Source organism: Actinomadura meyerae (assembly GCF_900188445.1).
In the GTDB taxonomy this organism is placed as follows: Bacteria; Actinomycetota; Actinomycetes; order Streptosporangiales; family Streptosporangiaceae; genus Spirillospora; species Spirillospora meyerae.
Map to the genome: position 1 here is coordinate 1 of NZ_FZOR01000037.1, position 87,761 is coordinate 87,761.

The following is an 87,761-nucleotide window of genomic DNA, read 5'->3' on the forward strand; positions in this document are numbered from 1 at the left end:
ACTCCACGGTCCAGGCGATGGAAGTGCTCACTCACCGGCGGCTACCAGGCACCGAGTCTGTCAGCAGTGGCCGACCCGGCAGCTCCCATTAGGCGCGGCAGATCACCTCGCCGTGGGTGACCGCGAACCACCCGTCGTCGGCGGCGGCCCATTCCTTCCAGCCCGCGTAGACGCGTTCCAGGTCGTCGCGGGTCGCGTGGCCGCCCGCCACGGCGTGGTCGGCCACCGACGACCTGACCATGCGGCCGCCCCAGGACTCGCTCCACCACTCGCGCTCCTCGGGGGTGGCGTAGCACCAGCATGAGGCGGACGCGGTGACGTCGGTGAACCCGGCCGCGCGCGCCCAGGAGACCAGGCGGCGGCCGGCGTCGGGCTCGCCGCCGTTGCCGCGGGCCACCTTGTAGTAGACGGGCAGCCAGGCGTCCATGCCGGGCGGGTTCGGGTACCAGGCCATGGCGCCGAAGTCGGCGTCGCGCGCGGCGACGATCCCGCCGGGCCGGGTGACGCGGCGCATCTCCCGGAGGGCCTGGACGGGGTCGGCGACGTGCTGCAGCACCTGGTGGGCGTGGACGATGTCGAAGGCGCCGTCCGGGTAGTCCAGCGCATGGACGTCGGCCACCGCGAACTCGACGTTGGCCAGGGCGGCGGTGCTCTTGCGCGCCTCGTCCAGCACGGACTCGGCGGCGTCGGCGGCGACGACGCGGCCGGGGGCCACGCGCTCGGCCAGGCCCGCGGTGATCGTGCCGGGGCCGCAGCCGACGTCCAGGACGGACAGGCCGGGACGCAGGTGCTCGATCAGGTAGGCGGCGGAGTTCTCGACCGTGCGCCACTGGTGCGAGCTCAGGACGCTCTCGTGGTGGCCGTGGGTGTAGGCCGGCATGGGGATCACCTCTCTAGTCTCGGTGCCCCGACCGTACGCCTACTTCTCATACTCTGAGAACTCAATATCAATATATGAGATGACCGGGCAGAGAGAAAGGGGACCGGGACGATGCCCGATCCCCTTTCCGACGGCCTTCCAGGTGGTGCGGTCAGGCCGCCACGGCGACGCGGCGGGCCGGTGCGGGCTGCGGGCGCAGGGGCAGGGCCTCGACCGCGGCCAGCGGCGGCGCGGGGTCGGCGTAGGCGTTCAGCGTCGCATGGGAGAGCTCGGTGAGCCACGGCTCGACGATGGTCCGCTCGGCGGGCCCGTCCAGCCGCGGGCGGGAGAGATGGAACGTGCCGGTCGCTGCGCTCACTGCCAACACCCCTTCCTTGACCCGGCGGCGCCCGCGCCTGTGCGGGTGCCACCGTCCGTCACATACCCCTGGTACGCGATTACAAGCCACTCGGTTCGACACCTGTTCCCGGATGTCTCCCAAATCACAAGGTCAACGCTACGCGGCACCTCTGACATTCTCGAACCTTTATTCGAGCCGCCGGGGCGGGCGCCGGCGCCGGTGATCACGGAGCGCGACGGCAGGCCGGGGCAGACCGAGGGCGGAACGGGGCAGGGATCAGCCGCAAGGCTGATCCGCCGGGTCCGCCGCAGGCCGTACCCTGCATCACCGTGAGCGACGCAGGGACGGGGCTGGACCGCATCCACTCGGTGGGCGGCTGCTTCATGCGCGCCGCGTACCTGGGGTTCGCGGGGCTGTTCCTGCTGGGCTGCCTGGTCTCGGTGGTGCGGGACGTCCCCACCCTGTGGCTGCTCGCCGTCGCGGCCGTCGCCAGCGTCGCGGCCGTGGCGGGCCGGATCGTCCCGTGGGCGGTCGCGGCGGGCGCGCTGTCGGCGTCCAGCACCCTGTACCTCGGGCTGGCGGTCCGCCCCGACTACACCGCGCCGAGCGTGCTCGCGGAGGTCGGCGGGCTGCTGATCGTCATCGCCCGGACGATGTGGAAGGCGCGCCGCGAGCACCTCGTCCCGCTGGCGGCGCTGCTCGGCACCGCGGTCCTGGCGACGCCGCTGCGCTGGTCGGCGGTGGCCGGGGCACTGGTCAGCGCGCCGCTCGGCATCACCGTGTCGATCGCGCTCGGCATCGGCCTGTACCTGCGCGCCCTGGACGCCCGGCGGGCCCGGTCGCTCGCGGCGGCGCGCCGCGACGAGCGGCTGGAGCTGGCCCGCGACCTGCACGACTTCGTCGCCCACCACGTGACCGGCATCGTCGTCCAGGCGCAGGCGGCGCGGTTCGCGGCGCAGGCGGGCGCGGGGCAGTCGCCGGACGACCTGGACCGCATGTTCGGCGGCATCGAGAAGGCCGGCACCGAGGCGCTGACCTCGATGCGCCGCATGGTCGGCCTGCTGCGGGACGCGCAGCACGTCGACGCGCCGGACGGGGACGCCCGCCCGGACCGGAGTGCCGCCACCCGCCCCGTCGGCGACCTCGGCGGGCTCCGCGACCTCGTCGCCGGGTTCGCCCATCCGCCCGCGACGCTGACGCTCGCGCCCGACCTCGGCACGCTGCCTCCGGAGGTCGCGGCGTCGGCGCACCGGGTGGTGCAGGAGGCGCTGACCAACGTCCGCAAGCACGCCGCCGACGCCGCGAGCGTGCGGGTCACGCTCGGGCGGGCGGGCGGCGACGTCGAGGTGGCGGTACGGGACGACGGGCGGGGCCGCGGCCGGCGGCTGCCGTCCGGCGGGTTCGGGCTCACCGGGCTGGCGGAGCGGGTCGGGGCGGCGGGCGGCCGGCTGCGCGCGGGCCCGTGCCCCGGCGGCGGCTGGGAGGTCGTCGCGGTGCTGCCGGCCGGGGAGCGGCGGCCCGGCGGGAGCTGACAGAATCGGCCGGGAACGCGCTCGGACGAGAGGTGCTCGGGGGAGGCACTCGGGGGGAGGAACGCGGCGCTGGCACCGGAATCGCTGAACGGGCTGCCCGTGGCCGTCCTCGTCGTCTGGGCGCTGTGCGCCGCCGGATGGGGCGCCGTCCTGGCGGGGCTGCGCCGCGGCCTGCACGGTCCGGCCCGGGGCCCGGCGCTGTTCGCGCACACCGCGACCCCGGCGGGCGCCGTCCTGCTCTGCGCGCTGGTCGGCTTCGGCTCGCTGCACGCGACGATCGCACTGGCCGCCGAATGGTGGGGGCTGCTGGCGGTGACGCGGTTCCGGCCGGAGCGGCTGCTGTCCACAGGTGGCCTCGGCCGGCTCGCCGCCTGGGCCGCCGTCACCGCGGCCTTGGCCTACGCCGCCACACGGTTCGTGTTCCCCATGTGACGATCCGGTGAGACCCCGAACCCGCGTTGGGCCGCGCGAGTCAAACGTACGTAGTATCCGAAGCAACGGGCGGCAAAGGCCGGCGACCCGCGAGGGCCGGCGGACGAGGACCGGGTGACGGCGAGCGGGCCATGAGACCAGGGAGGTGGACCATGCCGTGCGCGCTGTGCGGCGACATCATCCCGACAGAGGTCGACCGCTGCCCCGGATGCGGCGCGTGGGCGCGCCGCCGGGACTTCCGCGCGGTCGGCGTGGCCGTGTTCATGCTGCTCGGCTTCAACGCCTTCGTCGCGCTCGGCTCGGGGATCAGCCTGCTGCGGCTCGCGCACCCGCTGCGCGGGGCGACGCACGACAGCTACGACGCGGCGGCCACCGGCCGGGCCCTCGCCCCCTACGCGGACGTGTTCACGATCGCCGCGATCATGGCCGGGGTGACCGGGCTGCTGTACCTGACCTGGCTGTGGCGGGCGTTCCGGCAGTCGCCGGGGCCGCACCGCCACCACCGCTCGTGGGTGCTGCTCGGCTGGTTCCTGCCCGTCGTCAACCTGTGGATGCCGCCCCGGATGGTCTACGAGGTGTGGGTGAACAGCGGCCGGTACCGGACCACCGAGCGCCAGGCGGCCGGGCTCGTCGTGGCGGCCTGGTGGTGCTGCGCGCTGCTCGGCCTGCTCCTCGGCCGCGCGTTCACGCACGGCAGCGTCGACACCCTCGCCGAGGCGCGCTTCGACGTCCACGTCGGCGTCGCCGCGGCCGCGTTCCAGGCGCTGGCCGCCGCCCTGTGCATGGCCACCGTCTTCCAGATCACCCGCCTCCAGATCACCCGCGACGCCTAGACCCCGCGCCTCGGCCCCACCGCCCCGGCCCCACCGCCCCTGCCCCAGCGGCCGGGGCCCGCGCGGTCAGGAGCCCGAGGAGCCGGGGCTGGCGTGCCAGAGCGCGGCGCGGGGCGGGCGCTTGACGGCCGGGCCCGCGTGGCCGATGTCGGAGTACGGCGACATCGCGAACCCCGTCGGCTGGACGATCCGGCGCCCCACCGGGCGGCCCCGCGGCGCGGCGCCCCGCAGCGCGGCGCGGAGGGCGTCCGGCCCGCCGCGGCGCCACTCCTCGTGCAGGGCGGCGAGGTCCCAGCAGGCGTTCGCGGTGATCGAGACGGCGGTGTCCCCGGCATGGCGGACCCGGCCCCGGGCGACGAGCAGCCAGGAGCCGAACACGGTGGCGGCGCACCGGTCCTGCACCGACTCGAAGAACGTGAGGTCGACGGGGCCGGTCGCGTCGTCCAGCGTGGCGAAGATGACCCGCTGCCCGGACCGCACCGCCGGGGTCTGCGTGGCGACCTTCACCCCGGCGACCAGCACCTCGCTGCCGGCGGGGCGCCCCGGCAGGTCGGCGGCGCGGACGACGCCGAGCGCGGCGAGCAGCCCGGCGTAGAAGGTCAGGACGTGCCGGCTGACGTCCATGCCGAGGATCTCCAGCTCCGCCTCCACGACCTCGGCCGGCGTCATCGGCGGCAGCTCCCCCGCCGGGATCCGCTCGGCGAGGTCGAGCTCCGCCCCGTCGTCGCCGGCGAGGGCGAGCTGCCCCGCGACCGGGGCCGTGCGGGCGGTGGCCCGGTCGAGCGCGCCGACCCGGCAGAGCAGGTCGCGGCGCGGGACCCGGTCGTGGACGGCGTCGAACGCCCCGGCGAGCACGAGCCGCTCGGCGGTCGGGCGGGACACCCGGGCGCGGCGCCAGAAGTCGCCCAGCGACGTGTACGGCCGCTCCTCGACGATCCTCTCGACCTCGGTCTCGGAGATGCCCTTGACCTCGCTCAGCGCGACCCGGATCCCGGCCGGGCCGCCCGCCGAGACGGGCTCGGCGTGCCAGGCGGCGGCCGACCGGTTGACGTCCAGCGGCAGGATCGGCACGCCGAAGTGCCGCGCGTCGTCGAGGATGACCCGCTTGGGGTACATGCCGGGGTCGTGGGTGAGGACGCCCGCGTAGAAGGCGGCGGGATGGTGCCGCTTCAGCCACGCCGACTGGTAGGTGGGCAGCGCGAACGCCGCCGCGTGCGCCTTGCAGAAGCCGAACGCGCCGAACGCGGTGAGCGTCCGCCAGACGCGGTCGACGGTCGGCCCGTCGTAGCCGCGCGCCAGCGCCCGCTCCCGGAACCATGCGCCGACCACGGCCTGCCCCCGCTCGTCGCCGAGGCTCCGCCGCGCAGCCTCCGCCCGCGACAGCCCGCACCCGGTCATGGCGTCGATGACGCGGAGCACCTGCTCGTGGAACACGACGACGCCGAGGCTCTCCCGCAGCGCCGGCTCCAGGTCGGGGTGCGGGTAGGCGGGCTCGCGGGTCCCGGCGCGCGCCTCCAGGAACGGCGACACCATGTCGGAGTTCACCGGGCCCGGCCGGAACAGCGAGATGTCGATGATCAGGTCGTCCATGTCGCGGGGCTGGAGCCGGCCGATCAGGTCCCGCTGGCCGGGCGACTCGATCTGGAAGCAGCCGAGCGTCCGGGACGTGCGGATCAGCGCGAACGTCTCCGGGTCGTCGCGCGGGACGTCCTCCAGCACGATCCGCTCCCCCGTCACCCGCGCGGCCTCCGCGACCGCGTGCGCCATCGCCGACTGCATCCGGACGCCGAGGACGTCCAGCTTGAGCAGCCCCATCGCCTCGACGTCGTCCTTGTCGAACTGGCTCATCGGGAACCCGACGGCGGCCTGCTCGACGGGCGTCCGGTCGCGCAGGGACGGGTTCGACAGCAGCACGCCGCACGGGTGCATGGCGATGTGGCGGGGCAGGCCGTCCAGCCGCTCGGCGATCCGGAACAGCACCTCCAGCCGGCCCGCCGCGAGGTTGCTCTGCCGCAGCTCGGGCAGGTCGTCCAGCGCCGTGCGGATCTGGCTCGCCCGGATCCGCGGGAACGCCTTGGCGATCGCGTCGATCTCGGCGGGCGGGAGCCCGAGGGCGTTGCCGACGTCGCGGAGCGCGCTGCGCGCCCGGTAGGTCTCCATCATCGACACGCAGGCCGTGCCGTCGGCGCCGAACCGGTCGAACAGCGCCCGGTACGCCTCCAGCCGCCGCGCCGACTCCACGTCCAGGTCGATGTCGGGCAGCCCCTCGCGGCTGTCGGCGAGGAACCGCTCCATGAGCAGGCCGTGCCGCAGCGGGTCGAGGTCGCCGATGCCGAGCAGGTAGTTGACCAGGCTGCCCGCACCCGAGCCGCGGATCGCGCAGCGGATGCCGCGCTCCCTGATCAGCGCGGCGGCGTCGGCGACGGTGAGGAAGTACGGGGCGAGGCCCTTGCGGGCGATGACGCCGAGCTCGGCCTCCAGCCGCGCGGCGGCCCGCGCCGAGCCGGTGAGGCCACGCCGGTCCATCCCGTCCGCGCACCGGGCGAGGAGCCGCGCGTACGGGTCGTCGCCGGCGGCGGGGAGGTGGACGTCGTCCATGCCGAGGTCGCGGCCGGGGTCGAGGACGCACCGCTCGGACAGCCGCCGCGTCGCCGCGAGCAGCGCGTCCGCCTCCTCGGCGCCGCAGGCCAGCTCCGCCGCCCGGCGCATCTGCGCGGCGGACTTGAGGTAGGCCTGCCCGGTCTGGTCGTCCAGGTGCCGCCGGTCCAGCGGGACGAGCTTGCGGGTCACGTCCAGCACCTGCGCGACCGGGTGGTCGGCGGGCTCCAGGTAGCGGACGGCGTTGCCGAGCACCGCGGGCACCCCGGCCGCGCGGGCGAGCGCCAGCATCCGGGCGGCCCGCGGCCCCTCGCCCCGGCCGTGGTGGTTGACGATCTCCACCGCGGTCTCGGCGGTGGCGCGCCAGGCGTCCAGCCGCGCCGCCGCGGCGTCGGGGCGCCGTCCGGCGACGGCCCGCCCGACGTCGGAGGACGGGCCGAGCAGCACGATCAGGCCCTCGGCGTGCGCGCCGACCATCTCCCGCGTCACCACGGGGTTCCCGCGCTCGCCCGCCGCGTGCGCCGCCGACACCAGCCGGCACAGCGACCGCCACCCGGCCCGGCCCTCGGCGAGCACCACGATGCGCTCCTCACCGGTGGAGGCGACCCGTAGATCGGCCCCGACGACCGGCCCGATGCCCGCGTCCGCGCACGCCTGGACGTGCCGGACGGCGCCGTACAGCCCGTCGCGGTCGGTCAGCGCGAGCGTCTCCATGCCGAGGCTCGCCGCGCGCTCCGCCAGCGCCGCCGGCGGGGCGACCCCGTGGCGGAGCGAATAGCACGAAGCGACATGAATGTGCACGTCAGTCCCATACCCGGGAGAGCAGCCAGCTGTCGGCGGCCGCGTCGTAACGCAGCTCGTAGACGCCGATCTCCCTGTCCGGGGTCGCCTCGACCCGCCAGAACTCCCGCTCCCCGGTGGCCTCGCCGGCGGGCTGCTGCTCCCGCCACCAGTCACGGGTGGTGACCCAGTGCTCCAGCACCCGCCGCACGGCGTAGAGCCGGCCCCGCCAGACGAACCGGGCCGGACGCCCGTCGCTCACCCAGACCTCGACCGGATCGCCGAACACGCGTGTCATCCGCCTCCCCCTCGCGCACACCGCACGGGGGAAGGACATGCGGACGTTCGAACAGACGTTCGCCTCGGAGTCTAGGGAAGGCGCCGCCCCGGGAGCAAGGCGGGGATCAGGTCAGCAGCCGGGTCAGTTCGGCGGCGGCGCCCGCCGCGTCGGCCACGTCGGCGATCCCGCCGCCCGGCCACAGGTACGACCAGCCCTCGCCGGCGGGGGTCGCGACGACCATGACCCGGCGCCGCGTCCGCGGGCCGTAGACGGCCAGCAGCGAATCGTCCGGCCCGGCGAACCGCCACGCCAGCCCCCGGGCCTCCACCTCGCGGGCGAGCGCCGCGAGGTGACGCCGGCGCGTCTCGGCGGTCTCCCGCCCACCCACTACAGACACATCAGCCGCCTCACCAGGGTCCGCGTCCCGCATGACCTTGGGTGATCATGCGGCGACGAATGGTGACCGGCCTTCAGCATGACCGGTCGGGCGCGGCCGCGGAGGGGGAATCCGCAGAGTGGCCGGGGGTCTTTCCCACTCCCCCGGGGATGGTCCACCGGAAGCGAGTGTGCGCCGGTCACGCGGCGGACCTTCCGGCGGGCGGAACCCGTCGCGCATGCGGAGGGTGCGTCCGTGATAGAAGCCTCTGTGAAACGGGCACCCTGTGCCCATGCCAGGTAGATAGGAGCGAGCCGATGAGCGCCGTCCCCGCCGGCGACCCGTCCGGCCCCACACACGGAACCTCGTCGGCGCAGGAGCGCGCGCTCGCCGGCCTCCGCGAGCGCAAGAAGCAGCGGACCCGCCTCGCGCTCATCGACGCCGCCCTGGACCTGTTCCTGGAGAAGGGCTACGAGGCCACGACGATCGACGAGATCGTGGCGGCGGTGGAGGTGTCGCAGCGGACGTTCTTCCGGTACTTCGCCACCAAGGAGGACGTCGTCACCGGCTTCCTGGCCGAGCACGACCAGCTGCTCGGCGAGGCGCTCGCGGCCCGCCCGCCCGGGGAGCCGCCCTTCACCGCGCTGTTCGAGTCGCTGCGCGTCGTCCTGGAGACGATCGCGGAGGGCGACCCGGCGGAGAGCGGCCGGTTCCGCCGCGTCCGGCAGGTGATCGAGTCGACGCCGTCGCTGATGGCCGCGCAGCTGGCGCGCTACTCGGCGTCGGCGGAGGCGCTCGCCGCCGAGATCGCCCGGCGGCAGGGCGTGGACCCGGCGGACGACCTGCGGCCGCGGATCCTCGTCGCGTTCTACCTGGCATCGGTGAAGGTCGCGTTCGAGGAGTGCGCCCGCCGGGAGATCTGGGACCCCGGGACGGTCGCCGCCCGGGTCGAGGAGGCCGTCACCCTCGCGGGCCGCACGATGCGCGACTGGGTCTGACCGTGCGCCGGATCCGTCCGACGGCGCGCGGCCCGGCGGGCGGCGGCGGAATAGGCGCCGGCGGAACCGGGTTCTCCGTGATCGCCGGCCAACGAGCACAGCAGGAGGGCGCATGCGCGCGATCGTCATCACCCGGAACGGCGGACCCGAGGTCCTGGAGGCGGCGGAGCGTCCCGCCCCCGAGCCCGGTCCCGGCGAGATCCTGGTCGACGTGGCCGCGGCCGGCGTGAACTTCATCGACGTGTACTTCCGGACGGGCGCCTACCCGCAGGACCTCCCGTACACGCCGGGCATGGAGGGGGCCGGGACGGTCTCGGCCGTCGGCGACGGCGTGAGCGAGTTCTCGGCGGGCGACCGCGTCGCCTGGGCCGACGTGCAGGGCTCCTACGCGGCGCAGGCCGCCGTCCCTGCGGACCGTGCCGTGCCCGTCCCCGACGGCGTCACGCTGGAGGACGCGGCGGCGTCGATGCTGCAGGGCATGACGGCGCACTACCTGACCCGGTCGACGTATCCGATCCAGCCGGGCGACACCGTCCTCGTCCACGCGGCGGCGGGCGGCATGGGGCTGCTGCTCACCCAGGCGGCCAAGGCGCTCGGCGCGCGCGTCCTCGGCACGGCCTCCACCCCGGAGAAGGAGCGGCTCGCCCGGGAGGCCGGAGCGGACGCCACGATGCCCTACGAGGGTTTCGCCGAACGGGTGCGGGAGCTGACCGGCGGCGAGGGCGTCGCCGCCGTGTACGACGGCGTCGGCGCGCCCACGTTCGACGGGAGCCTGGAGAGCCTGCGGCGGCGCGGCACCCTCGCGCTGTACGGGGCGGCCGGCGGGCCGGTGCCGCCGTTCGACCCGCAGCGCCTCAACCGCGCCGGGTCGCTGTTCCTGACGCGGCCGACCCTCGCCCACCATGTGGAGGAGCGCGGCGAGCTGCTGGAGCGCGCCGCCGACGTCTACGGCTGGATCGCGTCCGGCGCCGTGAACGTGCACGTCGGGCACCGCTACGACCTCGCCGACGCCGGCGCCGCGCACGCCGACCTGCAGGCGCGGCGCACCACCGGCAAGCTCCTGCTGATTCCCTGACCGGTCCGCCGGGCACCGCGGGCTCCCTTAGGCTGGGCGCTGAGACGATCACGGAGGAGCCCGCCCCCCATGACGACGACCGCCGCCGTCCCGCTGGAGCAGGACGAGCCCCGTGTCCTCGGCCCCTACCGCCTGCTCGGGCGGCTCGGCCGGGGCGGCATGGGCACCGTCTACCTCGGCGCCGAGCCCGACGGCCGGCGGGTCGCGGTGAAGGTCGTCAACCGCGACCTCGCGGGCGAGCCGGCGTTCCTCGCCCGGTTCCGCCGCGAGGTGACCGCCGCGCGGCGCGTCCACCGGTTCTGCACCGCGCCCGTCATCGACGCCGAACTCGACCAGGACCCGCCGTACATCGTCACCGAGTACATCGACGGGCCGACCCTGGAGAAGGCCGTCGGGGAGAAGGGGCCGCTGCCCGGCTCCGACCTGGAGGGCATCGCCGTCGGCGTCGCCACGGCCCTCGCCGCCATCCACGGCGCCGGGATCGTGCACCGCGACCTCAAGCCCGCCAACGTGCTGCTGTCGTCCACCGGGCCGCGCGTCATCGACTTCGGCATCGCCCGCGCCCTCGACGCCCCCGACGGGCCCACCCGCACCGGCCAGTTCGTCGGCACGCCGTCCTACATCGCGCCCGAGGTGCTGCGCGGCGAACCGGTCGAGCAGGCGTCGGACGTGTTCGCGTGGGGCTGCGTCGTCGCCTACGCCGGGACGGGCCGCCCCCCGTTCCGCGGCAAGACGGTCGCGGAGACGTTCCACCGCATCGGCCACGGGGAGCCCGACCTCGCCGGCCTCGACCCGCGGCTGCGCGAGGTCGTCGCCGCCGCGCTCAGCAAGGACCCCGCCGCCCGGCCGACCGCGCGGCGGCTCCTCACCCGCCTCGTCGGGCAGGAGCGGGCCGACCCGGCGCGGGCCGCCGAGACGATCTCGATGTCGTGGCGCGGGCCGCATCCGGCCGCCGAGGCCGCACCCGCCGAGCCCGCTCCGGCCGAGGCCGCACCCGCCGAACCGGCTCCCGCCGAACCGGGCCCGGCCGCCGCGCCCGCACCGGCCACCGGACCGCCCGCGGCCGCGGAGCCGCGGCCCGTCCCCGAGCCCGTCCCGGCGCGGGAGGCGGAGCCGGAGGCGGGGACGGCCTCGGGGACGGCGGCGGGCGCGGAGACCGTGACGGTCGATCTGCCGTTCCCCGCGCAGTGGCGGGGCCCGAGGCGCTGGTTCACCCTGCTCAGGGGCCTGCTCGTCCTCCCGCACCTGGTCGTCATGCTGGCCATGTACGCGCTGCTGGTGATCGTGATGCTGCTCAGCTGGCTGGTGATCCCGTTCACCGGCCGCTACCCGCGCCCGCTGTACGGGCTGGTCGTCGGCTGCCAGCGGTGGTCGAACCGCGTCATCGCGTACGCGTTCGGGCTCACCGGCGAGGCGCTGCCGCCGTTCCGCGCCCTTCCGCGCGCCCGCCGAACCCGCTGACGCCGTCCCGCGTCCAACTCCCCGTGCGAGATCCCCGTGCGAGACATCCCCGTGCGACGCGCCCGTTTCCGTGAGGCCCGTTCGCCGAGCACCGCTCGGCGAGCCGGGACACACCGCTAGGGTCTACGGAAGACTCCCCGAACGATTCCTCCAGATTCCCCCGATTTCCCGTCAGGATCACGATGACCACGCACGCAGGAGAGAACGGTGAGGCCCTGCGCCCCGAGGACCCCGCGGAACTCGGCCCCTACCGGCTGATCGGACGCCTCGGCCGCGGCGGCATGGGCACGGTCTACCTCGGCGAGGACGCCGGCGGGCGCCGCGTCGCGGTGAAGGTGATCAACCGGGAGCTGGCCGGCGAGGGCTCGTTCCGGGAGCGGTTCCGGCGCGAGGTGACGGCGGCGCGGCAGGTCCGGCGGTTCTGCACCGCGCCCGTCATCGACGCCGAGCTCGACCGCGACCCGCTGTACGTCGTCACCGAGTACATCGAGGGCCCGAGCCTGGAGCGCGCCGTCGCCGAACGCGGCCCGCTGCCCGGCTCCGACCTGGAGGGCATCGCGGTCGGCGTCGCCACGGCCCTCGCCGCCATCCACGGCGCCGGGATCGTGCACCGCGACCTCAAGCCCGCCAACGTGCTGCTGTCGTCCACCGGGCCGCGCGTCATCGACTTCGGCATCGCCCGCGCGCTCGATGCCTCCGACGGCCCGACCCGCACCGGCCAGTTCGTCGGCACGCCGAACTACCTGCCGCCCGAGCTGCTGCGCGGGGAGCAGGTCAGCCCCGCGTCCGACGTGTTCTCGTGGGGCTGCGTCGTCGCCTACGCCGGGACGGGCTCGGCGCCGTTCGCGGGCAACACCGTCCCGGAGATCTTCTACCGGGTCGTGCACGAGGAGCCGAAGCTGGACGGGCTCGACCCCGGCCTGCGGGACGTCGTCGCCGCCGCGCTCGACAAGGACCCGCGCCGCCGGCCGTCCGTCCAGGAGGTCCTCGCGCGGCTCGTCGGCAACGGCACGACCGACCCGGCGACGCTCGCCGAGACCGTCCAGGCGGGCTGGCACGGCCCCGCCGCGGGAGCGATGGGCGCCGGAGCGATGGGGGCGGGTGCCGCGGGAGCGATGGGGGCGGGAGCCGCCGGGGCGCCCCGGCCGCCGTCCGCCACGTCCACCGCGCCGACGGCGTTCCAGCAGCCGCCGACCGCCATGCACGGCGCCGACACCACCCGCCGCGACGGCCGCTCCGGCCCGCCGCCGGGCGGGGGCCTTCCCCGCAACCCGCTGCTCATCGGCGGCGCGGCCGTCGCCGCCGTGCTGCTGCTCGCCGTGCTCGTGTTCACCGTCTTCCGCTCGGACGGCCCGCCCGACAACCTGGCGACCGCGTTCAGCGACGCGTTCGCCGACTCCGCGTCCGGCTGGGGCGACACCTACGACAAGACCTACGGCTACGCCGACGGCAAGTACCGGATGCAGACCAAGGACTCCACCGGAGTGGTCGCGCGGTGGGTGCCGAAGGACAAGCGGGAGGACTTCCCCGTCCGGATGCTCGCGACCGTCACGGTGTCGGTCGAGCAGAGCCCGCCGGACGGCATGTTCGGCATCCTGTGCCGGGGCGACGAGGACGGCAAGAGGCAGTACATGTTCCTCATCCGCAACGACGGCAAGGGCGCGGTGCTCCGCAAGGTCAACGGTGACCTCGGCACGAAGGACCTCGCCGGCCCCGACTCCGTCCCCGGCTACGACGCCGGGGAGCCGAACAAGGTGCAGGCCGCCTGCGAGAGCGACGGCAAGGAGGGCGCGCCGGTCCGGCTGCGGCTGTGGGTGAACGGCGACGAGGTCATCGACGAGAAGGACACCGACCAGCCGCTCGGCAACGGCTGGGTCGGGCTCCAGGCCGAGCGGGGCGGCAACCCCGCCGAGCAGATCGTCGCCGACTTCGACGACTTCGACATGTCGAAGATCCTCGACTAGGGCCGCTCGGCGGGCGCTCGGGCCCCGCGGGCTCAGCGGGCGGGCAGGTAGCCGTTCGTCCAGCGGGCCAGTTCCTCGAACACCCGGGTCCTCGCGGGCTCGGCCGACAGCACCAGGTCGTGCAGGCCGTCCTCGATCCGGACGAGCGTGACGTGGCGCCCGATCCGGGGCGCGTACCGGGCCATGTGCTCGACGTCCAGCACGGCGTCGGCGCCCGTCACGTCCACCGTCCTGCGGGACGGGCGGACGCTCCGCGTCGACGCCATGACCAGGACCGGCACGTCCACGTCCAGGCCCCGGTGCAGCCGGAGCTGCCCGCGCCGGACGGCCGCCAGCCACGCCGCCCGCACCGGGAACCCGAGCAGCGGCTTCCAGGCGAGGTCGAACTCCCACTCCCCGCCGTGCTCGCGGTGGATGCTGCGCGGGTACAGGTCGGACACGCCCGCCGGCAGCTTCGCCTTCGGGAACCGCGCCCGCAGCGCCCGCGCCAAGCCCGCGCCGGTCTTGCGCAGGACGAGCGGCTCGGCGAGGTCGAAGAACGGGCTGTTGAGGAACAGGCCGTCCACCAGGCCCTTCCCCTTCACCCGGTCGGCCCACAGCGCGGCGATCAGCCCGCCGGTGGAGTGGCCGTTCAGCAGCAGCGCGTCGTGGCCGTCCACGTCCCGGATGATCCGGACGGCCTCCCCGATCTCCGGGAAGTAGTCCGAGAGGCTCTCGATGTAGTTCGGCGTCTGGTGCGGGCGCAGCGACCGTCCGTACTTGCGGAGGTCGAGCGCGTAGAAGTCGAAGCCGAGGTCCAGGTAGAAGTCGGCCAGGTGCTTCTGGAAGAAGTAGTCGACGAACCCGTGCAGGTACAGCACCGCCCGGCGGGACGGGTCGGTGCCGCGCCGCCGCACCAGCGTCGCGACCACCTCGCCCTCGGCGTCGCGGCCCATCGGCAGCTCGATCGCCTCGTAGCCGGGGCCGAGCACGTCGTCCGTCACGTCCACGCTTTCCTCCCGAGACCCTTCCGCAGGGTCTCAGCGTACGGGCGGCCGGGCGGCCGGCGGCCCCCGCGGCCCCGGCCGGGAACGGATGCGCCCTCCGGCGACGTCGGAAAGACTGAGCGCACACGCCTTCGGCTCACAGGATCGGCTTACAGGAGACGCCCATGCAGGCCCCCCTTCGCGACCGCGACCCGCGCCGGCTCGGCCCGTACCGGCTGACCGGACGGCTCGGCCGGGGCGGGATGGGCACCGTCTTCCTCGGCGAGGACGCGGCGGGGCGGCGCGTCGCGGTCAAGGTCATCAACCCGGAGCTGGCCGACGACGAGGCGTTCCACGACCGGTTCCGGCGCGAGGTGACGGCCGCGCGGCAGGTCCGGCGGTTCTGCACCGCCGCGGTGCTGGACGCCCGGCTGGACGGCGACCCGCTGTACGTGGTGACCGAGTACGTCGCCGGGCCGTCGCTCGACGAGGCCGTCCGGTCGGGCGGCCCGCTGCGCGGCGGCGACCTGGAGGCGCTCGCGGTCAACATCGCGACCGCGCTGGGCGCGATCCACGGCGCCGGGATCGTGCACCGCGACCTCAAGCCGTCCAACGTGCTGCTGTCCCCGACCGGGCCGCGCGTGATCGACTTCGGCATCGCGCGGGCGCTGGACGCGGGCGACGGGCCGACCAGAACCGGCCAGTTCGTCGGGACCCCCGCCTACATCGCGCCGGAACTGATGCACGGCCGGGAGGTCACTCCGGCGGCGGACGTGTTCTCCTGGGGCTGCGTCGTCGCCTACGCGGGGACGGGCCGCGTCCCGTTCGCCGGCGAGACGCTCCCAGAGATCATCAACCGGGTGACGTCCGACGACCCGGATCTGGACGGGCTCGACCCGGCGGTGCAGGACCTCGTGGCGCGCGCGCTGGCGAAGGACCCGTCCGAGCGTCCGACGGTCAAGCAGCTCCTCCGTTCACTGACCGGCGAGGAGGCACCGGGGGCCGAGGCGGGGGCGGATGTCGAGAAGACCTTGGCGGAGGAGACGCCAGCGGAGGAAAGGCCGCTCACGGTGCCGCTGCCCCCGGGCCCGCAGCCGTCGCCGCCGACCGCCGTCGCCACCGATCCGCCCACGCTTCCGGCGACGGCCGCCGCCACCGTGCCGCCGTCCGAGCCCCCGCCGCCGGGCCCCGCCGTGCCGCTGACGCCGCGGCGGCCGTCCCGTCACGGCGGGCATGGGCGCGCCATCGGCCTGACCGCGGCCGTCGCGATCGCCGGCCTGCTCGGCGTCTCCGGCTTCCTCGGCCTGCGCGGCCTCGCGGACGATGACGGCAGCGGCGGCGGGACGAGCGGCCGCGGCGGCGATGGCACGGACGCCGCCGCGCTCGCCGCGAACTTCCGCAAGGGGCCGCCCGACGAGAAGGACAAGCTCTTCGAAGACGACTTCAAGGAAGAGGACTCCGGCTGGCACAGGGCCACCACCCCCACCTGGGACGCGAACTACAAGGACCGCAAGTACGAGCTGCACGTCCTCCCGACGACGACGGTGACGGCCGCCGACGCACCGGTGCCGGACGTGCCCAGGTCGCAGCTCATCGAGGTCAAGGTCGAGTCGGTCGCCAACGGGGGCGAGGCGGGGGTGTACTGCCGCGGGCAGAGCAGGGGCTTCGCCTTCCTGATCAAACCGGAGGACGGCCTGGCCCGGATCATCCGGCTCGGGTCCGGGCAGACGGGGTCGCTGGCGATCGGCAAGGCCGAACTCCGCGAAGGCAGGAACCGGGTCCAGGCCGCCTGCGTCGAGGGCGAGGGCGGCGCCGTCCACCTCGGCATGTGGGTGAACGGCCGGCCCGTGGCGTCGTCCATCGCCACCCCGGACGGCGGCGATCCGGACGCCCCGAGCGGCATCGTCCTCCACCGTCCCGAGAACGAGCCGGGATCCCTGGCAGCGGTCTTCGACGACTTCGCCCTCTGCTCGGTCTGAGCCGGGCCAGCAGGTCCGGGGAGTAGGCGCCGAGGGTCAGTCCTTGCGGCCGGTGGCGGCGACGGTGACACCGAGGCCGATCATCATCAGCCCGCCGGTGCCGCCGATCGCGGCGAGGCGGCGCGGGGAGCCGGCGAACCAGTCGCGGGCCGTCCCGGCGGCGATGCCCCACACGCTGTCGCACAGCAGCGCGATCACCGCGAAGACAGCGCCGAAGACCATCATCTGCAGCGCGGCGTGGCCGTGCTCGCGCACGACGAACTGGGGCAGGACGGCCGCGAAGAACACCGTGGTCTTCGGGTTCGTCATGCCGACGATGAACCCCTGCAGCAGGGCCCGGCCGCCCGTGCCGCCCGCCTCGTCCGCGCCGATCGTCTCCTGCAGCGAGCGCCGGTGCCGGATGGCCTGCACCCCCAGGTAGACGATGTAGACCGCGCCCACGATCTTCAGCGCGGTGAACACGACCACGGAACGCTCCACGATCGACCCGACGCCGACCGCGACGGCGGAGGTCAGCACGAGCGCCGCGAGCACCCCGCCGACGACGCCCGCGAGCGCGGTGCGGCGACCGTGCGCCAGCGCCCGCCCGACGACGAACAGCACGGACGGCCCGGGGATCACGATGATCGCCAGCGCCATGGCGGAGAACGCCAGCAGCTGATGCAACGAAACCATGGAGCGCACGTTACGGAGCGCATCCGGCATCTCCCACCGGTTTTTCCGCGGCAAGGACGCGGCGCGGCGTCGCGGGCGGCCGGTGGTGTCCAGGGTCGGCCGGAAGGAAGATCGTGACTTATGTCATGTTCGCGGCATAGGTTCGGATCATGACCGCCCCTGCCGCCGCGGCGCCGCGGCCCGCCGGGATCGCGCCCGCCGCGCCGGCACCGGCCTGGCGGCCGGTGCTGCTGATCGCCGGGGCGCTCGGCGTCCTGCTCCTGCTGCTCAGCGCGCGGTACGGCCACCACCGCGACGAACTGTACTTCCGGGTGGCAGGACGGCATCTGGCCTGGGGATATCCCGACCAGCCCGCGCTGGTGCCGCTGCTCGCCCGCGCGATCACGGCGGTGTTCGGCGACTCGCTCGTGGCGCTGCGCGCCCCGTCCGCCGTCTTCACCGCCGCGGGCGTGGTGGTCGCCGCGCTGACCGCGCGGGAGATGGGCGGCGGCCGGCGCGCGCAGGTGCTGGCGGCCGCGTCCTTCGCGGTGTGCCCGTTCGCGGTCGCGGCCGGGCACCTGTTCTCCACGGCGACGCTCGACCTGCTGCTGTCGACGACGCTCGTGTGGCTGACCGTCCGGTGGGTGCGGACCCGCGACCAGCGGCTGCTGCTCGCCGCCGGCGCCGTGGCGGCGCTGGCGCTGAACGTCAAGTACCTGGTCGTGTTCCTGCTGGCCGCGCTCGTGGCCGGGCTGCTGGTGTCGGGGCCGCGCGAGTTCCTGCGCCGCCCGATGCTCGCCGCCGGGGCCGTCGTCGCCGCGCTCGCGGCCGTCCCCGGGCTGGTCTGGCAGGCGCGGCACGGCTGGCCTCAGCTGGAGATGGCGGACGCCATCGCCGACAAGGCGGACTTCGGCGGACGGCCCGGGTTCATCCCGTTCCAGCTCCTGCTGACCGGCGTGTTCCCGTCCTGGCTGTGGATCTACGGGCTGTGGCGGACGTACCGGTCCGAGGGCCTACGGCCCTACCGGTTCCTCGGGCACGCCTACCTGCTGCTGAACGCGGTGTTCCTGATCACGGCCGGGAAGCCGTACTACCTGAGCGGGCTGTGGGCGGCGCTCTGGGCGGCGGGCGCCGTGGAGATCGAGCGGAACGGCGCGCCGCGCGGCTTCGGATGGCTCGCGTCCGCTCCCCTATACGCGGTCACGGCGCTCACGACCGTGCTGCTGACGCTGCCCGTCTACCCGGTGAAGTGGCTGGCCGACACGCCGCAGCCCGCCGTCAACGCCGATTCGGCCGAGACGGTCGGCTGGCCCCGGTTCGCCGAGCAGGTCGCGGAGGTCTACCGGGCGATTCCCCCGGCCGAGCGGGCCAGGGCGACGATCGTCGTCAGCAACTACGGCGAGGCCGGAGCGCTCGACATGTACGGGCCCGGCCTCGGCCTGCCCCGCGCCTACAGCGGCCACAACGGCTACTGGTACTTCGGACGTCCGCCGGACACGGGCGGCCCGACGATCATCGTAGGACCGGACAGCGCCGCCGAGGGCGCCGAACTGCGGCGCTACTGGACGGACGTCAGGATCCAGGGACGCGTCGACAACGGCGTCGGGCTCGACAACCAGGAACAGGGCAAGCCGATCTGGCTCTGCGGCGGGCAGGTCGCCCCGTGGTCGCAGCTGTGGCCGGAGTTCAAGCGGCTGTCGTGACCGCCGTCAGCCGGACAGCACGTCCCAGGTGCCGCCGCGCCGCACCATCAGGTGGTGGGTGAGCAGGCTCCCGGCGGGCACGTCCCAGTTCGGGTCGGCGCTGTCGCGGTCCTCCGCCCACACCTGCGCGACCGCCCAGCGCAGCTTGTCGACGCCGTCGGGATGGCCGGTGCCGGACGCGACGAACACGTCTCGCGCGGGGGCCGCCACGACGAGGTCGCCCTCCACGTCCTGCGCCAGCTTCTCCAGGAACCCGTCGTCCAGCAGCAGGCCGGACTCCAGGGTGCCGCGCCCGGCCGTCCCGCCGAGCGACACCGTCACGGCGCGCACGTCGGGATACCAGCTGAGGCTCAGCTCCGGCCGCAGGTCGCGCAGGTTGATCACGGCGCGGCGGCGCAGCTCGCCGGGCGCCAGCCCGAGCTCGGCGCAGTGCCGGCGCGCCACGTGCTCGTAGCGGCGGCCGGACGGGGCGCCCTCGTCGGCGATCTCCAGCGCGTACGTGACGTACAGGTCGCCGGCGAACGGATCGCGGACCGGCTCCTCGTCCGCGGGCAGCGGGAACTCCAGCTGGACCTCCGCCGGCACCCGCGCCTTCATGAGCGGGACGATCAGACTGGACCGCGGGTCGGACACGGGACGATCCTCCTGGTACCTGGTGCGGCCTTGAGTGGATCACCTTACCGGCGCCCGGGGCCGCCGGCCGAACCCCCGGGCCGGGCCGGCCCGCCCGCGGGCGGCGCCCCGCCCGGCGGGACGACGGGAAGCCCCGCCGGAGCGCCCTTCTCGATGATCCGCCAGACGGCACCGGTGTCCAGGTGCTCTTCGACGAGGTCGCCGAGCGCGTCGAGGGTCGCCTCCCGCAGCGCCGCGAACGACACGTCCGGCGCCGGGGTGAAATCCCTTCCCGCCCGGCGGGCCACGTCCTGGAGGAGGGCCCTTCTGAAGCCGTCGTTCTCCATGGCGCCGTGCCAGGTCGTTCCCCAGACGGCGCCGTTCCGGCAACCGTCCAGGAATGGCTCCCCGGACGCCGTCACCACACCATGATGAATTTCATAGGCGCGGACATCTTCTCCGTATGCGGACCCGCTGGGCCTTCCCAGGACCTTCTCTTCCCCGAACTCGACCTTCGCCGGCAGCAGGCCGAGCCCCCGGATGATGCCCGCCTTGGACTCGACACCGTCCACGATCTCCTCGGCGAGCATCTGGTAGCCCCCGCAGATTCCGAGGACGGGCAGCCCTTCCCGAGCCCGCCGGGAGACCTCCTCGGCCATTCCCCTTTCCCGAAGCCACAGCAGATCGTTCACCGTCGCCCGCGTACCCGGAAGGACCACGAGATCGGCCTCGGCCAGATCACCGACGCTCGCCGCGTACCGGACGACGACGCCCGGCTCGCAGGCCAGCGCGTCCAGGTCGGTGAAATTCGAGATGCGCGGGAACCTGACCACGGCCACCCGCAGCGTTTCCCTCCCGTACGGACCCCTGGCGTCGGGCCTCGGCGCGTCCAGGGCCAGCGTGTCCTCGGAATCGAGGTACAGCCCCAGCTTCCACGGCAGCACACCCAGCGTCGGCCGCCCGGTGAGAGCCTCCAACTGCTCCAGCCCCGGCTCCAGCAGTTCGTACGCGCCGCGGAACTTGTTGATGACGAACCCGGCGACGAGAGCCTGGTCTTCGGGTTCCATCAGCGCGACCGTCCCGTAGAGGGAGGCGAAAACACCGCCCCGGTCGATGTCGCCGACGACCACCACCGGAAGCCCGGCCGCCCGCGCCAATCCCATGTTGACGATGTCCCCGGCCCGCAGATTGATCTCGGCGGGACTCCCCGCCCCCTCGCACACCACCACGTCGTATTCGGACCGCAGCTCGTCGAGGCTTTCCAGGACGACCTGCTTGAGCCGTTCCTTGTGCGACCCGTACTGCAGCGCGTCGACCTCCGCGACGGGCCGCCCGAGCACGACCACCTGGCTGCGGCGGTCGCTCCCCGGCTTCAGCAGCACCGGATTCATCACCGCCCGCGGCTCCACCCCCGCAGCCTGGGCCTGCATGTACTGCGCCCGCCCGATCTCCGCACCGTCGCTCGTCACCATCGAGTTCAGCGACATGTTCTGGGCCTTGAACGGCGCGACCTTCACCCCCTGCCGCGCCAGCCACCGGCACAGCCCCGCCGTGACCACGCTCTTCCCCGCGTCCGACGTCGTCCCCGCCACCAGCAGCGCGCTCACCGCAGCACCCCGATCACGGCCGCCGCCGACAGCGTCACCGCAGCCGAGAGCCGCACCGCCCGCCGGATGTCCCGCACGTCGGGCGCCCGGCCGTCCCCCATCTCGGGACGCCGCTCGACCCGCCCGCCGTAGGCGTTGACACCGCCGAGCCGCACCCCGAGCGCCCCGGCGAACGCCGCCTCGACCCGTCCGGCGTTGGGGCTCGGATGCCTGGCCCCGTCCCTCCGCAGGACCCGCCAGGCATCGGCGCCCCCGCACAGCACGACCAGCCCCCCGGTCACCCTCGCCGGAACCCAGTTGGCGAGGTCGTCGAGCCGGGCCGCCGCCCACCCGAACCGCTCGTACCTCGGATTCCGGTACCCCACCATCGCATCGAGCGTGTTGATCGCCCGATACATCAGCAGCCCCGGAATGCCCGCGACCGCACCCCACACCAGCGGGGCCACCGACGCGTCCGACGTGTTCTCCGCGACCGACTCCACCACGGCCCTGCTCACCCCGCGCTCGTCCATCCCCTGCGGATCCCGCGCGCACAGATGAGGAAGCCGCTCCCTGGCCGCCGCCAGATCTCCGCGCTCCAGATGGCGGGCCATGATGAGCCCCTCACGCCCCAGCGACGTCCCGCCGAGCACCGCCCAGGTCACACCCGCCGTGGCGGCCCCATGCACCCCGAGCCGCCGGCTGACCCGATCGATCACGACCCCGGCGGCCCCGGCACCGCCCACGAGAACACCCGCATAGACGGCCCCGCGCCACCGGGAATCCCCGTACAGGAACCGCTCCCCGGCCGAAGCGAGCCGCCCGAACCCCGCCACCGGGTGCCACCGCCGCGGATCCCCCAGCAGGACGTCGAGCACCACACCGGCCACGAGCCCCTCAGCAGAGACGCGCATCGATCTCGTCCCAGTGCCGCTCCAGCCAGTCCTGCGCCCGCCTGATCCGCGGCCCGGCACCCCCGCGCCAGATCCGCTCCCACCCTCCACCGCGCTCCGCCCTCGCCCTCATCGCCCGATACGACCGCTCGAACCTCACCCGCGCCACCGGCAGCACGTCCCGCCGCAGCTCCCGCCCCAGCCCGTACGCGTCGCAGAAGATCCGGATCCGCCGGCCCACGTCCGCCCGGTACAGCACCGCGTCCCGATCGGCCGGATCCTCGATCGGCCCCCAATGCCGCAGGGCCGTCACCACATCGAACAGCCGCGTGGTGGGCCGCGCCAGGTCGAAATCGATCAGAGCCGTGGGCACGCCCCCCGAGAAGACCACGTTCTCCGGCGTGACATCGCAATGCCCGATGACCTCGGGCTCCCCGAAATTGGACGTCTCCCCGTCCCACACGGCCCCCTGCGGAACCCCGTACGACGCCACCGCGTCGTGGTACCGCCGCAGCAGCCGAGCGACCCCCCGCAGCGCGTCCTCCGACACCACATGGGCCGCGAGCGGCCGGTGCGGCACCTCGCCGGGCACCCAGCTGAGCACCTCCCGCCCCTGCTCATCGATCCCCAGCACCCGCGGCGCCCCGTCGAACCCCACCGCCTCCAGATGCCGCAACACCCCGTGCACGGCCGCACTGTGCGCCCCCAGCGGCCTCCGCACCGTCTCCCCGACCCGCACCACGCCCTCCGACACGTCCCCACCGGAGAGCGGAACCTCAAAGTCCACTGCCACAGCACCCAAAGATAGAACTCGGAACACCCCCCGCGCCCCGCTCACGCGTGGTAACGGCGTTATAGATGTGGAGCTGGAGGACCGGCACCCTTACACTGTGTCCCGGCGTCCCGCCGGGCGCCGGGCGCCCGTAGCTCAGCTGGACAGAGCATCGGACTTCTAATCCGACGGTCGCGGGTTCGAATCCTGCCGGGCGCGCCCCTACAACCAGGCCATCTAGCCTCTGACCTGCGAGGACACTCCTCCCGTCAGATCGCCCGGATGCAGCCGAATGCCACCGAACGCAGCCGCGCGGCACTGTTCCCGGAATATACGCGGAATGACTTGGCCCACGTTTCCGCAGGTCAGCACGAAAGCGGAGAGAGGCCCCGGAATACTCCGGAGCCTCTCCACGGCAGTTGCCGATCATGCCACGCATCGTCGTCGACCAGCAGCGTGAGCATGCCCTCGCCGTTCGCACCGAAGAAGGCGTGTCTGATGGCTGTCTGACCCGGCCGTTCAGGCACCGCGTCCCATGGCGTTTCCAAGAGGTCGAGGAGGCGCTCAAGTAGTAGGCCGTGCCGGACTTCGTTCGGGAGCCCGTTCAGCTCGTACAGCGCGCGTTCGTGGGAAACCGTCCCAGCGGTACGTCACACCCGGCCTTCCCAGCCCGGAGGGGTGTAGCGGACGAAGCTGTCCTCCCTGCCCTGCAAGGCCTCCTGAACCGCCTCTTCGTATCCGGGACGGCCGTAGGCGATGGCCCGCAAGCGTCACTGACGCAGCAGGGTTTGGACCTGCTTGAAGCGCGCCAGGTCGTGAGCCGCGTCGAGCGCCTCGTCATACTCGGCCCGGAACTGGTCACGATGCGTCGGCGGGAGCGCATCGAAGATCGCGGCCGGATCCTCGCCGGGATCGCGCGCAGTCGCGCGCCGCGGTGAAGGGGTGCGAGGCAGGCCGCGGGTGAGGATCGTCGTGCGGTGGGAGGGGCGGTTCAGGGGCGTAGTGCGGCTATTGCCAGGCGGGCGTATCTTTCCCAGAGTGTCAGGTCGGTGACCTGCAGTTCGAGCAGGGCGTGCGCGACCCCGGCGACCAGCACTGTGATGTCCATGTCCTGAGCGTCCGCGCGGAAAACGCCCTGGGCGATGCCGAGCGTGAGGATGCGCTCGGCGTAGCGGCCCAATCCCGGGTCTTCGACGCCTTCGGCGCTGCTGAGGACGTCGGCCATGAGCCGGTTCCTCGCCAAGCGCGCGAAGATGTCGACGAGTGCGTTCTCCATGGCCCGGTAGGCGTCGGCCTCGGCTTCGGCGGCCGCCGTCTCGAGCCGTGCGGCCAGCCAGTCGGTGTGGACCTGGGCGAGCGCGCGGACCAGGTCGGCCTTCGTCGGGAAGCTCCGGTAGACCGTGGCCTTGCCGACGCCCGCGCGGGCCGCGACCTGCGGGATCGTCGCGTCGAGCCCGTGCTCGGTGAAGACCTCGACCGCCGCCGCGAGGACGCGCTCATGGTTGCGGCGTGCGTCCGCCCGGCGCGTCGACCACTCCCCGGACTCGCCGACGGCGTCGCTGACGCTCTCGGTGACCCCGGACATGGGCTTCATGGTGCCACAGCTCCTCGCCTCGCCGGCTGCGCGACACCGCCCGCTCCAACGCCCCGGGTTGCGCGGTGTGAGGTCGTGCACACTTCGAGCATCAACTGGACCTTAGGGTCCATTTGCTCCTACCGTAGCGCTAACCGGACCTCGGGGTCCAGATCGTTCTTCGGAGGCAGTGGTCATGGCGTGGCAGTTGTTCCGGCTCGGCCGGTGGTCCTTCGCGCACCGGAAGGCGGTGGTCGCCGCCTGGCTGCTGCTGTTGACGGTGCTCGGGGTCGGCGCCGCCACGCTCTCCGGGAAGACCAACGACAACTTCGAGCTCTCCGGAATCGAGTCCACCCAGGCGTTCGACCTCATCAAGGAACGCAGCCCGCAGGCCGCTCCGGACGGCGCCACCGCCCGGATCGTGTTCGAGGCCCCCGACGGCGGCACGCTGACCGACGCGGCCAACAAGTCGGTCGTCACCCGCGCGCTCGCCGAACTGAAGACCACCGACGTCCAGTCGATCTCGGACCCCTTCACCGCCGGCACCATCTCGCAGGACGGCCGCGTCGGGTACGCGACGGTCAGCTACACCAAGACCGCGGTCGAGCTGAAGGACGCCGACAAGAACGCCCTCGAGGACGCCGCGGAGGCGGCGGAGGACGCCGGGCTCAACGTCGCCATCGGCGGGGACGCCCTCGCGGGCGTGACCGAGCCCCCGATCGGGGAGCTCGTCGGCATCGCGGTCGCGATCGTGGTCCTCACCATCACGCTGGGCTCCCTGGTCGCCGCCGGCATGCCGCTCCTGACCGCGCTCGTCGGCGTCGGCGTCGGAATGCTCGCCATCACCACCCTGACCGGGTTCGTCGAACTCAGCTCCGTGACCCCGGCCCTGGGCACCATGCTCGGTCTGGCCGTGGGCATCGACTACGCCCTGTTCATCGTGTCCCGCTACCAGCACGAGGTCCGGTCGGGGCGGCCCCTGGACGAGGCCGCCGGCCGTGCCGTCGGCACCGCCGGCTCCGCGGTCGTGTTCGCCGGCCTCACGGTCGTCATCGCGCTGGGCGGGCTCGCGGTGTGCGGCGTCGGGTTCCTCACGCAGATGGGCCTCGCGGGGGCCTTCATGGTCGCCATCGCGGTCCTCATCGCGCTGACCCTGGTGCCCGCCATCCTCGGCTTCACCGGCAGGCGGGTCACCGGGGGCCGCCTGAGGTTCCTCGCCAGGAACGACGCCGAGGACGACCAGGCCCGGACGAACGGACGGCGCTGGGTCGAGGCCGTCAGCAAGAACCGCTGGCCCGCCCTCATCGCCGGCATCGCCCTCGCGGCCGTCGCCTCCGTCCCGGTCGCGTCCATGGAGCTCGCACTCCCCGACGACTCCGGCAAGCCGTCCAGCACGGACGCCCGGCAGTCCTACGACCTCATCGCCGACAACTTCGGCGCCGGCGCCAACGGTCCGCTGATCGTGGTCGTCGACACCGAGAAGGCCGGCGACCCCGCCGCCGCGGTCGCCGCCGTGACCGAGGACCTGCGGGCCATGGCCGCCGAGGACGGCTCCGACATCGGCGCCGTCGTCCCGGCCGTCGGCAGCGACGCTCCAGAGGCGCGGCAGGCGTTCGAGCGGCAACTCGAGGCCGTCCGGTTCGCCGCCATCACCGTCATCCCGAAGTCAGGTCCGTCCGACCAGTCCACCAAGGAGCTGGTCGCGGACATCCGCGGCGCGGTCGCGGACCTCCCGGCCGAGACCGGCGCCCGGGCCCTGGTCACCGGGCAGACCGCCGTCGGCGTCGACCTGGCGAACAAGCTCCTGGACGTCTTCCCGCTCTACCTCGCCATCGTCGTCGGGCTCGCGATCTTCCTGCTCATCGCGGTCTTCCGCTCGATCTGGGTGCCGATCAAGGCGGCGCTCGGGTTCCTGCTCTCGATCGGCGTCTCCCTCGGCGCGACGGTCGCGGTGTTCCAGTGGGGCTGGCTGCAGGGACTCATCGGGCTCGACGCCACCAGCCCGGTGCTGTTCATCCTTCCCATCCTGCTCACCGGCATCCTGTTCGGCCTCGCGATGGACTACGAGGTGTTCCTGGTGACCCGGATGCGCGAGGCCTACGTGCACGGCACCCCGGCGCGGCGGGCGATCGTCGACGGTTTCGCGCACAGCGCGCGGGTCGTGGTCGCGGCCGCGGTCATCATGATCGGCGTCTTCGGCGGGTTCGCGCTCTCCGGCGACCCGATCCTGAAGTCCATCGGCTTCGCCCTCGCGGTCGGCGTCCTCGCCGACGCCTTCCTGGTTCGGATGCTGATCGTGCCCGCGGTCATGGCGATCGCCGGCGAGCGCATCTGGTGGATGCCCCGATGGATGCGGCCCCTCGTCCCGAACCTCGACATCGAGGGCGAGGGCCTCACCCGCCGCCTCGACCAGACCGGCGACGAGGCGGCCCCTGCGCCCTCGGTTGTGCGCTCATCTGCAGCGAACTGACCGTGTTCTTTCGTTCGGCTGCGGACGCGGCGCGGCATGCGTTCGGCGAGGGCCGCCGCCTCCGTCAGGGCCGTCGTTCAGCGAAGTACGGCTGCCAGTAGGTCGGTGCCCAGGGCCGCCAGGTCGGGCAGGTTGAGGGAGTAGCGGACGTAGCGTCCCTGCCGCTGGGACGTGAGCAGGCCCGCGCGGCGCAGGACGGCGAGGTGGCGGGAGACGCCTCCTGGAGCGCACCGCGGGCCTGGGCGCCCCGCAGGCCCCCGGACGGCAGGCCGCCGATGTCGATGCTCAACGTCATCCCCCCATCATCGCCGGTCGGACGGCTGACGACCTCGCCGATTGACGGTGTCCGTCAACTGATGGGGGCCGGTTCGGCGACCGGACGCACCGTTGACGCCATGGCGTCCACGATCAAGATCCAGCCGCGCGTCCTCGTCCGTGCCTCCGGAGGCCCCCGCTATGCCGTCGCCCTGGCCGTGGACGCGCTCGGCACCGGCCTGCTGCGGCCCTTTCTGCTGATCTACGGCGTGACGGTGCTGGGACTGTCCGCGCCGGTCACCGGCACCGCCATGACGGTCGGCGCCGTCGCGGGCCTGGTGTGCATGCCCGCGGTCGGCCGATGGCTGGACCGGGGCGCGCGCAGCACGGTCGTCGCGGCGTCGATGCTGGTGCGGGTCCTGGGCGTGGCGCTGCTGCTGGCCGCCAACGTGATCTACGTGTTCTGCCTGAACGTCCCCGAGGTCGCGGTCCCTCTCGTCCTGGTGACGCAGATGGACGCCTCCCCGGTGTGGTCGGGGGCCGTCTTCGCGGCCAACACGGCGCTGGTGATCACCCTGCAGGTTCCGGTCACCGTCCTGCTGTCCCGCTTCCCCCGCCGGTCCGTGCTGGTGTTCGCCGGGGTGGTGCTCACCGCGTCCTACCTCGGCTTCTTGGCGGCCACCTCTCTGGGAGACGGCTGGGGTGCCCCGGGCGTGGCCGCGGTGTCCTTGGTCTGCACCCTCGGCGAGATCGTCTATGCGGGCAGCGCGACCGCGCTCGTCACCGCCCTCGCCCCGGCCCATGTCCTGGGACGCGCCCTCGCCCGCTTCCAGCTCTCCACGGGCTTCGGCCTCGCTGTCTCCCCGGCGGCCATCACCGCCCTCGCGTCCCACGGCCCGTCCGCACTCTGGGGCGGTCTCGCCACCGCGACACTTCTCTCCGCTGGAGCCGTCGCCGCCGATCAGGGCCGGGGAACCCGACCCGGCGGTTCCCGCGAACAGGGCCCTCACCCGGATCGGGTGAGGCCCTAGGGCCCTACTGGACCGGCCGGCCCGCGTCTACATTCTCTTTCAGCCAGCACAGCCCGCAATTCGCATTCAAGTATCGGGCGAGATTCGGAACACGGCTCCTGCTGGTCGAGGCGCGCCTTTCTCCGCGCGTCGAACATCATCTCTCCGAAGGTGGTCAGCATGCGCAAGCGTGTCCAGTTCTCAGCGATGGCGCTGGCGATGGCCGGCGTGGCGGGCGGGGTGGTGGTGGCCACCTCGCCCGGTGAGCCGCCCAAGTCGACCGCGCTGTCCTCGGGGTCGTCCGCGAAAGCGGGCACCACCTACCAACGCCCCTACATGCAGGTGCAGAAGTACTGGTCCAAGCCGCTCAAGCGCTGCATGATCATCACATTGTGGGGCACCGTCAGCTACAAGCTCTCGACCCAGAACGCCCGCTGGAAGACCTACCACGACCGGACGATCAAGCAGCCGACGATGCGGTTGACCGTGCGGACCAAGTGCGGTTCCGGCGGCAAGAACGTCAAGGTCAACAAGGCCAAGATAAGGCAGCGCTGGTGGGACTCCTCCTGCCGCGCCGAACCGTCCATCGGGGGCGGCGTTCCGTGGTCGGTGGCCTTCGCCGTCGCCTTCGACTGCGGTGATGTCAAGACGGCGTCACGATCCACGTCGTACGGGAAGCACCACACCTACACCCAGTACAACAGCTCCACGAAGGTCAAGTGGGGCAGTACCAGCGACGCATGGACATGGAACCCCTACGAGAAGGACGGCAAATGGTGGCCGCTGTGCCTGAGCGCCAGCACCACGGCGACGATCTGGCGCGGAGCCAAGTCCGACACCTGGCCGACCGGCAAGTTCAGGGTGTGCGTGCGCCACAAGTAGCGGGGTCGCCGGTTCCGGGGAGCGCGACGGTTCGGAACCGGCGGCAGCGGTAGACCGGCAGCCGGGCAAGCGCACTGCCCGGCTGCCCTCTGCTGCCGTGCCCAATCCGCACCTTTCATCCTTTTAGGCGTCGAAAGTCGGATTACCGGACCGCGCGAGTCGAGATGGTGTCCGCCGAATGGACGGCGGTCTCGATCATTCTCGTGGCCGGATGCGGCAACGTCCGGTCCGCATGTGCGGCGTCCGGTGTCGAGGAAGTTCACGCGGCAACCGACCTCCGCGTGCATTAGGGATCTAGAAACGATCGCCGTCCGCCGGCAAATCCGCAGGGAGAGGACGGTGAGCCAGTGCGATGCGCAGCGGGCCGCCGTTAATGATCGGTAATGCATGGCACATCGCTCGCCATTTTTCCATTGCTCCTCTTGGAATGCTTCGCTCTCGCTGACGTCTGATAGATGGGGCCGCGATGCCCTTCGCTCCTGTGGTGTGCTGCATCGAGTCGGGCTCGGGGCGCGGTCTCCTTTACGCGCCCACGAGATGCACACGGGGTGAAGGAGCATCGTGCAACCCACTCTCAGATCACCGCTACCGGTCCTGTGGACGACGTGGCTCGGCACGCGGACGGCGGACACGCAACTGGTCCAGGCGTACGTGAGGGCAGTAGTGGAGCCGACGTGGAATCGGCTGAAGCAGATCGCGACGATCGAGAAGGCCGATCCGGCGCAGGTCTCCTGGGGCAAGTTCCTCGACCACTGGCGGGGCCGGCAGGGCGTGGTGGCCCCGAACACCGGCACGCTCCTCGACCAGGCGGTCACCGATCTGGCCGCGACCGCCCACCAGCTCCAGGGGGCGATGGCCAGGCCCGAGAAGGCCCAGTCGGAGACGTCGCCGCTCGGCGCGCATGTCAATCCCGGCACCGCCGCCGACCTGCTACTGGCCTCGGCCCGCGGTGTCCGCGGCTGGCGGGCCGAATGGGCGCAGGGCCCCATCGGGGTCGACATCAACGACCCGAGCGTCCCGGAGGAGGTCAGGGCCCTGGTGGCGTTCATCCTGAGCACGGACGACGTGGTCGGCCTCGTGTACGACAGGGACGAGCGCGACCGCGAGCCGTCCCGCGGGCAGAGCACCGACGCCGCATACGCCGCCACGTTCGCCGCGGAGACCCGCGTCATCGGCGCCCGTGACCGTTCGGTCAGCACCAAGCACTACGGGGTCATGCGGAGTTGGCACATGGACGTCAACGACTGGATATGCCCCTCCCGCGGAGCCGAGACCCAGTCCACCCGGGCCCACAACTACCGGACGGCCAACAAGGCCGAGTTCGCCAACGGGTACGGCATCGAGGCGGCCGCCGACGTCCGCAACCGCAAAGAGGTCAAGCGGACGCTGGTGGAGAACAAGAAGCCCGTCGCGCAGGGAATGACCGAGTTCAACGTGCTCTTCGACACCAACGGCCGGCTGGTCTTCGACTACCAGGCCGGTGACTTCTACCTCACCGGGCACTACGCCTCCTACGAGGTGCCGAGCGCCGCGCTCGCGCCCGGCGACCAGCCGGGCGGCCGGAAATGCTGGCCCTACTTCAAGCTGCTCAACGCCGACCAGGTCGCGCTCACGACCGCCGGCCACATGGAGGTCGGACGGCTGCGGTACTGGGAGAACCTCCGCAGGCAGGGACACGGCCACACGCTGGGCTGACCCGGGACACCAACGACGAAAGGCAGTCACATGGCCGAAGAACTACCGCCTCAGGGCACCGTCGAAATCGGCGCCGCAGGACCCGACAGCCACCGCGACTCCTACGACCACAGCACGCTCGACAACCTCATCACGCGGTTGATGAAGGGGCGAAAGTTGCCCGCGTGGTACGAGAAAACGGCGCGGAGGCTCCTCCAGGAGCTGATCAAACCGAAGGTCACCTACAGGTTCGCCGACGACGAGGCGGTCCACTACTGGACGCTCACCCGGGTCGTCACCACACACCTCTGGACGCTGAGCACGGAAATGCTCGCGGAGCCGGACAACCAGGAACTGCGCGAGGAGCCCTGGCAGGAGACCTGGTCGGAGCAGTATCTGGCGATCGAGAGACTGCGCGCGCAATTCCAGGCCGCCGCGGGCGGGAATTTCACCTTCCTGGGGAAGGACTACCAGCTGAAGAGGCAGTTCCCGGACATCGCCAACCACATCTATGTGTACCGCCGCGGCACCTCCGTCGTCTACCACGGCATCAAGATCTCGACCGCACGCGCGATCATGGACGCCATCGAGGGTCCGGCCAGGAAGCTCGCTGAGGCCGACATCGACGACTTCGTGTGCGCGTTCTTCGCCGAGCCGACCAGGTGGCCCGAAGAGCAGATGTTCAACCTCCTCGCGATAGCCGGAACACGCTCGGACACTCAACTCACCGGCGACAACGGCATCCTGCCGCTGGCTTCGGGAAGCACCTGGGAGGCCAGACTGAACGCTCCCGGCCGCGAAGTCCCCCGGCGCATCGTCGAATACACCACGTCGATCGGCCTCCACCACGCCCTCAACCAGGAGCTCGCCGGATCGTCGAGTCCGGAGCAGTTCGCGCTGGAGGTCATCAGGAACATGACGTAATGGCGGCCGCCGGTGGTGCGGCACCGCCGCACCACCGGCGCTCACGAGCCGTGCCCGGCCCCGGCCCCGGCCCCCAAGCCCGTAACCCGCTTGGCGCCGGGGCGGGCATGTGAGAACGTGGTGCACGTGATCAGCACGGCAAGGACGCAACGCTCGACCGCCGTCGGCGGCGGGCGTGTTGTCGTGCTCGCTCCTGGGCGTCGATGAGTCCAGCGCCGCATCGCGGCGCTCCCCCCGTCCTCTCGACTCATCGACTTTCCCCTTTTCGCCGGTTCGCCACCGGCGCTCACTCCCAGGAGCCTTGCCATGTGCGTTGTAGAGATTCGTCCCGGTGAAGGCGGCGCCGACGCGCTCGCCTTCGCCACCGAACTGGCCGACACCATCGCGGCTTGGGCGGTCCGCCGAGGCTGGCCGGTCGACCGTTCCGCGGCCGAGCCGGGCCGCACCATCGTGATGACCTTGGCCGGCGTCGCCGAGGCCGAACTCGCCTGGCTGTCGGGTACCCACCGCCTGCAGCACGAGCCCCGCAACGACCGGCGCGGCCGCAGGCACACCTCCACCGCGACCGTCGCGGTGATGCCTCGGCGGACCCGTCCCACCGGGCCGCTCGTCCGGGACGAGGACCTGCGCGTGCAGACCATGCGCGGACGCGGACGCGGCGGCCAGCGCAAGAACAAGGTCGAGACCGCCGTCCGGCTCCAGCACCTGCCCACCGGCATCGTCATCACCCGGACCACGGGCCGCTCCCAGGCCGTCAACCTCGCCTCGGCCCGCGCCGACCTGGAGGACCGGCTCCGGCTCATGGCCGCGCGGCAGGTGCGGCAGGACACCGATCTCCTGCGGCGAACCCAGGTCCGGTCCGACCGATCGGCCAAGTCCTTCACCCACAACGCCCAACGGGGGCAGGTCGTCGACCACACCACCGGCCGCCGCTGGTCACTGCGCGCCTGGCGCCAAGGCCGCCTCGACCAGTAACAAGACCGGCACGAGCGAGGACGGCCAAAGCCGGCCGCGTGAGGTGACGCGGTAGGTCAGCGTCGCCGGGGCGATGGACCGGGCAACTCAGCGGCGATCTCGGCGAATCCATCGAGCACCTTGGGTGCGAAACCGCCCTTGACCGCCTCGGCCTCGGCGACGGTGAGCCGCTTGCCCCTGCCGATCGAATGGTAATAACGACCGGTGAACCGGATGCTCCGCAAGCCGAGCGCGGCCGCGCCCAACGGTTTGATGTCGCCGGTGCCGTAGACGTCGATCACTTCCTGGAACCGCTCCCGGGCGCCGGTGCTGCGAAACCTCACCCAGGCAACCGAGATGAGGGCGATGTTCCCCTGCCGGTCGGCGATGGCGAACAGCCTCCGGTACAGCGAAGTGCACGGATTGCGAAGAAGGGACCGCTGCACCTGCCCGTACGTGGCGCTCACACATTCTCGGTTCCGCCGGGTGGCCGACCGTTTCAAGCGCCGCGTTCCCAAACGTCGCCAAGCCTCGTCGGCTCTGCCCTTACGCGCGGAACGCTTCGCATCCACCTTGCGAACTTTGATCGACTCCAAGCTCACCGAGGAGCCTCTTCCGGCACCGGTGACACCACCGCCACCGAAGATCATGACCGCTGCCACTCCGGCCGCGACGGCCGTCCCTCCGCCGCCGCCATCGATCGGAATCCGTCGACCATTCTTGGTGATCCAGCGCTCCGCCATATCGGCCCAGGGTAGAAGCAACCTCCGACACTTTCCGGCGCTTCCCCGGAGACGTCCGGCTCCGGACAAGATATATGCCAGATCCAAGTACATTTAGGACAATCCGCGACTAGTGTTCATGTCCGTCTTGTAAATCGATGGCCGGAGGTGCCGTGCTCGACGTCCCCGACGCATTACCAGAGGAGATCGAAGGGCCGGTGGCGGCGGCGATTCCGCTGGTCGTCGCCCGCATTCCGGACGCACCCGCGGCGGAACTCGGCCGGTTGCGGGCCACCGCCGACGGCATGTGGCCGATCCGTAGATCGATCACCGGACACAGGGCCGGGGGATGGTCACGTTCGGCGGCAGGGGATTCGCCAGTGCGCGATGCGCTCGGCGCGCTGCCATCGTTGCTGGTCGAGCGTCTGCTCGGTGCGCTGGAACTGACCGTGCCGGAACTGGACCTGGCCGGCGTACCGGACCTGACCGGTCTCCTCGGCGAGCCCTCCACCGGTTCCTTCGGTGTGGGGATGACGGACGGGGCGAGCGAGGCGGTCCACGAGGCGGCGATGCTGGACCGGATCCGGCCGGGTGCCCTGCCGCTGGTCGCGGCGCTGGCGCGTCGGCTGGCCGCCCGTCCGCGCATGGCCGCGCTCCTTGCGGTGGGGTCCGATGTCACCGACGAGCCGGATGTGGCCGCGGCGCATGGTGCCGCATACCTTGCGCTGGCCGTGTCCACCGCCACCGCCGTCCTGCACCGGGTGGGTGTTAACTCCCAGGCGATCCAGCCGCCGGCCGTGCTCGGCGTCGCGATCGGCACCGCGAGCCTGCTCTTGCAAGAGACCCCGATGCCCCACGCATACGCGGCCGCGATACTCGCCAGGATTCGCGCGGAATACCGGCTGCCCGTCGCGTCCAGCGAGCGGGCCACAGTGACGGGGCACCGGTTCGCGCTCCTGGAGGAGGGCACCGCCCCGGAAGCCGACTTCAGCCGCAACGGGCTCGTCGCGGCCGTCCCGGGCGGGGCGGTGATTCGCACGGGCGTCGAGAACGGAGACGTCCGGGTTCTGTTCCACGTCCTGGACGAGCCGCCGCCGGACGTCGCGACCGGCTGGGAGGAGATCGTCGAGATCAGCTGGCGGGCGACGACCGGCGGCGCCTCGCTGACCGGGCTCCAGGCGCCCGGGCCTCGCCTGCACGGGGCCACTCCCCCCTGGCCGGGCGACTACCGGCTGCGTGTGCACGCCCGCGGCCGGGACGGCGCCGACGAGACCGAGTCCTACGAGCTGATGGTGTGGCAGGCTCCCGCCGCCCCCGACACCGTGCACGCCCTGAGCGATCGGCTCGGCCACCGGCTGCGCGGCGAGCCGGAGCCCGTGCGTCCCGACCCGCCCGAGGCCGCCTACCGGTGGCTGCGCCGCAGTTCCCTGTCCGAGGCGGCGACGGTCACGGTGGTGACCGGGGCGGACGCCGCGGACGTGCTGCGCGCCTTCAACGCGGACCCGGACCGCCCGGAGTCGCTGCGCACCATCTCCATGGAACTGCTGGAGAAGCAGTCGATCGATCCCTGGGTCGCCGTGGTGGACGTGGGCGGTGCCGTGGTCGCCGTCGAGTACAACGGCTGGCAAGGCTCGACCCAGCCGGTGCTGGCCCGAGCGTCCACCGGCGGCCGGGCCGCGAGCATGTACTGGAATGTCGACGCGATGACACGATTGTCGTTCGCCGAGCACGGCGACGTGCTGCTGTCGGAGGAGCCCTTCGGTCCTCTGGACGCGCCGCCATCGGTCGCCGGGACGCTCGCCGGTCTCGACTTCGCCGACCATCACCGCGGCACGAGCCTGATGGGCCTGGTCGCGGTGCAGCGGTTCACCGGCCACGGCATCACCGCCGACGACCTGGCCCGCATCGAAGCCGCCGACATCGCTTTCCGGATCGTGCCCGACCTGCCCACGCTGTACCCGTACCGCCTCTACCCCGGCATGCCGCCCGACCCCACCGCCGAGGCGCTGACAGGGCAACCCGAACCGACCCTGCGCGACCTGGCCTGGTGGGCCGCCGCTCAGGCGGCCCACTACGCGGAACTCGGCGACGACCCCGACATCGCCGCAAGCCTCACCGCTCGGGCCCTGACACCCGACGCGCGCCTGCGCGCCCGCCGCTCCCAGCTCGGCGACGGCGAACACCCATGGGTCTGGCTCGCCTTGCACCGCGCGACCAACCCCGACCCGCTCGCCGCGGCCGTCGAGGCCCTCGAAGCGGCCCGCTACGCCGCCGGCCCGCACGCAGCGAACCTGGTCGCCGACGTCCAGAACAGACTCACCACACCGGAGCCGCCCTGACGACCGCACCGCCCACGACCGCGTGTGGTCCCTTCGGGCCTGCGACCTGCGGCGTCATCGCGTGGCCTCGTCCGGCGCCGGTGCCGACAGCATGCGGATGAGCTGCCGGATGGTGGTTCGCGCCTGGCTCAGGCTCGCCTCGTCGAGGTCGGTGCCGGCGAGGAGCCGGCTGCGGTGACGGCCTCCGGCGTCGTCCAGGCGTGCCAAGGTCTCCCTGCCCGGGTCGCTGAGCCGGACGAGAGGAGCCCGCGCGTCATCGGGGTTGTCGGACGCGACGACCAGCCCCGCGTCCTTGAGTTCGTTGACGACGCGCTGGACGCTCTGCCGGGCCAGGCCCAGCCGCCGTGCGGCGGCCGACACCGTGATCGGCCGTTCGCTCAGCACGCTGAGGACGTGCCAGCGCGCGGTCGACTGGCCCTCCTCTCGGGCGATCTCCTCGGCGGTGTGCCGCGACAGCCCGGCCAACTGGTACACGTCGGCGATGAGCAGGCGGTACGCCTCGACCGTTGCCGACGATCGCGTGGAGTCCATAGAATGACAGCATACTGTCAAAATGGGGAGCGTGAGATGATCCTCCGACTCTGGCGCGGCTGGACGACCGCCGAGCTGGCCGACGACTACGACGAGATCCTCAACACGGACGTGGCACCGGGCATTTTGGCCAGGAACCTCGACGGCCTGCGCTCGTTCGACGTCTGGCGGCGCCGTCCCGCCGAGCAGACCGGCGAGCACGAATTCCTCACCGCCATGGTCTTCGAGGACATGGCCGCGATCGAACGGTTCGCCGGTGGGCCCACCCAGTCCTACGTACCGCCCCAGGCGCGTGCCGTGCTCAGCAGATTCGACCTTCACTCCCAGCACTACGAGCTACGACAGCGACACCGCTGACACATGCCGGTCCCCCTTGGTCGCCGCCACCGGCCCCTTGCTCCATGGCCGGACGGGAACGCCGGGCATGGCTAACCCAGTTGCCGTGTCATCTCATGGTGGAAGGAGACCAGTTCCGCCATTGGCACGGCCTTCCGGGAGACCTTGGAAAGGTCCTGGCCCTCCACGGTCGACGGCGGCGGCCAGGCGTGGATGCCTTCGGAGAGGGGCAGGGCGGCCACTTCGGTCTCCCAGCCGGGCCAGCGCAGGGTTTCGTAGAACTGCGTCAGCGAACCGGCGAGGATGGCGTACAGCCAATCGGCGTAGCCCTGCTCCAAGTCGAGCCAGTCCAGATCGTCCGGGCCGAAGTACTGGATGGTCGGTGGCGCCCCCGGCGCGGCCGGCGCCCAGGCGAACTGGCCGCCCAGCACGTCGTAGCCCACGACGAGCCGACGCGAAGCCGGATCGGCCTCGACCGTCACGTCGGGAAGGCCGTCCGCGCCACTGCCGAGCACCCGAAGCCAACCGTGGTCTATGCAGATCCCGCCGGTATGGGCCACCACGGCCCCGAGCCACGACCTCGTCGTGATGCCGAGCATCTCCAGGCAGTTGTGCGCGCGCTCAGCGTCCGGTGCGAGCATTGTGACCGGATACGGCGCTCTTTGAGCCGCGGCGAGGACCTCGTCCCACGCTGAACTGTTCATGCTCGCAGTCTTTCAGCTCGTCCGGCGGCGCCGGGCCGAGGCGATCCCGGGCGTGAACCTGATGGTCGCGGCGTCCGACTGTGCTGGTGACGGGAGGACGAGATGACCGATGAGTTGCTGGTGGTCCGCTGCCAGCTAGGGGAACGTGAGGCTCTCGCTGAGCTGGTGAGGATCTGGCACGCACCGGTATGGGGATTCGTACGGCGGATGCTGGACGCCGAGCGAGCCGATGACGTGACTCAGGAGATCTGGGTGGCGGCATTGCGCGGGCTGCCCCGGTTGACCGAACCGGGCCGATTCGGTCCCTGGCTTTTCACGATCGCCCGCCGCACCGTGGTGAACCGGCTCAGGCATGAATACGCCCGTGCCCAAGCCGACGAGGCGTTCCAGACGAGCGAGGAGCCGGTCACCGCGGATCCGGCGGACGCGGCCGTGGACCGGGCCGAGCTGATCGCGGGCTTGGCCGGCCTGCCGGTGCGTGAACGGGAGATCCTCATCCTGTTCTACCTGCAGGACCTGTCGATCGAGGACTGCGCCCAGATCTGCGCGATTCCGCCGGGCACCGTCAAATCCCGGCTCAACCGTTCCCGTCGCCTGCTCCGCGAGCACCTGATCGAGAGGGGATACCGGCCATGACCGACGAGACCCGTCCGTCCGCCGAGGACATGATCGACCGGCTGGCACCGATGCTGTCCCGCCGGCAGCGGCTGCGGGGTGTCGCGGCATTGCTCACCGGGCTGTCGGGAGCGGCATTCGTCACCACGCTGTGGACCACCGAGCCCGGGGGCCTGCCCGATCGGACGCAGCTGGCCTTCGCCCTGCTCACCCTGACCTGCCTGGCGTGGAGCGGCTACGGCGCGTGGCTGGTCGCACGCCGCGCTCCCCTGTTCGCCCTCGACCGCGTGATCGCCGGCTGGCTCGCCTTGGCGGCGGCGCTGCTGACCACGGCCGTCACCGTGACCCTCGCCGCGATCAGGGACCGCGGCCTGATCCCCGCGCTCATCGTCGGCGGCGTCCTCATCACCGGAACCGCTCTGTTCAACGTCCGCGCACACCACAAGCGCAGGACTCTCCTGCACCGTAAGGAGGAGCTCACGGCACAAGACCAACGATGACGCCTGAGGGGCCGGGTGGGGGTCGTCGTGGCCGACTTCGGCCCTGGTCAGGGGTTCGGCGGTATGTCGTCGAGGTCGAGTCGGTACCAGTCGCCGCCGGACGTGAGGAAGTGCAGGTCGGGTCCGCGTCCGATGACGTGGACGTCGTCGGGGAGTTTCCGCCCGTCCGGGAGCACGACCCGGTATTCCCTGGTGTCCTGCCATCGGCCGTCGGACAGTTGTCCGGCGACCAGGCGGCCGTGGTCGGCGCTGTACCCGCCGTACAGGGCGACGCGGGAGCCCTCGGCGATGAGCGCCCTGGCGACGGCATCGTTGTTGTGCCAGCCGGTGACGGTCCCATCCTGGACGCGGACGATGGGGAAATCGGTGTAATAGCACGTCCAGACGGCGTCCGCGCCGACATTGAGCGCATAGCAGTCGATGATCATGCCCCAGGGGTCGTTCATGCCGGACGGGAAATGCCAGTCGATTTTCAGGTCCGGCGAGAAACGCACGATCCCGGAGGACCCGATCGGCCCCGGCCCCTCAGCGCCGCCCGAGCCGTAGTTTCCGAAGACACCCTCGTCGAAGTAGCCGACCCAGATGTGACCGGTGGCCGTGGTGAAGACGTGCTCGATGCCGTCGCCGAACGTTTCGGCGGCGAGAGCGGTTCCCTCGGCGGAGTAGACGATCGCATTGCGGTCCGGGCCGGCCTCGCGCCAGCGGGCCCTTGCGCCCACGGCGAGGATCCGACCGTCCGGCAGCGGCTGGACGGTGGGGTGCGCGAGCGGGAAGTCGCGGATCGTGGTCGCACTGGTCGGTGCCGGCGAGTGCACCGTTACCCGGACGGTCGCCGGGCGGGAAGCGCGGGGATCTGGGAATGTGGCCCAGCCCGGCTGGGTCGTCGCCGACGTCACCGCCTGCACATCAGGTGCGGCCGACCAGAGAGCGATGACCTCTCCGCTGGGGCCCACCGAGGCGCGCACCTGCACGTCGCCATCCTGAACCGGGGTGATTCGTGCGTGATGACGAAGGGGCAGAAATGTGGGCCGCCAATTGCGCTCGTTCTTCACCCCGACACCCCACCACCACCGGCCGACTGAAGCCACCGAATATTCCACCTGGGGAAGGCGGCCGGTGGTGGTGCTTTAGCGCCAGCCTAGTTCGGGGGCCACGTGGGTCAGGATGTTCTCTATGACGTGGGCGTTGTAGTCGACGCCGAGCTGGTTGGGGACCGTGAGCAGCAGCGTGTCGGCGGCCTGGATGGCCTCGTCGCCGGCGAGCTGCTTGACCAGCACGTCGGGTTCGGCCGCGTAGGAGCGTCCGAAGACGGCCCGGGTCTTCTCGTCGATCATTCCGATCTGGTCGCCCGAGTCGGCGTTCCGGCCGAAGTAGGCGCGGTCCAGGTCACTGGTCAGCGCGAAGATGCTGCGGCTGACGGACACGCGCGGCTCGCGTTCGTGCCCTGCGTCCTTCCATGCCTGCCGGTAAGCCTCGATCTGCTTGCGCTGCTGGACGTGCAGCGGCTCGCCGGACTCGTCGTTCTTCAGCGTGGAGCTTTGCAGGTTCATGCCCAGCTTGGCCGCCCACACGCCGGTGGCGTTGGAGCCCGAGCCCCACCAGATGCGGTCGCGCAGGCCCTCCGAATGCGGCTCGATGCGCAGCAGTCCGGGCGGGTTCGGGAACATCGGCCGCGGATTCGGCTCGGCGAAGCCCTCGCCCCGCAGCACCGTCAGGAGCACCTCGGTGTGCTTGCGGGCCATGTCGGCATCGGTGTCGCCCTCGGACGGCTCGTACCCGAAGTACCGCCAGCCGTCGATGACCTGCTCCGGCGATCCCCGGCTGATGCCGAGCTGCAGCCGCCCGCCGGAGATCAGGTCGGCGGCGCCGGCGTCCTCGGCGAAGTACATCGGGTTCTCGTAGCGCATGTCGATCACGCCGGTGCCGATCTCGATGCGCGAGGTCTTCGCGCCGATCGCGGACAGCAGCGGGAAGGGCGACGCCAGCTGCCGGGCGAAATGGTGCACGCGGAAGTAGGCGCCGTCGGCGCCGAGCTCCTCCGCGGCCACGGCCAGATCGATCGACTGGAGCAGCGCGTCCGACGCCGACCGGGTCTGGCTTCCCGGGCTGTCGCTCCAGTGGCCGAACGAGAGAAAACCGATCTTCTTCACACCGACACCAACCATCCCAGCGCCCCCGCGATTCCAGCTTGGCCGACCACAGGTTCATGCCACGGTCGTCCACCTTCACGCATCACGACCAGCGGGGATCGAGCGCGCCCACCCGGTCATCGAGACTACGGAGCGGACGCTCATTCTCCCGGTGCGGGCGGGGCGGGTACGGTGGTGCGTCGTGCTGACGACGCGCCTCGATCTCGACCGGATCCACGCGGCGCGCCGCGTGATCGACCCCGTGTTCCTCGACTTCCCCTGTTCCCGTGCGACTCCTTGGGACGTGCACTGGGCTGCACGGTGAGCATCAAGCTGGAGACGGCCAACCCGGTCCGCAGTTTCAAGGGGCGGGGCACCGAGGTGGTCGCCGACCGGGTGAGCGAGCAGGGCCGGACGGCCGTGGTGTGCGCCAGCGCCGGGAATCTCGGCTGGGCACTGAGCTGGTCGGGCCGTCGCCACGGCCTGGACGTGACGGTCGTGGCATCGCGCCACGCGCCGGCCGCCAAGCTCGACCGGATCCGCGCCTCGGGCGCGGTGCTGGACGTGGTCGACGGCGACTTCGACATGGCCCGGGAGCGGGCGGCGGACATCGCGCGACGGCGCGGCATACGGCTTGTCGAAGACAGCCTGGACATCGAAACGTGCGAGGGAGCGGCGACCATCGGTCTCGAACTCGCGCAGCACGCGCCCTCTTTCGACGCCGTGCTGATCGCCCTGGGCGGCGGTGCCATGGCCACCGGCGTGGGCTACGTCCTGAAGACCCTGGCGCCCGGAGCCGAGGTGATCTGCGTGCAGCCCCAGGGCGCGCCCGCGATGACGCGTTCCTGGCGGGAGCGCCGGGTCGTCACCACCGACTCCACCGACACCATCGCCGACGGTGTCGCCGGCCGGTACCCGATCCCGGCCGTGCTGGACGACCTTCTGGTGGTGGCCGATGCCGCCGTCCTGGTCGAGGAGGCGTCCATCGTCGCGGGCATGCGGATGCTCTTGCGGCACGCGGGCCTGGTCGTGGAACCCTCGGCGGCCTTGGGCGTCGCCGCCGTCCTGGAGGACCCGAACCGCTTCGCCGGCCGCCATGTGGTCACCATCCTCTGCGGCAGCAATGTCGACATGGACGCCTATCACCGCTGGGTTCGTCCCGACTCGCATGATTCCGAGCCCTCCGGGACGAACCACTCGGCATGAATAGACGTCCGGCGGAGTTCTCACCGGGCGAGATCGGCGCTGGAGCGACGCGCCGATCTCGCCCGGTGGCTACTCCTCCCTGCTCGGCGGCTGAGGGCGGGCGTCACGCGTTCACTTCGGCCGGGGCCGGGGCCTCCTCCGTCGGGGCCGGGGCCTTTTCCGCGGGCGCCGGGGCGGCGTCCTGCTCCGTCCGGTTGCGGGCGTGGGTCGCGTACAGGGTGAGGCCGACGAAGAGCGGCCCGCCGACCAGGTTGCCGATCACCGTGGGGATCTCGTTCCAGAGCAGGTAGTCGCCGATCGAGAAGTCGCCGCCGAGCATCAGCCCGGACGGGAACAGGAACATGTTGACCACCGAGTGCTCGAAGCCCATGTAGAAGAACACCAGGATGGGCATCCACATCCCGATCACCTTGCCGGACACCGACCTGGACATCATCGCGGCGACGACGCCGGTGGAGACCATCCAGTTGCACAGGACGCCGCGGATGAACAGCGTCAGCATCCCGGCGGCGCCGTGGTCGGCGTAGCCGACCGTCCGCGACGTGCCGATCGAGCCGATCTGCCGCCCGACCTCGTTCGGGTCCACGGTGAAGGCGTAGTTGAGGATGACCGCGATCATCAGCGCGACGGTGAGGGCGCCGGCGAAGTTGCCGACGAAGACCAGGCCCCAGTTCCGCAGGACCGACCGGACGGTGACCCCGGGCCGCTTGTCGAGCAGCGCCAGCGGGACGAGGGTGAACACCCCGGTCAGCAGGTCGAAGCCCATCAGGTAGAGCAGGCAGAACCCGACCGGGAAGAGCAGGGCGCCGACGAGGGGCTGGCCCGTCTGGACGCTGACCGTGACGGCGAACGCCGCGGCCAGCGCGAGGATGGCTCCGGCCATGTAGGCACGGATCACGGTGTCGCGGGTCGACATGAAGACCTTCGCCTCACCGGCGTCGATCATCTTGCGGGCGAGCTCCGTCGGATTCACATAGGACATGCGATAACTCCTCCAGCGGCGTGCACGAAATGTGGGCTGGCTGCCCGCACAAGCCTGAGCAGGAGGAATTTCGCGCCCATGACCGGACGGGAACCTTCTCGTGACGGGCCGCTCACCCGCGCGCGCCCGGCGACGTCCCCGCGACGTCACACGGCCGTAACACGCCGGTCTCATCGGCCGGTCCCGGGTTTCCAGGCCGTGAACAGTTGATGTCGGCCTTCCGGAGCGACCTGACCTGCGGGTAAGCCTTGTGGCGCTGATCCACTGCGAAGCCGACCCACCGCGAAGGAGCCCGACATGGAGCCCGTCATGAGCAAGTCCGAGGCCGCCGGCCTGATCATCGCCGCCCGGACGAGGCGCGGCCTGACCTGGGCCGGGATCGCCGAGGAGCTCGGCACCCCGCTGGTGTGGACGACCGCGGCCCTGCTCGGGCAGCACCCGCTGACCCGGGAGCAGGCGGACCGCGTCTGCGCGCTCCTCGGGCTGGACGAGCCGGTCGCCGAGAGCCTGACGCTCCAGCCGTCCCGCGGCACCGACCCGGCGGTCATGGCCGATCCCACGATCTACCGGTTCACCGAGGCGCTCTCGGTGTACGGGCCGGCCCTCAAGGAGCTCATCCATGAGGAGTTCGGGGACGGGATCATGAGCGCCATCAACTTCCGCGTCGACATCGCCCGGCGCCCGTCCCCGGACGGGGACCGCGTCGTCGTCACCTTCGACGGCAAGTTCCTCGACTACAAGTGGTGACCGCCGCCCGGCTCACACCGAGAGGAGGCGTTTGACCTCGTCGTCGTGCAGGTCCTCGGCGGTCCCGGAGCGCCGGACGGCGCCGCCGTCGAGGATCACGAAGGCGTCCGCCAGCCGGACGGCCAGGTCGAAGTACTGCTCCACCAGCAGGACGGCGAGGCCGTGCTCCCGGTGCAGCCTCTCGATCGTCTCCTCGATCTCCAGGACGATCGACGGCTGGATGCCCTCGGTCGGCTCGTCCAGGATCAGGATGCGCGGCCGCGTCACCAGCGCCCGCGCGATGGCCAGTTGCTGCTGCTGCCCGCCCGACAGGAACCCGGCCCGGCGCTTCAGCAGCCCGGTCAGCCGCGGGAAGACGTCGAGCGCCTCGTCGATGGCGCCCCGGTGGCTCCGCCCCGTGGCCTCCACCGCGACCTGGAGGTTCTCCCAGACCGTGAGCTGCGGGAACGTCCCGTGCCCTTGCGGGACGTACCCCATGCCCATCCCGACCCGCCGGAAGGTGGGCGTCCGCGTCACGTCGGTGCCGTCGAACGCGACCGTGCCCGCCGTCGGCGGCAGCAGGCCCATGATCGAGTTGAGCAGGGTGGTCTTGCCCACCCCGTTGCGTCCCATGACGGTGACCAGCTCTCCCGGGCGGACCGTCAGGTCCACCCCGAACAGCACCCGCGACCGCCCGTACGCGGCCTGCAGGCCGCTCACCTGGAGCACTGCGTCGGTCACGCCGCCTCCTCGCTCGTGAAGGGCCTCATGTCCGCTCCTTGCCGGGGCCGGTCCCCGCGCTCGCCGATGCGGGGTCCTCGTCCCGTGCCCGTCCGAGGTAGACCTCCTGGACGCGGGGGTCGGCCTGCACCTCGCTGACATCTCCTTCCATGAGCACGGTGCCCTCGTGCAGAACGGTCACCTGCGACGCGTACCGGCGGAGGAACTCCATGTCGTGCTCGACGACGATGACCGTGTGGTCTTCGGCGATCTCCGTGAGGAGCTCGCCCGTCCTCTCGCGCTCGTCGCGGCTCATCCCCGCCACGGGCTCGTCCAGCAGCAGCAGCCGGGGGCGCTGCGCGATCAGCATGCCGATCTCCAGCCACTGGCGCTGCCCGTGCGACAGCACCCCGGCGGGACGGTCCGCCAGGCCGGCCAGGCCGACCCGCTCCAGCGCGGACGCCACGATGTCGGACGTGCCGCGCCGCTGCCGCAGCAGCCCCGCCAGCGGGCGGCGGAAGCACGCGGCCAGGTCGATGTTCTCCAGGACGGTGAGTTCCTCGAAGACCACGGAGGTCTGGAACGTCCGCCCGATCCCCAGCCGGACGATCCGGTGCTCCCGCCGCCCGACGAGGGGGGTGCCGCCGAACGTCACCGTCCCGCCCGCCGGACGGGTGAGCCCGGTGATCACATCGATCAGCGTGGTCTTGCCGGCGCCGTTGGGTCCGATCAGGAACCGCAGCTCGCCCTGCCGGACGGTGAGGTCGACCTTGTCCAGGGCCCGGAAGCCGCTGAAGACGACCTCCAGCCCGCGGATCTCCAGAAGTGCCGGTCCGGCGGCCCGCGGCGGCGCCGCCGCGGTCTCCGGCCCGGGTGCGCCGGACGCTCCGGCGCGGTCGAGTGATGTCACGGTGCTGCCACCTCCGGCTGCTCGGCCGCCGAGGCCGGCGGAGCCGCCCCGGCCGCCCCGGCCGTCGCGGTCTCGGGACGCCGGGCGGAGCCGCCGCGCGTCCGGTACCGCCTGACCGCCTGGACGGCGCGCTGCGCGCCTCCCGCGACGCCGCCCGGCATCAGCATGATGACGAGGATGAACATCAGACCCTGCAGGTAGACCCAGCCGCTCGGGTACTGCTCGCTGAAGGTGGTGTGCGCCCAGTTGAGCAGGACGCCGCCGAGGACGGCCCCGGCCAGCGAGAACCGCCCGCCGATCGCCACCGCGACCACGAGCTCGATCGACGGGACGACCCCGAGCAGCGACGGCGAGATGATGCCGACCACCGGCACGTACAGCGCGCCGGCGATCCCCGCCATGGCCGCGGAGACGGCGAACGCGACGGTCTTGACGGTGGCGGGGTTGTAGCCGAGGAAGCGGACGCGGTCCTCGCCGTCGCGGACCGCGACGAGCAGCCGGCCGAAGCGGCTCTTCACCAGCTGGCGGGCCAGCAGGTAGAGCGCCCCCAGGACGACGGCCACCACGAAGTAGAAGAGGCGCTTGGAGCCGTCCTCCTCGGGGTCGCGGCCGAAGACGTCGTAGAAGTGGGTGAGGCCGTTCGTGCCGCCCGTGAGCCCCTGCTGCCCGACGAGCCAGATCACGAACGCGGCGGCGAGTGCCTGGCTGAGGATCGCGAAGTAGGCGCCGCGCACCCGCTGGCGGAACACCAGCAGGCCGAGGACCGTCGCGGCGGCCGCCGGGACCAGCACGGCCGCCGCGATCGCGACCACCGGGCTGGAGAACGGCTTCCACAGGGCGGGCAATCGCTCGACCCCGCTCCACACCATGAAGTCGGGCAGGTTGCCCGGCCCCGCGTCGTGGAGCTTGAGGTACATCGCCATCGAGTAGCCGCCCAGCCCGAAGAAGACGCCCTGGCCGAGGGTGAGCATGCCGCCCTGGCCCCAGGCGATCCCGATGCCGAGCGCGGCGATGGCGAAGCACAGGTACTTGGCGAGCAGCCCCAGCCGGAACGGGTCCAGGGCGAGCGGCGCGACCACCAGGACCAGCAGCGCCACCGCGGTGAAAAGCGCGGGCCCGCGCAGCCGGGCGGTCATGTCAGCGCCCGGCTGCGGAGGACGAACAGGCCCTGCGGCCGCGCCTGGAGGAACAGCACGATGGCCGCGAAGACGATCACCTTGGCCAGGCTCGCGTCCGTCCAGAACTCCGCGTAGGAGTTGAGCAGCCCGAGGGCCAGCGCCGCCAGCACCGCGCCGCTCAGCCGGCCGAGCCCGCCCGCGACCACGACGAGGAACGCGTCCACGATGTAGTAGGTGCCGAGGTTGGGCCCGATCGGGCCGATCAGCGTCAGCGCCACGCCCGCGATCCCGGCGAGGCCGGACCCGATGAAGAACGTCAGCTGGTCGACCCGGCCGGTGTTGACGCCGCTGCACGCGGCGAGCTGGCGGTTCTGCATCACCGACCGCATCCGCCGGCCCTGCCGCGTCCGGTTCTGGTACGCCCAGATCGCGAGGACCGACACGGCCGCGAGGGCGACGATGAACAGCCGCGTCCAGGGCACCTGCGAACCGAACATCCGCAGGCCGCCGTCCAGCCAGCCCGGGGCGCGGACCTGGACGTTCGGCGCGCCGAAGATGTCCCGCGCGAGCTGCTGGAGGAGCAGGCTGACGCCCCAGGTGAGCAGCAGCGTGTCGAGCGGCCGCCCGTAGAAGCGGCGGACGGCGACCCGCTCAAGGACGACGCCCATCGTGCCCGCGACGGCGAAGGCGACCGGCAGCGCCACCAGGACGGCCTGCCTTCCCGTCCAGTCCTGCAGGACGTAGGCGGTGTAGGCGCCCGCCATCATGAACTCGCCGTGGGCCATGTTGATCACGCCCATCTGGCCGAACGTGAACGTCAGGCCGAGCGCCACCAGCAGCAGCACCGCGGCGATGCTGAGTCCGATCGGCAGCTGGCTGAGCAGAGCTTCCATGCGACTCCTCGGTGCCCTCTGTCATGGGGGTAGGTGGGCCTTCAGGGGTCATGACAGGCCGGCGGCCCAGGGGTAGCTCTTGAGGTAGGGGTCCGGCGCGATCGGCTTGCCGGAGTTCCACACCTCCTTGATCGAGCCGTCGGGCTGGACGACGCCGATCCGGGCGGTCTTGTACATGTGGTGGTTGGCGCCGTCGATCGTCACCCGTCCTTCGGGCAGGTCGAGGGAGATGCCGCCCGCGGCCTTCTTCACGGCCTCCACCTCGGTCGTCCCGGCCTTCTCGACCGCCGCCGCCCACAGCTTCACCGCGTTGTAGCCGGCCTCCATCGGGTCGGAGGTCACCTTGTCGGAGCCGTACTTGGCCTGGAAGGCCTTTACGAACTCCTCGTTGGTCTTTCCGGGGGTCGTCATGTAGTAGTTCCAGGCGACGAGCTGGCCCGCGATGTTGTCGACCCCGATGCCCTTCACCTCCTCTTCGGCGATGCTCACCGACATCACCGGAAGGGACGAGGCGGTGGCGCCCGCGCTCTTCAGCTGCTTGAAGAACGCGACGTTGCTGTCACCGTTCAGGGTGTTGAACACCGCGTCGGGCTTCGCCTGCATGACCTTGTTGACCAGCGTGCTGTACTCGGTCGCGCCGAGGGGCGTGTACTCCTCCCCGAGAATGGTCATGCCGTTGGCTTTGGCGTACGCCTTGATCTCCTTGTTCGCGGTGCGCGGGAAGACGTAGTCGCTGCCGACGAGGAAGAGCTTCTTCTTGCCCTTCTCCTTCAGATAGTCGAGCCCCGGCACGATCTGCTGGTTGGTGGTCGCCCCGGTGTAATAGATATAGGGCGAGCTTTCCAGCCCCTCGTATTGCACCGGGTACCACAGCAGCGCCTTGTTGCGCTCGAAGACGGGCAGCATCGCCTTGCGGCTGGCCGAGGTCCAGCCGCCGAAGACGGTGGCGACCTTGTCCTTGCGGATGAGCTTCTGCGCCTTCTCGGCGAAGGTGGGCCAGTCGGACGCACCGTCCTCGACCACGGGCTCCAGCTTCTTGCCGAGGACTCCCCCGGCGGCGTTGATCTGCTCGATCGCCAGCAGTTCGGAGTTCTTGACCGTCACCTCGCTGATGGCCATGGTCCCGCTCAGCGAATGGAGCACACCGACTTTGATGGTGTTTCCACTCGACGCCGTGCCGCCTGCCGCGTCCGTTCCCTCACCGCACGCGGCGAGGGAAAGCAGCGACGCGGCCGCCAGCGAAACCAGTACCGATCGAGATCTCCTGAGCACGTACCACTCCTTGCGGACAGGCCCCGAAACCAGTGCGCGGCATCCGCCATTACCGGCGGCCGCCTCACACCTTGAGTCGGGTCAATGCAAACCCCGCGCTGTGTCCTTCGGAATTCTGCTCTGTTTCCGATGCGTCAACAGGACCTCACCGCCGCCGCCGGCCCCTTGTGCGGTCACCGGACGGGAGGGCGGGTGCGAGCGGGGTCAGCCGCGGGCGTGCTGCTCGCCCTGGACGAGGAGGCGGCGGAGTGTCGCCGAGTCGGGCGCCAGCGCCGTGACGAGGACGCCCGGCCCGGCGAGCGGCATGACCGCCATCCCCTCGGCGGCGTGGGCGTCCTTCACCAGGCCGGGACCGACCAGCAGGACGTTCCCGGCGCAGCGCGCCCCGCCGAGGACGGCGCCGCCGGCCCGCATCTCCGGATCGGGCAGCCGCAGTTCGTGCCGCAGCAGAGGGACGCCGTCGAGAACGACGTCGATCCGGCCGCTGTAGTGGCCCGCGGGCTCGCCGTGCCGTCCCAGGACGAGTTCCTCGCGCCAGCGCAGCGTGGCGCCCTCCGCGAGGACGATGTCGGCGACCGAGCGGTGGCGGCATCCCGCCGTGGCGACCGCGGGTTCCAGGGCGAAGTCGAGGTGCGCTCCGGACGCGACCCTGGCGGTCACGCCGGCCTCCGACTCGCCGTCGCCCGGGAGCAGCAGCGAACTCGCGACGGAGCGCACGGCCAGGGACGCCCCGGCTCCGACCTCCAGGTCGAGATGCAGCCGGTCGCCCCCGAGGGGGCCCGCCGCCGCCCCGACCAGGTAGACGGCGTCCGGCGTCTCGCGCAGCGCGTACGGCCCGTCCGAGCGCAGCGTCGCCAGCCGGGTCCGCCCGGCGGCGTCACCTTCGGCACGGACGGCCGCATGGGCCGTGTAATGCCGGGTCACGGGGCTCCGGATGCGACCGCCCGCGATCCGGCGGCGGACGCCCCTCCGGTCTCCCGGTGCTCGGCGACGACGCCCCGGACCCACTCGGCGACCTCGGGCGCGCCGGGCTGCTCGCGCAGCGAGCCGAAGACGACGGGCCTGCCGCCGCGCACGTGCGCCGCGTCGCGGTCCATGACCTCCAGGTCGGCGCCGACGAGCGGGGCCAGGTCGGTCTTGTTGACGACCAGCAGGTCCGCGCCGCTCACCCCGGGCCCGCCCTTGCGCGGGACCTTGTCGCCGCCGGAGACGTCCAGGACGAAGATCTGCCGGTCGGCGAGACCCCGGCTGAACGTGGCGGTGAGGTTGTCGCCGCCGCTCTCCACGATGACCAGGTCGAGCGGCCCGTGCCGGTGCTCCAGCGCCTCGACGGCGTCGAGGTTGGCGGAGATGTCGTCGCGGATGGCGGTGTGCGGGCAGCACCCGGTGCGGACGGCGGCGATCCGGTCGTCCGGCAGCACCGCGTTGCGGCGCAGGAAGTCGGCGTCCTCGGTGGTGTAGATGTCGTTGGTCACCACGGCGAGCGCGAACTCGTCGCGGAGCGTCCGGCACAGCGCCGCCACCAGGGCGGTCTTGCCGCTGCCGACCGGGCCGCCGACGCCCAGCCGCAGCGCCCGCCCGCCGGGCCGCGGGGCGGGGTGCGGGTCATGATCGTGGTTCGCGCCCATCGGGCTTCCTCTCCCTGAACCGGCCGCCGGCCGTCATGATTCGAACAGGCGCAGATCCGCCTGGAGGTGCAGTTCGGCGAAGATGTCGAGGGCGGGCGCCGACACGGCGGGGAGCGCCCGCGGGTCGCCGTCCGCGTACCCGGCCGCCTCGGCGGCGAGCGCGTCCACCCGCGGGGCGAGATCGGCGAGGGCCTGGTGGACGGCCAGCGGGTCGAGCCCGAGCAGCCGCACGGCCGCGGACGCGGGGCCCGTGACCGCCCCGTACGCGGCGATCGAGGCGGCGTCCGCGGGCGAGCCGCCCGCGGCGGCGACGGCCGCGCCGAGGACGAGCGGGTGGTGCGGCGCCGGGAACGCCGCGAGCGCGTCGAGCGCCCGGTGCGGTGCCATGGCGCGGACGGCGCGGAGCAGTGACCTTCCCTGGGCCCGGGAGGCCCGCCGCCCGGCGGGCGACGGCATCCTGGCGTCCGCCTCGGCATCGAGCACGGCCCAGGAGTCCGGCTTCTCCTGCGCCTCGTCCGCCCCGTCCCAGTCCACCCCTTCGCCGGCGGCGTGCGCGCAGGCGGCCGCCGACAGCGCGGCGGTGACCAGCCCTGCGGTGTCGAGGCGTCCCCGCAGGAACGCCGCGAGCGTGCCGAGGTCGGAGACCGCGCCCGCGCCCGCCGCCGGTTCCAGGCCGCCCGAGTGGGCGTGCCCGCCCGCCGGGAGCCGGGAGTCGGCGAGGAGCAGCAGCAGTGCCGGAGGGGCCATCAGAACAGGAAGTAGCGCTGCGCCATCGGCAGCTCGGTCACGGGAGCGGGCTCGACCTCGTCCCCGTCGATCGAGACCGTGAAGGTGTCCGGATCGACCGCGATCTCCGGCAGGGCGTCGTTGAGGAGCATGTCGGCCTTGCCGAGCCCGCGGGTGTCCTTGACCGGCACGAGGGCGCGCCCGACCGCCAGCCGGTCGGCCAGGCCCGCCTCGATCGCGGCGGGCGCCACGAAGTGGACCGACGTGCTCGCGGCGGTCAGCGGCGCGGCGCCGAACATCGGGCGCGGCAGGACGGGCTGCGGCGTGGGGATCGAGGCGTTGGCGTCGCCCATCGCCGCCCACGCGATCACCCCGCCCTTCACGACCACCTGCGGGCGGACGCCGAAGAACGCCGGGTGCCACAGCACCAGGTCGGCGAGCTTGCCCGGCTCCACCGACCCGACCTCGCCGTCCAGGCCGTGCGCGACGGCCGGGTTGATCGTGTACTTGGCGACGTAGCGGCGGGCCCGCAGGTTGTCGGCGGGGTCCGCGCCCGTCCCGCCGGACGCGCCGCGGCGCAGCTTCATCACGTGCGCGGTCTGCCAGGTGCGGATCACTGTCTCGCCGATCCGCCCCATCGCCTGCGAGTCCGAGCCGATCATGGAGATGGCGCCCAGGTCGTGCAGGACGTCCTCGGCGGCCATGGTCGTCGGCCGGATGCGCGACTCGGCGAAGGCGAGGTCCTCGGGCACCGACGGGTCGAGGTGGTGGCACACCATCAGCATGTCGAGGTGCTCGTCGAGCGTGTTGACGGTGTGCGGCCGGGTCGGGTTGGTGGACGAGGGCAGCACGTTGGGGTGCCCGGCGATGGTGATGATGTCGGGCGCGTGCCCGCCGCCCGCGCCCTCGGTGTGGTACGCGTGGATCGACCGTCCGCCGATGGCGCCGAGCGTCGACTCGACGTACCCCGCCTCGTTGAGGGTGTCGGTGTGCAGGGCGACCTGCACGCCGGACGCGTCGGCGACGCGCAGGCAGGCGTCGATGGCCGCGGGGGTCGAGCCCCAGTCCTCGTGCAGCTTGAAGCCCGACGCCCCGGCGCGCAGCTGCTCCCACAGCGCGTCCTCGCCGACCGTGTTGCCCTTGCCGAGCAGCGCGATGTTCACGGGCCAGGAGTCGAGGGACTCCAGCATCCGGGCCATGTACCAGGCGCCGGTCACGGTGGTGGCCTTGGTCCCCTCGGCCGGTCCGGTGCCGCCGCCGACGAGGGTGGTGACGCCGGCGCCGAGCGCCTCCTCCAGGAGCTGCGGGCAGATGAAGTGGACGTGGGAGTCCACGGCCCCCGCCGTCAGGATGCGGCCGTTGCCCGCGAGCACCTCGGTGGACGGCCCGATGACCAGGTCCGGGTGGACGCCGTCCATCGTGTCGGGGTTGCCCGCCTTGCCGAGGGCGACGATCCGGCCGTCGCGTATGCCGACGTCGGCCTTGACGACGCCCCAGTGGTCCAGGACGACCGCCCCGGTGATGACCATGTCGAGGGCGCCGTCCGCGCGGGTGGTGCGCGCCTGCCCCATCGACTCGCGGATCACCTTGCCGCCGCCGAAGACGACCTCGTCGCCGGCGCCCGCGCCGCGGCTGCGGTCCTCGGTGACCTCGATGAACAGGTCGGTGTCGGCCAGCCTGATCCGGTCGCCCGCGGTGGGGCCGTAGAGCTGCGCGTACCGGGCCCGGGACAGCTCAGCCATCCAGCGCTCCCGCCTGCTCGGGGCGCAGGCCCGGGACCACCCGGTGCCCGGCCAGCGGAACCAGCGGCACCTCGCGCGTCAGCCCCGGCTCGAACCGCACGGAGGTGCCGGCGGGCACGTCCAGCCGGAACCCCCACGCGGCCGCGCGGTCGAACTCCAGCGCCGGGTTGGCGGCCGCGAAGTGGTAGTGGGACCCGACCTGGACGGGACGGTCACCGGTGTTGACGACGGTGACCACGACACGGGCGCGGCCGGGGTTGAGCGCGACCGGCGGGGCCTCCGCGGGGACGACCTCGCCGGGGACGAGCGGGCGCGCGGTCAAGGGATCGGCCGGTGGACGGTGACGAGCTTGGTGCCGTCGGGGAAGGTCGCCTCGACCTGCACCGAGTCGAGCATCTCCGGAATGCCTTCCATGACGTCCTCCCGGGTGAGCACCGTGCGGCCCGACTCCATCAGCTCGGCGACCGACCGCCCGTCCCGCGCGCCTTCCAGCACGTGGACCGCGATGACCGCGGTCGCCTCCGGATGGTTGAGCCGCAGGCCCCGGGCGCGGCGCTCCTGCGCGACCGAAGCGGCGACATGCAGGAGCAGCCGCTCCTGCTCATGCGGGCTGATCAACACGCTCAGGACATTACTGGGCGAGGAAACTGCGCACGACGGAGCGATTGCATAGTTAACGGCGAATTTACCGGCGGTCCGGAGCCGGAGGCCCGGCGCCGCGCGCCCGCCATCCGGGCCTGGCCAAGTATCCCTACTTGACATGTAGGGAAACTGGGCTAAGTTGCATGCAACATGCAGCAGCCCCCACTGCGCCCCCCACTGCGCCCCCCACTGCGAGGTCCCGTGCAGCCCGACTTCTCCCGACTCCCCGAGATGCCGCCCGTCGACGCGGGGGCCGCGCTGGCCGACCAGGCGTACCTGCGGTTGCGCGAGGCGATCCTGCAGCGGCGGGTGCCGCCCGGCACGCGGCTGTCGGTTCCGGCGGTCGCGCGGCGGCTCGGGGTCAGCCGCAGCCCGGCCCGCGAGGCGATCGCCCGCATCGCGGGCGAGGGCCTCGCCACCTTCGTCCCGCGCAAGGGCGCCGTGGTCGCCCGGATCACCCCGGCGGACCTGCTGGAGATCTACGAGCTGCGCGAGGTGCTGGAGGGCCTGGCCGCCCGGCTCGCCGCCGCGCGGATCGGCGCGGCGGCGCTGGACGAACTGGACGCGCTGGTCGCCGGTCACCGCGCGGCCATCGAGGACGGGGACGTGGACCGGCACATGGAGCTCGACCAGGCGTTCCACCGGGCCGTCCGGCGGGCGGCGGGGAACGGGCGGCTACTGGAACCGCTGGACCGGCTTCAGGCGCAGGTCCGGATCGCCATGGACACCACCCGCCGCTCACCGGGGGGCATGCCGCAGGCTCTCGGCGAGCACGAGCGAATCCTCGCGGCGCTCCGGGCGCGCGACACCGGCCGCGCGGAGGCGGAGGCCCGCGCGCACATCGTCCGGCTCCGGCAGAGCATCGCGGACTCCGTCCCCGCCGGGGACGCCCCCAGCGGCGGGCGATCGACCGACGACTTCACCGTCACCCGGGGAGGGGCACGATGACATCCACCACGACGGCGCGCGCGCCCGCGCCCGAACAGCGGCCACGCGGCGGACCCGGACGGCGACGCCTCCGAGCGTCGCTGGAGCGCGCGGGCTACGGCGCGGCCGGTTTCGCACTGCTGATCGCGGCCTGGTACGCCCTGCACGGGTCGGGCGTGGTCGCCGACGGGCTTCTGCCGCGTCCGGACGAGGTGGTCCGCGCGGCATGGCGCGGCATCACCGACCAAGGGCTGCTGCTGGACGTCCGGGTCAGCGTCACCCGGGTGTTCCTCGGCGTGGCGATCGGCACGGCCGCGGCGGTGCCGGCGGGCTTCCTGCTGGCCTGGTACCGGCCGCTGCGCGCGATCCTGGAACCGCTCATCGGGTTCTTCCGCGCGCTGCCGCCGATCGCGCTGATCCCGCTGGTCGTCGTGTACTTCGGGATCGGCGAGCCGGCCCGCATCTCGGTGCTGGTGTACGCCTCGTTCTTCACCGCGGTCATCGTCGTGCAGGAGGGCATCGCCGCGATCGACCCGCTCTACGTCAAGGCCGCGCGCTCGCTCGGCGCCAACCGGGTCGAGGTGTTCACCCGCTGCGTGCTGCCGCTGGCCGTCCCGCAGTTCCTGGTCGCGGTCCGGGTGGCGCTCGGAGTGTCGTGGGCGACGCTCGTGGCCGCCGAGCTGGTCGCGGCGCAGCGCGGGCTCGGCGCGGTGATCCAGAACGCGGGCAGCTTCTTCAAGATCGACGACGTGTACGTCGGCATCACCCTGATCGGGATCGTCGCGCTGGTGATGGACCGTGCGCTGCGGGCCCTGATGCGCCGGGCGACCCGGTGGCAGGAAAGGACGGGCGCATGAGCGGCGGACCTGTCCGGCCCGGTCCGGAGGAACGTTCCAAGGAGGAGCACGTGGACCGCGAGGCGCTGGCCTTCCGGGAGGTGCGCAAGTCCTTCAGCGGCCGCGGCGACGCGCTCCGGGTCCTGGACGGCGTCGACTTCGCCGTCCGGGAGAGCGAGTTCGTCTCGGTGATCGGGCCGTCCGGCTGCGGGAAGTCGACGCTGCTCAACATGGCCGCCGGGTTCGAGTCGCCGGACGGCGGCAGCGTCCGGTCCGGCGGCGCCGAGGTGACCGGGCCGAGCGCGGCCCGCGGCGTGGTGTTCCAGCAGTACGCGATCTTCCCGTGGCTCACCGTCGCCGACAACATCGCGTTCGGCCTGCGGCTGGACGCCTGCCGCATCCCGCGCTCCGAGCACGCCGGCATCGTCGCCCGCTACATCGAGCTGATGGGCCTGACCGGCTTCGAGCGGGCCTACCCCAAGGAGCTGTCGGGCGGGATGCGGCAGCGCGTGGCGATCGCCCGCGCCTACGCCCCCGACCCCGACGTGCTGCTGATGGACGAGCCGTTCGCCGCCCTCGACGCGCAGACCCGCGAGTTCATGCAGGAACTGCTGCACGGCACGCAGCTCGCGGAGCGCAAGACGGTGCTGCTGATCACGCACTCCGTCGAGGAGGCGATCTTCCTGTCCCACCGGGTCGTGGTCATGTCGGCCCGGCCGTCCCGGGTCTGCGAGGTGGTGGAGGTCGGCATCGACATGCCGCGGACCGCCGAGACCAGGCTCACCCCCGAGTTCATCGAGCTGCGCCGCCACCTGGAAGGCGTGCTGCGGTCGCAGTCCCCGACCGTCCCGAAAGGAACCCCCTCATGATCATCAATGCCCGGAGACGGCGGCGCGCGCCGCTCGTCGCGCCGGTGCTCGCGCCCCTGCTCGCCGTCCTGCTCGCGGTCGCGGGCTGCGCCCTGGAGAGCGACGGAGAGGGCGGCGGCGAGGACGCGGACGGCCTGAAGGTCGTCAAGGTCGGCTACCTGCACACCGTCGCGGTCGACACGCACCTGTGGCTGGGGCAGGTCAACGGAACGTTCCAGAAGCACGGCCTGAAGCTGGAGCCGGTCAAGTTCGACACCGGCATCGCCGAGAGCCAGGCCCTGTCGGGAGGGTCCATCGACGTCGCCGTCATGGGCGCGGTCGCGGCCAACTTCCCGGCGCGGGGGCAGGGCAAGGTGTTCCTGCTGAACGACATCGAGTACGACACCGCGCAGCTGTGGGTCCGCGAGGACTCCGGGATCGGCTCGCTCGCCGACCTGGCGGGCAAGAAGGTCGCCACGACGCAGGGCACGACCGCGCACGTCTTCCTGCACAACGCGCTGAAGACCGAGAAGATCGACCCGGGGAAGGTGTCGATCGTCAACTCCCCCATGCCCGCCGCCGTCAACGCGTTCATCAGCGGCGCCGTGCCCGCCGTCGCGCTGTGGGTGCCGTTCGACCTGCAGGTGAAGAAGAACCTCCCCGGCGCCAGGCTGCTCACCTCGGCCGGCAAGTACTACCCGCAGGCCGCCATCCCCGGCGGCTGGGTCGCCCGCAACTCCTTTTACGACAAGGACAAGGACACCCTCAAGAAGATCGCCGCCGCCTGGCTGGAGGTCAACGACACGCTGGTCGGCGACCCGGACGGCAGCCTGCGCAAGGTGCACGAGCAGGCGTACCGCAACGACGCGCCGTTCGAGCAGATCAAGCACGACTTCGGATTCGAGAAGACGTTCACCGGCGAGCAGTGGGCGGCCCACTACCGCGACGGCACCGCCGCGGGCTGGCTCGGCCGGACCACCCGCACGTTCGTCGAGCTGGGCGGGCTGCCGGAGTACAAGGAGCCGTCCTCCTACTTCGACCCGCAGATCTTCCTGAGCGCGTACGAGGAGGCGCGGTGACCGGGCCGACGCCGACCACGACCGCCGGAGTGATCGGGCTGGGCGCGATGGGCGGCCGGGTGGCGGCCCGGCTCGCCTCGGCCGGTCCCGTCCACGGCCACGACCTCTCGGAGGCCCGGCTCGCCGAGGCCGCCGAGTCCGGGGTGGTGCCTGCGGGGAGCGCGGGCGAGGTCGCCGAGCGGGCCGGCGTGCTGGTCCTCTCGCTGCCCGGCCCCGCCGACGTGACCGGTCTCGCGGCGGACGTCCTGGCGCACCGCCTCCGGCCGGGCAGCGTGGTGGTGGACATCTCCACCATCGACCCGGACAGCGCGCGGGCGGCGGCGCGGTCCGTCGCGTCGGCGGGCGCGGTGTACCTGGACGCGCCCGTCCTCGGCCGTCCCGACAAGTGCGGGAACTGGACGCTCACGGCCGGCGGCGACCCGGACGCGGTCGAACGCGTCCGGCCGCTGCTGGAGAAGACGATCGCGCGCGCCGTCGTCCGCATCGGGGACGTCGGCGCGGGCAGCGTGGTCAAGCTGCTGAACAACCTGATGTTCGGCGCGATCAACGCGGTCACCGCCGAGGCCCTGGCGATCGCGCGGCTGGCCGGGGTCGACCCGGAGGTGTTCGCGCGCACCGTCGCCGACTCCGGGGCCGCGACGGTGAGCAACCTGTTCCGCGAGCTCGCACCGAAGATCGTCGCGGGCGACCACGCGCCGGCGTTCGCGCTCGGGCTGCTGGAGAAGGACAACCGGCTGGCGCTCGAACTGGCGCGGGCGAGCGGGTGCCCCGCCTTCATCGCGACGGCCGTCGACCAGGTCAACCGGCTCGCCCTGCTCAAGGGCCTCGGCGGCGAGGACACCGGTGCCGTCCACCTCCTCTACACCGCGCTGGCCGCCGCCGAGTCCCCGTCGGCGCCCGCATGACCGCCCCGCCCATCGACGAACCGCCGGCAGGCAAGCTGCCGATCGACGAGATCCGGGTCAGGGTCTTCGAGGTCCCGCTGCGCGAGCCGGTGCGGATGTCGTTCGCGGCGCTGGCCCGCCGGCGCGCCTGCGTGATCGAGATCCGCTCCGGCGACCTGGTCGGCGTCGGGGAGAGCTGGGTGAACCATCCCGCCTGGGCCTGGCGGGAGCGCGTCGCCACCTTCGCCGAGGGCGTCGTCCCGCTGCTGCTCGGCGCGGACGCCGCGGGCATCGGCGAGCTGCGGCGCGTCCTGTCCCGGCGGCTCCTTCCGCTGGGACGGCAGTGGGGCGCCCCCGGCCCGGTCTGGCAGGCGATCAGCGGGGTCGACATGGCGCTGTGGGACCTGGCGGGCAAGGCCGCGGGCCGCCCGCTCGCCGACCTGCTCGCCGGGCCGTCCGGTGCGCCGTCCCGCACGGTGCCCGCCTATGCCAGCGGGATCGGCCCCGACCGCGTCGAGGAGCTCGCCGAGCGGGCCGCGGCCCGGGGCTTCCGGGCGCTGAAGGTCAAGATCGGCTTCGGCGCGGAACGGGACGCGGCGATCGTCCGCGCCGCCCGCGCCGCGGCCGGCGACGGCGTCGCGCTCTTCGCGGACGCCAACCAGGCGTGGCCGGTGGAGGAGGCCGTCCGGAGGTGCGCGGCGCTCCGCGACCAGGGCGTCCAGTGGTGCGAGGAGCCGGTGGACGGCAACGCCCTCGCCGACCTCGAACGGGTGCACGCCGAGACCGGGCTGCCGCTCGCGACCGGGGAGAACGTGTACACGCTCGACGCGTTCACCCGCTACGCGTCCTCCCCCGCCGTCGCGCTCATCCAGCCCGACGCCGCCAAGAACGGCGGCGTCACCACCGCGCTGGAGGTCGGGCGCGCGGCGGCCGCCGGCGGCACCGGGTTCAGCCCGCACTGCTACTCGGGCGCGCTCGGCCTCACGGCGTCCGCCCATGTCGCCGCGGCGGTCGGCGCCACATGGGTCGAGCTGGACGTGCGGGACGACCCGCTGCGCACCCGGCTCGCCGCACCGCCGCCGGAGGTATCGGACGGGCTGCTGCGCGTCCCCTCCGGACCCGGGCTCGGCCTCGCGATCGACGAGGAGCAGGTGGCGGACCACACCGTCCACTCCGCCCGCTGGACCGCGACCTGACCGACGCCCGACCCGACCGGACGCCCCCGACATCTCGAACACACGCAAGGAGACGGATATCCATGAGCTCATCCCTGGTACCCGGCGCCCGCTTCGGCGGCGGCTCCGTCGGCGGGGGCGTCCGCCTGGAGGTGGTCGACCCCCGCGACGGCGAGCCGTTCGGCGCGATCACGGCGGCCGACGCGTCCGACGCACGCGCGGCCGTGGACGCCGCGGCGGCGGCCCAACCGGGCTGGGCGGCGACACCCCCTGCCGAGCGGGCGCGCGCGCTGAGGACCGCCGCGGACGCGCTCCGCGCCCCCGATACCGCCGCCGAACTGGCGCTGCTGGTCACCCGGGAGAGCGGGAAGCGGCTGGCCGAGGCCCAGGCCGAGGTGGGGTTCTCCGCCGCGTTCCTGGACTGGTTCGCCGACGCCGCCGTGGCCCCGCAGGGGGAGCTGCGGCAGACCGCCGCGCGGCGGTTCGCCATCGAGCCCCGGCCGCTGGGCGTGGTGGCGGCGGTGACCCCGTGGAACTTCCCGCTGTCGATCCCCGCCCGCAAGGTCGGCGCCGCGCTCGCGGCCGGATGCGCGACCGTCCTCAAGCCGTCGGAGCTGACGCCGCTGTCCGGCCTGCGGTTCGCCGAGATCCTCGAAACCTTGCTGCCCGCCGGGGCGCTGACCACCGTCGCGGGGGACGGGACGGAGGTGACCAACGCGCTGCTGGACGACCCGCGGGTGGCCGCCGTCAGCTTCACCGGCTCCACCCGGGTCGGCAAGCTGGTCGCGGGGCGCGCCGCCGCGACGCTCACCAAGCCGCTGCTGGAACTCGGCGGCAGGGCGCCGTTCATCGTGCGCGCCGACGCCGACCTGGACGCCGCCGTGGAGGCCCTCCTGGTGGCGAAGTACCGCAACAACGGCGCGTCCTGCATCGCCGCCAACAACGTCTTCGTCCACGAGAGCCGCTACGAGGCGTTCCTCGCCGCGTTCACCGAGCGGTCCCTCGCGCTGCGCCTCGGCGACCCCCGCGAGGACGGGACCGACCTCGGCCCGGTGATCGACGCCTCGCACGTGGAGCGCCTGAACGGGCTGGTGGCGAAGGCGCGCGCCGCCGGAGCCGACGTCCGGCAGGGCGGCGACGTCCCCAAGGCCGGCCACTTCGTCGCCCCCGCCGTCGTCGCCGATCCGGGCGACCTGCCCGTCTGGACGGACGAGATCTTCGGCCCGGTCGTCGGCGTCCGCCCCTACTCCGACGAGGACGCGCTGGTCGCGGAGGTCAACGGCTGGGGCTTCGGGCTCGGCGGGTACGTCTGCGGCACCGACGTGGCCGCCGCGGCCGCGCTCGCCGCGCGGCTCCAGATCGGCATCATCGGGATCAACAACGGCGCCCCCAACTCGCCCGAGGTGCCCTTCGGCGGGTTCGGCCAGAGCGGCTACGGCCGGGAGGGCGGCATCGCGGGCCTCCTGGAGTTCACCGCGCCGCAGACCCTCTCCATCGCCCGCACCTGACGGCCGCCCTCACGCGTCCGCCGTCTCCGCCAGGGCGTCGTCGGGGTCGTAGCCGTAGATCCAGCCGTTGGCCACCAGGGGGTCGGCGCCGGCGAAGGATTCGTCCCGGGCCCGCTGCCGCGGCCCGTCCGGCAGGTGGTTCACGTGCGAGCGGGCGTGGCTGACCTCCTGGAGGCGGCTGGTCCGGGGGATCCGCAGCCGCTCGTACCGCCGCAGGGCCCGGGGCGGGTCGCCGGGGTCGGCGGCCAGGCAGCGGGCGAGGACGGCGGCGTCCTCGACGGCCTGGGCGGCGCCCTGCGCGAAGAAGGGGAACATCGGGTGGGCCGCGTCGCCCAGGAGGGTCACGGCGCCCTCGCTCCAGCGCGGCAGCGGCGCCCGGTCGAGGAGGGCCCAGCGCCCGGGGGTCCCGCCCGCTCGGATGAGCGCGGTGAGCCTCGGGTCCCAGCCGTCGAACTCGTCGAGGAACTCCGCCACGGTCGCCGTCGCCGTCCAGGACTCGACCGCGTCGTCCCCGGCGGGCGCGAACGCGACGAGGTTCACGTACCGCCCGGCGGAGACGGGGTAGTGCACCAGGTGGTGGCCGGGCCCGATCCACAGGGTCTGGGCGTTGCGCCGCGCGAAGGCCGGGGCGCGCTCCGCCGGGACGAGCGCGCGGAAGGCGCAGATGCCCGAGTAGGCCGCGGCCCGGGGCTCGGCGACCGTGCTCCGCACGATCGAGTGGATGCCGTCCGCCCCGATCACGACGTCGGGCTCGACGCTCTCGCCGTCGGCGAAGCGCAGCACCGGCCGCCCGCCGGCCCCGGCGTCCAGCTCGACGCACCGCTTGCCGAGGCGCACGGCTCCGCCGGGAACGGCCGACAGCAGGACGCCCAGCAGGTCGGCGCGGTGCGCGGTGTAGGTGTGCTCCCCGTACAGCCGCTCGCAGGCCGAGGCCAGGTCCTCGGCGGACAGCACGGTGCCGTCCCGCCACCGCCGGAACTCCCAGCCGACGTCGAGCCGGACGGCGCGGGCGGCGAAGCCGTCCAGCACGCCGAGCCGGCGCAGCAGCCGGGCCGCGTTCGGCGCCACGACCAGGCCCGCTCCGACCTCCCTGAGCCGCGACGCCTGCTCGTAGACGGTGGCGGAGATCCCTTCGCGGCTCAGGAAGGCCGCGGCCGCCAGCCCGCCGATTCCGCCTCCCACGATCGCGACCCGAAGGCCGCCGGCTCCGTCACCGATCATCCGCTCACGCTCCCGCCCTGGACGGCCGGCCCTCCCGCCGCACGCCGCACCGGCGGAAGAGACACCTTGTGGGGTGATGCAGCACCATATCGGGGTGAAGCGTTTGCTCGACGAAGCGGCACTGGCGAACTCGTCGGTCGTGGCGAACTGCGCGATGAACCGCGAACGGTCCCTCGGCGGCTCCAACGGCTACGGCCGGGAACTCGGCATCGACGTGCTGGCCGAGCTGGACGGCCGGACCGGTGCGACCGGGCCCGTGCGGTGGCTGGACGTGTGCTGCGGGAGCGGGCGGGCGCCCGCCGAGGCGGCCCGGCTCCTGGCGGGCCGCGGCCTGGCCGACCGGGTCGAGATCGTCGGGCTGGACCTGGTCGACTTCTTCGTGCCGGGCCCCTTCCCTCCGTTCCTGCGCTTCGTCACCGGCTCGGTGGTCGAATGGGCGCCGGGCGTCCGCTTCGACCTGATCACTTGCGTGCACGGGCTGCACTACGTGGGCGACAAGCTCGGCGCCCTGAGCCGCATCGCGTCATGGCTCACCGGCGACGGCCTCTTCGTCGCCAACTTCGACGCCCGCTCGGTGCGTCCCGCGGACGGCGCGTCCACCGGCCTCCGGCTCACCGCACAGTTGCGCGCCCAGGGGTTCGCCTACGACTCCGCTCGCCGCCGCGTCTCCCGCCGGGGATGCGGGGACGTGCGGTTTCCGTACCGCTACCTCGGAGCCGACGACCACGCCGGGCCCAACTACACCGGCCAGCCCGCCGTCGACTCGTTCTACGAACCGCTCACGTGAGGAACGCCGCGGCTCGCTCGCTGCTCTGAGCAGATCTGCCCACGGCAGATGCGGCTGTCACCGGTGCCGGAGGCGGCGCAGAGTGAGGGCATGAGCGAGGAACAGAAGATCCCGTTGTTCAACGAGCGGGTGCGGAGCGAGCTCTACCGGCAGCGCGTCCTCGTGCTCGACGGTCCGCTCGACGACGACAACGGCACCCTGCTGGCCACCCAGATGATCGTCCTGGCGCGCGAGGACCCGTCCGCCGACATCGCGCTGTGGATCCACTCCCCCGGCGGGTCGGTGCCGTCGATGCTGGCGATCCGCGACGTCATGCGGCTCGTCCCGTGCGACGTGTCCACGACGGTGCTCGGCATCGCCTACAGCGCCGGGCAGTTCCTGCTGTCGTCCGGTACCCGGGGCAAGCGCCGCGCCATGCCGCACGCCCGCGTGCTGATGCACCAGGGCTCCGCCGGGATCGCCGGCGCCGCCGTCGACATCGAACTTCAGGCGGGCGACCTGCGGCACACCCGCGACACGGTGCTCGGGCTCATCGCCGAGGACACCGGGCAGCCCCTCGACCGGGTCTTCGAGGACTCGCTGCACGACCGCTGGTACACCGCGCGGGAGGCGCTCGAGTACGGGTTCGTCGACTCGATCGTCAGCACGTTCGACGAGATCGCGCCGCCGAGCCCGCGTCCCGTCGGGCTGCGCGTCCCCACCGAAGGAGCCCCCCGATGAGCAGCTACACCATCCCGAACGTCATCGCGCAGCACCCGCGCGGTGAACGGATCATGGACGTCTACTCGCACCTGCTGACCGAGCGGATCATCTACCTCGGCACCGCCATCGACGCGGGGGTGGCGAACGTCCTCGTCGCGCAGCTCCTGCACCTGGAGGCCGAGAGCCCGGACAGCGACATCCAGCTGTACATCAACTGCGAGGGCGGGGACCCGAGCGCGATGCTGGCGGTGTACGACACGCTGCGCTACATCCGCCCGCAGGTCGCGACGACGTGCGTGGGGCAGGCCGTGGCGGTCGGCGCCGTGCTCCTGGCCGCGGGCGCCCCCGGCAAGCGGGCCGCGCTGCCGCACACGCGCGTCGTGCTGCACCAGCCGATCGGGCAGAGCCGCGGGGCGATCCCCGACCTGATCCTCCAGGCGGACGAGGTCGTCCGGGTGCGGGCGGACATCGAGCAGATCCTGTCCCGGCACACCGGCCAGGACACCGCGACGCTGCGCGCCGACACCGACCGCGACCGCGTCTTCACCGCGCAGAGCGCGCTGGACTACGGCCTCATCGACCTGGTGATCGAGGAACGGCAGCCGCTCCCCCTGGCGTGACGCCCCGCACGGGCGCGGCGCCTTACGCGGGCGCCGCGCCTTCCGCGAGTGCGGCGCCTTACGCGGCCAGCGCGTAGGCCGCCTGGCAGGTCGGGCCGGCCGGGGCCCGCCCGGCCGGCGCGGCCAGCAGGCTGGTCGCGACCGCGAGCGTCAGGTCGCCGAGCGTCAGGTCGAGGGCGCCGGCGACCGCGGCGATCATCTCGCTCGACGGCTCCTTGACCCCGCGCTCGATCTCGGAGAGGTACTGCGGCGAGACCCCGGCGCGCCGGGCGGTCTCGGCCAGCGTCTCGCCGCGGTCCAGGCGCAGCTGCCGCAGGTGGCCGCCGAGCACGTCGCGCCACAGCGGCTCCGCCGGCGGGCGGCTCCCGGCCGGCCCGTCGGGCGTCGCCTGCGGCGTCCCGTGCGGATCGCGCGGACCGTGCGGCGTCCCGTGGGGATCGCGCGGCTTCTCGTCGGCGGGCATGAGCGGTCGGACGGTCTCGGCCATGCGCACATCGTAAGTCGGCGGCGGCGCCGGCCCCAGCGGTTCCGCCGACCGCAGAACGGCGGAACCCGTCCGGTCTCAGCCGAGGGTGTCCAGGAAGTCCTTGACGGCGGCGGCGAACCCCTCCGGGTCGGTGGTGTGGACGAAGTGGTCGCCATCGAGTTCGGCGAGGCGGGTGCCGGCGCGCCGGGCGACGATCTCCCGTCCTTCCTCGGCCGTGATGACCTGGCTGTCGCGGGCCATGACGAACAGGGCGGGGCAGTCGGTGGCGGTCCAGTCGGCCCAGTGGTCGCCGCGCGTCGCCTGCTCCGAGACGACGGTGTCCTGCGGATGGAACGGCAGGCGCCATCCACCGCCGTCCGCGGGGCGGAGCTTGTCACCGAGCATGGGCGCCAGCGGGCCGATGGCGTCCAGGAGTGATTGCCGGTCGGGGGCGGTGTAGGGCATCGGCAGCACGAACGACAGTGTGCTCGGGCCGTCGTCGAGGTCGCAGACCGGGCCCTCGACGTTGACGATCGCGGTCACGCGCTCCGGGTGGCGTGCGGCCGTCTGGTAGGCGGTGATGCCGCCACCGGAGTGGCCCAGCGTCACGGCCCGCTCGATTCCCAGGTGGTCCAGCAGGGCGATCGCGTCGTCCACGTAGTCGTCGCGGGTGTAGGACGCGGCCCGGTCGGAGTCGCCGTGCCCGCGCTGGTCGGGTGCGATGACCCGCCATTCCGGCGCCAGTGCCCCGGCGAGCGGCTCCCACGTCCGCCCTTCGTAGAGATGGCCGTGCAGGGCCAGCAGCGGACGGCCGGGCCCGCCGAAGTCCAGATAGGACAGCCGCCGGCCGTCGATGTGCAGTTCGCCGCGCTTTCCGGTGCCGTTCATGCCGGTGCCGTTCATGAGGGTCCTCCATCAGGTGCTCGCCTCGATGAGGAGCACTCTGTCGGCGCGCGCTGACCATCGGCGCACCGGCCGCTGACCGGCGCTTCACGCGGCTCCGCTCCCGTAGCGGCGGAGGTCCGCTCAGCGTCCGGCCGTCGTGCAGGCGGTGAGGGTGTCGATCAGGGTGGCGCGGAGGAGGGTCACCTTGTAGGCGTTCTGCGGCAGCGGGGTGCACCGGGCCGTCGCCAGGTCGGCGGCGGCGGTCAGCGTCTCCTCGGTGGCGGGCTTGCCGAGGAGGGCTTCGGCGACTTCGGGGAGGAGGAGCGGCGTGCGGGCCACTCCGCCGACGGCCACGGACGCGGTGGCGATGGTGTCCCCGTCGAAGGTGAGGCGGGCGGCGGTTTCGACCAGGGGCCATTCCGCCATCTGGCGGGAGGTGGCGCGGCGGTACGCGGCCCGCTCGTCCGGCATCGGCGGCGGCATGAGGACGGCCTGGAGGATCTCGCCGGGCTCCAGGCGGTGGTCGCGCGTCGGGTCCGCGCCGTCCCCGTACAGGTCCGCGACGGCCAGCGTCGAGCGGCCGTGGACTTCGGCGGTGGCGCCGTAGGTGAGCAGCGCGACGGCGAGCGAGGACGGGTGCGGGGCGACGCAGGGGCCCTGGTCGACGACGGCCGAGTAGAGGTGGGCGCCCTCGCGGGCGTGGCAGGTGTCACCGCCGGTCTGGTGGCACGCGAAGGCCGGATTGCGCAGGTACCAGCAGCGGTTGCGCTGGAGCAGGTTGCCGCCGACGGTCGCGACGTTGCGGATCTGCGGGGTGGCGACGGCCGCGGCCGTGGCGGCGAGCGCCGGGTAGGCCGCGGTCAGGCGGGTGTCGGTGAGCAGTCCGGAGATGGTGGTGAGGGCGCCGATGCGGGCGGAGCCGTCCGGACGCCATTCGACGCCGCCCAGGCCGGGGACGCCGAGCAGGTCGACCGCGGGGCGCGTCGCCCGGGTCATGACGTCGGTGCCGCCGGCGCGCGGCTCGCCGCCGGTGTCGCGGACGGCCGCGGCAGCGGCCTCGACGGTGGTCACGTGGTCGGTGGCGGTCACGCGCCGATCCCCTCAAGGAGCAGGTCGGGCCGGATGGGCAGGTCGTGCGGGCGCCACCCGGTGGCGTGCCGGACGGCGTTGCCGACCGAGGCGGCGACGGCCACGGTGCAGATCTCGCCGAGGCCGATGCCGCGGCCGGGGACGTGGTCCCAGCCCTCGGTGTGGAAGTGCACGTCGATCTCCGGCGTGTCGGCGATGCCGGGGATGTGGTAGTCCTCCAGGTTCGCGGTGAGGACGGTACCGGTGCCCGGGTCGTGGAGGCGCTGCTCGAACAGGGCGTAGCCGATGCCCTGGATGACCCCGCCCTCGCACTGGCTGCGCGCCAGCCGGGGGACGTAGACGCGGCCGGAGGTCACCCCGCACCAGACGCGGGCCGGCCGGACCCGTCCGAGCAGGGTGTCCACCTCGACCTCGGTCACCACGACGGCTCCGGAGAAGCCCCGTCCGATCGCGAAGTGGTCCAGCGGGAAGGGCGTCACGTAGCCGCGGCGGTCCCGGGGGCGTCTGCCGACGACCCGGAGCCCCTCGGCCTCCTCCAGGGCGCGGGCGCCGAGGGCCTTGCGGAGCCGGCGCGCCGCGTCCTCGGCCGCCGGGCCGACGGAGGCGGTGACGCAGCTGCTGGCGGACGTCGGCCCGTAGGCGTGGTCGCTGTCGCCGAGCTCGACGCGCACCTGGGCGGGCCGCAGGCCGAGCGCGGACCGGACGACCTCGGCGATCACCGAGCGGGTGCCGGTGCCGATGTCCTGGGCGGCGACGCGGGCGACCACGGCGCCCTGCTCGACCGACAGCTCCACCTTGGTGCCGGGGTCGAGGGTGTAGAGGTAGTTGGCCGCCGCGACGCCGACGCCGCGCCGGAGGCGGCCGTCGCCCGGGTCGGTGCGGTCGCGCCACATGGGCAGCTCCGCGGCCAGGTCGTACAGCGCGTGGCGCTTGGCGTTGCCGTCCCAGCGGCGGCGCAGGGCGATGGGGTCCTCGCCGCGGCGCAGGGCCATCTCGTCCACGCTCTGCTCCAGCGCCCACAGCATCGGCGGCAGGCCGGGGCCGCGGAACGGGACGCCGGGGGCGCGGTTGGTGACGTGGTCGTAGTCGCGGATCCGGCGGGGCGCGTTGCCGTAAAGGAACCGCGAATGCCAGGCGGCGTTCGACCCGATGGACACGCCGGAGTCGCCGTGGGCGTCCATCGTGAAGGCGGCCAGGCCGCCCTCGTCGTCCGCGAGCAGGGCCAGCTCGATGCGCACGCCGGGACGGGCGCCGCCGTCGACGAGTTCCTCCGGCCTGCTGAGGACGACCCGGACCGGCGCGCCGTGCAGGCGGGACAGCTCCACGGCGGCGACCACGTCCGGGGTGACGTTGACCTTGGAGCCGAAGCCGCCGCCGACGTGCTCGGCCACGATGTGGACCTGCTCGCGGCGGAGCTTCCAGCGCTTGGCCGCCTGCTCGGCGACACGGCTGACCGCCTGCGTGGACACGTGGAGGTGCAGGTCACCGCCTTCCCAGCGCGCCACGCAGCCGTGCGGCTCCATGCAGGTGTGGGACTGCATCGAGGTGGTGAAGGTGGCCTCCACCAGGTTCTCGCCGCCGTCCTCGCGGGCCTTCTCGACGCGCTTCGCCGCCGTGCCGCCGCGCCAGCTCATGCCGGCGGGTCCGCGCACGTTGCCGTTCCACTTGGCAGGCGTGACCGGGCCCTCGTTGGCTCGCGGGGCCGCCTTGCGCGCCTCCGCGGTCGGGTAGACGACGGCCTCGTCCTCCGGGGAGAGCGCGGCGGGCAGCACCTCGTAGTCGACCTCGACCCGCGCCGCCGCCTCCAGCGCCTCGGCCTTGGTGCGCGCGGCGACCGCGGCCACCGGCTGGCCCGGGTAGCGGACCACGCGGTCGGCGGGCAGCAGCTCGGCCAGCGGGCCGTCGTACCGGATCTCCCCCACCTTCGCGTGCGGGTGCGGCGACCGGACGATCACGCCTTCGAGCTGCCCGTCCAGGACGATGTCGGCCGTGTACCGCGCCGCGCCCGTGATCTTGCTGAGGGCCTCCACGCGGGGCGGCGGTACCGCGCCGCCGTCCCCCTCGCCTGAGTGCCCCTCGCCTTCGTCGGACGCGTCGTGCTCGCCCGCGCACGCCGCCGCGACCGCCTCGTAGATGCCGACGTACGCCCCGCAGCGGCACAGGTGGCCGGCCAGGGCCTCGGCGATCTGCTCGCGGGACGGCTCGGCCGTGCCGTGCTCGGCGCGCCACCGGTCCATGAAGGCCGCCGCCTCCACCACGAAGCCCGGCGTGCAGTACCCGCACTGGAGCGCGTCGTGCGCGGCGAACGCCCGCTGCACCGGATGGTCGCCGCCGAGTCCCTCGACGGTCGTGACCTCGCGGTCCGCCACGGCCTCGGCGGGCATCAGGCAGCTCGCCGCCGTGCGCCCGTCCACCAGGACGGTGCAGGCGCCGCACACGCCCGTGCCGCAGGCGACCTTCGTCCCGGTCAGCCCCAGCCGCTCCCGCAGCAGGTCCGCCACGGTCTCCGCGGGCTCCGCACCGACGCCGACGGGCTTGCCGTTGAGGCTGAGATCCATCCGCGCTCCATGACAGGGGGCCCGATCAAGCGTCATCGTGGCACAGGCAACTCGGTAAATCACTACTTTCTCGACATGTCACCTTCTACAGTTGTCGTGGCGATCTTCGAGGACGACAGACGGGAACCGCGGTGACACCACAGCCGGACGTGCCACAGGGGATCGATCCGTCCGTCCCGAACGTGGCCCGGATGTACGACTACGTGCTCGGCGGCAAGGACAACTACGCCGCCGACCGCGAGCTGGCCGGCCACCTCATCGCCTCCATCCCGGACGGGGTCGAGGCCCTGCGCGCCAACCGGCGCTTCCTCGGCCGCGCCATCGCCTACGTCGCCGGGCAGGGCATCGACCAGTTCATCGACCTCGGCGCGGGCCTGCCCAACCAGGGCAACGTCCACGATGTCGCCCAGCGCGTCCACCCGCACGCCCACGTCGTCTACGTGGACATCGACCCGGTCGTCATCGCGCACGCGCGCGCCCTTCTCGCCTCCGAGGACCGCACCGCCGCGCTCCAGGCCGACATGCGCGAGCCGGAGACCGTCTTCGAATCGGAGGCCGTCGCCCGCCTCATCGACTTCGACCGCCCGGTCGGCGTCATCTTCAACGCGATGCTGCACTTCGTCACCGACGACGAGGACCCCGCCGGGATCGTGAAGGCCTTCACCGACCGCATGGCCCCCGGCAGCCACCTCGTCATCTCCCACAGCACCCTCGACGACCGGCCGGCCGACCTCGTCCAGATCATCAGGGACGCCTACAAGAAGGCGTCGGCCCCCATGGTCTTCCGCGAACACGACCAGATCGTGCGCCTGTTCAACGGCCTCTCCCTCGTCGAGCCGGGCCTGGTCAAGGTCAACCGCTGGCACTCCGACGCCGAGGAGGCCGCCAAGTCCGGCGGCGCCTGGGTCTACGGCGGTGTCGCCGTCAAGTAGCCCAGCCGTCGAGCAACCACGCCCGGCCCGCGCGGCGGCGCGGGTCAGCGGGCGACGGTCCGGCGGTAGCGCTCGTCGGCGCCGAGCAGCGCGCGGTGCGTGCCCTCCGCGGTGATGGCGCCGCCGTCCAGGACGAGGACGCGGTCGGCGGCGTCCAGCAGGGCCGGGCTGCTGGTGATCACGACGGTGGTCCGCCCCCGGCGCAGGCCGGCCACGCCCCGCGCGATGAGCTGCTCGGTGACCGCGTCGACCGCGGTCGTCGGGTCGTGCAGGACGAGGACCGGCGCGTCGGCGGCGAGGGCGCGGGCCAGCGACAGGCGCTGCCGCTGCCCGCCGGACAGGTTCGCGCCGCGGTCGCGGACGGCGTGGTCGAGCCCGTCGCGGTGCAGGGCGACGACGTCGGTCAGCATGGACGCCTCCACCGCCGCCGCGATGTCGCGGGCGGTGCCCGCCGGGTCGATGTTCGTGCGGAGCGTGCCCGCGAAGATCTCGCCGTGGGACGGGTTCACCAGCAGGTGCGCGCGGAGCCCGCCGGTCGACAGGTCCGCGGTGTCGCGGCCGCCGACCCGCACCGCGCCCTCGTACGCGCCGGGCGGGACGTCCCCGGACAGCAGCGCCATGAGGTCGGCGGCGGCGCGCTGCTCGTAGGCGGCGATCGCCGTGAACTCGCCGGCGGGCACGTCGAACTTCAGCTCGCGCAGCGACCCGTACCGGACGCGGTCGACCTCCAGTCCGCCGTCCGGGGCCGGGCGCGCCGTGCCCGGCACCGCGACCGGCGGCGCGGCCAGGACCAGCGCCATCCGCTCGGCGGACGCCCGCGCGACCATGACGTACTTCGGCATCTCCGAGAACAGCTTGAGCGGCTCCATGATGAACTGCGCCAGCCCGACGGCCATGACGAGTTCCCCTGTGGTGATGCGGCCCTCGAACGCGAGCCGGCCCGCCAGCAGGGTCACGGCGGTGGCGAGGAGCGCGTTGAGCGCCAGCGCCGCGCCCGCGTACGCACCGGTGGCCTTGGCGACCGTGACCGCCTGGTCCCGGGCCTGCCCGCTGACCCGGCGGTAGGACGCGAACGCGGCGTGGTTGCCGCCGAACCCGTGCAGCGGGCGCAGGCCGGCGATCAGGTCGGCGACCTTCGCGCCCGCCCGCGCCACCCGGGCCTGCTGCTCGCGCGTGCGGGCGCCGATCCGCCTGGACAGCACGCTCAGCACCGACAGCACCGCGACCGTCCCGACGATCACGAGCAGGCCGAGCCCGGGACTGGCCAGGCCCAGCGCGACCGCCGCGACGAGCACCGCGACCAGCGAGCTGACCAGCAGCGGCACCACCTCGATGATGGCGGCGGTCTGGTCGGCGTCCTCGGTGGCGATGGTCAGCACCTCGCCCGACTTCAGGCCGGTGTCGCGCGGCACCGGTTCCAGCCCGCGCGCCGCGACCCGCACCCGCCAGCGGTGCGCCTCGGTCGTGCCGGCCTTCTGCAGGATGCGCATCCCGAAACGCCACGAGAACGACACGGTCGAGATGATCATGGCGAGCGCGGCGATGGACAGGCCCAGCGCGCCGAGGCTCCGGTCCCGCATCGTGTGCTCGACGATCAGGCCGAGCGCGATGGGGAAGGCGGTCTCGGCCGCCTGGTACAGGCCCAGGAGGACGGTGCCGGAGGCCATGGCGCCGGCGTTGCGGCGCAGCGTCGCCCGCAGGACGGCCGAGCCCGTGCGAGGTGCCTCCTCGTCGAGGGCCGCCGTCTCGCGGGTGGTCGTTCTTCCAGCGTTGGTCGTCTCTTCCGGGCTGGTCGTCATCTCCGGCTCAGCCCCCCGCCCGCCAGGCGCGCCACAGCCGTGCGTACCGGCCGTCCAGCGCCACCAGTTCGTCGTGGGTGCCCTGCTCCACGACACGTCCGGCGTCGAGCACGGCGATCCGGTCGGCCGCCATGGCCTGGGTCAGCCGGTGCGCGACGAGGAGCGCGGTGCGTCCCCGGCAGGCGGCGAGGACGGCCCGCTCCAGCGCGGCGGCGCCCTGGCTGCCCGCCTCCGCGGTCGACTCGTCCAGCACCACGACCGGCGACCGGTTGAGCACGAGCCGGGCCAGCGCGAGCTGGGTGGCCCGGGTGGTGTCGAGGCGCTCGCCGCCCTCGCCGACGAGGGTGTGCAGCCCGTCCGGAAGCGCGGCGACCCAGCCGTCCGCGCCGACCGTGCGCAGGGCGTCCATCAGCTCGGCGTCGGACGCGTCCGGCGCGGCCAGGCGCAGGTCGTCGGCGAGCGTGCCGGAGAACACGTGCGTCTCCTGCGTCAGGATGCTCACCAGGGCGCGCGCGCCCGCCTCGTCCATGTCGGCGAGGTCGAACGGCCCGATGCGCACCGACCCGGCCTGCGGGGTGCCGATGCCCGCGATGAGCGCGGCGAGCGTCGACTTGCCCGCGCCCGTCGCGCCGACGAGCGCGAGCGAGCCGCCCGCCGGGATCACCAGGTCGACGTCCCGCAGGACCGGCTCCTCGGAACCGGGATAGGCGAACGTCAGCCCCTCGACCGCGACCGGGAGCGCGGCGGCGTCCAGTTCGGGGAGCGTGCCGCCCACCAGGCGCTCCTCGGACGGCTCCCCCAGCACCCCGACCAGCCGGGTCAGGCTCGCGCCGGACTTCTGGGCCTCGTCGAAGGTGAACAGGATGGAGCCCAGCGGGTTGAACAGGCGGTGGAACAGCAGCGGAGCCGCCGCGACCTCGCCCAGGCCGGCGGCGTCCGCCTCCAGCAGCGCGTACCCCACCGTGATGATCAGGACGAGGCCGATGAACTCGGCGCGGTTCTCCCGGCCGACGAACCGGCCGAACAGGCGGAACACCTCGATGCCGAGGTCGCGCACCCGCCACGACTCGCGGGTCACCCGGGCGCGGAACGCGTCCTCCAGCCGGTACGCGCGGACGGTGCCGATGCCCTCCAGCCCGCTGATCAGCTCCTGCGCCCGGTCGGCCTGCGCCGCGCGCTGCGCCCGGTAGAGCGGGGCCGACCTCGGCAGGTACCAGCGCAGGGCCAGCGCGTAGGCGGGCAGCGCGCCGGCGCCCGCCAGGCCGAGCCGCCAGTCGAGGCCGAACATGCCGGCGGTGGCGACCGCGACGAGCACGCCCGCGGTGAGGACGGTGGGGACGGCCGTCCGGATGCCCTGGGACAGGACGGCGACGTCGTCGCCGACGCGGGAGAGCACGTCCCCCCGGCCGACCTGCTCGATCCGCGCGCTCGGCATGCCGAGCACCGCCCGGACGGCGCCCTCCCGCAGCCGCGCGAGCAACTCCGCGCCGAGCCGCCCGATCAGGTACTCCGACGCGGCGGTGGCCGCCGCGCCGAGCGGCACGGCGGCCAGCAGCAGGGCACCGATCACGATCAGGACCGAGGGCGAACCGCCCCCGGCCACGCCGTCGACCACCCGGCCGAGGAGGAGCACCGGCAGCACCTGGAACGCGGCGCCCGCCACCGTGGTGAGCACCGCGGCGCCGGTGAGCCGCGGCGTCCGGCGGCAGTGCGCCGCGACCCAGCGGGCCGCCTCGCGCCCGGTCGCCGTGCGCAGGGTGGACGGGTCGGCCGAGGCGGACGGGGCGGGCCGGGTACCGGTCGTCACTCCGGCCCTCCGACCGACGTGACGGCTGGCAACACTTTCCTCCGAGGTCGGCGACTGATTGAGGATGACTAAGGGGAGCCTAACTTAAGCGCTCACCTCCACGGTCTCGGGAAGTCGTCGCCGTCCAGCCGGGCTCCCTCGGCGAGGCCCAGGGGGTCGGTCACGGGGTGCGGGGCGCCGGTGTAGGCGGTCTTCTCGTCCATGTAGATGACGACGTGCGCGAGCCTCGCCAGGTCGGTCGTGTTGGGCAGGGCCATGTGGCCGGTGTAGCCGCTGTGGAAGGTGCAGTCCCCGGCCCGGAGGGGGACGGTCACGCGCGGGACCCACCGCAGGTCCGGGTCCGCGGCGAACAGGTCGCCCTCCTCGTGGAGGTCCTGCGCGCGCAGGCCGCTGCGGGTCTGGGTGCCGGGCAGGAACGTCATGCAGCCCCGCTCGGGCGGGACGTCCACCAGCGCGATCCAGGCCGAGAGCGGGAGCCGGTCGCCGGAGTGCGGCCAGTACGGCCGGTCCTGGTGGAACTCGGTGGCGGTGTTGCTGTGCGGCTCCTTCACGAGCATCTGGTCGTGCCACAGCCGCAGCGGGAACCCGGCGAGCTGCTCGGCGATCCGGCCCAGCCGCCGGTCGAAGGTGAGGTCGCGCATGGTCTCGTCGCGCCGCCAGACGTTGACCAGCTGGCTGAAGGCACCGCCCTTCTCCAGGCTCTCCCCGCGATGGGTCTCGAGGAACGCCTCCGCGCCCGCTCTGAAACGCTCGACCCGCGCGCGGTCCAGCACGCCGCGGACTCGGACGAATCCGTTCTCGCGGTAGCTGCTGACGAGGTCGTCGGGGAGGTGTCCGTCCGGGCGGATGTCCGTCTCTTCGCTCATGTGGCCAGCCTGGCAACGGCCTGCGGCACCGGCTAGGCCGATGTCGTCCTCCACTCGTACGATTCCGACATGACCACGGTGCTTCCCACATGACCACGGTGCTGCACGAGCGGGCGCTGTTCGCGGACGGGCCGGTCTGGGGTGGCGTGCAGCGGCTGTCCGCGGACATCGAGGCCCACGCGCACGACTTCGTGGAGATCGCCGTCATCGGAACCGGCCGGGGGACGCACGTGACCGCCCGGGGCACCGAGCGGCTGCGGCACGGCCAGGCCGTCGTGCTCCGGCCGGGCGCCTGGCACGCCTTCGAAGGTTGCGCGGACCTCGTCGTCGCCAACTGCTGCGTGTCGGCCAAGGCGCTGCGCGCGGAGCTGGAGGGCGTGATGCGGGTCCCGTCGCTGCGGCGGCTGCTGTGGACCGAACCCGTCGCCTCCGGCTCCCGGGGCGTGGCGGTCACCGCGCTCGGGCCGGACGCGGCGAGCGAGGCCATCGAGCAGATCCGGCTGCTCGAAGCCGACCTGGCGGGGGCGCGGCAGCACGCCGGAAGAGCGCTGGGCAGGCTCGTCACCGTTCTCGGCATCCTCGCCGACGCGGGCGCCCCCGGTGCCCCTGGAGCCGGAACGCCCGGCACGCACCCGGCGGTCGCCACCGCCATCGCCCTGATGGAGGCGTCGCCCGCCGACGCGTGGCGGCTGGACGGCCTCGCCCGCGCCGTCAACCTCGACCCCGACTACCTGGGGCGGCTGTTCGTCCGGCACGTGGGGGCGTCCCCGCTCGCCCACCTCGCCCGGATCAGGGCGGAACGGGCCGCCGACCTGCTCGCCCACTCCGACCTCCCGGCCGCGCGCGTCGGCGCCGCCGTGGGCTGGGACGACCCGACCTACTTCGCGCGGCGCTTCCGCGAGCTCGTCGGCCTGACCCCGACCGCGTACCGGCGGACGGCCCGCACCCGCGCGGAGCCGTAGCCGCCGCCGGCCGGCCGGCGGGGCGTCAGCCGTCCCGCGGGGCGTCAGCCGCCCGGCGGGGCGAGGAGGGCGCGCAGGACGTCCAGGGCGCGCTGCCGGTGCGCGTCGAGCTCGCGGACGAGCCGGTCGGCGTCCCCGGCGCGGACCGCGTCGATGATCCGGTCATGCGCGTCCACCGAGGCCGCGCGCTCGGCGGGATCGTTGTAGTACATCGCCCGGTACACCTCGGTGGAGTCCCAGAGCAGCCGGATCAGCCGCAGCACGTGCGGCTGGCCGGGCGTCTCCAGGACGGCGAAGTGGAAGGCGCGGTTGGCGGCCAGCTCGGCGGCGACGTCCCCGGCCTCGGCGGCCTCGGCGCAGGCGCGGGCGGCCTCGCCGATGCGCCGCAGCGCCGCGCCGTCCAGCAGCGGGAGGGCGTGCCGGGCGGCCCGCTCCTCCAGGATCCGGCGCAGCTCGTAGATCTCGCTGAGGTCCTCGTAGCGGAGTTCGGTGACGACGTAGCCGCGCCGGGGCCGATAGGTGAGCTGCCCCTCCTCCGCCAGGACGCGCAATGCCTCCCGCACCGGAGCGACGCTCAGCCCGACCTGCGCGGCGATCTCCTCCTGGTTGATCCGCTGGCCGGGCCGGACGGCCCCCGACGCGATGCGGCGGCGCAGCGCGTCGACGGCGTGCTGCTGGGCCGTGGGCACCGTGGCGCGGGGCTCTTTCACCGGGCCGAGCATAGCCGCGGGCGCGCCGGTCAGCGGAACGCCTGGACGCCCGTCAGCGCACCGCCGATGACGAGGGCGTGGACGTCCGCGGTCCCCTCGTAGGTGACGACCGACTCCAGGTTGTTCATGTGCCGGATGACCGGATACTCCAGGGAGATCCCGTTGGCGCCGAGCACCTGCCGGGCGGTGCGGGCGACCTCCAGCGCGGCGTTGACGTTGCCGAGCTTGCCCATGCTGACCTGCTCGGGACGCAGCCGGCCGGCGTCCTTGAGGCGGCCGAGGTGCAGGGCGAGCAGCGTCGCGCGGTTGACCTCCAGCGCCATGTGGGCGAGCTTCTGCTGCTGGATCTGGGTGCCGGCGATCGGCTTGCCGAACGCGGTGCGCTCCCCCGCGTACGCCAGCGCCGCCTCGAAGCAGGCGCGCGCGGCCCCGGCCGCACCCCACACGATCCCGTAGCGGGCCTCGTTCAGGCACGACAGCGGGCCCCGCAGCGACGACACCTCGGGCAGGACGGCGTCCGCAGGGAGCCGGACGCCGTCCAGCACCAGTTCGGACGTGACGGAGGCCCGCAGCGACAGCTTCTTGTGGATCTCCGGCGCGCTGAACCCCGGGGTGCCCGCCGGGACGAGGAAGCCGCGGACGCCCTCGTCCGTGCGGGCCCACACCACGGCCACGTCGGCGATCGAGCCGTTGGTGATCCACATCTTGCGGCCGTCCAGGATCCAGTCGCCGCCGTCGCGGCGCGCGCGGGTGCGCATCGCCCCGGGGTCGGAGCCCGCGTCCGGCTCGGTCAGCCCGAAGCAGCCGACGGTCTCCCCGGTCGCCATGCCGGGCAGCCACCGCCGCTTCTGCTCCTCCGAGCCCCACCGCCAGATCGCGAACATCGCCAGCGACCCCTGGACGGACACCATGCTGCGCACGCCGCTGTCGCCCGCCTCCAGCTCCATACAGGCCAGGCCGTACGCGGTGGCGCTGGTGCCCGCGCAGCCGTACCCCTCCAGGTGCATGCCGAGGACGCCGAGCCTCCCCAGCTCGCGCGGCAGCTCGCGCGGGATCGCCGCCTCCTCGAACCAGTCGCCGGCGTGCGGGACGACCCGCTCCCGGACGAAGCCGCGGACGGTGTCGCGGATGTCGCGCTCCTCGTCCGACAGCAGGCCGTCGATGTCCAGGAAGTCCAGCGGGCGGAGCTCCGCCGCAGGGTCGGGCGCGCTGGTCATGGCCGTCACATCCCCTCGCGAGCAAATCTTCGAAAATCGAAGAACCGATGGTCGCACACCCGCGGGCACCGCGCCAGAAGCGCCCGCCGCCCGGGACCCGGGCGGCGGGCGCGGGAGGCTCCGAGTGCTAGGGGCCTACTTGCGGCGCGCCACGTCGTAGGCGGCGCAGCCGACCAGTTCGAGGGACACCTGGAGCCGCTCCAGGCTGATGTTCTGGGCGATCGTGTCCTCGGGGGTGTGGTAGATCGGCTCCAGCCGGCTCGGCGCCTCACCGCCGCGCCAGCTGAAGTTGCCCGCCGGGATCCCGCGCTCGTGGAACGCCTCGTGGTCGCTGGAGCCGCGAGCCGTCGGCCCTTCCGTCCGGCCCGTGTACCCGAGGCGGTGGGCGGCGGCGTTCACCGCTGCGGTGGTGGTGTTGTCGGCGCCGTCCACCGACAGCAGCCAGTACGTGCCCGCGGGCGGATGGCTGGTGGCGACCATGTCGTTCTGGAAGCAGCCGGTGATCTGCGCGACCTGCGCCTCGTCGAGCTGCTTCACGTAGTGGCGGGCGCCGACCAGCCCGGACTCCTCCGCGGCCCACAGGCAGACGCGCACCGCCTGCTGGGTGGGCAGCCGCTTCAGGACGCGCGCCAGCTCCAGGCACAGCACGGTCCCGCTGCCGTCGTCGTTGGCGCCGGGCGAGCCGGGGACGCTGTCGTAGTGCGCGCTGACGATGACCGCCTTGCCCTTGGGGTTGGGCAGCGTGGCCTTGCGCTCGGCCAGGACGTTGTACGAGGTCAGCCCGGCATGGTGGGTGACCTTGAACGACAGTCGCCGGGCACCGGCCCGGATCCGCTCGCCGTGGTACTCGGCCAGGCCCAGCACCGGGATCGCGACGGGCTCCGCCAGCACCGGGACGAACGTGCCGGGCTTGCGCTCCGGGTAGGTGGTCGAGCGCGCGTTGACGATCAGGATCGCCGCGGCGCCCGCGTCCGCCGCCGCCTTGGCCTGGTCGGTCTCCCGTCCGGTGACGCGGTCGAACAGCACGAGCCTGCCGCGCACGTCGCCGGTGACCTCGGTGGCCGGACCGGCGTCCACCACCGTCCCGGCGGCCGAGGCCACGGCGCCCTGCGGGGACGCGCTGCACTGCCAGCGCCGCTCACCCTTGGCGCGGATCTCCGCCAGGTACTTGTCGGCGACGGGGAAGGGCTGCAACTCGACCGTGTAGCCCAGGTCGCGCAACTGCCCGGCGATGTAGGCGGCCGCGCGGTGCTCGGCGCCGGTGCCGGCGACGCGCCAGCCGATCTCGTCGCTGAGCACCTTCAGGTGCCGCAGCGCCCGGCGGGCGTCGACGCGGGCGACCACGGCGCGGTCGCCGGCGGTGAGGGAGGGCGGGCGGGCGGCGCCGGGCCGCTGCCGGGTCGCGGCGGCGGCGGTGCCGGGGAGCAGGCCGACCGTCGCGAACCCGGTGAAGGCCGCGGCTCCGGCCAGCAGATCACGGCGTTTGACCTCGGACATGGCGTCTCCTCAGGGAGATCGGGGCCGCCTCCGCCCGGCCCGGATCGCGACCCGGACAGACGCGGCAGAACAAGGACCTTTCACCCCCGTTCGGGCGAACGTACGAAAACCCTCGTTGATCAACAAGAATGGCCCGATGATCCGCAATCGGATCGTGATCGGGCGCACCCCGGTGATCATCGTCCCGGAGCGGCGGCACCCACCTGTTCATTCCCCGGAAGGCATGCAGTGATCACGCCGGTCACCACGGTTTTCGCGACGAGCCGAGCCGGGAGGAACACGGTCCTTTCGTCGCCACGTCCCATTCCGGACGCCGGATCAACCCGCCATTCCGCGACCGCGGACGGCGGGCGGCGCCGTCAGTGCGCCGCCTCGTACCGGGCGATGACGGTGGCGGGGATGCGGCCGCGCTCGTTGATCTCGATGCCCTGCTCCTTCGCCCACTGGCGGATCTCGGCGCCGCGCTCCCGGGGCCGGGCGTCGCGGGCCGGACCCGTGCCCCTGGTGCCCTTGAGCCGGCGGCCGCTCTCCATGTAGCTGTGCAGCGTGCTGCGGAGCTTGCGGGCGTTGTCCTCGCTGAGGTCGATCTCGTACGTCCTGCCGTCGATGGCGAAGGACACCGTCTCGGCGGCCTCCCCGCCGTCGAGGTCGTCCGTCATCGTGATCCGAACCTTCTGCGCCACGTGCGTTCCCCGTTTCGTCGTCGTACCCGGTGTTCCGACCGTAGCCGATCCTGGCGGCCCCGCGATCCGCCGGGGAAGGGCGCGCGCCTCCCGGCCGCGCCGCTCCCCGGAACGCGGTCACAGATAGCCGAACAGGCGGCCCGCCACGCGGCGCATCTGGATCTCCTCGGAGCCCTCGGTGATGCGGTAGCGGCGGTGGTGGCGGTAGATGTGCTCGAACGGTTCGTGGCGTGTGTAGCCGATGCCGCCGTGCACCTGCATCGCGCGGTCCGCGGCCTCGCACACCAGCCGGTTGCCCCGGTAGTTGCACATCGACACCAGATGGCCGATGGTCACCGCGGGCTCGCCGGCGGCGTGCACCTCGTCCAGCCGCTGGGCGGTCTTGTGGATCAGCGTCCGCACCATCTCGGCCTCGGTGTGCAGTTCCACGAGCGGCCACTGGATGGCCTGGCGGGACGCGAGGGGCCGCCCGAAGGTGGTGCGCTCGCGCGCGTAGGCGACGGACCGGTCGATGCAGTACTGGGCCGCGCCCACGCCGCTCGCGGCCTGGCGGATGCGGTTCTCGTGGACGAACGTCTGCGCGACCGCGAGCCCCTCGCCCTCCTCGCCGAGGATCGCCGACGCGGGGACGCGCACGTCGTCCAGCGTCACCTCGGCGTGGTCGGTGGGCATGTTGAGCGTCCACCAGTAGTAGGGGACGTCGAAGCCGGGGGCGTCGAGCGGCACGATGAAGGCGGTGATGCCCTTGGCCTGCCCGGGTTCGCCGGAGGTGCGGGCGAAGACGACGTCGTGGGTCGTCGACGCGCCGAGCGTGTTGAACCGCTTGCTCCCGTTGATGATCCAGTCGCCGCCGTCGCGGACGGCGCGCGTCGACATCCAGGTGGCGTCGCTGCCGTGCTCGGGTTCGGTGAGCGCGAACGCCAGGCCGCTCTCGCCCCGGATCGACGGCTCCACGAACCGCCCCCGCTGCTCGGGCGTGCCGAACCGGTGCAGCAGCTCGACGAAGACGAGGTTGCCGACGACGGAGTGCTCGGTCTGCAGGTCGTTGTGCAGGCCCAGCCCGCGGTGCGCGAGGTGCTCGCGGATGACCGCCATCTCCAGGTTGGTGCCGCCCTGCCCGCCCAGCTCGGCCGGGAGGCCGTACCGGTAGAACCCCGCCGCGTCCGCGCGCCGCTTCGCCTCGGCGAGGAGCTCCTCCCATTCGGGGCGGGCGGTGCCGCCGCGCTCGAAGTCGGTCCGCGCCCACTCCCTGCGGTGGTCGAAGAAGCGGCGGTTGTCGTCCGCCTCCTCCAGGGGGAGGATCTCGCGCTCGATGAAGGCGTCCAGGGCGTCCAGCAGGTCGCGGGTCGGCTGAGGGATCTCGAAGTCCATGCGGCTCTCCTGTCTCACGCGCGTCCCAGGAGGATGCCACGGGCGATCGCGGCCGCTTCAGGCGGCTGTCCCCCGTGCGAGCTACCGGGGACTGTCAACCCAGCGGTGATGATCCGTACACGGTCGAATCCATAGCGTTCTGGCGAACCCGCCACCGAACCCTTTCCCGGCTTTCGGGATTTTCCATGGAGGACGCCATGTCCCGCACTTTCGCGGTCCGCACTTTCACGTCCCGCGCTTTCACGAAGACCGCCGTGGTCGCGGCCTGCTGCGCCCTGGCGGGCGCCGGCCTCACCGCCTGCGACGACCCGGACTCGGACGCCTTCCCGTTCGACTCCGAGGCACCGCGCAAGACCGCCGACACCTTCACCGGCACCAAGAAGATGCAGATCGGCGGCCGGTCGGTGAACGTGTCGTGCGCGGGCGCCGCCGCGGAGGACGCACCAGTGATCGTCCTGCTGGCGGGGCTCGGCGACGGGCTCGGCAAGATGGCCGCGCTCCAGAAGACCCTGGCCGAGAAGCACCGGGTCTGCTCCTACGACCGGCTCGGCGAGGGCGCGAGCGACCGGCCCTCGGGCAAGCAGAGCTTCGCCGACGCCGGGAAGGTGCTGACCGGCGTCCTCGACAAGGTCGCCGGGGACGGCCCGGTGGTCCTGGCCGGGCACTCGCTGGGCGGGATGATCGCCGCCAGGTACGCGCCCGACCACAAGGACCGGGTCAAGGGGCTCGTGCTGATGGACGCCACGTCGCCGACGTCGGTCGCCGACATCAAGAGCGCGATCCCCGAGTCCGCGACCGGCCCCGCGGCGCAGCTGCGCGCGCAGACCCTCGCGGTGTCCGGGGGGCAGAACCCCGAGCAGCTCGCCATCACCGACGGGGAGGTCCGCTCCGCCGGGAGCATCCCCGCCGAGGTGATCCGGCACGGCAAGCAGTACCTCGCGGCCGTCCCCCAGTACGGGCCCGCCCTGGAGCGCGGCTGGACGGCCGGCCAGCGCAAGTGGCTGAAGGTCTCCGAGCGGGCCAAGGCGACCACCGCCACCGGCAGCGAGCACTACATCTATGTCGACCGCCCCGGCCTCGCCGTCGAGGCGATCCAGCGCGTCACCGCGCAGGCCGCGACGGCGGCGTGACCCGAGGCCGGAGCCGTCCGCCGGACGCCTAGACGCCGGACGGGTGCGGTCGCAGCTGCTTGCGCGAGGTGACGTCGAGCTTGGCGAAGATCTTCCGCAGGTGCCATTCGACCGTGCGCGGGCTGATGAACATCCGCGCCCCGATCTCGGGGTTGGTCAGCCCCTCCCGGACCAGCCGGACGATCTGCGCCTCCTGCGCGGTGAGCTCGCGGCCGGTGTCGGCGGCGCGGCCGCGGACGTGCTCCCCGGTCGCCGACAGCTCCCGGGCGGCCCGCTCGGCGAAGGCGCCCATGCCCATCGCGGTGAACGCCTCGTGCGCGGTCCGCAGCTGCTCGCGGGCCGGCCGCCGCTGCCGCCGGCGGCGCAGCCACTCGCCGTAGAGCAGGTGGGCGCGGGCCAGCTCGCCGCGCAGCCGGGTCCGGCCGAGCCGGTCGATCGCCTCCCGGTAGTGCTCCTCGGCGGCGGGGCCGGTGGCGGCGAGCGCCTGCGAGCGCGCGTGGAGCCCGAGCGCCCAGTCGGTGCCGGCGGTCCGCGCGAGGATCCCGAGGCGGCGCAGCGGGGCGGCGGCCCGCTCCGGCTCGCCGCCCCGCGCGGCGGCCTCGACGTACTCGGGCAGCACCCACGTCTCGGTGGCCACGTCCGCCGGGCGGTCCCCGGCGCATCCGGCCACGGCGGCCAGCGCGTCCTGGTACCGGCCGAGCCCGTTGCAGAGCACGGCGGTCGCCCAGGCGCCGAGGACGGGCCCGTGCCCGTCGCCGCGGCTCGCGGCCTCGGCGGCGACGGCCTTGGCCGGCGCCGCCGTCCCGGCCTCGCGGCCCTGCCAGGCGGCCAGCATCAGCGCGCCGTAGGGCGACCGCGCGTTCCCGGTCGCCTCCGACACCGTCTCGGCCTCGGCGACCAGCGCCGCCGCGTCCGCCAGGTCGCCGCCGAGGACCTTCGCGGCGATCCGCGAGGTCAGCGCCAGCGGCAGCTCGCCGGCCCGGCCCGTCCCCCGGACGAGCCGGACGTACCGGTCGGTGAGCGCGTCCCACGTCCCGTAGTCCCACAGCGTCGCGGCGGCCACGCCCGCGAGCCAGCCCCACTGGAGGCCGTCCTCGTCCGGGAGGTCGGGCGCGTGGAAGGCGTCGACGGCGGTCCGCAGCGCGGCCGCTCCAGCGGGCAGGCCGTCGGTCAGGCAGCGGGCCATGCCGTCCAGGAGCAGGTCCCCAGGACGCGGCGGGCCGGGTGGACGCGGCGCCGTCCGCGCCGCCGCGGCGGCCGCCGCCGGATCGGCCCCCGCCGGCCCGCCGCCGATGATCGCCGCGCCGATCGCCTCCAGGTGGGCGTCGCGGGCGAGCGGCGCGTCCTGCGGGCGCAGCCGCCGGGCGGCGGCGAGCAGCAGCGGGGCCGAGCCGCCCGGATCGGCGGCGACGGCGATCCGGGCGCGCAGCAGCTCGGCGCGGCCGCGCCGGCGCGGGTCGAGCGCGCCCGCCTCGGCGACGGACAGCATCCGCGACGCGGCGCGCGCCGCCCCGGCCTGGTGCGCGGCGTGCGCCGCGGCGAGTGCGCGGTCCCAGCGCCGGGACGGGTCCGGGGTCAGCTCGACGGCGCGGGTCAGGAACGCCGCTGCCGCCGCCGCGCCACCGCGCGCGCGGGCCCGGCCGACCGCGTCCTCCAACCCGGCCGCGAGGTCTTCGTCGGGGGTCGCGGCGGCCTGCGCGGCGTGCCAGGCGCACCGGTCCGGGTCGGCATCGGCATCGGTGACCTCGGCCAGCACGCCGTGCGCGCGGATGCGCTCCTGCGGCGACGCCGTCCAGTAGGCGGCCGAGCGCGCCAGCGGGTGCCGGAACCGGACCCGGTCCCCGATGTGGCACAGCCCGGCCGCGACCGCCGGGGTCACCGCCTCGATGGCGATGCCGAGCCGGTCCGCGGCGCGCCACAGCGGCACCGGGTCGCCGCCCGGCTCCGCCGCCGCCACCAGCAGCAGCATCCGCGTCCCGGTCGCGAGCCGCGCCACCCGGCGGCGGTAGATGTCGTGGATCGCGCCGTCGGAGGCGCCCGGCCCGGGCGGGCCGAACCCGCCCGCGAACTCGGCCGCCGACGCCTCGCCGGCCATCTCCAGCAGCGCCCGCGGGTTGCCGCCCGTCTCGTCGGCGATCCGCTCCAGCACCTGCCCGTCCCAGGGGCCGGGCACGGCCGCCGACAGCAGCGCCCGCGCGTCCTGGACGGCGAGCCCGGCGACCTCCAGCTCCGGCAGCCCCGTCAGCGCGGGCGCCGGGCACGGGACGCGGGTCGCGAGGACGATCGCGACCGCGTCGTCCCGCAGCCGGCGGGCCGCGAACGCCAGGACTTCGAGCGACGCCGGGTCGAGCCATTGGGCGTCGTCCACCAGGCACAGCAGCGGCCTGTCCCGCGACGTCTCCGCCAGCAGCCCGAGGACGGCCAGCCCGACGAGGAAGTGGTCGGGCTCGGGGCCGGCGCTCATGCCGAACGCGGTCCGGAGCGCGTCGCGCTGCGGCGCGGGCAGGCCCGCGAGCCGGCCGGCCATCGGCGCGCACAGCCGGTGCAGCCCGGCGAACGCCAGCTTCATCTCCGCCTGGACGCCGGCGACGCGCGACACCTCGAACCCGCGTGCCCCCGCCGCCAGGTGGTTCAGCAGGGCCGTCTTGCCCACGCCCGGCTCGCCGGCCAGCACCAGGGTCCGGCTCTCGCCGCCGCGGGCGGCGGCGAGCACCTCGGCGAGCCTCGCGCGCTCCTCCCGGCGCCCCTGGAGCACCTGGCGGGAACCGCCGTCACCCCAGGTGACCCGCACGTCCGAGGCGGCGGCGGGGACGTCCGTCCGCACGCGAACGAGCCCCCGCCACCCCGTCCGCGGCTCCGGTGGGGAGCCGGCACCGTGCCGTTCGTCCACCGTCATCCGGCTCATGCTGTCCACAACGCTGCACCTCCGCCATCCCCGCTCCGGCCGCCCCGTCTGGACGGGGCATCACGACACTTCGACCGGATAGGCCGGGCGGCCGTGACACATCCGCGGCGATCACGGGCCGCCGGGCCCGCCCCGGGCCCGGCGCCGTCCAGGGTCTCTCCCAGTCGTGCACCCGGGTGCCGCGCGCGCCCGTCCCCGCGACCGTGGATGGCGCCCGGACGTGGACGGCCCTGGAGGGACGATGGCGAAGCAGACGACGAAACAGGCGTCGACGAAACACTGGTCGCAGTCGGCGTCGTGCCGGTCGCTCGACCCCGATCTGTTCTTCCCGGTGTCCCGCGAGGCTGTGTACACGGCGCAGATCGCGCCGATCCGCCGGCTCTGCGCCGCCTGCCCCGTCGCGGGCCCCTGCCTGGAATGGGCCCTGGCCTCCGGAGAGCCGCACGGCATCTGGGCCGGGACCACGCCCAGCGAGCGCCGCCGCATCCGCGCCAACCGGCGGGACCGGCCGGGACGCACGGACTCCCCGGAGCCGGCGGCCGGGCCGGCCCGGTCAGGAGTCGAGGGCGCGGCCGAGCCGGTGCAGCCGTAGCGCGAGCTGCACGTCGAGCAGGTGGTCCGGGCTGTTCCAGTCGACGCCCAGCAGGCGTTTGACCCGGTCGAGGCGCTGGGTGACGGTGTTCGGGTGGATGTGCAGCCGCTTGGCGCTGGCGACGAGGCTCTGCCCGGTGGCGAAGTAGGTGCCGAGGGTCTCCATCAGCATCGTCGAGCGCTGCTCGTCGTGCTGGATGACCGGGCCGAGCGTCCGCTCCACGAACCCGGTCGCGGACGCGCCGTCGCCGAGCAGCAGGCCGGCGTAGCCGAGGTCGCCCGCCGTGGCGGCGGTGCCCGCGCGGTCGAGCCGGAGCAGGGCCTGCGCGCAGGCCAGCGCCTCGGCATAGGCGGAGGGCAGGTCGGCCGGGTCGTCCACCGGGCCCGCGGCGCCCACGGTGACCGGTGACCCCAGCCGCGCCGCCAGCGAGCGCGCGATCCGGCGGCCGGTCAGCGACGGGTCGTCGGACGGGACGACCAGCACGGCCCGCCCGTCCCGCACGGTGCTGAGGCCGTCGCGGGCGGCGGCGAGGTCGGACGCCGCGGAGGCGAGGCCGCGCCGGTTCTCCGCCCGGACGTGCGCGACGACCACCGCGTGCCGCCTGCGCGGCTGGTAGCCGATCCGCAGCGCACGCTCGGCCAGCGACGAGTACGTGCGGGGGTTCGGCGTGAGCAGGTCGTCGAGCAGCTCGCCGCGCACCCTGGCCTCCGCGGCGGCGAGGTTGCGCCCGAACAGCAGGAGCAGGGACGCCACCACGGCCGCGCGGCCGAGCAGCCGCTCGTCCAGGTCGCCGATGCCGGCGGACGCGTCCGGCGGGGCCCAGACCAGCGCGCCGAGCCGCTCGGTGCCCGCCTCCAGGCCGGTCGCCCAGTACGTCCCGTCGTGGACGCCGCCCGCGGGCCCGCCGAGGCCGCCGCCCGCCGCGGCCGACATCTCCTTCAGTGCCTCGTCGGACGCGCCCGGCGTCCAGGCGACGGGCTGCTCGAACTCGTCGAACACGGCGAGCACGCCGCCGAGCTGGTCGCCCGCCGCGGTCACGACCTCCTGCACGCCGCCGCCGCGCAGCACGATGTCCATGGTGCGGTCGTGCGCCGCGAACGCCCGCTCCTCGGCGACCGTCCGCCGCCGCAGCGCCGCGTTCGCCTGCCGCAGCGCCGCGACCTCCCGGTCCTTGGCCTGCCGCGACCGCGCCTGCTCGATCGCGGTCGCGGCGAGGGCGGCGTACGAGCCGAGCAGCGCGATCGCGTCGTGCGAGAACGGCCCCGGGCTGCGGTTGGACGCGAAGAGCACGCCGAGGACGGCGCCGGCCCGCAGCGGCACGCCGACGATCGACACCTGCCGCTCCGCGCGGACCGAGGCGTCCACGGCGGGGTCGTGCGCCAGCCGCTCGTCGCTGAAGTAGTCCGAGGTCGAGAACGGCGTGCCGGTGGCGGCGACCCGGCCGCCGACGCCGACCCCGAACGGGATCCGGACGTCCTTCCACGCCGAGGACGTCGCGCCGACCATCACCCGCATCCGGGTCGAGCGGTCCGCGTCGTCGTTCAGGCTCAGGTAGGCCATGTCGCAGCCGAGCAGCCGCTGCGCCCGGCTCACGATCAGGGTCAGGAGCGCGTCGGGGTCGCCGCGGTCCTCGGCCAGCTCCATCGCGCACTCGACCAGCGCGCGCTGCTGCTCCTGGCGGGCGCGCTGCTTCTCCAGCGTGTCGCGCAGCCGGAGGGCGAGGGTGTGCTCGGCCTGCAGGTGGTCGATCTCCTCGGGGGAGGCGGCGTCCGCCACCGCGCGGCGCAGGACGTCGTCGTACCGGGGCAGCGGTGCGCCGTCCACGAGAAGCCGGAGAAAGCTGCGCCCTGCCACGACCCCTCGCTTCCGCACGCTGCTGCTCAGGGAAATGAGTAAGCGCATAGTCACCGAGTAGGATGCCGCTGTCAAGCGCCCGGCCGCGCCGGGGGAGGCGCCGGGCGACGCGAAGGGGACACGATGGCCAGACGGCAGGCCCGGTTCACCGCCGCGGACCTCGCGGACGATCCGCGGCTGCGCGACCACTCGGCCGAGCTGTGGCGGGCCGACCTCGGCGCGGTGCCGCGCGGGCTGCTGACCGCGGCGGTGCGGTGCTTCGCCGCGAACGGCTACCACGCGACGACCACCCGCGACATCGCCGAGGGCGTCGGGCTGAGCCCGGCCGCGCTGTACGTCCACTTCCCGTCGAAGGAACTGGTCCTCTACGAGATCATCCGGGCGGGCCACGAGCGGGTCCTCGCCCATGTCGAGGACCCGTCCGTCAGCGGGGCCGGCGGCGCGGCGGACCGGCTCCGCGCCGTCGTCTCCGCCTACACCGCCTGGCACGCCCGCCACCACGTGGCGGCCCGCGTCTGCCAGTTCGAGCTGACCGGCCTGACCGCCGAGCACTACGACGAGGTGCTGGAGCTGCGCCACCGGACGAACGCGTTCTTCCGCGACGCGGTCGCGCGCGGCGTCGCCGACGGGTCGTTCGCGGAGGTCGACGTCAAGCGGGTGACGCGGGCGATGCTGTCGCTCAGCATCGACCTCGTCCGCTGGTACCGGCTCGACGGCCCCGACACCCCGGAGCGCCTCGGCGAGTTCTACGCCGGGCTGGCCTTGCGGATGGTCGCCCGCTGACGGGCCGCCCGCCGGCGGGCCGCGCGCACGTGCCGGGCCGTCCCCCAGATGCCCCGGCGGAACAGCAGCACGATCACGATGAAGATCAGGCCGGTGATGATGCCGGTCTCCTGGAATCCGGCGGTGGCGAGGTAGTCCTGGAGTTGGACGACGAGTGCGGCGCCGATGGCGC

The 87,761-nt window shown here is 73.4% G+C and carries 82 protein-coding genes and 1 tRNA gene; 37 read left to right on the forward strand and 46 right to left on the reverse strand.

The genetic code is table 11. The features are described from left to right. Nucleotides 1–88 precede the first annotated feature (88 nt). Nucleotides 89–880, reverse strand: coding sequence for a methyltransferase domain-containing protein (locus tag CHF16_RS29730; RefSeq protein ID WP_089329464.1), 792 nt, complete (start codon nt 878–880; stop codon nt 89–91). A gap of 151 nt (nt 881–1,031) precedes the next feature. Next, complete coding sequence (locus tag CHF16_RS29735; protein ID WP_089329465.1) at nt 1,032–1,238, reverse strand: hypothetical protein; 207 nt, start codon at nt 1,236–1,238, stop codon at nt 1,032–1,034. Between the two features lie 311 nt (nt 1,239–1,549). Here CHF16_RS29735 and CHF16_RS29740 point away from each other — a divergent pair, with 311 nt between their 5' ends. From CHF16_RS29740 to CHF16_RS29750, 3 genes are all read left to right on the forward strand, one after another. Then, nucleotides 1,550–2,752, forward strand: a complete 1,203-nt coding sequence (locus CHF16_RS29740) for a sensor histidine kinase (RefSeq protein ID WP_245869503.1) — start codon at nt 1,550–1,552, stop codon at nt 2,750–2,752. A 99-nt stretch (nt 2,753–2,851) separates the two neighbouring features. Then, entirely contained in the window at nt 2,852–3,184 is a 333-nt protein-coding gene (locus tag CHF16_RS29745) for a hypothetical protein (protein WP_245869505.1), read from the forward strand. Between the two features lie 152 nt (nt 3,185–3,336). After that, nucleotides 3,337–4,017: a DUF4328 domain-containing protein gene (locus tag CHF16_RS29750; RefSeq protein ID WP_089329467.1), complete on the forward strand. Its 681-nt coding sequence runs from the start codon at nt 3,337–3,339 to the stop codon at nt 4,015–4,017. Between the two features lie 66 nt (nt 4,018–4,083). Here CHF16_RS29750 and CHF16_RS29755 read toward each other — a convergent pair whose 3' ends face one another. The 3 genes from CHF16_RS29755 to CHF16_RS29765 form a co-directional block, all read right to left on the reverse strand. Then, nucleotides 4,084–7,416, reverse strand: a complete 3,333-nt coding sequence (locus CHF16_RS29755) for a DNA polymerase III subunit alpha (protein ID WP_089329468.1) — start codon at nt 7,414–7,416, stop codon at nt 4,084–4,086. A 1-nt stretch (nt 7,417) separates the two neighbouring features. Next, nucleotides 7,418–7,693, reverse strand: coding sequence for a DUF6504 family protein (locus tag CHF16_RS29760; protein ID WP_089329469.1), 276 nt, complete (start codon nt 7,691–7,693; stop codon nt 7,418–7,420). Between the two features lie 106 nt (nt 7,694–7,799). Then, nucleotides 7,800–8,072 carry a hypothetical protein gene (locus CHF16_RS29765; RefSeq protein ID WP_245869507.1) on the reverse strand — a complete coding sequence of 91 codons (273 nt, stop codon included), beginning with the start codon at nt 8,070–8,072 and terminating at the stop codon, nt 7,800–7,802. A gap of 296 nt (nt 8,073–8,368) precedes the next feature. On the opposite strand from CHF16_RS29765, the gene CHF16_RS29770 reads away from it, so the two are divergent. From CHF16_RS29770 to CHF16_RS41020, 4 genes are all read left to right on the forward strand, one after another. After that, nucleotides 8,369–9,049 carry a TetR family transcriptional regulator gene (locus CHF16_RS29770; protein WP_089329471.1) on the forward strand — a complete coding sequence of 227 codons (681 nt, stop codon included), beginning with the start codon at nt 8,369–8,371 and terminating at the stop codon, nt 9,047–9,049. A gap of 112 nt (nt 9,050–9,161) precedes the next feature. Next, nucleotides 9,162–10,124, forward strand: coding sequence for a quinone oxidoreductase family protein (locus CHF16_RS29775; protein WP_089329472.1), 963 nt, complete (start codon nt 9,162–9,164; stop codon nt 10,122–10,124). A 69-nt stretch (nt 10,125–10,193) separates the two neighbouring features. After that, a complete protein-coding gene (locus tag CHF16_RS29780; protein WP_089329473.1) occupies nt 10,194–11,585 on the forward strand; it encodes a DUF4389 domain-containing protein in 1,392 nt (463 codons plus the stop codon). Between the two features lie 182 nt (nt 11,586–11,767). After that, a complete protein-coding gene (locus tag CHF16_RS41020) occupies nt 11,768–13,549 on the forward strand; it encodes a serine/threonine-protein kinase (RefSeq protein WP_218826901.1) in 1,782 nt (593 codons plus the stop codon). 32 nt (nt 13,550–13,581) lie between these two features. Here CHF16_RS41020 and CHF16_RS29790 read toward each other — a convergent pair whose 3' ends face one another. Then, a complete protein-coding gene (locus tag CHF16_RS29790) occupies nt 13,582–14,538 on the reverse strand; it encodes an alpha/beta hydrolase (RefSeq protein WP_089329474.1) in 957 nt (318 codons plus the stop codon). 161 nt (nt 14,539–14,699) lie between these two features. Here CHF16_RS29790 and CHF16_RS40520 point away from each other — a divergent pair, with 161 nt between their 5' ends. Then, a complete protein-coding gene (locus CHF16_RS40520; RefSeq protein WP_089329475.1) occupies nt 14,700–16,493 on the forward strand; it encodes a serine/threonine-protein kinase in 1,794 nt (597 codons plus the stop codon). 36 nt (nt 16,494–16,529) lie between these two features. Here the strand turns inward: CHF16_RS40520 and CHF16_RS29800 are convergent, their stop codons facing one another. Continuing rightward, nucleotides 16,530–17,168, reverse strand: a complete 639-nt coding sequence (locus tag CHF16_RS29800; RefSeq protein WP_089329476.1) for a LysE family translocator — start codon at nt 17,166–17,168, stop codon at nt 16,530–16,532. Between the two features lie 149 nt (nt 17,169–17,317). On the opposite strand from CHF16_RS29800, the gene CHF16_RS29805 reads away from it, so the two are divergent. After that, nucleotides 17,318–18,850: an ArnT family glycosyltransferase gene (locus CHF16_RS29805; RefSeq protein ID WP_218826902.1), complete on the forward strand. Its 1,533-nt coding sequence runs from the start codon at nt 17,318–17,320 to the stop codon at nt 18,848–18,850. A 6-nt stretch (nt 18,851–18,856) separates the two neighbouring features. On the opposite strand, the gene CHF16_RS29810 is transcribed toward CHF16_RS29805, so the two are convergent. The 4 genes from CHF16_RS29810 to CHF16_RS29825 are packed head-to-tail and all read right to left on the reverse strand — an operon-like array spanning nt 18,857 to nt 22,734. Then, nucleotides 18,857–19,483 (reverse strand): DUF1444 domain-containing protein, encoded by a 627-nt coding sequence (locus tag CHF16_RS29810; protein WP_245869509.1) that lies wholly within the window; start codon nt 19,481–19,483, stop codon nt 18,857–18,859. Between the two features lie 44 nt (nt 19,484–19,527). Then, complete coding sequence (locus tag CHF16_RS29815; RefSeq protein WP_089329477.1) at nt 19,528–21,069, reverse strand: cobyric acid synthase; 1,542 nt, start codon at nt 21,067–21,069, stop codon at nt 19,528–19,530. Next, a complete protein-coding gene (locus tag CHF16_RS29820; RefSeq protein WP_089329478.1) occupies nt 21,066–21,962 on the reverse strand; it encodes a cobalamin biosynthesis protein in 897 nt (298 codons plus the stop codon). Before CHF16_RS29820 ends, CHF16_RS29815 begins: the two co-directional genes overlap by 4 nt. Continuing rightward, on the reverse strand, nt 21,946–22,734 hold the full coding sequence (locus tag CHF16_RS29825; RefSeq protein WP_245869511.1) for a phosphotransferase: 789 nt from the start codon (nt 22,732–22,734) through the stop codon (nt 21,946–21,948). Before CHF16_RS29825 ends, CHF16_RS29820 begins: the two co-directional genes overlap by 17 nt. 124 nt (nt 22,735–22,858) lie before the next feature. On the opposite strand from CHF16_RS29825, the gene CHF16_RS29830 reads away from it, so the two are divergent. Further along, nucleotides 22,859–22,932: transfer RNA gene (locus CHF16_RS29830), tRNA-Arg, on the forward strand. A 551-nt stretch (nt 22,933–23,483) separates the two neighbouring features. On the opposite strand, the gene CHF16_RS42225 is transcribed toward CHF16_RS29830, so the two are convergent. After that, nucleotides 23,484–23,750: a DUF6247 family protein gene (locus CHF16_RS42225; protein WP_425427526.1), complete on the reverse strand. Its 267-nt coding sequence runs from the start codon at nt 23,748–23,750 to the stop codon at nt 23,484–23,486. Further along, nucleotides 23,705–24,298 carry a TetR/AcrR family transcriptional regulator gene (locus CHF16_RS29840; RefSeq protein WP_089329540.1) on the reverse strand — a complete coding sequence of 198 codons (594 nt, stop codon included), beginning with the start codon at nt 24,296–24,298 and terminating at the stop codon, nt 23,705–23,707. The genes CHF16_RS42225 and CHF16_RS29840 overlap by 46 nt, the downstream gene beginning before the upstream one ends. A gap of 184 nt (nt 24,299–24,482) precedes the next feature. Here CHF16_RS29840 and CHF16_RS29845 point away from each other — a divergent pair, with 184 nt between their 5' ends. From CHF16_RS29845 to CHF16_RS29870, 6 genes are all read left to right on the forward strand, one after another. Then, nucleotides 24,483–26,756 carry an MMPL family transporter gene (locus tag CHF16_RS29845; protein ID WP_089329481.1) on the forward strand — a complete coding sequence of 758 codons (2,274 nt, stop codon included), beginning with the start codon at nt 24,483–24,485 and terminating at the stop codon, nt 26,754–26,756. Nucleotides 26,757–27,151: 395 nt separating this feature from the next. Then, nucleotides 27,152–28,042 (forward strand): MFS transporter, encoded by an 891-nt coding sequence (locus CHF16_RS29850; RefSeq protein WP_179271762.1) that lies wholly within the window; start codon nt 27,152–27,154, stop codon nt 28,040–28,042. Nucleotides 28,043–28,201: 159 nt separating this feature from the next. Beyond that, on the forward strand, nt 28,202–28,903 hold the full coding sequence (locus tag CHF16_RS29855) for a hypothetical protein (protein ID WP_143228168.1): 702 nt from the start codon (nt 28,202–28,204) through the stop codon (nt 28,901–28,903). A gap of 561 nt (nt 28,904–29,464) precedes the next feature. Next, complete coding sequence (locus tag CHF16_RS29860; protein ID WP_143228169.1) at nt 29,465–30,598, forward strand: hypothetical protein; 1,134 nt, start codon at nt 29,465–29,467, stop codon at nt 30,596–30,598. Nucleotides 30,599–30,628: 30 nt separating this feature from the next. Then, nucleotides 30,629–31,501 (forward strand): hypothetical protein, encoded by an 873-nt coding sequence (locus tag CHF16_RS29865; protein ID WP_089329485.1) that lies wholly within the window; start codon nt 30,629–30,631, stop codon nt 31,499–31,501. A gap of 306 nt (nt 31,502–31,807) precedes the next feature. Beyond that, complete coding sequence (locus tag CHF16_RS29870; protein WP_089329486.1) at nt 31,808–32,476, forward strand: peptide chain release factor-like protein; 669 nt, start codon at nt 31,808–31,810, stop codon at nt 32,474–32,476. A 56-nt stretch (nt 32,477–32,532) separates the two neighbouring features. On the opposite strand, the gene CHF16_RS39755 is transcribed toward CHF16_RS29870, so the two are convergent. Beyond that, nucleotides 32,533–33,198 carry a hypothetical protein gene (locus CHF16_RS39755; protein ID WP_143228170.1) on the reverse strand — a complete coding sequence of 222 codons (666 nt, stop codon included), beginning with the start codon at nt 33,196–33,198 and terminating at the stop codon, nt 32,533–32,535. Nucleotides 33,199–33,557: 359 nt separating this feature from the next. On the opposite strand from CHF16_RS39755, the gene CHF16_RS29880 reads away from it, so the two are divergent. After that, nucleotides 33,558–35,516 carry a DUF6461 domain-containing protein gene (locus tag CHF16_RS29880; RefSeq protein WP_218826903.1) on the forward strand — a complete coding sequence of 653 codons (1,959 nt, stop codon included), beginning with the start codon at nt 33,558–33,560 and terminating at the stop codon, nt 35,514–35,516. Nucleotides 35,517–35,570: 54 nt separating this feature from the next. Here CHF16_RS29880 and CHF16_RS29885 read toward each other — a convergent pair whose 3' ends face one another. Further along, a complete protein-coding gene (locus CHF16_RS29885; protein ID WP_089329489.1) occupies nt 35,571–36,047 on the reverse strand; it encodes a MarR family winged helix-turn-helix transcriptional regulator in 477 nt (158 codons plus the stop codon). Between the two features lie 36 nt (nt 36,048–36,083). Here CHF16_RS29885 and CHF16_RS29890 point away from each other — a divergent pair, with 36 nt between their 5' ends. Continuing rightward, nucleotides 36,084–36,404 carry a hypothetical protein gene (locus CHF16_RS29890; protein WP_089329490.1) on the forward strand — a complete coding sequence of 107 codons (321 nt, stop codon included), beginning with the start codon at nt 36,084–36,086 and terminating at the stop codon, nt 36,402–36,404. 71 nt (nt 36,405–36,475) lie between these two features. On the opposite strand, the gene CHF16_RS29895 is transcribed toward CHF16_RS29890, so the two are convergent. Then, a complete protein-coding gene (locus CHF16_RS29895) occupies nt 36,476–37,087 on the reverse strand; it encodes a DUF2625 family protein (RefSeq protein ID WP_089329491.1) in 612 nt (203 codons plus the stop codon). Nucleotides 37,088–37,189: 102 nt separating this feature from the next. Between CHF16_RS29895 and CHF16_RS29900 the strand changes: the two genes are divergently transcribed. After that, nucleotides 37,190–37,723 carry an RNA polymerase sigma factor gene (locus CHF16_RS29900; RefSeq protein ID WP_089329492.1) on the forward strand — a complete coding sequence of 178 codons (534 nt, stop codon included), beginning with the start codon at nt 37,190–37,192 and terminating at the stop codon, nt 37,721–37,723. After that, entirely contained in the window at nt 37,720–38,202 is a 483-nt protein-coding gene (locus CHF16_RS29905) for a hypothetical protein (protein WP_089329493.1), read from the forward strand. Before CHF16_RS29900 ends, CHF16_RS29905 begins: the two co-directional genes overlap by 4 nt. Nucleotides 38,203–38,249: 47 nt before the next feature. On the opposite strand, the gene CHF16_RS29910 is transcribed toward CHF16_RS29905, so the two are convergent. Both CHF16_RS29910 and CHF16_RS29915 read right to left on the reverse strand, forming a co-directional pair. Continuing rightward, complete coding sequence (locus CHF16_RS29910) at nt 38,250–39,254, reverse strand: hypothetical protein (protein WP_143228171.1); 1,005 nt, start codon at nt 39,252–39,254, stop codon at nt 38,250–38,252. A gap of 75 nt (nt 39,255–39,329) precedes the next feature. Continuing rightward, on the reverse strand, nt 39,330–40,352 hold the full coding sequence (locus CHF16_RS29915) for an LLM class flavin-dependent oxidoreductase (RefSeq protein ID WP_089329495.1): 1,023 nt from the start codon (nt 40,350–40,352) through the stop codon (nt 39,330–39,332). Nucleotides 40,353–40,526: 174 nt separating this feature from the next. Between CHF16_RS29915 and CHF16_RS29920 the strand changes: the two genes are divergently transcribed. Further along, nucleotides 40,527–41,537 carry a threonine ammonia-lyase gene (locus CHF16_RS29920; RefSeq protein ID WP_281259411.1) on the forward strand — a complete coding sequence of 337 codons (1,011 nt, stop codon included), beginning with the start codon at nt 40,527–40,529 and terminating at the stop codon, nt 41,535–41,537. A 103-nt stretch (nt 41,538–41,640) separates the two neighbouring features. Here CHF16_RS29920 and CHF16_RS29925 read toward each other — a convergent pair whose 3' ends face one another. Continuing rightward, nucleotides 41,641–42,519, reverse strand: coding sequence for a formate/nitrite transporter family protein (locus tag CHF16_RS29925; protein WP_089329496.1), 879 nt, complete (start codon nt 42,517–42,519; stop codon nt 41,641–41,643). Nucleotides 42,520–42,828: 309 nt separating this feature from the next. On the opposite strand from CHF16_RS29925, the gene cynS reads away from it, so the two are divergent. Next, nucleotides 42,829–43,266 (forward strand): cyanase, encoded by a 438-nt coding sequence (gene cynS / locus CHF16_RS29930; RefSeq protein WP_218826905.1) that lies wholly within the window; start codon nt 42,829–42,831, stop codon nt 43,264–43,266. 12 nt (nt 43,267–43,278) lie between these two features. Here cynS and urtE read toward each other — a convergent pair whose 3' ends face one another. The 11 genes from urtE to CHF16_RS29985 all read right to left on the reverse strand — a co-directional run bounded on the left by urtE (nt 43,279) and on the right by CHF16_RS29985 (nt 52,875). Further along, nucleotides 43,279–43,986 (reverse strand): urea ABC transporter ATP-binding subunit UrtE, encoded by a 708-nt coding sequence (urtE, locus tag CHF16_RS29935; protein ID WP_245869521.1) that lies wholly within the window; start codon nt 43,984–43,986, stop codon nt 43,279–43,281. Between the two features lie 25 nt (nt 43,987–44,011). Beyond that, nucleotides 44,012–44,788, reverse strand: coding sequence for an urea ABC transporter ATP-binding protein UrtD (urtD, locus tag CHF16_RS29940; protein WP_218826908.1), 777 nt, complete (start codon nt 44,786–44,788; stop codon nt 44,012–44,014). 83 nt (nt 44,789–44,871) lie between these two features. Beyond that, entirely contained in the window at nt 44,872–46,011 is a 1,140-nt protein-coding gene (gene urtC / locus CHF16_RS29945; protein ID WP_089329500.1) for an urea ABC transporter permease subunit UrtC, read from the reverse strand. After that, nucleotides 46,008–46,886 carry an urea ABC transporter permease subunit UrtB gene (gene urtB, locus CHF16_RS29950; protein WP_089329501.1) on the reverse strand — a complete coding sequence of 293 codons (879 nt, stop codon included), beginning with the start codon at nt 46,884–46,886 and terminating at the stop codon, nt 46,008–46,010. Before urtB ends, urtC begins: the two co-directional genes overlap by 4 nt. 48 nt (nt 46,887–46,934) lie before the next feature. Next, nucleotides 46,935–48,158, reverse strand: coding sequence for an urea ABC transporter substrate-binding protein (urtA, locus tag CHF16_RS29955; RefSeq protein WP_089329502.1), 1,224 nt, complete (start codon nt 48,156–48,158; stop codon nt 46,935–46,937). Nucleotides 48,159–48,362: 204 nt separating this feature from the next. Next, nucleotides 48,363–49,082: an urease accessory protein UreD gene (locus tag CHF16_RS29960; RefSeq protein WP_089329503.1), complete on the reverse strand. Its 720-nt coding sequence runs from the start codon at nt 49,080–49,082 to the stop codon at nt 48,363–48,365. Then, nucleotides 49,079–49,786: an urease accessory protein UreG gene (gene ureG / locus CHF16_RS29965; RefSeq protein ID WP_089329504.1), complete on the reverse strand. Its 708-nt coding sequence runs from the start codon at nt 49,784–49,786 to the stop codon at nt 49,079–49,081. Before ureG ends, CHF16_RS29960 begins: the two co-directional genes overlap by 4 nt. A 33-nt stretch (nt 49,787–49,819) precedes the next feature. Continuing rightward, a complete protein-coding gene (locus CHF16_RS29970; protein ID WP_089329505.1) occupies nt 49,820–50,533 on the reverse strand; it encodes an urease accessory protein UreF in 714 nt (237 codons plus the stop codon). After that, nucleotides 50,533–52,254 (reverse strand): urease subunit alpha, encoded by a 1,722-nt coding sequence (locus CHF16_RS29975; RefSeq protein ID WP_089329506.1) that lies wholly within the window; start codon nt 52,252–52,254, stop codon nt 50,533–50,535. Before CHF16_RS29975 ends, CHF16_RS29970 begins: the two co-directional genes overlap by 1 nt. After that, a complete protein-coding gene (locus CHF16_RS29980) occupies nt 52,247–52,576 on the reverse strand; it encodes an urease subunit beta (RefSeq protein WP_089329507.1) in 330 nt (109 codons plus the stop codon). Before CHF16_RS29980 ends, CHF16_RS29975 begins: the two co-directional genes overlap by 8 nt. Further along, nucleotides 52,573–52,875 carry an urease subunit gamma gene (locus CHF16_RS29985; RefSeq protein ID WP_089329508.1) on the reverse strand — a complete coding sequence of 101 codons (303 nt, stop codon included), beginning with the start codon at nt 52,873–52,875 and terminating at the stop codon, nt 52,573–52,575. The genes CHF16_RS29980 and CHF16_RS29985 overlap by 4 nt, the downstream gene beginning before the upstream one ends. Nucleotides 52,876–53,097: 222 nt before the next feature. Here CHF16_RS29985 and CHF16_RS29990 point away from each other — a divergent pair, with 222 nt between their 5' ends. From CHF16_RS29990 to CHF16_RS30020, 7 genes are all read left to right on the forward strand, one after another. Continuing rightward, complete coding sequence (locus CHF16_RS29990) at nt 53,098–53,844, forward strand: GntR family transcriptional regulator (protein ID WP_179271763.1); 747 nt, start codon at nt 53,098–53,100, stop codon at nt 53,842–53,844. Further along, nucleotides 53,841–54,680: an ABC transporter permease gene (locus CHF16_RS29995; RefSeq protein ID WP_089329510.1), complete on the forward strand. Its 840-nt coding sequence runs from the start codon at nt 53,841–53,843 to the stop codon at nt 54,678–54,680. Before CHF16_RS29990 ends, CHF16_RS29995 begins: the two co-directional genes overlap by 4 nt. After that, nucleotides 54,677–55,528: an ABC transporter ATP-binding protein gene (locus CHF16_RS30000; protein ID WP_089329511.1), complete on the forward strand. Its 852-nt coding sequence runs from the start codon at nt 54,677–54,679 to the stop codon at nt 55,526–55,528. Before CHF16_RS29995 ends, CHF16_RS30000 begins: the two co-directional genes overlap by 4 nt. Next, nucleotides 55,525–56,586 (forward strand): ABC transporter substrate-binding protein, encoded by a 1,062-nt coding sequence (locus CHF16_RS30005; RefSeq protein ID WP_089329512.1) that lies wholly within the window; start codon nt 55,525–55,527, stop codon nt 56,584–56,586. The genes CHF16_RS30000 and CHF16_RS30005 overlap by 4 nt, the downstream gene beginning before the upstream one ends. Further along, on the forward strand, nt 56,583–57,491 hold the full coding sequence (locus CHF16_RS30010; RefSeq protein ID WP_089329513.1) for an NAD(P)-dependent oxidoreductase: 909 nt from the start codon (nt 56,583–56,585) through the stop codon (nt 57,489–57,491). The genes CHF16_RS30005 and CHF16_RS30010 overlap by 4 nt, the downstream gene beginning before the upstream one ends. Next, nucleotides 57,488–58,666, forward strand: coding sequence for a mandelate racemase/muconate lactonizing enzyme family protein (locus tag CHF16_RS30015; protein ID WP_089329514.1), 1,179 nt, complete (start codon nt 57,488–57,490; stop codon nt 58,664–58,666). The genes CHF16_RS30010 and CHF16_RS30015 overlap by 4 nt, the downstream gene beginning before the upstream one ends. Before the next feature lie 62 nt (nt 58,667–58,728). Further along, a complete protein-coding gene (locus tag CHF16_RS30020; RefSeq protein ID WP_089329515.1) occupies nt 58,729–60,153 on the forward strand; it encodes an aldehyde dehydrogenase family protein in 1,425 nt (474 codons plus the stop codon). 9 nt (nt 60,154–60,162) lie between these two features. Here the strand turns inward: CHF16_RS30020 and CHF16_RS30025 are convergent, their stop codons facing one another. Then, nucleotides 60,163–61,374, reverse strand: coding sequence for an FAD-dependent monooxygenase (locus CHF16_RS30025; protein WP_089329516.1), 1,212 nt, complete (start codon nt 61,372–61,374; stop codon nt 60,163–60,165). A 94-nt stretch (nt 61,375–61,468) separates the two neighbouring features. Between CHF16_RS30025 and CHF16_RS30030 the strand changes: the two genes are divergently transcribed. The 3 genes from CHF16_RS30030 to CHF16_RS30040 all read left to right on the forward strand — a co-directional run bounded on the left by CHF16_RS30030 (nt 61,469) and on the right by CHF16_RS30040 (nt 63,483). Further along, complete coding sequence (locus tag CHF16_RS30030; RefSeq protein ID WP_245869523.1) at nt 61,469–62,161, forward strand: class I SAM-dependent methyltransferase; 693 nt, start codon at nt 61,469–61,471, stop codon at nt 62,159–62,161. A 90-nt stretch (nt 62,162–62,251) separates the two neighbouring features. Beyond that, on the forward strand, nt 62,252–62,881 hold the full coding sequence (locus tag CHF16_RS30035) for a ClpP family protease (RefSeq protein ID WP_089329518.1): 630 nt from the start codon (nt 62,252–62,254) through the stop codon (nt 62,879–62,881). Beyond that, the gene (locus CHF16_RS30040; protein WP_089329519.1) at nt 62,878–63,483 is read left to right on the forward strand and encodes a ClpP family protease; all 606 of its coding nucleotides are present in this window, start codon (nt 62,878–62,880) and stop codon (nt 63,481–63,483) included. Before CHF16_RS30035 ends, CHF16_RS30040 begins: the two co-directional genes overlap by 4 nt. A 58-nt stretch (nt 63,484–63,541) precedes the next feature. On the opposite strand, the gene CHF16_RS30045 is transcribed toward CHF16_RS30040, so the two are convergent. The 4 genes from CHF16_RS30045 to CHF16_RS30060 form a co-directional block, all read right to left on the reverse strand. Then, on the reverse strand, nt 63,542–63,970 hold the full coding sequence (locus CHF16_RS30045; protein ID WP_245869525.1) for a helix-turn-helix domain-containing protein: 429 nt from the start codon (nt 63,968–63,970) through the stop codon (nt 63,542–63,544). A gap of 75 nt (nt 63,971–64,045) precedes the next feature. After that, the gene (locus CHF16_RS30050) at nt 64,046–64,852 is read right to left on the reverse strand and encodes an alpha/beta fold hydrolase (protein ID WP_089329520.1); all 807 of its coding nucleotides are present in this window, start codon (nt 64,850–64,852) and stop codon (nt 64,046–64,048) included. Between the two features lie 123 nt (nt 64,853–64,975). Then, the gene (locus CHF16_RS30055) at nt 64,976–65,923 is read right to left on the reverse strand and encodes an FAD binding domain-containing protein (RefSeq protein WP_089329521.1); all 948 of its coding nucleotides are present in this window, start codon (nt 65,921–65,923) and stop codon (nt 64,976–64,978) included. After that, nucleotides 65,920–68,481 (reverse strand): molybdopterin-dependent oxidoreductase, encoded by a 2,562-nt coding sequence (locus CHF16_RS30060; RefSeq protein ID WP_089329522.1) that lies wholly within the window; start codon nt 68,479–68,481, stop codon nt 65,920–65,922. The genes CHF16_RS30055 and CHF16_RS30060 overlap by 4 nt, the downstream gene beginning before the upstream one ends. Nucleotides 68,482–68,630: 149 nt before the next feature. On the opposite strand from CHF16_RS30060, the gene CHF16_RS30065 reads away from it, so the two are divergent. Next, complete coding sequence (locus CHF16_RS30065) at nt 68,631–69,413, forward strand: SAM-dependent methyltransferase (RefSeq protein WP_179271764.1); 783 nt, start codon at nt 68,631–68,633, stop codon at nt 69,411–69,413. Nucleotides 69,414–69,457: 44 nt separating this feature from the next. Here CHF16_RS30065 and CHF16_RS30070 read toward each other — a convergent pair whose 3' ends face one another. The 3 genes from CHF16_RS30070 to CHF16_RS30080 form a co-directional block, all read right to left on the reverse strand. Further along, complete coding sequence (locus CHF16_RS30070; protein ID WP_089329524.1) at nt 69,458–71,212, reverse strand: ABC transporter ATP-binding protein; 1,755 nt, start codon at nt 71,210–71,212, stop codon at nt 69,458–69,460. Between the two features lie 7 nt (nt 71,213–71,219). Further along, complete coding sequence (locus CHF16_RS30075; protein ID WP_089329525.1) at nt 71,220–73,019, reverse strand: ABC transporter ATP-binding protein; 1,800 nt, start codon at nt 73,017–73,019, stop codon at nt 71,220–71,222. Nucleotides 73,020–73,111: 92 nt separating this feature from the next. Then, nucleotides 73,112–73,885, reverse strand: coding sequence for a phytanoyl-CoA dioxygenase family protein (locus tag CHF16_RS30080; protein WP_089329526.1), 774 nt, complete (start codon nt 73,883–73,885; stop codon nt 73,112–73,114). 89 nt (nt 73,886–73,974) lie between these two features. On the opposite strand from CHF16_RS30080, the gene CHF16_RS30085 reads away from it, so the two are divergent. Further along, nucleotides 73,975–74,847 (forward strand): AraC family transcriptional regulator, encoded by an 873-nt coding sequence (locus CHF16_RS30085; RefSeq protein WP_089329527.1) that lies wholly within the window; start codon nt 73,975–73,977, stop codon nt 74,845–74,847. Nucleotides 74,848–74,891: 44 nt separating this feature from the next. Here CHF16_RS30085 and CHF16_RS30090 read toward each other — a convergent pair whose 3' ends face one another. The 5 genes from CHF16_RS30090 to CHF16_RS30110 all read right to left on the reverse strand — a co-directional run bounded on the left by CHF16_RS30090 (nt 74,892) and on the right by CHF16_RS30110 (nt 80,325). Beyond that, nucleotides 74,892–75,557, reverse strand: coding sequence for a GntR family transcriptional regulator (locus tag CHF16_RS30090; RefSeq protein ID WP_218826906.1), 666 nt, complete (start codon nt 75,555–75,557; stop codon nt 74,892–74,894). A 29-nt stretch (nt 75,558–75,586) separates the two neighbouring features. Beyond that, on the reverse strand, nt 75,587–76,774 hold the full coding sequence (locus CHF16_RS30095; RefSeq protein ID WP_089329529.1) for an acyl-CoA dehydrogenase family protein: 1,188 nt from the start codon (nt 76,772–76,774) through the stop codon (nt 75,587–75,589). Nucleotides 76,775–76,909: 135 nt separating this feature from the next. Then, the gene (locus CHF16_RS30100; RefSeq protein WP_089329530.1) at nt 76,910–78,271 is read right to left on the reverse strand and encodes a M20/M25/M40 family metallo-hydrolase; all 1,362 of its coding nucleotides are present in this window, start codon (nt 78,269–78,271) and stop codon (nt 76,910–76,912) included. Nucleotides 78,272–78,630: 359 nt separating this feature from the next. Continuing rightward, entirely contained in the window at nt 78,631–78,954 is a 324-nt protein-coding gene (locus CHF16_RS30105; RefSeq protein ID WP_089329531.1) for a histone-like nucleoid-structuring protein Lsr2, read from the reverse strand. 117 nt (nt 78,955–79,071) lie between these two features. Further along, entirely contained in the window at nt 79,072–80,325 is a 1,254-nt protein-coding gene (locus tag CHF16_RS30110; protein WP_089329532.1) for an acyl-CoA dehydrogenase family protein, read from the reverse strand. 197 nt (nt 80,326–80,522) lie between these two features. On the opposite strand from CHF16_RS30110, the gene CHF16_RS30115 reads away from it, so the two are divergent. Next, nucleotides 80,523–81,455 carry an alpha/beta fold hydrolase gene (locus CHF16_RS30115; protein ID WP_089329533.1) on the forward strand — a complete coding sequence of 311 codons (933 nt, stop codon included), beginning with the start codon at nt 80,523–80,525 and terminating at the stop codon, nt 81,453–81,455. A gap of 28 nt (nt 81,456–81,483) precedes the next feature. Here CHF16_RS30115 and CHF16_RS30120 read toward each other — a convergent pair whose 3' ends face one another. Next, entirely contained in the window at nt 81,484–84,351 is a 2,868-nt protein-coding gene (locus CHF16_RS30120; protein WP_089329542.1) for a helix-turn-helix transcriptional regulator, read from the reverse strand. A 250-nt stretch (nt 84,352–84,601) separates the two neighbouring features. Between CHF16_RS30120 and CHF16_RS30125 the strand changes: the two genes are divergently transcribed. Beyond that, complete coding sequence (locus tag CHF16_RS30125; RefSeq protein ID WP_089329534.1) at nt 84,602–84,952, forward strand: WhiB family transcriptional regulator; 351 nt, start codon at nt 84,602–84,604, stop codon at nt 84,950–84,952. Here CHF16_RS30125 and CHF16_RS30130 read toward each other — a convergent pair. Continuing rightward, complete coding sequence (locus CHF16_RS30130; RefSeq protein WP_179271765.1) at nt 84,914–86,776, reverse strand: helix-turn-helix domain-containing protein; 1,863 nt, start codon at nt 86,774–86,776, stop codon at nt 84,914–84,916. The two genes, CHF16_RS30125 and CHF16_RS30130, sit on opposite strands and share 39 nt — an antisense overlap. Before the next feature lie 153 nt (nt 86,777–86,929). On the opposite strand from CHF16_RS30130, the gene CHF16_RS30135 reads away from it, so the two are divergent. Then, nucleotides 86,930–87,589 carry a TetR/AcrR family transcriptional regulator gene (locus CHF16_RS30135; protein WP_089329536.1) on the forward strand — a complete coding sequence of 220 codons (660 nt, stop codon included), beginning with the start codon at nt 86,930–86,932 and terminating at the stop codon, nt 87,587–87,589. Here the strand turns inward: CHF16_RS30135 and CHF16_RS40530 are convergent. Further along, a partial coding sequence (locus CHF16_RS40530; protein WP_218826907.1) for a hypothetical protein occupies nt 87,553–87,761 on the reverse strand: 209 nt, incomplete at its 5' end. The two genes, CHF16_RS30135 and CHF16_RS40530, sit on opposite strands and share 37 nt — an antisense overlap.

Excerpts from the sequence above, each read along its gene's own strand:
- CHF16_RS29730 (WP_089329464.1), bottom strand. The coding sequence starts at position 880 with ATGCCGGCCTACACCCACGGCCACCACGAGAGCGTCCTGAGCTCGCAC.
- CHF16_RS29750 (WP_089329467.1), top strand. The coding sequence starts at position 3,337 with ATGCCGTGCGCGCTGTGCGGCGACATCATCCCGACAGAGGTCGACCGC.
- CHF16_RS29760 (WP_089329469.1), bottom strand. The coding sequence starts at position 7,693 with ATGACACGCGTGTTCGGCGATCCGGTCGAGGTCTGGGTGAGCGACGGG.
- CHF16_RS29770 (WP_089329471.1), top strand. The coding sequence starts at position 8,369 with ATGAGCGCCGTCCCCGCCGGCGACCCGTCCGGCCCCACACACGGAACC.
- CHF16_RS29775 (WP_089329472.1), top strand. The coding sequence starts at position 9,162 with ATGCGCGCGATCGTCATCACCCGGAACGGCGGACCCGAGGTCCTGGAG.
- CHF16_RS29780 (WP_089329473.1), top strand. The coding sequence starts at position 10,194 with ATGACGACGACCGCCGCCGTCCCGCTGGAGCAGGACGAGCCCCGTGTC.
- CHF16_RS41020 (WP_218826901.1), top strand. The coding sequence starts at position 11,768 with ATGACCACGCACGCAGGAGAGAACGGTGAGGCCCTGCGCCCCGAGGAC.
- CHF16_RS40520 (WP_089329475.1), top strand. The coding sequence starts at position 14,700 with ATGCAGGCCCCCCTTCGCGACCGCGACCCGCGCCGGCTCGGCCCGTAC.
- CHF16_RS29800 (WP_089329476.1), bottom strand. The coding sequence starts at position 17,168 with ATGGTTTCGTTGCATCAGCTGCTGGCGTTCTCCGCCATGGCGCTGGCG.
- CHF16_RS29805 (WP_218826902.1), top strand. The coding sequence starts at position 17,318 with ATGACCGCCCCTGCCGCCGCGGCGCCGCGGCCCGCCGGGATCGCGCCC.
- CHF16_RS29820 (WP_089329478.1), bottom strand. The coding sequence starts at position 21,962 with ATGCGCGTCTCTGCTGAGGGGCTCGTGGCCGGTGTGGTGCTCGACGTC.
- CHF16_RS29840 (WP_089329540.1), bottom strand. The coding sequence starts at position 24,298 with ATGTCCGGGGTCACCGAGAGCGTCAGCGACGCCGTCGGCGAGTCCGGG.
- CHF16_RS29845 (WP_089329481.1), top strand. The coding sequence starts at position 24,483 with ATGGCGTGGCAGTTGTTCCGGCTCGGCCGGTGGTCCTTCGCGCACCGG.
- CHF16_RS29850 (WP_179271762.1), top strand. The coding sequence starts at position 27,152 with ATGGCGTCCACGATCAAGATCCAGCCGCGCGTCCTCGTCCGTGCCTCC.
- CHF16_RS29855 (WP_143228168.1), top strand. The coding sequence starts at position 28,202 with ATGCGCAAGCGTGTCCAGTTCTCAGCGATGGCGCTGGCGATGGCCGGC.
- CHF16_RS29865 (WP_089329485.1), top strand. The coding sequence starts at position 30,629 with ATGGCCGAAGAACTACCGCCTCAGGGCACCGTCGAAATCGGCGCCGCA.
- CHF16_RS29870 (WP_089329486.1), top strand. The coding sequence starts at position 31,808 with ATGTGCGTTGTAGAGATTCGTCCCGGTGAAGGCGGCGCCGACGCGCTC.
- CHF16_RS39755 (WP_143228170.1), bottom strand. The coding sequence starts at position 33,198 with ATGGCGGAGCGCTGGATCACCAAGAATGGTCGACGGATTCCGATCGAT.
- CHF16_RS29885 (WP_089329489.1), bottom strand. The coding sequence starts at position 36,047 with ATGGACTCCACGCGATCGTCGGCAACGGTCGAGGCGTACCGCCTGCTC.
- CHF16_RS29890 (WP_089329490.1), top strand. The coding sequence starts at position 36,084 with ATGATCCTCCGACTCTGGCGCGGCTGGACGACCGCCGAGCTGGCCGAC.
- CHF16_RS29895 (WP_089329491.1), bottom strand. The coding sequence starts at position 37,087 with ATGAACAGTTCAGCGTGGGACGAGGTCCTCGCCGCGGCTCAAAGAGCG.
- CHF16_RS29900 (WP_089329492.1), top strand. The coding sequence starts at position 37,190 with ATGACCGATGAGTTGCTGGTGGTCCGCTGCCAGCTAGGGGAACGTGAG.
- CHF16_RS29905 (WP_089329493.1), top strand. The coding sequence starts at position 37,720 with ATGACCGACGAGACCCGTCCGTCCGCCGAGGACATGATCGACCGGCTG.
- CHF16_RS29925 (WP_089329496.1), bottom strand. The coding sequence starts at position 42,519 with ATGTCCTATGTGAATCCGACGGAGCTCGCCCGCAAGATGATCGACGCC.
- cynS (WP_218826905.1), top strand. The coding sequence starts at position 42,829 with ATGAGCAAGTCCGAGGCCGCCGGCCTGATCATCGCCGCCCGGACGAGG.
- urtC (WP_089329500.1), bottom strand. The coding sequence starts at position 46,011 with ATGACCGCCCGGCTGCGCGGGCCCGCGCTTTTCACCGCGGTGGCGCTG.
- urtB (WP_089329501.1), bottom strand. The coding sequence starts at position 46,886 with ATGGAAGCTCTGCTCAGCCAGCTGCCGATCGGACTCAGCATCGCCGCG.
- ureG (WP_089329504.1), bottom strand. The coding sequence starts at position 49,786 with ATGGGCGCGAACCACGATCATGACCCGCACCCCGCCCCGCGGCCCGGC.
- CHF16_RS29970 (WP_089329505.1), bottom strand. The coding sequence starts at position 50,533 with ATGGCCCCTCCGGCACTGCTGCTGCTCCTCGCCGACTCCCGGCTCCCG.
- CHF16_RS29975 (WP_089329506.1), bottom strand. The coding sequence starts at position 52,254 with ATGGCTGAGCTGTCCCGGGCCCGGTACGCGCAGCTCTACGGCCCCACC.
- CHF16_RS29995 (WP_089329510.1), top strand. The coding sequence starts at position 53,841 with ATGACATCCACCACGACGGCGCGCGCGCCCGCGCCCGAACAGCGGCCA.
- CHF16_RS30000 (WP_089329511.1), top strand. The coding sequence starts at position 54,677 with ATGAGCGGCGGACCTGTCCGGCCCGGTCCGGAGGAACGTTCCAAGGAG.
- CHF16_RS30005 (WP_089329512.1), top strand. The coding sequence starts at position 55,525 with ATGATCATCAATGCCCGGAGACGGCGGCGCGCGCCGCTCGTCGCGCCG.
- CHF16_RS30015 (WP_089329514.1), top strand. The coding sequence starts at position 57,488 with ATGACCGCCCCGCCCATCGACGAACCGCCGGCAGGCAAGCTGCCGATC.
- CHF16_RS30020 (WP_089329515.1), top strand. The coding sequence starts at position 58,729 with ATGAGCTCATCCCTGGTACCCGGCGCCCGCTTCGGCGGCGGCTCCGTC.
- CHF16_RS30025 (WP_089329516.1), bottom strand. The coding sequence starts at position 61,374 with ATGATCGGTGACGGAGCCGGCGGCCTTCGGGTCGCGATCGTGGGAGGC.
- CHF16_RS30035 (WP_089329518.1), top strand. The coding sequence starts at position 62,252 with ATGAGCGAGGAACAGAAGATCCCGTTGTTCAACGAGCGGGTGCGGAGC.
- CHF16_RS30040 (WP_089329519.1), top strand. The coding sequence starts at position 62,878 with ATGAGCAGCTACACCATCCCGAACGTCATCGCGCAGCACCCGCGCGGT.
- CHF16_RS30045 (WP_245869525.1), bottom strand. The coding sequence starts at position 63,970 with ATGGCCGAGACCGTCCGACCGCTCATGCCCGCCGACGAGAAGCCGCGC.
- CHF16_RS30050 (WP_089329520.1), bottom strand. The coding sequence starts at position 64,852 with ATGAACGGCACCGGCATGAACGGCACCGGAAAGCGCGGCGAACTGCAC.
- CHF16_RS30060 (WP_089329522.1), bottom strand. The coding sequence starts at position 68,481 with ATGGATCTCAGCCTCAACGGCAAGCCCGTCGGCGTCGGTGCGGAGCCC.
- CHF16_RS30070 (WP_089329524.1), bottom strand. The coding sequence starts at position 71,212 with ATGACGACCAGCCCGGAAGAGACGACCAACGCTGGAAGAACGACCACC.
- CHF16_RS30080 (WP_089329526.1), bottom strand. The coding sequence starts at position 73,885 with ATGAGCGAAGAGACGGACATCCGCCCGGACGGACACCTCCCCGACGAC.
- CHF16_RS30085 (WP_089329527.1), top strand. The coding sequence starts at position 73,975 with ATGACCACGGTGCTGCACGAGCGGGCGCTGTTCGCGGACGGGCCGGTC.
- CHF16_RS30095 (WP_089329529.1), bottom strand. The coding sequence starts at position 76,774 with ATGACCAGCGCGCCCGACCCTGCGGCGGAGCTCCGCCCGCTGGACTTC.
- CHF16_RS30100 (WP_089329530.1), bottom strand. The coding sequence starts at position 78,271 with ATGTCCGAGGTCAAACGCCGTGATCTGCTGGCCGGAGCCGCGGCCTTC.
- CHF16_RS30110 (WP_089329532.1), bottom strand. The coding sequence starts at position 80,325 with ATGGACTTCGAGATCCCTCAGCCGACCCGCGACCTGCTGGACGCCCTG.
- CHF16_RS30115 (WP_089329533.1), top strand. The coding sequence starts at position 80,523 with ATGTCCCGCACTTTCGCGGTCCGCACTTTCACGTCCCGCGCTTTCACG.
- CHF16_RS30120 (WP_089329542.1), bottom strand. The coding sequence starts at position 84,351 with ATGACGGTGGACGAACGGCACGGTGCCGGCTCCCCACCGGAGCCGCGG.
- CHF16_RS30125 (WP_089329534.1), top strand. The coding sequence starts at position 84,602 with ATGGCGAAGCAGACGACGAAACAGGCGTCGACGAAACACTGGTCGCAG.
- CHF16_RS30135 (WP_089329536.1), top strand. The coding sequence starts at position 86,930 with ATGGCCAGACGGCAGGCCCGGTTCACCGCCGCGGACCTCGCGGACGAT.